Source organism: uncultured Castellaniella sp., from assembly GCF_937988725.1.
In the GTDB taxonomy this organism is placed as follows: Bacteria; Pseudomonadota; Gammaproteobacteria; order Burkholderiales; family Burkholderiaceae_B; genus Castellaniella.
On the sequence record NZ_CALKHS010000008.1, the window covers coordinates 111450 to 223905 of the forward strand.

Below are 112456 nucleotides of genomic sequence, written 5' to 3' on the forward strand. Positions count from 1 at the left end.
TGACGCCGGACCCGGCCGCCATCCTGGCCGGCTGGTCCGACGAATTCCGGACGTCCTTCGCCCCGGACTACCGGGCCGCCCTGAAACGGTTTCCCAGCCTGGCGAACGTACCGATCGTCGGGCGCCACACGGCGGAATCGTTCTCGGTCGAACGCACGCTGGGCCTGCGCCCGGACCTGGTCGTGATGACCGCATCCTTCGCCGGCCTGATGCAGGGCCAGGCGGCGGACGAATCGCCGATCATCAGCCGCCTGGAAGCGGCCGGCGTGCCCGTCATCGTCATCGATTTCTTCATGCGTCCCATGGAAAACACAGTGCCCAGCCTGCGGGCCCTGGGCGCGGCCATCGGCCACGACGCGCAGGCCGAGGCTTTCATCCGGTTCTACGAACAGCATATGCGGACCGTCGCGCAGCGCCTGACGGGCCTGCCCGACGACCAGCGCCCGCCGGTCTTCGTCCATGCCCACGCGGGCGTCACGGATTGCTGCAACTCGCCGGGCACGGGAACCTTCAACGAGATGATCCGCTACGCGGGCGGACACAACATCGGCGCCGACGTGCTGAAGACCGCCACCGGCAAGCTGAATTTCGAATTCATCAACGCGAAAGCACCGCAGGTCTACGTGGCGACCGGCACGGGATCCAACGCAGGCGCGGGGCTGGCCATCGGCGCCGGAGTCTCCCCCACCGACGCGCGCGCCAGCCTGCAGCGCCTGATCCGGGCCAATCATCTGGACGCCCTGCCGGCCGTGCGTTCCGGCAACAGCCACGGCATCTGGCACGCCTTCAACGACTCACCGCTGCACGTGGTCTTCATCGAGGCCCTGGCCCGCTGGATCCACCCGGACCGCTTCGCCGACGTCGACCCCGCCGAGACCCTGAGCGAGATCAACCGCCAGTTCCTGGCCGTTCCCCTGGAAGGCACCTACCTGGTGAACCTGAAGCCCTGACGACACGCCATGACCACTCCCCGGATCATCGCCCTGCGCGGCCTGCCCGACGAGGAGCAGGCGCGGCGTCTGCGGCGCGATCTGCCGGAAGCGGAATGGCAATGGATCGCCCGCCTGCGCCAGCCGCAGGACCGCCTGCGCAGCCTGCTGGGCCGGGCGCTGGCGCGCCGCCTGCTGGCCCCGCGCCTGGACCTGGCGCCCGCGCGGATTCCCCTGACGACGGGCCCGCACGGCAAACCCCTGCTGGCGGCCCTCTCCGGCTGGCATTTCAGCATCGCCCACAGCGGCGACCAGGTGCTGGCGGCCGTCGGCCCGCAGGCGCTGGGGGTGGATGTGGAGCGCTGTCCGGAACGAGTGGACGAGGCGCTGTTCCGCTTCGCGACCGGCCGGGAGCCAGGCCGAACCGATCCTTCCCGGGATGGCCCTCGAGACGAAACCGCAGGGACTACCGTCTCTGACGCACAGGCCTTCTGCGCCGAATGGGTTCGCCGCGAGGCCGTGCTGAAAGCCTGCGGCCTGGGGCTGACAATCGAGCCCGGAACACTGCGCCTGCGCGCCTGCGGCCAGGGATGGCACAGAGTGGACGGGCCGCCCGAGGTGCGCGGCCTGCACGTCCGGCTGCTCGGGTCCTCGCCCGGATATCGCGCCGCGCTCTGCCTCCCTGCCCCACGGGACGACTGGCAATTGACGCGGCTGGGCCTGGACGCCTGGCTGAGCGATCCGGAAGCCGTGGCTTGAAGACACGGCCGTCTCTGAACGGTCCTCCAGGCGCCGGATCGATGTCCCGCTTTTGAAGCGCAGGCCGATCCGGGCCCGGGCTTCGAACAGGCGCTGGACCTGGATCCCCGATTTTCTCTATACTCACAAAATATAATCATTCTCATTATCATGAGCATCACGAATCCATCTTCCACGGTTCCAACCCAGATCTGGCCCGCCGCATTCGCCGAGCGCTACCGGGCTGCGGGCCATTGGCGCGGCGAGACCTTCGGCGCCTGGCTGCGGGAACGCGCCGACGCGCACCCGGATGCCATCGCGGTGATCGGCGGCGAACAGCGCTGGACCTACGCCGAACTGGACCGCCGGGCATCCGCCCTGGCGGCCGGCTTCCTGCAATCCGGCCTGCAACGCGGCGACCGGGTGCTGGTGCACCTGCCCAACATCCCCGATTTCATCGGCGTGGTCATGGGCCTGTTTCGCGCCGGCCTGATCCCCGTGTACGCGCTGCCCGCCCACCGCATCACGGAAATCGAACACTTCGCCCGGGGTTCCGCCGCGCGCGCCTATGTGGCCGCGGCCGCCCACGCCGGTTTCGACTACCGCGCCCTGGCAGCCGAGCTGCGCGGCCGCTGCCCGACCGTCGAGCAGGTCTGGATCAGCGGCGACGCGGGGGAATTCGCCGCGCTGGAAGCCCTGTACGCGACAGATGGCGGCGCCGTCCCCGCCACCGCATCGCAGGGGTCCGACGTGGCCTTCCTGCAGATCTCGGGCGGCAGCACGGGCCTGTCGAAACTGATCCCCCGCACACACGACGACTACATCTACACGCTGCGCGAATCCGCCCGCATCTGCGGCCTGGGGCCGGCATCCGTATTCCTGGGCGCACTGCCCATCGCGCACAATTTCCCCATGAGCTCGCCCGGCTTTCTGGGCACGCTGTATGCGGGCGGACGGGTGGTGCTCAGCCCCTCGCCCGATCCCGAGTCCGCCTTCGCGCTGATCGAACGCGAAGGCGTCACCGTCACCAGCCTGGTGCCGCCGCTGCTGCTGCAGTGGCTGGACCTGGCCCCGGCGACCTCGCGCGACCTCGGCAGCCTGCGGACCATCCAGGTCGGCGGCGCGAAGCTGTCGACGGAAATCGCCCGCCGCGTCCGCCCGGTCCTGGGCGCGACGCTGCAGCAGGTCTTCGGCATGGCCGAAGGCCTGGTGAACTACACACGCCTGGACGATCCGGACGAACTGATCATCCGCACCCAGGGCCGCCCGATCAGTCCCGACGACGAAATCCTGATCCTGGACGACGACGGCAAGCCGGTGGCGCCCGGCCAGGCCGGCCACCTGCTGACGCGCGGGCCCTACACCATCCGCGCCTATCACGACAATCCTTCCGCCAATGCGCGATCCTTCACCGAGGACGGCTATTACCGCACCGGCGACGTGGTGCGCATGACGCCGGAAGGCTATCTGGAGGTCCAGGGCCGGGCGGGCGACCACATCAATCGCGCGGGGGAAAAGATCTCCGCCGAGGAAATCGAGGACCACCTGCTGTCGCACCCGCAGGTCTTCGACGCCGCCGTCGTGTCCGTGCCGGACGAATATCTGGGCGAACGCAGCTGCGCCTTCATCATCCCCAAAGGCGACAGGCCGCGCCCGGCCGACCTGAAGAAATGGATACGCGGGCGCGGCATCGCCGACTTCAAGGTGCCCGACCAGATCGTGTTCGTCACCCGGTTCGCGTCCACCGCCGCCCTGAAGATCAGCCGCAAGGCCTTGCGCGCCGACCTGCGCGCCCAGCTGCTGGCGCGGCAGGCCGCCGAACAGCCGCCCGCGCCGCAAGTTTCCCGGTAATCACTTTTCCCCGCCCTTATGAACAGCCTGACCCTGGAACGCATGCGCGCCGACATTGCCCGCATGCTGCATGAATCCCCCGAAGACATCCTGGACGACGACAACCTGATGGACCTGGGCCTGGATTCGATGCGACTGATGAAACTGGCGTCCCAATGGCGCGAGGCCGGCGCCCGCGTGGAATTCGCCGACCTGGCCGTCGAGGCCACGCTGGGCCACTGGTGGGCGCTGGTGTCCGACACCGCCCGGAACGGCGCCGGCCGCGCATGACGGCGGACACCGTACCGGCGCCGATGCCGCCGGCGCCATCCGCCGCCGACCCGGCCGGCCTGGACTGGGCGCCGCTGACCGAGGCTCAGGAGGGTCTGTGGTACGCCCAGCGCCTGGACCCGGCCAACCCCATCTTCAACCCGGCGCATTGCACGACGCTGCGCAGTCCGCTGGACGTCCCGCGCTTCGTCCGGGCCGTGGACCAGGCGCTGGCCGAGGCCCAATCCCTGTCGCTGCGCTTCGCGGAAGGGCCGGAAGGCCCGCTGCAGGCCCTGGACCCGGCGCGAACACCGCGCCTGGAAATCCGCGATCTGCGCGATCGGCCGCAGGACCGCGCGCGGCAGGAAGCCTGGGCCTGGATCCGGGCGGATCAGGCGCGGCCGGTCGATCCCCTGCGCGACCCCCTGTCGCGCCAGACGCTGTTCCTGTGCGGCCCCGCCCAGGCCCTGTGGTACCAGCGCGTCCACCACCTGGCCGCCGACGGCTACGGCATGGCGCTGGTCGAAGGCCGCGCCATCCGCCTGTATGCCGCGCCGGATCAGGACGCCCCCCTGGCGCCGCTGGCGCCGGTCTGGGCCGAGGACCAGGCCTGGCGAGGCAGCGAAGCCCGCGTCCGTGCCCGAGAGTTCTGGCGGGCGCACTGCGAAGGCCACATGCCGGCGGCCAGCCTGACGGCCCGCGCCGCGCTCAGCGCCGCGACCTGCCTGCGCCGGGAACAGGACGCGCCCCCGGCCCTGGTCCGGACCCTGCAGGCCCTGGAAGCCGCCACCGAAGTCAGCTGGCCCGACATCCTGACCATCCTGGGGGCGGCCTATGTGGCGCGCCATCTGGGACCCGCCGACTGCGTGGTGGGTGTGCCCGCCATGGGCCGCCTGGGCAGCCGCAGCGCCCGCGCCGTGGCGACCGCCATGAACGTGGTGCCCTGGGTCTGCGCGCTGGATGAAACCGCCCCGCTGGCCGATCTGTTGACCCGGGCCGCCCGTGCGCTGCGCGGCCTGCGCCGCCATAGCCGCTATCGCGCGGAACATCTGCGCCGCGACCTGGCCCTGCCCGGCGGGCAGCCGCGCCTGCACGGCCCCATCCTGAACGTCCTGCCTTTCGATGCCCCCTACGCGGCGGCCGGCCTGGACGCCTCTCAGGCCGTGCTGTGCACCGGGCCGGTCGAAGACCTGACGATCAGCTTCCGCGCCGCCCCCGACGGCGGCGGCCTGCGCATCGAAATCGAGGCCAATCCCGATCTCTATACCGAGGGTCAGGCGCAGGCCCATCTGGACAGGCTGACCGCCTTCCTGGCCATGGCCCTGAGCGCCCCCCGCCTGGCGGACGCGCCCACCCTGACGCCCGCCGAACACGAACGCTGGGCGCTGGCCCCCAACCGCACGGACCACCCGGCGCCCGAGGGCACGCTCTGGTCGCGCATCCACGCCCAATTGCGCGCGCACCCGGAACGCATCGGCCTGCAGGACGCGGCGGAAGACGCGCGGGCCTGGCGCTACGCCGACATCGACGCCTGGACCAGTGCCGCCGCGCGGCGCCTGCGTGCAGCCGGCGCCCGGCCGGGCGCCCGCGTGGCCGTGGCGCTGCCGCGATCCGCTGAACGGGTGCTGTGCCTGCTGGCCATCCTGCGCAGCGGCGCCGCCTACCTGCCGCTCGATCCGCAACAGCCGGCGGCGCGCCTGCGCCAGATTCTGGGCGACGCGCAGGCCTGCGCCCTGATCGGGCCGGCGGCGCTATGCCAGGGACTGGCGACCCGGCCGCTGTCCGTGGCGGACCTGGCCGCCGCCGATGCGTCGGATTCGCGTCCGGCATCGGCCGCGCCGCAGATCGAGGCCGCGCCCGAGGATCCCGCCTACGTCATCTACACCTCCGGATCGACCGGCATGCCCAAGGGCGTGATCGTGTCGCATGCCGCCATCGTCAACCGCCTGGAATGGATGCGGGAACACTACGCCGTGGGGCCTGACGACCGCATCTTGCAAAAGACGCCGGCCACCTTCGACGTGTCGGTCTGGGAACTGTTCCTGCCCTTTCTCAGCGGCGCCCGCCTGATGGTGGCCCCGCCCGGGTCGCACCGCGACCCCGCCTGGCTGTGCCGCCTGATCCGTACGCACGCCATCACCGTGCTGCACTTCGTGCCGTCCATGCTGGCGGCGATCCTGGAAGAGCCCGCCGCCCAAGGCCTGCGGGCGCGGCTGGTCTTCTGCAGCGGCGAAGCCCTGCCGGCGGCGCTGCGCGACCGCTTCCACCGCATCCTGCACGCCGAACTGCACAATCTGTACGGCCCCACGGAAGCCGCCGTGGACGTTTCGTACTGGGATGCCTGCGCCGACGACGGCAGCCAGCCCATCCCCATCGGCTGGCCGGTCTGGAACACCCGGCTGCACGTGCTGGACCCCCTGCTGCGGCCGGTGCCGCCCGGCACGCCGGGCCAGCTCTACCTGGGCGGGCGCCAGCTCGCCATCGGCTACCTGGGCCGGCCCGACCTGACGGCCGAACGCTTCATCCCGGCGCCGGCGGGCCTGCCGGATGACCGGCTGTACGCCACCGGCGATCTGGCCGCGCGCCGTGAAGACGGCGCCGTCATCTACCTGGGCCGCCTGGACCACCAGGTCAAGCTGCGCGGCCAGCGCATCGAACTGGGCGAAATCGAGGCTGTCCTGGCCGCCCGACCGGACATCGCGCAGGCCGCCGTGCTCGCCCGCGAGGACCAGCCCGGCCACGCGCTGCTGGCGGCCTATCTGGTGGCCGAGACCGGCCATGCGCCGGACGCGGACGATCTGGCGGCCCACGCCGCTGCGCTGCTGCCGGACTACATGGTGCCATCGGCCTGGATCTTCCTGCCCGCGCTGCCCGTGACGGCCAACGGCAAGCTCGACCGCAAGGCGCTGCCCATCCCGGAACAGGCGCGCCGGAAGGCCGGGCAGCCGCTGCGCACCGCGACGGAACGGTTCGTCGCCCGCGAGATCCAGATGGTCCTGGAGTTGCCGGACTCGCCCTGCGCGGATGATGATTTCTTTGCGCTGGGCGGGCATTCCCTGCTGGCGGCCCGGCTGGCCCTGCGGCTGCGCGACGCGCACGAAGACGTGTCCCTGGGCACGGTATTCCAGTATCCGACCATCGCGCGCCTGGCGGCCCATCTGGACGCACTGGCGGACAACCCCGCCCCGGCGGTGCAGGCCGGGTTCGGCCCCGTGGTCACGCTGCGCGAGGCCCCGGGCCGTCCGGCGCTGTTCTGCATCCATCCCGCGGGCGGCCTGTCCTGGTGCTACGGCGCCCTGGCCCGCGCCCTGGCGACGCCGCGCACGGTCCATGGCATCCAGGCGCCGGCGCTGGCGCTGGACGGCAGCGCCCCTTTCGCCAGCCTGGCGGACATGGCCGGCCGCTACGCCGACCTGCTGCAGTCCTTGCAGGCCGAAGGCCCCTACCATCTGGCGGGATGGTCCGTGGGCGGCATCCTGGCGCATGCCGTGGCGGCCGAGCTGCAGCGCCGGGGCCAGGCCGTGGGCGCGGTCGCGCTGCTGGACGCCTACCCCTGCGAATCCTGGCGCGGCCGCCCCGATCCCGTCCCCGAGGACCTGTACAAGGCGCTGCTGCACATCGCGGGCGCCGACCCCCGGGCGCTGTCCCCTGAACAGATGAACCGCGCGGGCGTCATCGCCTTCCTGCGGGCCGGAAACCACCCGCTGGGCGAACTGTCCGACGCCCGGATGGACGCCGTCTTCGACACCGTCGGCCAGACCAACCGCCTGGTGCGCGGCCACCGGCACGCGCCCTATGCCGGCGAAGTGCTGCACTTCCAGGCCGTCCTGGAACAGGACAGCGCGGGCCTGGACCCGCAGGCCTGGCTGCCCCATGTCGGCGCGCTGAGGCCATACGCCATCCCCGCCACCCACGCAGCCCTGCCCGGCGCCGACGCGGCGGCTCGCATCGCCCCCATCCTGGAAGACAGCCTCGCCGCGGCCGACGCCTCGACAGCCAGGCCATCGCCCGATCTTTCCCACTCTGCCCAGACCTTGAACAAGGAAACCGCATGACCCCGAATCCGACCCTGAGCCGCCTCGCAAAACTGATCTTCGCCAGCGCCGCGCTGAGCCTGGCGGCAGGCTGCGCCGCCACCAAGTCCGACGCGCCCGCGGCCACGATCGCCCCCGCGCCCGTCTGGACGTTCCAGGCCCAGGAAATCGATCTGGTGCCGGGCCTCTATCAAAGCGCCTACAGCGCCCGGTCACAGCGCCTGTACATCGCCAGCGCCGTGGGCCGCCCGCCTGTGCGCGAATCGCGCCTGGTGAAGTTCGACCCGTCGAACCTGCGCATCGACGCGGCGATCACGCCCGCCCCGCAAAGCAGCCGTTCCGACGGGCAAGTCCAGGCGATCTACGGCATCGCGGTGGACGACCCGCACGGACAGCTCTGGGCGACCAATACCCGCAGCGGCTCGATCGCCGTCTACCGGCAGGCGGACCTGGCCCTGGTCAAGCAGTTCCCCGACAACGCCGCGCCCCATGCCCGCGACGCCCTGATCGACACCGCGCGCAGCCGCGCCTACGTGTCCTCGCCCGCCGGCGATATGGTCCGGGTCTTCGACACGGCCACGCTGCAGGCGCTGCCGGGCATCGCCCTGAGCGGCGCGGGCGAGGCGCCGAAGATCATGAGCCTGGCCCTGGACGCCGAACACCAGCGCCTGTACGCCGTCAGCCTGAACACCGCCGAGGCCTTCGCCATCGACACCGCCACCGGCCGCCAGGCCGCCCGCTACGCCGTCCCCGGCGCGCAAGGCGCTTCGGGCATCGCCGTGGACAGCCGGACCCAGCGCCTGTATGTCGCCGCGCAGAAATCGGGGGACGTCACCGTGCTGGATGCGCGCGACGGCCGCGTGCTGCGGCGCGTGCCGACCGGCGCGGGCGCCCTGAACGTGGCATTCGACCCGCTGCACCGCCTGGCCTACGTCGCAAACCGGGGCGCCGGCACGGTCACGGTGCTGGACGACGCGGGGACCATCCAGGCCCGGATCGCCACCGGTTCCGCCCCCAACCACATCGCCATCGATCCCCAGGGCATCGCCTGGGCGCTGGTCAAGAAAAGCAAGAACGACCCGCGCGGCGACCGACTGGTCCGCATCGAGGCCCGCCGCTGATCATGGACATGCCGACCCGAGCCATCCCCGGACGGAACGGGGCATCGACCGCGGCGCCCGGCTTCCTGCCCGGCGACAGCCTGTTCGCCTCGCAAGGCGGGATCTTCCACGGACGCGGCTGCCTGCTGCATGCTCAACCCCGGGGGGATGTCGGCCGCCACGCGGCCGGACTGCTGGCCGAGGCCGCCGCCACGCAGGCCGCCCCGGTGCTGCTGGGGCTGCTGCCCTACGATCCCGCCCAGCCGGCGCAATTGCGCGTACCGGAGAAATGGATCCGGACGCAGGCGCCCCAGGATCTGCCGATCGCCAGCATGCCGGCCATCCTGCGCACCCGCGAACATCCCACGGGCGCCCGCTACGAAGAGGGCGTGCGCGAAGCCCTGGCGCGTCTGGACGCAGAACCGGCGCTGCGCAAACTGGTCCTGGCCCGCACGCTGCAGCTGGACCTGAGCCGGGCCGTCGACCTGCCCCGCCTGATCGACCGCCTGTGGCAGCGCAACCCGCACGGCTACACCTATGCCATGCCCCTGGATGCGGACGGCGCCTATTTCGTGGGCGCCAGCCCCGAGCTGCTGGTGCGGCGCCGGGGCCGCCAGGTCTACGTGCATCCCCTGGCCGGCACCGCCGCCCGCCACCCGGACGCCGAGGCGGATGCGCGCAACGGCCAGGCCCTGCTGGAGTCGCCCAAGGATCTGCGCGAGCATGCCGTGGTGGTCGAGGCCATCGACGCCGCGCTGCGCCCCCTGTGCCGCGCCCTGGACGTTCCCGCACGCCCCGGCCTGACCTCGACGGCCCGGCTCTGGCACCTGGGCACCCCGATCACCGGCGAACTGGCCGATCCGGACATCTCCGCCCTGGATCTGGCCATCGCCCTGCATCCCACGCCCGCGGTCTGCGGCCTGCCCGCCGCCGACGCCCGCCGGGCCATCGCCGACATCGAACCCTTCGAGCGCGGCTACTTCGCCGGCGCCGTGGGCTGGTGCGACGCGCGCGGCGACGGCGTCTGGTCCGTCGCCATCCGCTGCGCCCGGATGGCCGGCAGCGCCATGACCCTGTACGCGGGCGCCGGCATCGTCCCCGGCTCGGTGCCCGAGCAGGAACGGGTCGAGACCGGCAACAAACTGCGCACTATCCTGGACGCGCTGGGCCTGGAGACCGCCCCATGAGCATTCCCCCCCTGACTCCCTACGACATGCCGGACCACCCGGTGTCCAACCGCGTGGACTGGCGGCCCGAAGCCGGCCGCGCCGCGCTGCTGATCCACGACATGCAGGATTATTTCCTGGGCAAATACGACGTCGCCCGGGCGCCGATCCCCGCGCTGATCGCCGCCATCGCCCGCCTGCGCGCCCGTTGCGACGCCCTGGACATCCCGGTGTTCTATACCGCGCAGCCCCCCGTGCAGCCGGCCGCCGACCGGGCGCTGCTGAACGACTTCTGGGGGCCGGGGCTGACCGCGCCCGACCAGCAGGTCGGCGCCGGCATCGTCGCCGCCCTGCGTCCCCGTCCGCAGGACACCGTCCTGACGAAATGGCGCTACAGCGCCTTCCAGCGATCGGATTTTCGCCGTCGCCTGGCGGACCTGGGCCGCGACCAGCTGATCATCACGGGCGTCTACGCGCACATCGGCTGCCTGAGCACCGCCCTGGAAGCCTTCATGCAGGACGTGCAGCCCTTCCTGGCGCTGGACGCCTGCGCCGACTTCAGTCTGGAAGATCACCGGATGGCCATCCGCCACGTCTCGCGCAATTGCGGCGCAAGCCTGACCACCGGCCAGATCCTCGACGCCCTGGACACCGCCACGACGCCCGCAGCCCGGGAGGAAACCGCATGATTCAGATCCCGAGCGCCGACCGGCCTGTCTCCGTCCCGGCTCCCGGCACCGGCCACGCGCCCCGGAGCGGTTTCGAGGACCGCCACATCCTGGTCACCGGCGCCGCCGGCGGCATCGGGGCGGCAGTCGCCCTGCAGCTGCTGGCCCGGGGCGCCCGGGTGTCGGCCGTCGACCTGCGGGCGGACGGCCTGGAAACCCTGCAGGCAGCCGCCGCCGCGCAGGCCCCGGCCGACGAGCAGCCCCGGCTGTGGACGGCGCGCCTGGACGTGCGCAATGCCGCGCAGGTCGAAGACATCGTCGCGCAGGCCCAGGCGGCCCTGGGACCGCACGACGGCCTGGCCAGCGTCGCGGGCGTGCTGGAGATGGGCGACGTCGTCGACCTGGATGACGCCCAATGGCAGCGCTGCTTCGACATCAACGCCACCGGCGTCTTTCACGTCTGCCGCGCCGTCGCCCGCCGCCTGCGCGAACGCCGCGCCGGCGCCATCGTCACCGTCAGCTCGAACGCCGCCGCCACCCCGCGGGCCGGCATGGCCGCATACGCCGCTTCCAAGGCGGCCGTCACGCAGTTCAGCCGCTGCCTGGGCCTGGAACTGGCGCCGTACGGCATCCGCGTGAACATCGTCTCGCCCGGATCGACAGACACCGCCATGCAGCAGGCCATGTGGGCGCTCGGCAGCTCCCGCGAAACCGTCATCCGGGGGGACGCCGCCCGCTGGCGCCTGGGCATCCCGCTGGACAAGATCGCCACCCCCGACGAAATCGCCGCCTGCGTGCTGTTCCTGCTGTCGGACCAGGCCAGCCACATTACCCTGCACGACCTGCGCGTGGACGGCGGCGCCACCCTGGACCAAGGCTGATTCCGCCTGCCATTTCCGCCGTCCGGAGCGACGGCGGAACGATGCTCCCCGACATCGTCCGGCTCAAGAATATTTTACGGGCTCGATCAGGGTTTTCCCTGCCACAGAACCTTGATTCATGGAGTTAACTCATTTATTTTCATCAATATTGATATGACCCCATTTATTAGAAAGAATACACAGCGGTTTCATAAATGGGGACACATCAAATAAAAACCTGTTGTCGACAGGGGCTTGACGGCGTAATTTCCTGATTCCACCGGTAGACGGTGGCATCTGCGATTCAGTCTTGCGAGCCCTGCCATGACCCACCCCGTTTCCTGTCCCCCCGGCCTGCCGGCCGCCCAGGGTCTATACCACCCCGAATACGAACACGACGCCTGCGGCGTGGGTTTCGTGGCCCACATCGAAGGCCACAAGAGCCATTCCGTCATCCAGCAGGCCTTGAAGATCCTGGAGAACCTGGATCACCGGGGCGCGGTGGGCGCCGACGAACTGATGGGCGACGGCGCGGGCATCCTGATCCAGATCCCCGATCAACTGTATCGCGAAGACATGGCCAGCCAGGGCGTCACCCTGCCCCCGCCCGACGACTATGGCGTGGCCATGGTCTTCCTGCCCAAGGAAACCGCATCCCGCCTGGCCTGCGAACGCGAACTGGAACGCGCCGTGCGCGACGAAGGCCAGGTCGTGCTGGGCTGGCGCGACGTGCCCATCGATCACGAGATGGACATGTCGCCCACGGTGCGCGCCTGCGAACCCGTGATCCGCCAGCTGTTCATCGGCCGGGGCCCGGACATCATGGTGCCCGACGCGCTGGAACGCAAACTCTACGTCATCCGCAAGACGGCCAGCCACGCCATCCAGCGCATGCAGCTGGCGCACGGCCAGGAATACTTCGTGCCGTCGATCTCGGTGCGCACCGTGGTCTACAAGGGCCTGCTGCTGGCCAACCAGGTCGGCGTGTACTACCGCGACCTGACCGACACCCGCGTGGTGTCGGCCCTGGCGATGGTCCACCAGCGCTTTTCCACCAACACATTCCCGGCCTGGCCCCTGGCCCACCCCTACCGCATGATCGCCCACAACGGCGAAATCAACACGGTCAAGGGCAACTTCAACTGGCTGCGGGCGCGCGAAGGCGTGATGTCGTCCGCCGTGCTGGGCGAAGACCTGGGCAAGCTCTACCCCATCGTCTACGAAGGCCAGTCGGACACCGCAACGTTCGACAACTGCCTGGAACTGCTGGTCATGTCGGGCTATTCCCTGGCCCACGCCATGATGATCATGATTCCGGAAGCCTGGGAACAGCATGCGGACATGGACGAGTCCCGGCGCGCGTTCTACGAATACCACGCGGCCATGATGGAACCCTGGGATGGCCCGGCCGCCGTGACCTTCACGGACGGCCGCCAGATCGGCGCCACGCTGGACCGCAACGGCCTGCGTCCTGCCCGCTACCTGATCACCGACGACAAGATGGTGATTCTGGCCTCCGAGGCCGGCACCCTGCCGATTCCCGAGCACCGCATCGTCAAGAAATGGCGCCTGCAGCCGGGCAAGATGCTGCTGATCGACCTGCAGCAGGGCCGCATCATCGAAGACGAAGAGATCAAGGCGCAGCTGGCCAACGCCCATCCCTATCCGCAATGGATCCAGCGTCTGCGCATGCGGCTCGACGACCTGCCGGCGCTGAAGGCCGACGATCTGCCCGAGCCCGCAGCCAGCCTGCTGGACCGCCAGCAGGCCTTCGGCTGGACGCAGGAGGACATCAAGTTCATCCTGGAGCCCATGGCCAGCACCGGCCAGGAGGCCATCGGCTCCATGGGCAACGACGCGCCCCTGACCGTGCTGTCGGACCGTCCCAAGCCGTTCTACCATTACTTCCGCCAGATGTTCGCCCAGGTGACGAACCCGCCGATCGACTCGATCCGCGAACAGCTGGTGATGTCGCTGGTGTCCTTCATCGGCCCCAAGCCCAACCTGCTGGACATCAACAACGTCAACCCGCCGCTGCGGCTGGAAATCAGCCAGCCCGTGCTGGACCAGGCCGCCATGGCGCAGCTGCGCCACATCAGCCGCCAGACCAACGACAAATTCCGCTGCTGCGAGCTGGACATCACCTACCCGGTCGCCTGGGGCCGCGAGGGCATCGAAGCCTGCCTGGCCTCCCTGTGCGCCACGGCCGCCGACGCCGTGCGCAGCGGCAACAACATCCTGCTGCTGAGCGACCGCAAGGTCGACGCCGAGCGCGTGGCGATCCCCGCCCTGCTGGCCACGTCCGCCATCCACCAGCACCTGATCCGCGCCGGACTGCGCACCAATACCGGCCTGGTGGTGGAAACCGGGTCCGCCCGCGAAACGCACCACTTCGCGTTGCTGGCGGGCTACGGGGCCGAGGCCATCCACCCCTGGCTGGCCCTGGAAACCCTGGCCGGGATGGAAAAGAACATTCCCGACGCCACGGAACACTACATCAAGGCCGTCGGCAAGGGCCTGAAGAAGGTCATGTCCAAGATGGGCATCTCGACCTACATGTCCTACACCGGAGCGCAGATCTTCGAAGCCGTCGGCCTGCACAGCAGCCTGGTGAAGAAGTACTTCACCGGCACGCCCAGCAACATCGAAGGCATCGACATCTTCCAGGTGGCGGAGGAAGCTCTGCGTACGCACCAGGCGGCCTTTGGCAACAGCCCCGTCCTGGCCGATCGCCTGGACGAGGGCGGCGACTACGCCTTCCGCATCCGGGGCGAAGAACACCTGTGGACGCCCGATTCCATCGCCAAGCTGCAGCACGCCACGCGCGCCAACAACTATTCCACCTTCAAGGAATACGCCCAGCTGATCAACGACCAGTCGCGCCGTCACATGACGCTGCGCGGCCTGTTCGAGTTCCGCGTCGATCCGGCCCAGGCCATCCCCCTGTCCGAGGTGGAGCCCGCCAAGGAGATCGTCAAGCGCTTCGCCACCGGCGCGATGTCGCTGGGGTCCATTTCCACCGAGGCGCACACCACGCTGGCCGTGGCCATGAACCGCATCGGCGGCAAGTCCAACACCGGCGAGGGCGGCGAAGACGCCCTGCGCTACCGCGCCGAAATGCGGGCCGGCAAACCCACGGTGCGCAAGGGCGACACGATCGCCTCGGTCCTGGGCAAGGACCGCATCGTGGCCGACATCCCGCTGGCGGCGGGCGATTCGCTGCGTTCGCGCATCAAGCAGGTGGCTTCCGGGCGCTTCGGCGTCACGGCCGAATACCTGTGCAGCGCCGACCAGATCCAGATCAAGATGGCCCAGGGCGCCAAGCCCGGCGAAGGCGGTCAGCTGCCGGGCCACAAGGTCACGGACTACATCGCCCAGCTGCGCTATTCGGTGCCGGGCGTGGGGCTGATCTCGCCCCCGCCGCACCACGACATCTACTCTATCGAAGACCTGGCCCAGCTGATCCACGACCTGAAGAACGTCAATGAGCGCGCTTCGATTTCCGTGAAACTGGTCGCCGAAGTCGGCGTGGGCACGGTCGCCACCGGCGTGGCCAAGGCCAAGGCCGACCACGTGGTGATCGCCGGCCACGACGGCGGCACGGGCGCGTCCCCGGTCTCGTCCATCAAGCACGCCGGCATCCCCTGGGAACTGGGCCTGGCGGAAACCCAGCAGACGCTGGTGCTGAACCGCCTGCGCAGCCGCATCCGCGTGCAGGCCGACGGCCAGATGAAGACCGGGCGCGACGTGGCGATCGCCGCCATGCTGGGCGCCGACGAATTCGGCTTCGCCACGGCGCCGCTGATCGTCGAAGGCTGCGTGATGATGCGCAAGTGCCACCTGAACACCTGCCCGACCGGCGTGGCGACCCAGGATCCGGTGCTGCGCAAGAAATTCAACGGCAAGCCCGAATACGTCGTGAACTACTTCTTCTTCGTCGCCGAGGAAGTCCGCGAGATCATGGCGCAGCTGGGCATCCGCACGTTCGACGAACTGATCGGCCGCGTGGACCTGCTGGACACGCGCAAGGGCATCAGCCACTGGAAGGCCCATGGCCTGGACTTCAGCCGCATCTTCCATCAGGTGCAGACGGACGATTCCGTGCACCACACCGACCTCCAGGATCATGGCCTGGTCCACGCCCTGGACCACCAGCTGATCGACCGCAGCAAGGCGGCGCTGGAGCGCGGCGAAAAAGTGTCCTTCATCACGCCGGTGCGCAACCGCAACCGCACCATCGGCGCCATGCTGTCGGGCGAAGTGGCCCGGCGCTACGGCCACGAAGGCCTGCCCGACGACACCATCCACATCCAGTGCAACGGGGCGGCGGGCCAGAGCTTCGGCGCCTTCCTGGCGCACGGCGTCACCCTGGACCTGGTCGGCGAAGCCAATGACTACGTCGGCAAGGGCCTGTCGGGCGGCCGCCTGATCGTGCGCTCGCCCAACGACTTCCGGGGCTTCGGTCCGGACCACATCATCGCCGGCAACACCGTGCTGTACGGCGCCACCGGCGGGGAAGCCTACTTCAACGGCGTGGCGGGCGAACGCTTCGCCGTGCGCAATTCCGGCGCCGTCGCGGTCGTCGAAGGCACCGGCGACCACGGCTGCGAATACATGACGGGCGGCACCGTCGTCGTCCTGGGGGAAACCGGACGCAATTTCGCCGCCGGCATGTCGGGCGGCATCGCCTACGTCTGGGACCCGGAACAGGTCTTCGCGCGGCGCTGCAACCCGGACATGGTGCAGCTCGACCCCATGAGCACCCACGAAGCCCAGCGGCAGGCCGGCGACGTCCAGTTCTGGCACCACCAGAGCCGCGACAGCGAACGCGAAACCGACGAGACCATCGTGCGCCGCCTGGTGGAAAACCACTTCCGCCACACCGGCAGCTTCCGCGCCCGGGAAATCCTGGACGACTGGAATCAGGCCCGCCGCGCCTTTGTCAAAGTCACTCCGACCGAATACCGCCGCGCACTGGGCGAACTGTGGCAAGCCGCCCAGGCCCGCGACCTGGCCGCCTGAAGGAATACCGCATCATGGGAAAAATCACTGGTTTCATGGAATTCGACCGGGTCAAGCCGGCCTACGAGGCGCCTGAAAGCCGCCTGCGCCACTGGAAGGAATTCGTCTCGCCGCTGACGAACGAGGAAGCCCGCGTCCAGGGCGCCCGTTGCATGGACTGCGGCGTGCCCTTCTGCACCCACGCCTGTCCGGTCAACAACATCATCCCCGACTGGAACGACCTGGTCTACAAGCAGGACTGGAAGCGCGCGCTGGACACGCTGCTGTCCACCAACAACTTCCCGGAATTCACGGGCCGCATCTGCCCAGCCCCCTGCGAGGCCGCCTGCACCCTGAACCTGAACGACACGGCGGTGGGCATCAAGTCCATCGAGCACACCATCATCGAGCGCGGCTGGCAGGAAGGCTGGGTCGTCCCCCAGCCGCCGGCCCGCAAGACCGGCAAGAAAGTCGCCGTCGTGGGATCGGGGCCCTCGGGCCTGGCCTGCGCCCAGCAACTGGCCCGCGTCGGCCACAGCGTGTCGGTCTATGAGAAGAGCAACCGCATCGGCGGGCTGCTGCGCTACGGCATCCCCGACTTCAAGCTGGAAAAGACCCACATCGACCGGCGTCTGGCGCAGATGGAGTCCGAAGGCGTGGAGTTCCTCCCGTCCACCTACGTCGGCCGGGCCGAGGACGCCGATGACGGCCTGACCGTCGTCACGCCCGAGGAACTGCTGGCCCAATACGACGCCGTGGTGCTGGCGGGCGGCAGCGAACAGCCGCGCGACCTGCCCGTGCCCGGGCGCGAGCTGCGCGGCGTGCATTTCGCCATGGACTTCCTGCGCCAGCAGAACAAGATCAACCACGGCGACCGCATCGCCAAGCCCATCAACGCCAAAGGCAAGCATGTGGTGGTCATCGGCGGCGGCGACACCGGGTCGGACTGCGTGGGCACCAGCAACCGCCAGGGCGCGGCATCGGTCACGCAGTTCGAACTGATGTTCCGCCCGCCGGAAGAAGAAAACAAGCTGCTCACCTGGCCGTACTGGCCCATCAAGCTGCGCACGTCCTCGTCCCACGACGAAGGCTGCCAGCGCGACTGGGCGGTCGGCACCCAGTCCTTCGAGGGCAAGGGCGGCAAGGTCGAAAAGCTGGTGGCCACCCGCCTGGAATGGCTGAAGGACAAGGCCACCGGCCAGATGAAGATGCGCGAGGTCAAGGACTCGCGCTTCGAGATCCAGGCCGACCTGGTCCTGCTGGCCATGGGCTTCGTCTCGCCGGTGCGCTCGGTGCTCGACGCCTTCGGCGTCGAGGTCAACGGCCGCGGCAACGTGCAGGCCAACACCGACGACTACTGCAGCTCGCGGGCCAAGGTCTTCGCCGCCGGCGACATGCGGCGCGGCCAGTCCCTGGTGGTCTGGGCCATCCGCGAAGGCCGCCAATGCGCCCGGTCCGTGGACGAATACCTGATGGGCTCGTCCCAGCTGCCGCGCTGAGGGCTTCAGGCGGCGCCGAAGACTTCCGCCAGGAAATCGAGGAACACGCGGATCTTGGGCGTCAGGTGGCGGCGGGACGGATAGACGGCATACAGCGTGGTGGTCACCGTCTGCCAGTCCCGCAGCACGGCCTGCAGCCGGCCCTCCCGCAGGTCCCGCTCGACGTAGGGGCGAGGCACCAGGCTCAGCCCGAACCCCGCCCGCAAGGCATCGCAGACCGCCAGGCTGGACGAGACCGAATACCGGGACTCGACCGACACCTGCTCGATGCGCGCGCCTTTGCGGAACGTCCAGACGTCGGCGTGGCCAGACAGGCTGAAACGCACGCATTCATGCCCCTTCAGCGCGGCCGGCGAGGCCGGAGCGCCCCGCGCCCGGAGATAGGCGGGCGCGGCGCACAGCACATGCGCCATGTCGGTCAGGCGGCGGGCGACCAGGCTGGAATCTTCCAGCCGGTCGCTGCCCCGGATGGCCAGGTCGAACCCCTCTCCGACGATATCGACCCGCCGGTCGTCCAGTCTCAGGTCCAGGCGCAGATCCGGGTAGCGCTGCAGGAATTCGGGAATGCGGGCGGACAGCCAGGTCATGGCCACGGTCATCGGCGCGCTCACCCTCAGGACGCCCGACGGAACCGCCTGAGCCAGGCCCAGGGCCTCGTCCGCGGCCGCCAGGGCGTCCAGCCCCCGCGCGACGTGCTCCAGGTAGATCCTGCCTTCTTCCGTCAGCGCCTTGCTGCGCGTCGTACGGTGAAAGAGCCGCGTGCCGAGGTGCGCTTCCAGTTCCGCGATGTTCTTGCTGACGGCCGCGGGCGACAGACCCAGCCGACGACCCGCCTCGGCGAAGCTGTCCCGCTCGGCCGCTTCCCGGAACACGAGCCAGGCCATGTGACGATCCATCAACCTATTCGCTATCAGTGAATTATTAATCTTGAATCAAGGGCATTATCCTCCGGCGGCAAACTGAATACACTATCGGCAGGCGATGGGCCGCCCATCGCCTGCAGCAGGGCCCACTTTTTCCCCTTTCCACGAAAGGCGAACACCATGACCAACATCCCGCCCGCCTTTGCCGCCTGGGCTGCCGCTCACTTCCCGGGCGGCGCGCCATGATCACCTTCAAGGCCACGCTGCTTCAGCCAGCCGACCACGATGGCGACTCCTGGACCTTTCTCGTGCTGCCCAAGTCCGCCAGCGACGCACTGCCCAGGCGCGGCAGGACCTCGATCGAAGGAACACTCAACGGGCACCCATTTCAGGCCCGTCTCGAACCGGACGGCCAGCTCAGCCACTGGCTGCGCGTGGATCGGCGCCTGCGCGAGGCGGCCCGCGCGCGCGTCGGCGATCTGACGACCGTCCAGTTCTCGCCGGTCGAGACGGAACCGGAACCGCAGCTGCCCGACGACCTGCAAGAGGCGCTCGCAGCGTCCCCCGCAGCCAGGGCCGTCTGGGACGCCACGACGACCATCGCGCGCGTCGACTGGATACACTGGATCGAATCCGCCAGGCAGACAAAGACCCGCGCACGGCGGGTCCATGACGCCTGTGACATGCTTGCCGCGGGCAAGAAACGGGTCTGCTGCTTTGATCCATCGGGCTACTACAGCAAGAGCCTCCAGGCGCCCCGGGCACGGTCCGTTCAATGCGGCAACTGAACATCCTGCCAACCAGGATGGTTGAAATATTCGCCATAGCGATTCAGCGCCTGGGCCAAGCGCACGACGCCGCCTGAACGAGGTTGGTCCGCCTGCTTGCCGCCGATCGCTTCGGCGCCGTTGACCATATCCCCCAGGATGACGTGCAGGACGGCATCGGCCTGCGGCGTCAGCTTGCAGTTTTCGACGATGTAGGCGAATTCCCGATTGGCTTGCGCGCCCAGCGCGTCATATTGCGCGTCGGTCAGAGTGCCGGCGTGTGCCGCGGGCAGATTCTGGTTGACCGCCCGCGCCAGGTTGCCCATGGCCTGGCGCAAGGGGGCGTCGGTGTCCCATTTCCGGCCATGGTCCAGGGTCAGCGCCGCCGATGCGGCATGACCGTGATCGTGCGTTTGCGCCAGCGATGGAACGGAGGACAGCGCGAGGGGCAAGGCGATGCCCAGGGAGAGCAGGATGCGAGGGGCTTGGATAGACATGATGGATTCAACTCCGGAAAATGGATGAATGTCGCTCTGACCCCCGTTCAAACGAACAGCCCGGGAAAAAGTTTCATCCCCGCAGAAAAAACCCGGCCTTCCGGCGGCAGCGCCCTCTCCCGCCCGCTGTGTGATTAATGGGAAGCCTGATGCAGATATTCCTCCCGAGTGGCCTGCTCGGCATACTCCCGCGCCAGCAGGCCCCTGAGGACGCCTTGCTGATGGGCGTCAAGCACCTTCCGCTCGGCCAGCAACTGGCGAATCACGCGTTTCTGCTGGGCATCCTGCAGGGCGGCAATCCGCTCCTGGATGCTCGCCAGCCGCGAGCCATCGGGGCGCGCCGCGAAGATCTCATCCAGCAAAGCCTGGCGCTGCGCGCGAATGGCCGCCCAGTTCCCGGCCAGATCGTTCAGGAACGGCCTTTCAAGCGCGACCCACGCCTCCCGCTGCGCGACCGACAGGGTCAAGCGCTGCGCCAGTGGCGTCGCCGCTTCACGCAGCGCCGAGGCGGCTCCAGTCCAGTGGCGCTGGACGGCCGTGGCGATAAAACCGACGTTCAGAGCCAGGGATACGGCCAGCAAGGTATTCCGGAATCGGGGAGTCATGTGCGCTCCTGGGGGGTTCCACACAAACCGCCGGCGGCACACAATCCGCCTGGCGGCACCGCATCAAAAACATCCAGCCGCGCAGCGGCGGCCACGGACCGCGCGGATCCCGCTGCGGGTAAAGACCAGTTCGCCAGGCCGACCCCGGCCGCCAGCGACGCGGCAACCGCCAAACCGGCCGGCAAGCGCATCCACCAGAACGCCCCTTGCCGCCAGGATCGGCGCCGCGAGGGGTCACGCCGCCCGGCGTCCGGGCGCATCCGCCAGGCGCGGAACGCCTCCGGCGCCCCTTCCGGATCCGGCAAGGCCCGCAGATCGTCCGACAGGCATCGCAACGCATCCAGTTCGGCGGCGCAGATCGGGCAGCTGCGGACATGCGCCAGAATCAAGGAACGCCGCGGGCCGGCGCATTCCGGATCCAGGCAGGCGGAAAGCAACAGCGTGCGGGGACAAGGCATGGACATTTTCCTCGGTCAAGTTCTCAGGACAGCGAGCAATGCCGCCCTGGCGCGGGCAATGCGCGAGCGCACGGTGCCCAGGTTCAGATCCAGGGCGCGGGCGATGTCCTCGTAGGACATCTCTTCGATCTCGCGCAGCAGCAGGACCTCGCGATGCGCCGGCGCCAGAGCGGCCAGCGCCTGTTCCAGCCGGCGCATCCGCTGCGCGGTTTCGAGCCGCCTTTCGGGCCCGGGCGCCGGATCCGGCACGTCGGCGCCCGCTTCCAGCGGCTCCAGGCGCACATGTTTCGCGCGCCGCAGATGATCCAGTGCCAGATTGTGCGCAATGCGAAACAGCCAGGTCCGGAACCGCGCCTCCGGCCGCCAGGTCGGGATCGCCTGAAAAGCCCGCAGGAAAGTGTCCTGCGTCAGTTCGCGCGCAGTTTCCGGGACCCGGACCAAGCGCACGAGATAGCGGTAAACAGGCCCCTGGTGACACATCACCAGCCAGGAATAGGCGCGCGCATCCCCGGCGCTGGCGCGCACCGCATGGCGCACATCCTCGAGGTCGGCATCCGCATTCACCCCTGCTCCAACGGATAGCAGCGCAAAAAGTTCCATGTCCGGTCGGGCGCCGTGGCAAGAGAGTTCCGGCCGCGGCATGCCGCACAGGTACAATGTTAGTCCGATGCGGCCAATTGACCCCCGATGAGCTCAGCCAATCCTCCCGATCCTCTCGTGACCTTCGCCGGCGTTTCGCTGGGCTACGGCGACTTCACGGTGCTGCGCGACATCGACCTGCAGGTCATGCCGGGGCAGGTCGTGGCCATGATGGGCGGCTCGGGGTCGGGCAAGACCACGCTGCTGCGGGCCGTCACCGGCCAGCTGCCGGCCCAGGCGGGCGACATCACCGTATTCGGGCGCCGCATGGCCGACCTGCGCGGCGAATCCCTGCGTGAAACCCGCCAGCGCATGGGGGTGCTGTTCCAGGGCGGCGCCCTGTTCACGGATCTGGACGTCTTCGAGAACGTGGCTTTCCCCCTGCGGGAACACACCTGCATTTCCGAACAGCAGATTCTTGAAAAGGTGCTCGACAAGCTACAGGCCGTCGGCCTGCGCCATGCGGCGCACCTGCGCATTTCCGAAATCTCCGGCGGCATGGCGCGGCGCGTGGCGCTGGCCCGCGCCGTGGTCCTGGAACCCGAACTGATCCTGTACGACGAGCCCTTCGCCGGCCTGGATCCGATCTCCCTGGGCATCACCGCGCAACTGATCCGCGACATGACCGACAAGCTGGGCTGCGCCTCCATCCTGATCACCCACGACGTGGCGGAATCCTTCGCCATCGTGGACCAGGTCTACTTGATCGGCCAGGGCCGGCTGATGGCCCGGGGCACGCCGGCCGAACTGTCCGCCTCCCAGGACGACTACCTGCAGCAGTTCCTGCAGGGCCGGCCGGACGGCCCGATCGGCTTCCACTATCCGCTGACGCCCGCCTTCGAGCGCTGGCTGGCCGCGCGCAGGGGGACGGCATGAACGCACTGTCGCGCCGCATCGCCGCCCTGGGTCACGGCTTCGTCGCCATGCTGACCGGCCTGGGGGCCTTCGCCCGCCTGTTCACGGCCATCCTGGCCCGCAGCGGCATCCTGTGGCGCCGCCCCAGGCTGACGGCCCAGCAGGTGCATTTCATCGGCAACCATTCCCTGCTGATCATCGGGGTGTCGGGCCTGTTCGTGGGCTTCGTCCTGGGGCTGCAGGGCTACTACACCCTGAACCGCTACGGCTCGGAAGAAGCCCTGGGCCTGCTGGTGGCGCTGTCGCTCACCCGCGAACTGGGGCCGGTCGTGACCGCCCTGCTGTTCGCCGGCCGCGCGGGCACCTCGCTGACCGCCGAGATCGGCCTGATGAAGGCCGGCGAACAGCTGTCCGCCATGGAAGTGATGGCCGTCGACCCCATCCGCCGGGTGCTCACGCCCCGCTTCTGGGGCGGCGTCATCGCCATGCCGGTGCTGGCGGCCGTCTTTTCCATGGTCGGCATCCTGGGCGGCTGGTTCGTCGGGGTGGTGCTGATCGGCATCGACCCGGGCGCTTTCTGGTCGCAGATGCAAGGCGGGGTGGACGTCGTCAGCGACGTGCTCAACGGGGTCATCAAGAGCCTGGTGTTCGGCGTCGTGGTCACGCTCATCGCCTTGTACCAGGGCTGGACCGCCCTGCCCACCCCCGAAGGGGTGTCCCGCGCCACGACGCGCACGGTCGTCAGCGGCGCGCTGGCCGTGCTGGGGCTGGACTTCCTGCTGACGGCGCTGATGTTTGCGCACTGAGGATCATTTCATGACACGCGAAAAAACCGATTTCTGGGTAGGACTGTTCATCCTGCTGGGCCTGATCGCCCTGGTGTTCCTGGCCCTGAGGGCCGGCAACATGAGCTCCTTCTCCTTCGCCCCCACCTATCGGGTGCAGGCCCATTTCGACAACGTCGGCGGCCTGAAGGTCCGCGCCCCCGTGAAAAGCAGCGGGGTCGTCGTCGGCCGGGTGGCCTCCATCGGCTTCGACAACCAGCGCTTCCAGGCCACCGTGGCCGTGGACCTGGAAAAACAGTATCAATTTCCGACCGACACCTCCGCGTCCATCCTGACGTCCGGCCTGCTGGGCGAACAATACGTCGGCCTGACCCCGGGCGGCGAAGACAAGAACCTGGCCGATGGCGGCACCATCGAATTCACGCAATCGGCTGTCGTGCTGGAAGACCTGATCAGCAAGTTCCTGTACAACTCCGCCGAGAAAGAAGGCTCCGCCACCGCGCAACCCGCCGCGCCCGCGGCCGGCGCCGCCCATTGATCCACCAGACCCTGCCGGGCCGCCCGAAGACGGCGCCCTTGCCAGCCGTTGCGGCCGGTAAGGTTACAATACGCAGCAAAACGGCCCGGCCGTCCGCCCCCACCGCACTGATCCCCATGACCACGACCGCCCATCCGCATCCTTCCCATTCCCGTCGCAGCCGCATGACGCGCACCGTCCTGGCTCTGGCGGCCGTGGCGCTGATGGCGGGCTGCGCCCAGGTGCCGCACCCTTCGCCCAACGACCCCTGGGAATCGTATAACCGGGGCATGTACGCCTTCAACGACACGGTGGACCGCGCGGTGCTCAAGCCCATCGCCACCGGCTACGAAACCGTCACGCCCCGCCCCGTGCGCACCTGCATCCACAACATCTTCAGCAATCTGGGCGATGTGTGGTCCGGCATCAACAGCCTGCTGCAAGGGCGCGGCCGTGACTTCGTCGATACGTTCGGGCGCGTGCTGTTCAACACCACGGCCGGCCTGGGCGGCTGCATCGACGTCGCCTCGATGCACGGCGCCCGCAAGATCCCCAACGATTTCGGCATGACGCTGGGCGTCTGGGGCTTCGGCCAGGGCCCGTACTTCGTCCTGCCCTTCCTGGGCCCCAGCACGGTGCGCGACGGGGTCGGCACGGCCGTCACCCTGACGGTGCCTTCGAGCCCGGCCGCCGCCGTCCTCGCCATCGACGACGTGCCGGTCCGCAATTCCCTCCTGGGCCTGTACATCGTCGACACACGCGCCAACCTGCTGGAAGCCGACCGCCTGGTGGACCAGATCGCCCTGGACAAATACAGTTTCATCCGCGACGCCTACCTGCAGCGCCGCAAGGCTATGCTGGATAGCCGGGCGCAAGGCGAACGCGCCAGCACGGAAGACGCGCTGGACCAGGCTTCGCCCGAGAAGGCGACCGACACGCTGCCCGTGTACGAAGACCCGGACGCGCAAGCCACCCACTGACCCACGCCGGACCGTCCGGGGCGGGCCGTGTGGCGGCCCGCCCCATGACGAACCGGCGCCGGGGATTTTCCCCGGCGCTCTCTGGAGCTCCCGAATGATGAAGTCCTTCCTTCCGTCGAACCTGCATCGCCTGACACGGACGTTCCTGCTGGGCGCCGTCCTGGCGATGGCCCTGCTGCCGGCCGCCCGGGCCGAACACCCCGTCGACCCCAAGGCGACGCCCGACGTGTTCCTGGGCGCGGTGGCCAACAACATGCTGGAGGCGGTCAAGGCGGACCCGATGGCTCTGAAGGGCGACGTCGGCCACATCACGGCTCTGGTGCGCCAGTACGCGCTTCCCTATGTGGACATGAACAAGACCACGCGCCTGGCCGCCGGGCGCTATTGGCGCCAGGCTTCGGCCCAGCAGCAGGCCGATCTGGTCAAGGCGTTCACAGGCACGCTGATCCGCACGTACAGCGGCGCGTTCACGCGCGTGACGCCGGACACGACGATCACGCTGCTGCCGTTCCGGGGCGACACGCAGGCCGGCGACGCGGTGGTGCGCACGTCGGTGTCTCAGCCCAACAGTGCGCCGATCGGGGTGGATTACCGGCTGGAACAGACGGACGCGGGCTGGAAGGTCTACGATCTGAACGTGGAAGGCATCTGGCTGATCCAGAACTACCGCAATCAGTTCGCCCAGGAAATCGGCCGCAACGGCATCGACGGGCTGATCAAGGCGCTGAACGCGAAAAGCGGGCAATAGCCGCGTACTCGACACGCTCGCTGGCGGGTCCGGGCACGAGAATATTCCCTGATCACCGCTTATAATGCCCAGTGGCGCTCATTTCGGGGCGCCATTGTCTGCTCATGCCCGCCCTCGACCTGCAACACGTCTCCAAAATCTATGCCCCCGCCCGTCCGTCCCTGCGCGACCGGCTGACGGGCCGCCCCGCGCCCGCCGGATTCCAGGCGCTGCACGACGTCAACCTGACCATCGAGCACGGCGAGTTCTTCGGCCTGCTGGGGCCCAACGGGGCGGGCAAGACCACGATGATCTCGATCCTGGCCGGCCTGGCGCACGCCACGTCCGGCAGCGCCCGGGTCTGCGGCTACGACGTCGTCGACGATTTCCGCCGCGCCCGCCAGTCGCTGGGCGTCGTGCCGCAGGAAATCGTCTACGACCCGTTCTTCACTGTGCGCGAGACCCTGCGCCTGCAGTCGGGCTACTTCGGCCTGCGGAACAACGACGACTGGATCGATGAGATCCTGGACAATCTGGGCCTGCTGGACAAGGCCGACACCAACATGCGATCCCTGTCGGGCGGCATGAAGCGCCGCGTGCTGGTGGCCCAGGCGCTGGTTCACCGCCCGCCCGTCATCATCCTGGACGAGCCCACGGCGGGCGTCGACGTGGACCTGCGCCGCACGCTGTGGGATTTCATCACGCGGCTGAACCAGGCGGGCCACACCATCCTGCTGACCACGCACTACCTGGAAGAAGCCGAATCCCTGTGCGGACGCGTGGCCATGCTGAAATCCGGCCACGTCGTGGCGCTGGACACCACGCAGGCCCTGATGGCCCGGTTCGGCGGCGCCGACCTGGAGGACGCCTTCGTCCACATCATGCACGACGATTCCCTGCTGGAGGCCGAACTGTGATCCGCCCGGTTTCCCAGACGCGGCCGGCCATGGGCTCGGGCTTTCCGACACTGCTGCACAAAGAACTGATGCGCTTCTGGAAGGTCGGCCTGCAGACCATCGCGGCGCCGGTGGTGACGGCGCTGCTGTACCTGCTGATCTTTTCCCACGTGCTGGAAGACCGCGTGCAGGTCTACGGCAGCCTGCCCTACACGGCCTTCCTGATCCCCGGCCTGATGATGATGAGCATGCTGCAGAACAGCTTCGCCAATCCCTCGTCGTCGCTGATCCAGAGCCGCATCACCGGCAACCTGATCTTCGTGCTGCTGCCGCCCTTCTCGCACCGACAGATCTTCACGGCCTACCTGCTGGCCGCCGTCATGCGCGGCCTGGCTGTCGGGATCTGCATCTGGGCCGTGGCGCTGTTCTTCGTCCGCCTGCCGGTCACGGAACCCGTCTGGCTGCTGGTCTTCGCCGTCCTGTCCTGCTGGATCCTGGGCACGCTGGGGCTGATCGCCGGGCTGTGGTCGGAAAAATTCGACCAGCTGGCCGCCTTCCAGAACTTCCTGATCGTGCCCGCCACCTTCCTGTCGGGCGTGTTCTACTCCATCCACAGCCTGCCGCCCTTCTGGCAGACCGTGTCGGGCTGGAATCCGGTGTTCTACATGATCGACGGGTTCCGCTACGGCTTTTTCGCCGTCTCCGACGTTTCCCCCTGGCACGGACTGGCCGTGGTGCTGGCCGTCGCCGTCGTCCTCAGCCTTTTCGCCCTGCGCCTGCTGGCGCGGGGCTACAAATTACGGAGCTAAGCCCATGCAGCCGACCCCCGATCTCGTCCGCCAGTACATCGCGGACCACCTGGATTGCGAACACATCGAAGTCTACGGCGACGGCGCCCACTTCGAGGCCCTGATCGTCAGCAAGGCCTTCGAAGGCCAGAACACACTGGCGCGCCACCGCACGGTCTACCAGGCGCTGGGCGACCGCATGCGCGCGGAAATCCACGCGCTGTCGATGCGCAATCTGACCCCGGCCGAATACGCCGCCACCCAGGACGACAATGGATAAGCTCCTGATCCAGGGCGGACGCCCGCTGCACGGCGAAGTCACCATTTCGGGGGCGAAGAACGCCGCGCTGCCCATCCTGTGCGCCGCCCTGCTGACCGATGAACCGCTGGCGCTCGGCAACGTCCCCGCGCTGCGCGACATCGGCACCACCCTGACCCTGCTGGAACGCATGGGGGTGCGCACCCACCGCCCGGGCGACGAGCAGGTCACGCTGCAGGCCGGCCAGGTCCACAGCCAGGAAGCTCCTTACGAACTGGTCAAGACCATGCGGGCCTCCATCCTGGTGCTGGGGCCGCTGCTGGCGCGCTTCGGCCGCGCCCGCGTCAGCCTGCCGGGCGGCTGCGCCATCGGCCAGCGCCCCGTGGACCAGCACATCAAGGGCCTGGCCGCCATGGGCGCCAGCATCCGCATCGACCACGGCTTCGTCGTCGCCGAGGCCGGCCGCCTGAAAGGCGCCAGCATCCTGACCGACATGGTCACGGTCACAGGCACGGAAAACCTGCTGATGGCCGCCGCCCTGGCCGAAGGCCGCACCGTGCTGGAGAACGCCGCCTGCGAACCCGAAGTCGTGGACCTGGCCCGCGTGCTGATCGCCATGGGCGCCCACATCGAAGGCCACGGCACCGACCGCATCGTCATCGAAGGCGTCGAACGCCTGCACGGCGCCAGCCACCAGGTGGTGCCCGACCGCATCGAGGCCGGCACCTTCCTGTGCGCCGTGGCGGCCACGGGCGGCGACATCACCCTGCGCCGCGCCGCGCCCGACACCCTGGGCGCCGTGCTGGACAAACTGCGCGACGCCGGCCTGGAAATCACCACCGGCCCGGACTGGATCCGCGCCCGCATGGCTGGCCGGCCTCGCGCCACCGGCTTTCGCACCAGCGAATACCCCGGCTTCCCGACCGACATGCAGGCGCAGCTGATGGCCTTGAACACGCTGGCCGACGGCACCGCCGTCATCACGGAAAACATATTCGAGAACCGCTACATGCACGTGCAGGAACTCTGCCGCATGGGAGCGGACATCGAGATCGACGGCCACACCGCCGTCGTCCAGGGACACCCGGAACTGCTGGGCGCCACGGTCATGGCCACCGACCTGCGGGCGTCCGCCAGCCTGGTCATCGCCGGCCTGGCGGCCCAGGGCCAGACCACGGTCGAACGCATCTATCACCTGGACCGGGGCTACGAACGCATGGAACACAAGCTCCAGGCGCTGGGCGCAGACATCCAACGCATTCAATAGGCACACCGCAATGGCACAAGCCCCGCTGACCCTGGCCCTGTCCAAAGGCCGCATCTTCGAAGAAACCCTGCCGCTGCTGGCGGCGGCCGGCGTGGGCGTGCCGGAAAACCCGGAAACCTCGCGCAAGCTCATCCTGCCGACCGACTCCGACGAGCTGCGCATCATCATCGTGCGGGCATCCGACGTGCCCACCTACGTGCAATACGGGGCGGCGGATTTCGGCATCGCCGGCAAGGACGTGCTGCACGAACACATGGCCCAGCACCCCGGCGGCCTGTACCAGCCCATCGACCTGAACATCGCCCGCTGCCGCCTGTGCGTCGCCGCCCCCGAGGGCTTCGACTACCAGACGGCCGTGCGCCAGGGCTCGCGGCTGCGCATCGCCACCAAATACGTGCGCGCCGCCCGCGAGCACTTCGCCGCCAAGGGCGTGCACGTGGACATCATCAAGCTGTACGGCTCCATGGAACTGGCGCCGCTGGTCGGGCTGGCCGACGCCATCGTCGACCTGGTGTCCTCAGGCGGCACGCTGCGCGCCAACCGGCTGGTCGAAGTCGAGGAAATCCGCCAGATCTCCTCGCGCCTGATCGTCAACCAGGCGGCCCTGAAAATGCACGGTCCGCGCCTGCAGCCCTTCCTGGACGCCTTTGCCCAGGCTTCGGCGCAGATGGCCTGATAAGATAGCCTTTTACCCCTTTGTCGCCGTCATGTCCCTGATCAACCGCCTGGATGCCCGCGCCGCCGATTTCGACGCGGCCCTGACCCGCCTGCTGGCCTACGATGCCTCGCAGGACGAAACCATCGAATCCACGGTGCGCGACATCCTGCACGACGTGCAGACACGCGGCGACGCGGCGGTGCTCGATTACACGGCCCGCTTCGACCGGGTCCAGGCCGACAGCCTTTCGGCGCTCGAAATCCCCCGCGCGGACTGGCAGGCGGCGCTCGACGCCCTGCCGACCGACCAGTGCGCCGCCCTGGAAGCCGCCGCCGAACGGGTGCGCCGCTACCACGAGCACCAGCGCGCGGAAACCTGGACCTACACCGAGGCCGACGGCACGATGCTGGGCCAGCAGATCACGCCGCTCGACCGCGTGGGCCTGTACGTCCCGGGCGGCAAGGCCGCCTACCCCTCGTCGGTGCTGATGAACGCCATCCCGGCCAAGGTCGCCGGCGTGCCGGAACTGATCATGGTCACGCCCACGCCGGGCGGCGCGCGCAACCCGATGGTGCTGGCCGCGGCCGCCCTGGGCGGCGTCGACCGGGTCTTCGCCATCGGCGGGGCCCAGGCGGTCGGGGCGCTGGCCTACGGCACGCGGACCCTTCCCGCCGTGGACAAGATCGTCGGCCCGGGCAACGCCTACGTGGCCGCCGCCAAGCGGCGCGTCTTCGGCACCGTCGGCATCGACATGATCGCCGGCCCGTCCGAGATCCTGATCGTGGCCGACGGCAGCACCCCGGCCGACTGGCTGGCCATCGACCTGTTTTCCCAGGCCGAGCACGACGAACTGGCCCAGGCCATCCTGCTGTGCCCGGACGCCGCCTATCTGGACGCGGTCCAGGCCGCCATCGAACGCCTGCTGCCCAGCCAGCCCCGCGCCGATATCCTGCGCGTCAGCCTGGCCAATCGCGGCGCCCTGATCCGGACGGCGGACCTGGCCCAGGCCTGCGCGGTCGTCAACCGCATCGCGCCGGAACACCTGGAACTCTCCACCCGCGACCCGCAGGCCCTGCTGCCGCAGATCCGCCACGCCGGCGCGATCTTCCTGGGCGCCTACAGCTCCGAATCGCTGGGCGATTATTGCGCCGGCCCCAACCACGTCCTGCCCACGGCCCGCACGGCCCGATTCTCCTCGCCCCTGGGCGTGTATGATTTCCAGAAGCGCAGCAGCCTGATCCAGGTTTCGGCCGCCGGCGCCCAGACCCTGGGCCGCATCGCCGCCACGCTGGCCACCGGCGAAGGCCTGCACGCCCATGCGGCCAGCGCCACGCTGCGCCTGAACACGCCGGCCTGAGGCCGCCCGACCCAACAGAACCCCGCCCCCGCCATGCGCACCGCAACCATCGAACGCAATACCCAGGAAACCCGCATCCGAGTCGCCCTGAATCTGGACGGCACCGGCGCCCGCACCCTGAACACCGGCGTGCCGTTCCTGGACCACATGCTGGACCAGATCGCCCGCCACGGCCTGTTCGATCTGGACGTCCACTGCGACGGCGACACCCACATCGACGACCACCACAGCGTGGAAGACGTGGGCATCGCCCTGGGCCAGGCCTTCGCCGCCGCCGCGGGCAACAAGGCCGGCCTGCGCCGCTACGGCCACGCCTACGTGCCGCTGGACGAATCGCTGTCGCGCGTGGTGGTGGACCTGTCCGGGCGCCCCGGCCTGTTCTACCACGTCGACTACGCCCGCGCCCGCATCGGCAGCTTCGACGTCGACCTGGCCCGGGAATTCTTCCAGGGCTTCGTCAACCACGCCCAGGCCACCGTGCACATCGACAATCTGCGCGGCGAAAACGCCCACCACCAGTGCGAGACCATCTTCAAGGCCTTCGGCCGGGCGCTGCGCGCAGCCACGGAAATCGATCCCCGCGCCGGCGGCGCGATCCCCTCGACCAAAGGCGCGCTCTGATCCCGCCGGCCTCCTCCCGCCGGCCGGATCGCAACCCTCTCAGGATTCCCTCATCGTGACACGCATCGCCATCGTCGATTACGGCATGGGCAATTTCCACTCGGTGGCCCGCGCCCTGCAGGCGGCCGCCCCCGACCAGGACATCCGCATCGCCCGCCGGGCCGACGACATCCTGGCGGCCGACCGCATCGTCTTCCCCGGCCAGGGCGCCATGCCGGACTGCATGCGCACGCTGGACACCTCGGGCCTGCGCGACGCGGTCCTGCGGGCCGCCCGCGAAAAGCCGCTGCTGGGAGTCTGCGTGGGCGAACAGATGCTGTTCGACGGCAGCGACGAGGGCGACACCCCCGGCCTGGGCCTGTTCGCCGGCCGCGTGCGGCGCTTCCAGGGACAGGCCTTCGACCCGCCGTCCCAAGCCGATGCCGGCCGACTGAAGGTCCCGCACATGGGCTGGAACGCCGTGACGCAGACCCGGCCCCATCCGCTCTGGGAAGGCGTCGCCCAGGACACCCCGTTCTACTTCGTGCACAGCTACTACGCCCAGCCGGACGATCCTGGCCTGACCGCCGCCACCAGCCTCTACGGGCAGCCGTTCTGCTGCGCCGTTGCGGCCGACAATATTTTTGCCGTACAGTTTCACCCAGAAAAGAGCGCAACGCCCGGCCTGCGGATCTACCGCAACTTCAGCCGCTGGCAGCCCTGATCCTCACCCTCGGTGTTCCCTATCCTTTTCGCACTGACACGACGACCATGCTCCTGATCCCCGCCATCGACCTCAAAGACGGGCGCTGCGTGCGCCTGCGCCAAGGCGACCTGGCCGACGCCACCGTCTTTTCCGAAGATCCCGCCGCCATGGCGACCCAATGGGCCGACCAGGGCGCCCGTCGCCTGCATCTGGTGGACCTGAACGGCGCCGTCGCCGGCAAGCCGCGCAACCGCGCCGCCATCCAGGCCATCGTGGACGCCACCGACGAAGACCTTCCCATCCAGATCGGCGGCGGCATCCGCGACCTGGACACGGTCGAATACTACCTGGACAACGGCATCTCCTACGTCATCATCGGCACTGCGGCGGTGAAGGACCCCGGCTTCCTCAGCGACGCCTGCTCGGCCTTCCCCGGCCACATCATCGTCGGCCTGGACGCCCGCGACGGCAAGGTCGCAACCGACGGCTGGTCCAAGCTGACCCGCCACGACGTCGTGGACCTGGCCCGGAAGTTCGAGGACTACGGCTGCGAATCCATCATCTACACCGACATCGGCCGCGACGGCATGCTCAGCGGCGTCAACGTCGAAGCCACCGTGCGCCTGGCGCAGCAGGTCCGCATCCCGGTCATCGCCTCGGGCGGCGTGGCGTCCCTGGACGACATCCGCGCCCTGTGCGCCGTGGCCGACCAGGGCGTCGATGGCGCCATCCTGGGCCGCAGCATCTACGAAGGCGCCCTGGACTTCGCCGAAGCGCAAACCCTGGCCGACACACTCTGCGGCGCCGAAGACGATCCGGCACAGGAACCCGGGCAATCCGCATGACGAGCAGCCTCGACCCGCGCGGCACTGGCACGTCCGGCATGCCCCGCCCCGCCGCGCAGCCCTCGGACGGATCCGGTCTGTGCTGCCGCATCATCCCCTGCCTGGACGTCAACGCCGGCCGGGTGGTCAAGGGCGTCAACTTCGTCAACCTGACCGACGCAGGCGACCCGGTGGAGATCGCCCGCCGCTATGACGAGCAGGGCGCCGACGAACTCACGTTCCTGGACATCACCGCGACGTCCGATGACCGCGACCTGATCCTGCCCATCATCGAATCGGTGGCCCGGCAGGTCTTCATCCCTCTGACCGTCGGCGGCGGCGTGCGCCAGGTATCCGACATCCAGCGCCTGCTGGACGCCGGCGCCGACAAGGTCTCGATCAACAGCGCGGCCGTCGCGCGACCGGAACTGGTGGCCGAGGCCGCCGCCCATCACGGGTCCCAGTGCATCGTGGTGGCCCTGGACGCCCGCCGCGTCTCCGCCCCCGACGAATCCCCGCGCTGGGAGATCTTCACCCATGGCGGCCGCAAGGGCACGGGCCTGGACGCCGTGCAATGGGCCCGCCGCATGGCCGACCTGGGGGCGGGCGAACTGCTGCTGACCAGCATGGACCGCGACGGCACCAAATCCGGCTTCGACCTGGAACTGACCCGCGCCGTCTCGGACGCGGTGCCCGTTCCCGTCATCGCATCCGGCGGCGTGGGCAATCTGCAGCACCTGGCCGACGGCGTCACGCAAGGCCACGCCAGCGCCGTGCTGGCCGCCAGCATCTTCCACTTCGGTCAGCACACCCTGGCCGAGGCCAAGGACTTCCTGGCCGCCCAGGGCATCCGGGTGCGGCGATGACACGAACCTCCACGCCCGACTGGCTGTCGGAACTGCGCTTCGATGCGCAGGGGCTGATTCCGGCCATCGCCCAGGACGCCGACACGGGCACCGTCCTGATGATGGCCTGGATGAACGCCGAATCCGTCCAGGAAACCGTCCGCACCGGCCGCGCCGTGTATTTTTCGCGTTCCCGCCAGCGTCTGTGGCGCAAGGGCGAGGAATCCGGCCACATCCAGCAGGTCCACGACATCCGCCTGGACTGCGACGGCGACGTGCTGCTGCTGAAGGTCACCCAGGTCGGCGGCATCGCCTGCCACACGGGGCGCGAACGCTGCTTCTTCCGCGGCCTGGACACCCAGGGCGCCGAGCCCGTCTGGGTGACGCAGGACCCGGTCCTGAAAGACCCAGACACCATTTACCACACCCCGCACGCCTAGCGTCCCGACCGGCCCGCTTCCCCTTCCTTGCCGCCATGAGCTCCTCCGACACGACTTCCGCCTCCAACACCGACACCCTGGCCCGGCTGGCCGACACGCTGGCCACCCGCCGGCCGGACCGGGGCGGCAACCCGGACACGTCCTACACCGCCAAGCTGCTGTCCCGCGGCCCGGACGCCTTCCTGAAGAAGATCGGCGAAGAAGCCACCGAACTGGTGATGGCGGCCAAGGACGGCCGCCCCGATCGCATCGTCGCCGAAACCGCCGACCTCTGGTTCCATTGCCTGGTGGCCCTGACGCACTTCAACCTGCGCCCCGAAGACGTGCTGGCCGAACTCGCCCGCCGCGAAGGGCTCTCCGGCCTGGAAGAAAAGGCCTCGCGGCCCAAGGACTAGGCGGCGGACGGCCGCGGCCGCCCCCTCCGCCTAAGGGCATACCCTCAAGCGCCGGCATTCCCCTGCCCGATCAGCACAATGCCAGGGAAATTGTGGCAACATACGAGGTTGAGTGGACCGATGTCCGGCCCTATCCTGTAGAACCCCATGAGCCACGATTGCCTGTTTTGTAAAATCGCCCGGCACGAGATCCCCGCCCGCATCGTGCACGAAGACGACGAATTCCTCGCCTTCCATGACATCAATCCGGCCGCCCCGGTGCACTTGCTGTTGATTCCCAAACATCACGTCGCCTCGCTGGCCGACACCGGTCCTCAGGACGGCGCCTGGCTGGCCCGCATGCTGCAGCTGGCGCCCCGGCTGGCCGCCGAAAACGGCTGCAACCCGATGCCCGAAGGCGGCTTCCGGCTGGTCGCGAACACCGGCGCCGAAGGCGGCCAGGAAATCGATCATCTGCATTTTCACATTCTGGGTGGCGCACGCCCCTGGTCAAAACGCGCGGCGCCCGCCGCCTAAGGAGCTCTCATGGGTAGTTTCAGCATCTGGCACTGGCTGATCGTTCTGGTCATCGTCGCCCTGATTTTCGGTACCAAGAAATTGCGCAATATCGGCGAAGACCTCGGCGGCGCCGTCAAGGGCTTCAAGAAGGGCATGAAAGACGCCCAGGCCGAAGGCGAACCCGAGGCCAAGCCCTCCGTCACCCAGCAGGTTCAGGATTCCAACACCGTGGACGTCCAGGCCCGCGAGAAAAACGACGCCTGAGCCCGCGCACTGAACCGGAACCACCATGTTTGATGTCAGCTTCAGCGAACTGATGCTGATCGGCGTGATTGCGCTGATCGTCATCGGTCCCGAACGCCTGCCCAAGGTCGCCCGCACGGTCGGGCACCTGCTGGGGCGCGCCCAGCGCTACGTGAACGAAGTCAAATCCGATATCCAGAAGGAAATGGACCTCAAGGAAATCGGCGACATCAAGAACCAGATGGAAGACGCCGCCCGCTCGGTCCAGACCTCGATGAGCTCGTCCGTGGATGAACTGAAATCCGCCGTCACCCAGCCGACCCAGGCCGTCCAGGATTCCCTGGACGAAGCGCGGAAGGCCCTCGAAGTAAAGAAAGATGACTGACGCCTCCGACGCCTCGTCCCAGGACACCTTCATTTCCCACCTGATGGAGCTGCGCAGCCGTCTGCTGCGCGCGGTCGTCGCCGTGCTGGCCATTTTCGTGGTGCTGTTCCTGTACCCCGGACCCTCGGCCATCTACGACATCCTGGCCCAGCCCATGCTGGCGTCCCTGCCCGAAGGCACGCGGATGATCGCCACCGGCGTCATCACGCCCTTCATGGTGCCCATCAAGGTCACCCTGCTGGCGGCTTTCGTGCTGGCCCTGCCCTTCGTGCTGTATCAGGCCTGGGCCTTCGTCGCGCCCGGGCTGTACCGCCACGAACAGCGCCTGGCGCTGCCGCTGATCATCTCCAGCACCTTCCTGTTCCTGCTGGGCATGGCCTTCTGCTATTTCGTGGTGTTCCACACCGTCTTTCGCTTCATCGCCCACTTCGCGCCGCACTCGATCACGCCCGCGCCGGACATCGAGGCCTACGTCAATTTCGTGCTGACCATGTTCATCGCCTTCGGCGTGACCTTCGAGGTCCCCGTGGCGGTCGTCCTGCTGGTGAAGACCGGCCTCGTCACGGTCAAGAAACTGCGCGAAATCCGCGGCTACGTCGTCGTCTGCGCCTTCGTGCTGGCCGCCGTCGTCACCCCGCCGGACGTCCTCAGCCAGATCCTGCTGGCCACGCCGCTGTGCCTGTTGTACGAAATTGGCATCCTGGCCGGCGCCGCCCTGGAAAAACGCAAGCCCCCGGAAGAAGATCCGGCGGACCAGGCGAACGCGGTAATGCCGCAGGACGACGCTGCCTCGGGCGGGGACTGATCCCGCTACGGCCCGGTCCATGGCGTCGGGGCGTCCGCTGCCATGGACCCGCCGGCGCTGACGGTCACTGCGTCGCCAGCACCCGGTCCTGCACCTGGCGGAACGCCTCCGCCTTCTTGAATCCCACGACCCGGGCCTGGGGGATGAGCTTCCCCTTGGCATCGAAAAACAGGATGCCCGGCGGGCCGAACAGATCGAAGCGCGCCAGCAGGGCGCGGTCTTCGTCCGTCATCCGGGTCACGTCCGCCTGCAGCAGCAGCATCCGGCCCATACGTTCGGAAACCGCAGGATCGCTGAACGTGAATTTCTCCATCTCCAGGCAGGAAACGCACCAGTCCGCGTAGAAATCCAGCATCACAGGCCGGTCGGCGGCCGCCAGGCGCGCGTCCAGGTCCGCCAGGGACTGCACACGCGTGAACCGGGCCCGGATGGCGGCGGGGTCCGCAGGCGCGCCCGACGCGCCGCCCTGAACGGCGGCCGCGCCGGCGGCGAACGGCGCTAGCGGGCGCAGCATGTCCCGCCCCCCCGCCAGCAGCCCTGCGCCCTGCGCCAGCCCCCACAGGGCCAGCAACATGGCGAGCGCGCGCGCCAGCAGCCGCAGCGGTCCGGCCTCGCCATCCCCCCGGGCTGCGGTCGATCCCAGCAGCAGGGCGGCCCACAGCGCCAGCAGCGCCCAGCCGGCGACGTACAGGCCGCCGGCCAGCAAGGGACGCGCCATCCACCAGGCCGTCGCCAGCAGCAACAGGCCGAAGCCGGCCTTCAGAGGCATCATCCAGGCGCCGGCGCGCGGCATCAGGGCCCCCGCCCCGGCGCCCACGGCCAGCAGCAGCAGGCCTTCGCCCCAGGCCATGGCGAACAGGGCCGCGCCGCCGATCACCACGTCGCCCGTCTGGGAAATGAACAGCAGCACCCCGGCCAGCGGAGCGGCCACGCAGGGCCCCACGATCAGGGCCGACAGCATGCCCATCAGGAACACGCCGCCCGCCCGGCCGCCGGGCAGGCGTTGCATCCAGCCTTGCAGGCGCGACTGGAAACCCACCGGAGCCTGCAGGGTGAAGACGTCCAGCATGGCCAGTGCGAAGAGCGCCAGCAGCACGGCGAAAGAGCCCAGGACCCAGGGCGATTGCAGCCAGGCGGCCAGTCCGGCGCCCGCCAGGCCGGCCGCCACGCCCAGGGCCGTGTAGACGATGGACATGCCCAGCACATAGATGGCGGCCATGCCCAGGCCCCGCCGTCGGCTGACGGCCTGCCCGTCCTTGCCGGCGATGATGGCCAGCAGGATCGGCACCATGGGCAGCACGCAGGGGGTCAGCGACAGCAGAATCCCGAACAGCAGGCTCAGGCCCAGGATCTGCCACAAGGGCGCCTGGTGCAGCCACGCCGCCATGCCCACGTCGCCCATGTCCAGCCAGGAGGAGGCGTCCGATTCCGCCGAGGGCTCGGGCCGATCCGCCCCGGCTGCGGGGGCGCCCAGCAGCGACAGCGCGGAGCCCGCGCCGGCTTTGCGAGCGCCAGGCGTCGGACCGGATGCGGCGGTCTCATCCTGCGGCGCGGGGACCTGGGCGCGCGCCAGCGGCCCCTGCGCCTGATAACCCTCGCCCTGGGCCGCCAACGTGAACTGCCGGGTCATGGGCGGATAGCACAGGCCTTCGTCCGCGCAGCCCTGCCCCGTCACCGTCACCTGCAGGGGGGCCGCCGCGCCGCCCTCCAGCGGCGCGCGCAACGTCACTCCCCGGTGGAAGACTTCCATGTCCTGGTCGAAGGTCGGGTCGTATTTCACCTGGCCCTTGGGCAGGCGCAGGGGCTGCGTCCAGGCCGGCTGGCGGGTTTCCGTCCCCGGCGGCGTCAGCGTCGACTGCCGGTACAGCAGCAAGCGGCCCTGGGCATCTTCGATCCGCACCTCGAAGCGTTCCTGGTACATGTAATAGCCCGGCGCGATCGCGTAATGCACGTCCAGCGCCAGGGGATCGGGCATGGCGACCGTGGTGACGAACGCCTTGTCGGGATCCAGGAAATCATCCGCCGCCCAGGCCTTGCCGATCACACCGACCGCCATCAGGCCCATCAGCAACAGGGACAGGAACTTCTTCATAAAACGATCTCTTTCAGGGCAGACGCCACGGATCGGGGCCGGCGGAACATCAGGAGCGCGACGAGCCGGCAGGCGCGGCGACATTCCCGGCGACCCAGTCCAGATACGCCGCGCTGCCGGCGGGAACGCCCAGGACCAGGAATTCGGGGATCTCGTAGGGATGCAGTTCGCACAGGCGCCGATGAAGAGCGGGCAAGGCGGCCGCCGTGGTCTTGAAACTGAGCGGAATTTCTTCCGAGCCTTCCAGATGCCCCTGCCACAGATACATCGAAGTCATCACGCCGCCGACCTGGGCGCAGGCCGCCAGGGATTCCTCGACCAGCACATGGGCGATCCGCTTGGCCAGCAGCACGTCAGGAGCCGTCGACAGCACGACGACGGCATCCGCGGGCGCCCCGTCCTGGCGCCGCAGCCCCCCGGAGGATCCGGCCTCGGCGGACGCGCCTGCCGCCGCCGGCGAGTGTTCGGGCACTGACATGGTAAATCCCAACAGACAAAACTCTTTGATTTTACATGCAGAAAGGCCCGAAGCAGCAGCTTCGGGCCTTGGGAGTGCGGGCGATGCGGGCGGATCGGGGATCCGCCCCGACGCGCGGCTTATTCGGCGGCGGCTTCGGCCTCGGGACGATCCACCAGTTCCATGTAGGCCATGGGGGCGTTGTCACCCTGGCGGAAGCCCATCTTCAGCACACGGGTGTAGCCGCCGTTGCGGGCGGCGAAGCGCGGGCCGATCTCGTTGAAGAGCTTGGTGACGGCATCGCGGTCACGCAGACGGGCGAAGGCCAGGCGGCGGTTGGCCAGCGTGGGGTTCTTGCCCAGGGTAATCAGGGGTTCCACCACACGGCGCAATTCCTTGGCCTTGGGCAGCGTGGTCTTGATCGCTTCGTGGGTCAGCAGGGACACAGCCATGTTGCGGAACATGGCCAGGCGATGGCTGCTGGTACGGTTCAGTTTGCGGAGGCCGCTACGATGACGCATGATGATTTCCTTGTTTGAATCTAAGACCCGGATCTTCTATCGCACTGGGCGCGGCCCGGGTGGGTTGAAAGCGTTCGCCCGGAACCCGGGCAAGCGCGGGATTTTAGCATGGGGCGAAGGCATTTCTTCGCCCCATGCCGGTCTGCTTAGGGGCGCTCCAGCCCGACGGGGGGCCAGTTTTCCAGCTTCATGCCCAGGGTCAGGCCGCGTGCGGCCAGGACTTCCTTGATCTCGTTGAGCGACTTGCGGCCCAGATTCGGAGTCTTCAGCAGCTCATTTTCGGTGCGCTGGATCAGATCGCCGATGTAGTAGATGTTTTCGGCCTTCAGGCAATTGGCCGAACGCACCGTCAATTCCAGATCGTCCACCGGACGCAGCAGCACCGGATCGATCGGGGCCGACTGGCCGCCCACCGGCAGGCTGGTGGTCAGCTGGCCGGCGTCCTTGTCCGCCAGGGACACGAACACGGACACCTGATCCATCAGGATGCGGGCCGACTGGCGCACGGCTTCTTCGGGGCTGATGACGCCGTTGGTCAGCACGTCCAGCACCAGCTTGTCCAGGTCGGTACGCTGTTCCACACGAGCGCTTTCGACCGCGTAGCTGACGCGGCGCACCGGGCTGAAGGAGGCGTCCAGCACGATCTGGCCGATGGTGGCCGAACGGTCATCGACCAGCGCCCGCACATTGCCCGGCACGTAGCCGCGGCCCTGTTCGACCTTGAGCTGCATTTCGATGCGGCCGTTGTCGGTCAGGGTGGCGATCAGGTGATCGGGGTTGAGGATCTCCACGTCGTGCGGCAGTTCGATGTCGCGCGCGCGGACCTCGCCCGGGCCCTGCTTGTTCAGCTGCAGCGTGACTTCTTCGCGATTGTGCAGCTTGAACACCACGCCCTTCAGATTCAGCAGGATGTCCACGACGTCTTCGCGCACGCCGGCGATCGTGGAATATTCATGCACGACGCCGCTGATCTGCACTTCCGTCGGCGCGTAGCCGGTCATGGAAGACAGCAGGATGCGGCGCAGGGCGTTGCCCAGCGTGTGGCCATAACCACGCTCGAAGGGCTCCATGACGACCTTGGCGTGATTGGCGCCCAGCGATTCCACGGTAATGGTGCGGGGCTTGAGAAAACCTTGTGCGGACATATGTGTTCCTTTTCAATACCCTCGGCTCGTTACACCGATAAGGCTGACGGACATGAAGGACCGGCCGCGAGACCGGAACAAGACCACAGCCCACCTCGGGCGGATGCCTGAGCGTGGGCTGGATGACAGCTTCCGGGCAAGGCCCGGAGGCTGCGCGGTGGCGCGAAGCCACCCGGATGGATCAGCGGGAATACAATTCCACGACCATGGATTCGTTGACGTCGTGAGCGACGTCAGCGCGATCCGGGGCCTGCTTGAACACGCCCGAGAGCTTGCCGGCATCGACTTCGACCCACTGGGGCAGGCCGTTGCCGGTCGCCAGGTCCAGGGATTCCTTGATGCGGATCTGGGCCTTGGCCTTTTCACGGATCGAGACCACGTCGCCGGCCTTCACCAGCATCGAGGCGATGTCGGCGGTGTGGCCGTTCAGTTCGATGGCGCGGTGATTCACCAGCTGGCGCGCTTCGGCGCGCGTCGAGCCAAAGCCCATGCGGTAGACGACGTTGTCCAGGCGCGATTCCAGCAGCTGGATCAAAGTTTCGCCGGTGTTGCCGCGACGGCGCTCGGCTTCTTCGAAGTAGCGGCGGAACTGCTTTTCCAGCACGCCGTACATGCGCTTGAGCTTCTGCTTTTCACGCAGCTGCAGACCGAAGTCGGAGGTGCGGGAACCCGAAGTGCGGCCATGCTGGCCGGGCTTGGATTCGAGCTTGCACTTGGAGTCCAGCGAGCGGCGGGCGCTCTTCAGGAACAGGTCGGTGCCTTCGCGACGCGAAAGCTTGCATTTGGGTCCGGTATAACGAGCCAAGATGTTCCCCTTAGATACGACGACGCTTGGGCGGGCGGCAGCCGTTGTGCGGCACCGGCGTGATGTCGGAAATGCTGGAGATCTTGATCCCCAGGGCATTCAACGCACGCACCGAAGATTCGCGGCCGGGGCCGGGGCCCTTGATGCGAACTTCCAGGGTCTTGATGCCGTATTCCTGGGCCACGCGGCCGGCGGACTCGGCAGCGACCTGGGCGGCAAACGGGGTCGATTTACGCGAACCCTTGAACCCTGCGCCACCGGACGTCGCCCACGACAGGGCATTGCCCTGGCGGTCGGTGATGGTGATGATGGTGTTGTTGAAAGACGCGTGGACGTGAGCAATCCCGTCCGACACGTTCTTCTTGACTTTCTTGCGGACGCGCGACGCGCCGGCTTGTGCTTTGGCCATGTTGATTCCTATTTATTTCTTCAGGGACGCTGCTGCGCGACGCGGGCCCTTGCGGGTACGCGCGTTCGTGCGGGTACGCTGACCGCGCACCGGCAGGCCACGCTTGTGGCGCATGCCACGATACGTGCCCAGGTCGATCAGACGCTTGATCGACAGTTGCACTTCACGACGCAGGTCGCCTTCAACCGTGAAGGAATGCACCTGTTCGCGGATCTTTTCCAGCTCAGCGTCGCTCAGATCCTTGATCTTCTTGGAATATTCGATGCCGGTCGCTTCGCAGATCTTGCGGGCGCGCGAACGGCCGATGCCGAAAATCGCGGTCAAGCCGATCTCGGCGTGTTGATGCGGCGGAATATTGATGCCAGCAATACGGGCCATGACTGTTCCTCGTGAAATCCGTGATGCCCGGCCTTAGCCTTGGCGTTGCTTGTGACGCGGGTCGGTGCAGATGACACGCACCACGCCGTGACGTTTGATGATTTTGCAGTTGCGGCAGATCCGCTTTACCGATGCCATTACCTTCATGGGATTCTCCTGGTTTTTGACCGGCCGCCTATTTGGAGCGGAAAACTATCCTGGCGCGCGACAGGTCATAGGGCGTGAGCTCCACTGTGACCTTGTCACCCGGAAGGATCCGGATATAGTGCATACGCATCTTGCCCGAAATGTGGCCCAACACCATGTGGCCATTTTCCAGCTTGACACGAAACGTTGCGTTGGGAAGGTTTTCCACGACCTCCCCTTGCATCTGAATGACGTCGTCCTTGGACATGATTTTTAGCGCATGGGAAGACCCGCGCCCTTGAAGTTCGCCTTCCGGAGCAACGAATCATACTGTTGGGACATCATGTAGGCTTGCGCCTGGGCCATGAAATCCATGGCGACGACGACAATGATCAGCAGCGAAGTACCGCCAAAATAGAACGGCACGTTCCAGCGCATCTGCATCAGTTCGGGCAGCAGACAGACCAGCGTGACATAGATGGCCCCCGACAGCGTCAGACGCATCAGGATCTTGTCGATGTAGCGCGCCGTCTGGTCGCCCGGGCGGATCCCGGGAACGAAGGCGCCGCTCTTTTTCAGGTTGTCCGCCGTTTCACGGCTGTTGAACACCAGCGCCGTGTAAAAGAAGCAGAAGAAAATGATCAGGCCGGAATACAGCGTCACGTACAGCGGCTGGCGCGGCGACAGGGCAGCCGCCAGATCGCCCAGCCAGCGCATGTTCGGATTGCTGGAGAACCAGCTGGTCACGGTGGCCGGCAGCAGGATGATGGACGACGCGAAGATCGGCGGAATCACCCCGGACATGTTCAGCTTCAGCGGCAGATGCGAGGACTGTCCGCCATAGAGCTTGTTGCCGACCTGACGCTTGGCGTAGTTCACGGTGATGCGGCGCTGGCCGCGTTCCACGTAGACCACGAAATACGTCACGGCGACCACCAGGGCGAGGATGAACAGCACCGACAGCACCGACATCGAATCCGTGCGGACCAGGTCCAGCATGCCGCCCAGCGCGCCGGGCAGGCCGGCCACGATCCCGGCGAAAATCAGCAGCGAAATGCCGTTGCCCAGACCCCGTTCAGTGATCTGTTCGCCCAGCCACATCAGGAACATGGAACCCGTCACCAGCGTCACGATGGTCGTGAAGCGGAACAGCAGGCCCGGATCGATGACCAGGCCCGGCTGCGATTCCAGCGCGACGGAAATCCCCACCGCCTGGAAAAGGGCCAGGAACACAGTGCCGTAGCGCGTGTACTGGGTGATCTTGCGCTGCCCGGACTGGCCTTCTTTCTTGATGGCTTCCAGGGTGGGCACGACCACGGCCAGCAGCTGCATGATGATGGCTGCCGAAATGTACGGCATGATCCCCAGGGCCAGCACGGAGAACCGTTCCAGGGCCCCGCCGGAGAACATGTTGAACAGGCCCAGGATACCGCCCTGGTTCTGCTGGAACAGGTCCGCCAGCGCATCGGGATTGATGCCCGGCACGGGAACGTGCGTCCCCATGCGATAGACGATCAGGGCCAGCACGAGGAACAGGATGCGGCGCTTGAGGTCGCCGTATCCTGCGCTGGGCTTATGTGCCTGAGCTTTCGCCACTGCTGCCCCTTAAGCCAGCGAACCGCCGGCGGCCTCGATCGCGGCGCGGGCGCCGGCCGTTGCATTGATGCCCTTCAGGGCAACCTTGCGGGAGATCTCGCCGGTCTTGATGACCTTGACGTAGCGCACCAGGTCGCCGACCAGGCCGGCGGCCTTGAGCACCTGCACGTCGATTTCGTCGACGGGCAGCGCCTGCAGGTCGGACAGACGGATCTCGGCCGCCAGGTGGCGACCCAGCGGGGTGAAGCCGCGCTTGGGCAGGCGACGCTGCAGCGGCATCTGACCGCCTTCGAAGCCGACCTTGTGGAAACCACCGGCACGGGACTTCTGGCCCTTGTGGCCGCGGCCGGCCGTCTTGCCCAGGCCGGAACCGATGCCACGGCCCACGCGGCGGCGCGGACGCTTGGCGCCTTCGGCGGGCGCGATCGTATTCAGTTGAGTAACGGACATCTGAATTCCTTTGTTCAGGCTTCCGAGACCGTGACCAGATAATCCACCTTGCGGATCATCCCACGCACCTCGGGAGTATCGATCAGGACGCGGCTGCTGTTGACCTTGCCCAGCCCCAGACCGCGCACCGTGGCGCGGTGGGACTTGTGAGTGCCGATCACGGAGCGCACGAGCGTGACTTTGATTTGCTTCTGTGCCATGTCTTACCCCAGGATTTCTTCGACGGTCTTGCCGCGCTTGGCAGCAATTTCCGACGGGGTGGAGCAGGCGCGCAGACCATTCAGCGTGGCGCGCACCATGTTGTAGGGGTTGCTGGAGCCGAGGCTCTTGGCCACGACGTTACGCACACCCATGACTTCGAAGATCGCGCGCATCGGGCCGCCGGCGATCACGCCGGTACCTTCAGCGGCCGGCGAGATAAGGACGGTGGAAGCGCCGTGCTTGCCGACCACGGTGTGGTGCAGCGTGCCGTTCTTCAGAGCGACCTTGAGCAGACCGCGACGGGCCTGTTCCATCGCCTTCTGAACCGCCACCGGCACTTCGCGGGCCTTGCCCTTGCCCATGCCGATGCGGCCATCGCCGTCACCGACCACGGTCAGTGCTGCGAAGCTCATGGTGCGACCACCTTTGACGACCTTGCTGACGCGGTTGACCGCGATCATCTTTTCGCGCATGCCGTCGTCGCGTTCCTGCTCGGCGGCGTGCTTGCCTTGTGCTTTAGCCATGTGATTCCCTTAGAACTTCAAGCCGGCTTCACGCGCGGCTTCGGCCAGCGCCTTGACGCGGCCATGGTAACGGAAGCCCGAACGGTCGAAAGCGACGAGTTCGATGCCGGCAGCCTTGGCCTTCTCGGCCACGCGCTTGCCGACCAGGCTGGCGGCGGCGGCATTGCCGCCGTTGGCCTTCTGGCTGGCGAGTTCCTTGCGGACTTCGGGCTCGAGCGTGGAAGCGCTGACGAGCACACGATCGCCTTCCGGCGAAATGATGTTGGCGTAGATGTGCAGATTCGTGCGATGCACCGACAGACGGTGCACGCGCAGTTCGTGAATCTTGCGGCGGGTGGCCGCGGCACGACGCAAACGGGAGAGTTTCTTGTCCATGATTCGTCCTTGCCTGCGTGCTTATTTCTTCTTGGTTTCTTTCAGGATCACGCGTTCGTCCGCATACCGCACGCCCTTGCCCTTGTAGGGTTCGGGTTCGCGATAAGCGCGGATGTCGGCGGCCACCTGACCGACGGACTGCTTGTCGGCGCCCTTGACCACGATTTCAGTCTGGGACGGGCACTCGATCTTGATCCCGTTGGGGATGTCGTGCAGCACGTCGTGCGAGAAACCCAGCTGCAGCTTCAGCGTGGCGCCCTGGATCTGAGCGCGGAAACCCACGCCCACCAGAGTCAGACGACGCTCGAAGCCCTTGCTGACCCCGGTGACCATGTTGTTGACCAGCGCACGCACGGTGCCGGACATCGCATTGGCCTGACGGGAATCGTTGGCAACGGCAAACGTCAGATGGCCGTCTTCCTGGGCGATGCGGACGTTGCCGTCCAGCGCCTGGGTCAGGGTGCCCAGCGGGCCCTTGACGACGATCTGACCGGCGCTGATCGTGGCTTCGACGCCCTTCGGCAGCGCAACGGGATATTTAGCGATACGTGACATAGTGTGATACCCCCTTATGCCACGTAGCAGAGCACTTCGCCGCCCACGCCGGTCGCGCGGGCCTTGCGGTCCGTCATGACGCCACGCGGGGTGGAGACGATCGCCACGCCCAGGCCGTTCATGACCTGAGGGATGGTGGCGCTGCTCTTGTAGATACGCAGGCCGGGACGCGAGACGCGGTCGATGCGCTCGATCACCGGGCGGCCGGCATAATATTTCAGCGTGATTTCCAGCTGCGGCTTGGCCTGTTCGCCCGCCACGCGGAAATCTTCGATGTAGCCTTCGTCCTTCAGCACGGCTGCGATGGCAGCCTTCAGCTTCGAGGAGGGCATGGAAACCGACGTCTTGTTGACCATTTGCGCATTACGCACGCGGGTCAGCATATCGGCGATGGGATCGCTCATGCTCATGTGTGGTTCTCCTACCAGCTGGCCTTGGTCATGCCCGGCACTTCGCCGCGCATGGCCATTTCACGCAGTTTGTGACGCGTCAGCCCGAACTTGCTGAACACGCCGCGGGGACGACCCGTCACCACGCAGCGATTGCGCTGGCGGGTGGGGTTGGCGTTGCGGGGCAGCTGTTGCAGGGCCAGGCGAGCCTGATAGCGTTCTTCGTCGGATTTGGACTGATCGGCGATGATCGCCTTCAGTGCGGTGCGCTTCGCCGCGAACTTTTCAGCCAGCTTGGCGCGCTTGATGTCGCGATTGATGAGGGAAAGTTTTGCCACGTCAGCCCCTTAGTTGCGGAAGGGGAAGCTGAATGCGCTCAAGAGCGCCTTGGCTTCCTCGTCGGTCTTTGCGGTGGTGGTGATGCTGATGTTCATCCCGCGCACGGCATCGATCTTGTCGTATTCGATTTCCGGGAAGATGATCTGTTCCTTCACCCCGATGTTGTAGTTGCCGCGGCCATCGAAGGCACGGCCCGACACGCCGCGGAAGTCGCGCACGCGCGGCAGGGCGACGGAGATCAGACGATCCAGGAATTCGTACATGCGCTGGCCACGCAGGGTGACCATGCAGCCGATCGGGTAGTCTTCACGAATCTTGAAGCCGGCGATGGCCTTGCGGGTCTTCGTGACGACGGGCTTCTGACCGGAGATCTTGGTCATGTCGCCCACGGCGTTTTCGATGATCTTCTTGTCGGAGACCGCTTCGGACACACCCATGTTCAAGGTGATCTTGGTGATGCGCGGCACCTGCATGATCGACTGATAGCCGAACTTCTCCTTCAGATCGCCAGCGACCTTGGAGCGGTAGAAATCTTGTAAACGAGCCATTTGATGCGCCCCTTATGCCTTCGCGCCAACGACAGCGCCGTTGGAACGGAAAATGCGGACCTTGGCCCCGTCCACGACCTTGACGCCGACGCGGTCGCCCTTGCCGGTTTCGGGGTTGTAGATCGCCACATTGGAGATATGGATGGGCAGGGTCTTGTCGACGATGCCGCCGGGGGTGCCCGCCATGGGGTTGCCCTTGGCGTGCTTCTTGACGACGTTGATGCCTTCGACCAGCACGTGGTCGTCGTCGACGCGAGCCACCACGGTGCCGCGGCGGCTGCGATCGCGGCCGGTCAGCACAATGACTTCGTCGCCTTTACGAATGTTTTGCATGATCTGCTCCTTACAGCACTTCGGGCGCCAGGGACACGATCTTCATGAACTTCTCGGTGCGCAGTTCACGTGTGACCGGTCCGAAGATGCGCGTGCCGATGGGTTCGAGTTTCGCATTGAGCAACACGGCCGCATTGCCGCCGAAGCGGATCAGGGAACCGTCTTTGCGGCGCACGCCCTTGGCGGTACGCACCACCACGGCGTTGTAGATTTCGCCTTTTTTCACGCGCCCGCGAGGCGCCGCTTCTTTGACGGACACCTTGATGACGTCGCCGATGGCGGCATAGCGGCGCTTCGAGCCGCCCAACACCTTGATGCACATGACGGAACGCGCACCTGTGTTGTCGGCCACGTCCAGCGTGGTCTGCATTTGGATCATGATTTTTCCTGTTCCAACTTAACAACGATGCCCAGAGCATTCACCCCAAGACAACGCAGCCAGTTTTGGTCCCGTCAAGCCGACGCACCTTGCTGCGCGCGGGCTCTGGGTTGAAATTCCTGTTTGCGCAAAATGATTTTGCACATAAACGAGATTACCAACTCGGCCTGGCCTGGCGGCACACTGAAAACCCCGAACGATTGCCCGATGATTCCCATATGACGCGCCTGGCAGATAGGCCAAGACCGCAATTATAGCCACAAGCACTCTGAAAAGACAAGCGCTTTTTGGCGACTGATGGCTGGACGCATCACCGCGCCCGGGGCAAGGCCCCGTATTCGACCAGCATGCGGCGGATCGCCTCGTCATCGGCGTCGTCCACATAGACCCGCATGCCCATGCCGATGGCCGTTTCCGTGACCGCCACCATCATCTGGACGCCGCCGGGGCTGGAGAGCAGCTCGCGGACGAAGGACCCGCCCAGCTTGACGTAGCCGAAATCGACTTCGTGGATCTTGCGCAAGGCGTCGGGCTGCTGATCCAGCCCCCGCAGGCCGACCGAAATACCCGTCTCGATCAGCCCCCCGGCAAAGGCCTTGAAGGCCTCCAGGTGGCGGCTCAGGCCATAGGCGTCGAGTTCCACCACCACCCGCCGCAGCAGTTCGGGGTCCGCATAGGCGCAGATGCGGCGGACCTCGTCCAGATACTGGGCGTCCAGGATGGAGGACATGGACATGCGCACGACCAGGATGCCGGGGTGTTCGCCCAGCCAGCTCAGTGCGAGGGCCAGGGCCCGCATGTCGCAATCGGAAGACAGGCCCAGCCGCGCGGCGGCCGGCATGAACAGATAGCCCGACATCGGCGGCTGGTCGCCGTCATCTTCCCGCAGGCTGAGGGACGCCTCGTAGCGGTCCGTGATGTCGTCGCCCTCGTACTGCACCAGGCGCACGTCCAGGGAAAGGCGGTCGTGGTCCAGGGCCTGGGAAATCAGCGTGCGCCAGGACGCCTCGCCCATGCGCAGCTCGCCGGTTTCGCGATCGGCGTGCGACAGGAATTCGACTTCCGCGTGGCCGGCGCTTTCCGCGCACATCAGCGCCAGGTCCAGGCGCGTCAGGACGTCCTTGGGCGTGCACTGGACGGTGTAGTCCGTCAGGGCGAAGGCCCACCGCGACAGGTTCTGGCTGTCGAGCTTCACCCGCAGCGTCTCGAACAGTTCACGCAGCCGCTGGATGGGGCGCATGACTTCGGGGCCGCCCCCCACCGGGAACAGGATCACGAAATCCGCGCCGTTCAGGCGGGCCGGCAGGGCATGCGCCTGCGGATAATCCGCCAGAACCTCGATCAACCGTCCGCCCAGAAGACGCAGCCAATCGTCGATCTCCTGGCGGTCGCACTGATTCTGCAGCCGGGCCATGTCGCGCTGGCGCGCCAGCAGGACATAGCCGCTGACCGCGCCCTGGCGCGAATCGTCGCGCAGCATGCGCTTGAGTTCATTCAGGAAGTAGGCGCGATTGGCCAGCCCCGTGACCGGATCCCGGTTCAGTTCGATTTCAAGCTGCTCGATGCGAGCCATCTGCTCGTCCATGCTGGGCGACACCCGTTCGCGGACTTCGTCCAGCAACTCGGCGTTTTCGACGGGCCCCGTCTGCTTGACCTTGATCTCGGGCGCTTCCGGCGCGGGAGTTTCCTGCAGGGCGCGGCGTAGCCGCGACAGCAGGGCCGCCAGGAACAGCGCCCAGAACGCGGCGATCCCCAGGGCCAGCCACAGCCACTGGATGACGTGCGCCCACAGGGCGTCGCGGGCCGGCGCGGGATCCAGGACCAGGCTCAGGCGCCCGGCCCCGCCGATCTGCCGCTGCGCCTGGTGGGGCGCGATATCGCCCCAGGCGCCAAACCAGCCGGGCGCGTTCGCGGCGGCGGACGTCATCCGGCGAGCCTGGAACGCCATGGTCCCGTCGGCGGCCTGCAGGGACAGTTCCGCAAACCGCCCCTGCTGGAAGGCGGCTTCGAGAACGCGCACCCGCGCCGCCTGATCGGGCTGGGCGCTGACCAGCAACGCCAGGGTGGCGGCGGCATTCTCGCTATCGCTTTGCAGCTGGCCGTCCAGCTGTCGGTCCATCAGCCGGGTGCCCACCGCCAGCATGCCGATCAAGATGCAGGCGATCACCAGCGTGGAAATCACCAGCAGCTGTCGCACGGATGCCATCACGCGTCCTCTTTATCACTATGTCACGAATCCTGAAAGTGTATCCTTTGCGCTGCGAAACCCCAAGAAGCGCACAGCTCGCCCCGATGCATCGACGGTCATCTAAGGGGTAACACGGATACCGTTCTCGGGCGGCTTGTGTATAGTTTTAAAACAAACGTTTGAACTACACATGACCATCTCCCGTTCGACCCTCACCCGCGATGCCATTCTCGATGCCGCCGAACATCTGTTCGCCGAGCAGGGGCACGACAAGACTTCCATGCGCCAGATCACCAAGGCGGCGGACGTCAACCTGTCGGCCGTCAACTATCACTTCGGCTCGAAGGATGCTCTGATCGAAGCCGTCTTCCAGCGCCGGCTGGATGCCCTGAACGACGAGCGCCTGCGCATCCTGGATACCCTGGAAGCCCAGGCCAACGGCCAGCCGCTGAAGCCCTCGGCCATCGTCGAGGCCTATTTCGGCCCCCTGGTGCGCCACGCCTGCAGCGCCGGAGCGGAACGCCGCGCCTTCATGCCGCTGCAAAGCAGCAACCTGTCGGACCCCAACGGCGCGATCAACGCTCTGTTCGAGGCCGAGCGCTCGGTCGTGGCCCATCGCTTCACGCGGGCCCTGCTGACCTCGCTGCCGGGCGTGCCCGAGGCCGAGATCGTCTGGCGCTTCCACTTCATGCTGGGCGCCACGGCCTACGCCATCATGGGGGCGGACAGTTCCAGCCGGGTCATGAACCTGCAGGGCGATACGAGCCTGAATGCCGACGTGCTGCTCGACCGCCTGATGGCCTTTTTGCTGGGCGGCCTGCGGGCCCCGCTGCCCGCCCAGCCTTCGCCCCAGTCCGTCCTGCAGGTCGGACTGGATCGTCCGCAGACCGGCCACGCCACGGGAATGATGGCCGGACGCGATTCCTCGTCACCGATTTAGGGGGCTTCCATGAAACCAGATGATGGCTGATCCCTATTTGATGCCGGACTGACACCGGCTGTTCCCTGAAGCACCCATCACGCTGCGCGATGCGCGGCGCGGGTGTCTGCACGTCAAAAAAACGTCCTGCATGCAGTGCCTACCGGCACGGCACGGGGTTCTGCACGCCCGCATTTCGCAGGGCACGCTCAACCATCCATCTGTGGAGTAGACATCATGAAGTTGCATCATTCGATCAAGACCCTGTCGGCCCTGATCATCGGCCTGGGCGGTATCGGCGCCGCTCACGCGGCCGGTTTTCAGCTGCTGGAGCAAAACGGCAGCGGCCTGGGCAACGCCTACGCGGGCTCGGCCGCCATCGGCGAAAACGCCAGCGCCAACTATTTCAACCCCGCCAGCATCACCCTGTTGCCAGGCATGAACGTCAGCGCGGGCGTGGTCGGGATCAAGCCGAGCTTCAAATTCTCGAACGGCGGCAGCACCAGCCCGCTGGGCACTCCGGCCACCGGCGGCAATGGCGGGGACGCCGGCTCCTGGGCGGCCGTGCCCAACGCGCACTTCACCTGGGAAGTGAATCCGCGCTGGTGGCTGGGCCTGAGCGTGGGCGCGCCCTTCGGCCTGATGACCGACTACGAGAAAGGCTGGGCCGGCCGCTATCACTCCGAGAAATTCTCCATCGAGAGCATCAACATCAATCCGTCCATCGCCTTCAAGGCCACCGACACGCTCTCCATCGGCGTGGGCGTGAACTGGATGCAGCTGGACGCGGACTACCGCAAGGCGCAGTTCGTGCCCGGTATCCCGACTGGCGCGATGGGCAACCCCATCCCTCTGCCCGGCGGCGACCTGAGCGCCAAGGTGAAGGCCAAGGGCGACGCCTGGGGCTGGAACGCCGGCATCCTGTGGCAGGCCACGCCGGACACCCGTTTCGGCCTGTCCTACCGTTCCAAGGTCAAGATCAACGCGGACGGCACGACCACAGTCGACAATCGCAGCGTCCCCTCCTCGATCCCCGTCGCGCCCGGCATGTCCATTCCCAACCCGGTGATGGCGCGGCTGCCACTGGGCGGGCATGATGCCGAAACCACTGTCGAGCTGCCCGACTCCGCCATCTTCAGCGTGGTCCACCAGCTGAACGATCGCTGGACCCTGCTGGGCGACGTGGCCTGGACGGGCTGGAGCAGCATTCCGGAACTGAAGATCCAGAACGCCGGCATTCCGGACTCCAGGCTGGATCTGCGCTTCAAGGATGCCTGGCGCGTGTCCCTGGGCGCGAGCTACCGTCACAGCGACAGCTGGACCTTCAAGGGCGGCGTGGCCTGGGACCAGTCTCCGGTGCGCGACGACGCCTACCGCCCCTCGTCCCTGCCGGACAATGACCGCTACTGGGTGTCCCTGGGCGCGCAGTACAGCTTCAGCAAGAACACCGCCATCGACGTCGGCTATGCGCACCTGTTCGTGAAGAGCACTTCGGTCAACAACGCCTCCTCCAAGGAAGCCGGCGTGCTCAAGGGCGACTACAAGAGCAGCGCGGACGTCGTCGGCGTGCAGTTCTCGCATCGCTTCTGATCGAGGGCGCCGTGAATCCAGTGCCCCGCCTGTCTCATCCCCGTCTGTCCGAGAACCCGGCGGGGCGCTGACATGAAGCTGTCCCACTTGTCCCACCTGCCGCCCCGGTGGCGGGCGCGCGCGATGCGCACGGGCTTCAACCTGCATCCCGCCTTCCGGGCCACCGGCGGGCGGGTGATCCACGTATCCCCGGATCTGCTGCACATCCGCGTGCGCCTGGCGCTGACCCGGCGCACCCGCAATCTGGTCGGCTCGATCTACGGCGGTTCGCTGTTCGCCGTCACGGACGGCGTCCACGCCGGCATGCTGATGGCCCGGCTGGGCCCGGACGTGATCGTCTGGGACAAGGCGGCCACCATCCGCTACCGCAAGCCCGCCTTCTGCGCGCTGACGGCGGACTTCCGGCTGTCGGAAGCGGAACTGCAAGACATCCGCGATGCGCTGGGCCGCGATCACGAAATCGAACGCACGTACCCGGTCGAGCTGAAAGGCCCGGACGGCGCCGTGCACACCGAGGTGCGACGCACCCTCTATCTGGCCGACAAGGCCTGGTACAAACATCACAAGCTGCGCGACAGCGCGGCAGGAGACACAGCATGACGATGCATTCCGTTTCACGGCGCGGCCCGCGCTTGCGCCGGCCTCTCGGGGAAACCGGCTGCGGCGGCGCGGCGCGGGGCCTGGTCAGAAGCGCTCTGGCCGCCATGGCGGCCGCCGCCGCGCTGTGGCTGGCTTCGCCTGCTCAGGCCCTCACCGTCGCCACCGTGGATGTCCCGGAACAGCAGACCGTGGCCGGCCAGACCCTGGCGCTCAACGGTGCGGGACTGCGCCAGCGCTTCGTCTTCCACGTCTACGTGGCGGCGCTCTACCGCCCCACGGCCACCCATGACGCGCAAACCATCCTGAACAGTCCCGAACCGCAGATGCTGCGGCTGACGCTCTTGCGCGACATCAACGGCAAGGCCCTGACCGACGCGCTGAACGAAGGCTTGAAGGCCAATAATACCGAGACGGAACTGGCCGCCATGAAGGACGCGACCGACCGCTTCGAGGCCTTCATGAGGACCGGCGGCGAAGGCGCTTCCGGCGACGTCGTCGAGATCCGTTTCCAGCAGGGGAAGGTCTCGGTATCATTCAAAGGCAAGGCCTTGGGCGAGGTCTCCGACCCGCGTTTCGCCGCCGCGCTCCTGAAAGTCTGGCTGGGGCCGGCCCCGGCGCAGGAATCCCTGAAACAGGCCCTGCTGGGCCGGAAGACCGCCGCCAACTGATTTTTCGCACTTGCAAGAAGGAAACACGACATGGAACGCATCTGGCTGGAACACTACCCCAAAGGGGTGCCGGCGGACATCACCGACCAGGCGGCCGCCTATGCTTCGCTGGCCGATCTGTTCGAAGAGAGCTGCCGGCGGTACGCCCACAACACGGCGTACATCAGCATGGGTGCGACCATGTCCTACGCCCGGATCCACGAAAAGGCGCAGGCCTTCGCCGCCTGGCTGCAATCCCAGGGCGTGGACAAGGGCGAACGGGTGGCCCTGATGATGCCCAACCTGCTGCAGTACCCCATCTGCCTGTTCGGCACGCTGATGGCGGGCGCCGTGGTGGTCAACACCAACCCTCTGTACACCCCGCATGAACTGCACCACCAGCTCAGCGACTCCGGGGCGACCACCGTGGTGGTGGCCGAGAACTTCGCCGGCACCCTGCAGCAGGCCATGCCGGGCACGGACGTCAAGCGGGTCGTGGTCACGTCGCTGGGTGAAATGCTGGGCTTTCCCAAGAGCCTGATCACGGACCTGGTCGTGCGCCACGTGAAGAACATGGTGCCGGCCTGGCATATCCCGGGCGCCTTGCGCCTGCGCCAGGCGCTGGAGCAAGGCGCCCGCGCCCCCTACCGGCGCCCCGCCCTGTCGCACGAGGACCTGGCGGCGCTGCAATACACCGGCGGCACCACGGGGGTGGCCAAGGGCGCCATGCTCAGCCACGGCAACCTGCTGGCCAATGTCTGCCAGGCCTACGCCTGGGTGCGGCCCTACTGCACGGGCGACCGCGAATGCATCGTGACGGCGCTCCCGCTCTATCACATCTTCGCCCTGACGGCGAACTGCCTGACCTTCATGCGGATGGGCGCGAGCAACCTGCTGATCGTCAACCCACGCGACATCCCCGGCTTCGTCAAGGAACTCGGCAAGGTCAAGTTCACGGCCCTGACCGGAGTCAACACCCTGTTCAACGCGCTGCTGAACAACCCCGATTTCAGCAAGCTGGACTTCAGCGGGCTGAACCTGACCCTGGGCGGCGGCATGGCCGTCCAGGAAGCCATCGCGCAGCGCTGGCTGAAGATCACCGGCAAGCCCATCGCCCAGGCCTACGGCCTGACGGAAACCTCGCCCGCCGTGACCATCAACCCGTTCGACAAGGTCGACTTCAACGGCTCGATCGGCCTGCCCGTGCCCTCGACAGACGTCGCCGTGCGCACCGACAACCGCGCCATGGCCATCGGCGAGTCCGGCGAAATCTGCGTCAAGGGTCCGCAAGTCATGACAGGCTACTGGAACCGCCCGGAGGAAACCGCCAAGGCCTTCGACGCCGACGGCTGGCTGATGACCGGCGACATCGGCTACATGAACGACAAGGGCTACGTCTTCCTGCTGGACCGCAAGAAGGACATGATCCTGGTGTCGGGCTTCAACGTCTACCCGAACGAAGTCGAGGCCGCCGCCATCGAGCACCCCGGCATCCTGGAAGCCGCCGCCGTCGGCGTGCCCAACGGCGCGTCCGGCGAAGCCGTCAAGCTCTACGTGATCCGCAAGGACCCGACCCTGACCGAAGCCGAGGTCATCGCCCACTGCCGCACGCTGCTGACCGGCTACAAGGTGCCGAAATTCGTGGAATTCCGCGACGAGCTGCCGCGCAGCAACGTGGGCAAGATCCTGCGCAAGGAACTGCGCAACCAGGATGCGGCCGCCGGCGGCCAGGACGTCAGCCGTCCCGCCTGATCTTCGCGTCGCGCCGGGCGGAATTCCCGGCGCGCGCTTGCCGCGCCCCGGCCGGCGTCACGCCGCCCCGAACACCAGCGGATCGCCGCCGCGGTCGAACGCCATCAGCGAGCCGACTGCGCCGTACTTGATCATCTGCGTCATGCGCTGAAACGCCAGGTCCACGTCCTTGTTGTCCGGCAGATAGGCGGACTGGTCCGCCATGGCGGCGACGAACACCACCTGCCAATCATCCTGCCCCGTCTGGCGGGATTCCCGCGCCAGCGCCGCAAAGTCCGTCAATTCCGCGGGAGTCTTGTCCACGCACAACAGCGGGGTCAACTCACCGCCCTCGCCCCGGGCATGGCTGGCCTTCTGCGCCGGCGTGGCGTCGTCGGGCACGCCGCTGGCGGCGAACACGAACAGCAGGCGCTGCGGTTCAGGCTGCTGGCGGGCCGCCTGCAGCAAGTCGTCGAAACAGGTGATGTCCATGGGAAGCGGTCTCGCGGGAAAGCACAGGCTTCATGCTACCCGATCCCCGCCCGCGCGGCGCCCCGGCGAACCGGGACGCCGCCTCGCTTCTTGATGCAGATCAGCGGCTCACCAGCCGACGGCGGCGCCATCGGGGTTGCGCGGATCCGCCGCGCCGTACATCTCCCCGCCGCGGATCTGGATGGTCTGCGTCCTGCCCATCGTGGGCATGACGGCGACGTGCTGTCCATAGCTGCGCAACAGCGCCAGGGTGTCGGGGCTGAGGCCCTTTTCCACCCGCAGCTGATCGGGCCACCACTGGTGGTGGAAGCGCGGCGTGGCGGCGGCCTCGGCCGGGTTCATCCGGAAGTCGATGGCGTCGACCACGGTTTCCAGGACCGTGGTGATGATGCGCGCGCCGCCCGGGCTGCCGGTCACCAGCCACGGCCGGCCGTCCTTCATGACCAGCGTCGGCGTCATCGACGACAGCGGCCGCTTGCCCGGCGCGATGGCGTTGGCTTCGCCGCCGATCAGGCCGTACACGTTGGCCACGCCGGGCTTGGCCGAAAAGTCGTCCATTTCGTTATTGAGCAGGATGCCGGTGCCGTCGGCCACGATGCCGCTGCCGAAATTGGTGTTCAGCGTGTACGTCACCGCCACGGCATTGCCGGCCGAGTCGGCGACCGAAAAGTGCGTGGTCTGGTCGCTTTCATAGGGTTGCGGCTTGCCCGGCTTGATGTCCGACGAAGGCCGCGCGCGCTTGGCATCGATGGTGGCGGCCAGCGAGCGGGCATAAGCCTTGGAAATCAGCCCCGACACGGGCACCTTGATGAAATCGGTGTCCCCCAGGTATTCCGACCGGTCGGCATAGGCCAGCTTCATGGCCTCGGCCATGTGCTGGATGGTCTGGGCGCTGCCGGCCCCCCACTCGCCGATCGGCCAGCCTTCCATCATGTTCAGGATCTGCACCAGGTGGATGCCGCCGGAGCTGGGCGGGGGCATCGTCACCACCCGATAGCCCCGGTAATCGCCCACGATGGGCGCGCGCTCGACCACATGGTACCGGGCCAGATCCTGCATCGTGATCAGGCCGCCGTGCCGCGCCATTTCGGCCGCGATCTTCTGGCCGATCACCCCGCGGTAGAAGACGTCGGCCCCCTGGTCGGCGATCAGGCGCAGGGACTGCGCCAAGTCTTTCTGCACCAGCCAGTCGCCGGCCTTCAGGGGCTGGCCGTCGCGCCAGAAGATGGCCTGGGTGGCAGGCCATTGGCCCATGGTCTTGGCGGTCTTTTCCAGGGTCTCCGCCAAGGTCTGGCTGACCGGATAACCGCGTTCAGCGAGGCGGATGGCGGGCGCCATCACCTGCGCCAGGGTCAGTTTGCCCCAGCGCTGCTGGGCATGGGTCAGGCCCGCCACGCTGCCCGGCACACCCACGGCCAGGTGCGTGAACAGGGAACGGCCATCGACCACCTTGCCCTGAGCATCCAGGTACATGTCGCGCGATGCGCGGCCAGGGGCCATCTCGCGGAAATCCAGGGCGATGTCCTTGCCGTCCTGCGCGGTGTGCACCATCATGAAGCCCCCGCCGCCGAGATTGCCGGCATTGGGCAGGACCACGGCCAGGGCGAAGCCCACCGCCACGGCGGCATCGACGGCGTTCCCGCCGGCCTTCAGCATGGCCAGACCGGCCTGGCTGGCCAGTTCCTGTTCGGACACCACCATGCCGCGACGGGCGACGACAGGATGGAAGACGTCCATGTCGAAGTCATAGGCGGCGGCAGCGGCCGTCGCGGCGGCCGTGGTGGCCGGCGCGGCAGGCTGCGCCGCCGCGGCGGCATCGGGCTTGGGCGGCGCCGCGCATGCGGCCAGCAGCGCCGCCAGCAGCACGGACGGAATCAATCGACGATAGGACAGCGTCATGGTGGTCTCCTCCGGTTATGTTCTGGCATCACGCTACCACGGCGGACACCGGCCCAGGACCACTCTATGACGTTTGATAACGGTCGGTAGCAGATGGCAAAGAGAGGGATCGCCGGATCACTCCTCGACGAAAGCCTCGTCGCGCTTGCGGCGGATCACCGGCACGGCGATCAGCGCCAGCAGCCCGGCCGCCACCAGCAGCAGGGACAGGGACACGGGCCGGGTCAGGAAGGTAGTGAAGTCGCCCCGGGACAGCAGCAGCGCGCGGCGGAAGTTTTCTTCCATCATCTGGCCCAGCACCAGGCCCAGCAGCAAGGGCGCGGACTCGCAGCCCAGGCGCGTCCACAGATAGCCGGCCGCGCCGAAGAACGCCAGGGTCCAGACGTCGAACAGGCTGTTGTCCAGCGAATAGACGCCGATCGAGCAGAACACCAGGATCGCCGGAAAGAGCACGCGATACGGCAGTTTCAGCAGCTTGACCCAGACGCCGATCAGGGGCAGGTTCAGGACGACCAGCATCAGGTTGCCCACCCACATCGACACCACCAGGCCCCAGAATACGTCGGGGTGCGCAGTCATCACGCGCGGGCCGGGCTGCACGTCGTGGATGATCATGGCGCCCAGCATCAGCGCGGTGACGGCATTGCCCGGAATGCCCAGGGTCAACAGGGGGATGAAGGAGGTCTGCGCCGCCGCATTGTTGGCGGACTCGGGGCCCGCCAGCCCGGCCGGATGGCCACGGCCGAAGCGCTCCGGCTCCCGGGCCATCTTCTTTTCCAGGGTATAGGACGCGAAGGACGACAGCACCGCGCCGCCGCCCGGCAGAATCCCCAGGATCGAGCCCAGAAAGGTGCCGCGCACGCTGGCCGGCCAGGACTCGCGGAATTCCTTGCGATTGGGATAGAGCGGCCCGACCTTGTCCGTGATCCGGACGCGGCGTTCGCGCTGTTCCAGATTGGCCATGATCTCCGCCAGGCCGAAGATGCCCATGGCGACCACGGCGAAATCCAGGCCGTCCTGCAGCTTCAGAAAGCCCAGGTCGAAGCGCGGCATGCCGGAATTGACGTCGGTGCCGATCATGCCCAGCGCCAGCCCCAGGATCGTCATGGCGACCGCCTTGAGCAGGGACCCTGACGCCATCACCACGGCCGCCAGCAGGCCCAGCACCATCAGGGAAAAGTATTCGGCCGGCCCGAACTTGAACGCCACCTGGGCCAGCAGCGGCGCGAACGCGGCCAGCAGCACCGTCGCCACGCAGCCGGCGAAGAAAGAGCCCAGGGCCGCGATGGCCAGGGCGGCGCCGGCGCGCCCCGCCCGGGCCATCTGATAGCCGTCCAGCACCGAGACCACCGAAGAGGTCTCGCCGGGCAGCGCCACCAGGATGGCGGTGGTCGAGCCCCCGTACTGCGCCCCGTAGTAGATGCCGGCCAGCATGATCAGTCCCGATTCGGGCGGCAGCACGTAGGTGATGGGCAGCAGCATGGCGATGGTGGGCACCGGGCCGATGCCCGGCAGCACGCCGATCAGGGTGCCCAGCAGGCAGCCCAGCAGGCAATAACTGAGGTTCTGCAGGCTGAGCGCGACGGACAGGCCCAGCGCCAGGTGATCCAGCCATTCCATCCCGATCCTCCTCAGCCCAGCACGCCGGCCGGAAACACCAGGCCCAGGCCCTGGATGAAGACCAGCCAGACGAACGCCATCATGCCCAGCCCCACCAGGGCCGCCACCCGCCAGTCGAAATCATGGCCCGCCATGCTGCCGACGAAGACCAGGATGAACACCGACGGCAGCACGCCCAGGACCGGCAGCAGCGCGGCGAACAGGCACACCGCGCCCAGCACGATGCCGGCGACCCGCCAGTCCGGGCGCCTGACGGACGCGCGCGGCGCCGCCGGCCGGCATGCCTGCACGGCCAGGGCCAGGCCCAGCAGCGCCAGGCACAGCCCCAGCAGCGCCGGGAAGTACCCGGCTCCCATGCGGCTGGCCTGCCCCATGGGGTAGTGCCGCGCGCCCAGCCCGAAGGCCAGGCCGACGCCGATGAACAGGGCCCCCGCCCAGAAGTCCGGCTGGTTGCGTACGGTCAGGCGCATCGCGTTTCCTTACTTGCGATCAGCGAGCGGCAGCGCGCCGCGCATCAATTGTCGAAGCGGATGTTGTTGGCCTTGATGACCGGCGTCCAGCGATCCAGGTCGCCCTGCACCACGGCCTGCATTTCGGCGGACGTGCTGGCCACGGGCTCTTCATGCAGCTTGGCCAGCTGCTTGACGACGGCGGGATCCTTCAGCATCTGGATGACTTCCTGGGTGAAGCGGTCTTCGGCGGCCTTGGGCGTGCCGTGCGGCGCGACGAAGCCCATCCAGGCATCCGCCTCGATCCCGGCCACGCCGGATTCCGTCAGCGTGGGCAGCTTGGGCAGGATGGCGGACCGCTTGGCGGTGGCGACCGCCAGGGCGCGCAGCTTGCCGGCGGCGATCTGTTCCATCACCGCGGCGGCCGGCAGGATCCCCATCTGGGTCTCGCCGGACAGGATCGAGGTCACGACCTTGGCGGACGTGGAGTACGGCACGTGGACGATGTCCGTCCCGCTGGCGGCCGCCAGGGCCGCCATGGCCAGGTGGGAAATGCTGCCGACGCCCATCGAGCCGTAGTTGTAGTCGCCGGGCCGTTCACGCAAGGCCTTCAGCAGTCCGTCGACGTCCTGCGCGTCCATGGACGGCGCCACCACCAGCACGCTGGGCTGCGTGGCGGCGATCGTCAGGAAATCCAGGTCCTTGGCGGGCTGGTAGGGCAGATTGGGAAACAGCACGGTGTTGGCCGCCAGCGGCCCGGAAATGGTGATGCCGAAGGTGTAGCCATCCGGCGCCGCCTTGGCCATGGCGGCGGTGCCGATGTTGCCCCCCGCCCCGGCCTTGTTTTCCACCACCACCGGCACGCCCAGCTTGGGGCCGATGTAGTCGGCGGTCATGCGCGCCATCGTGTCGGGCGTCGAACCGGGGCCGAACGGCACCAGGATCCGGACCGTCTTGGACGGCCAGGCTTCTTCGGCCTGGGCGGACAGGGCGCCCAGGCCCAGCAGGCAGATGGCGGCCGCGCTCAGCAACTTCAACAGTTTCATGCGTGTCTCCTCGGGATGCGGTATATGAAAAAACCCCGCGCGAGGCGGGGTCTGGTCCACAGCGTGGGAACTGTGGTGTCGGCAATGGCGCCCGTCGCCGGGCGCCACCCGCATCATCAGATGATGCGCACGGCCTCGATCAGGCGCACCACCGTCCAGGACTTGGACTTGGAGATGGGACGACCTTCGGCGATTTCCACGGTATCGCCCTCGTTGTACTGGTTGGATTCGTCATGCGCCTTGTATTTGGCGGTGCGGTTGACGAACTTGCCCAGCACGGGGTGCTTCACGCGGGTCTGGACGCTGACGACGACCGTCTTGTCCATCTTGTTGCTGACGACCTTGCCGACCAGCGTGCGTTGACGCTTGGCGGTGTCTTTTTGGATTTCGGCTGTCATGTTACTTTCCTGCGTTCTCAGTCATGATGGTGCGGATGCGCGCGATGTCGCGACGCACCTTGCCCAACTGGCTGGTGTTGGAAAGCTGCTGGGTGGCACGCTGCATGCGCAGGTTGAATTGTGCCTTCAGCAGGCTCTCGAGCTCGGTCTGGAGCCCGGCGGCGTCTTTTTCGCGCAGTTCACTGGCTTTCATCTATGTACCCCTTAGGCGCCCACGCGACGCGACACGAAGGTCGTGCGCAGGGGCAGCTTGGCGGCGGCCAGGCGGAATGCTTCGCGTGCGACTTCTTCGGACACGCCTTCCATTTCGTACAGCACCTTGCCGGGTTGAATTTCGGCGACCCAGAATTCCGGGTTGCCCTTCCCGTTACCCATCCGGACTTCGGCGGGCTTCTGGGAAATGGGCTTGTCCGGGAAAATCCGGATCCAGATGCGGCCGCCGCGCTTGATGTGACGGTTGATGGCGCGACGAGCGGCCTCGATCTGGCGAGCCGTCAGACGGCCGCGATCGGTGGCCTTCAGGCCGAACTCACCAAAAGAAACGTTGGTGCCGCGCGTCGCCAGGCCGGTGTTGCGGCCTTTCTGCTCTTTGCGGTATTTCCTGCGAGAGGGTGACAACATTGTTATTCTCCTTCAGGCGCGGGCGCTGCCGAGGCAGCGTCGCGGCGCGGGCCACGGCCACGACCACGGTTGTCACCGGGACGGCCGGGACGATCGCCACGCGGGGCGCGACGCGGACGGCGTTCCTCGTCGCGCGGGGCGGCGGTTTCCACGGGCAGTTCGCCGTTCGGCTGCATATCGCCCTTGTAGACCCAGACCTTGACACCGATGATGCCGTAGGTGGTCTGGGCTTCGGACGTGCCGTAGTCGATGTGCGCGCGCAGGGTGTGCAGGGGCACACGGCCTTCGCGGTACCATTCGGTGCGGGCGATTTCGATGCCGTTCAGACGGCCCGAGGACATGATCTTGATGCCCTGGGCGCCCAGGCGCATGGCGTTCTGCATGGCGCGCTTCATGGCGCGGCGGAACATGATGCGCTTTTCGAGCTGCTGCGTGATGGAATCCGCGATCAGCTGGGCATCGGTTTCCGGCTTGCGGATTTCCTCGATGTTGACGTGCACGGGCACGCCCATCAGGCGCTGCAGGTCGGCCTTCAGCGTTTCGATGTCCTCGCCGCGACGGCCGATCACCACGCCCGGACGGGCCGAGTACACGGTGATGCGGGCGTTCTTGGCCGGACGCTCGATGATGACTCGGCCCACGGAAGCGGATTTCAGTTTCTTCTTCAGGTATTCACGCACACGAATGTCTTCGGCCAGCATGCTGCCGTAGACCTTGTCGTTGGCGTACCAGCGAGAAGTCCAGTTGTGGTTGACCGCGAGGCGGAACCCGATCGGGTGAATTTTCTGTCCCATTGCGACTCCTTAGGCCCCGACCTTGACCACGATGTGGCAGGTCTGCTTTTCGATGCGGTTGCCACGGCCCTTCGCACGGGCCGAGAAACGCTTCATCGACTGAGCTTTGTCGACATAGATCGTGGTGACTTTCAGTTCGTCGATGTCGGCACCGTCGTTGTGCTCGGCATTGGCGATGGCCGATTCCAGCGCCTTTTTCAGGATGCCGGCGGCCTTCTTCGGGCTGAAGGTCAGGATGTTGAGGGCGTTCGCCACGGATTTGCCGCGGATCAGATCCGCCACCAGGCGGGTCTTCTGAGCGGAAATATGAACGCCGCGAATGACTGCGGTAGTTTCCATGGCTTACCTCTTGGCCTTTTTGTCCGCCGCGTGACCCTTGAAGGTGCGCGTCAGGGCAAATTCACCGAGCTTGTGACCGACCATGTTCTCGTTGATGTACACGGGAACGTGCTGGCGGCCGTTGTGCACGGCAATGGTCAGCCCGATGAATTCGGGCAGGATGGTGGACCGGCGCGACCAGGTCTTGATCGGCTTCTTTTCTTTGCCCCCGACGGCGGCATCGACCTTTTTGATCAGATGCGCATCGACGAACGGGCCTTTCTTGACAGAACGTGACATAGTCTTCGCCCCTTATTTGCGCTTGCGGCGCGAGACAATCATATTGTCCGTGCGCTTGTTTCGACGAGTCCGATAGCCCTTGGTGGGAGTGCCCCACGGACTGACGGGTACGCGACCTTCGCCGGTGCGGCCTTCACCGCCACCGTGCGGGTGATCCACCGGGTTCATGGCCACGCCACGAACGGTCGGGCGGATGCCACGCCAGCGCACGGCGCCGGCCTTGCCGATCTGGCGCAGGCTGTGGTCGCCGTTGCCGACTTCACCGATGGTGGCGCGGCAATCGATGTGCACGCGGCGGACTTCGCCGGAGCGCAGGCGGACCTGGGCGTAGATGCCTTCGCGGGCCAGCAGCACGGCGGAAGCGCCGGCCGAACGGGCCAGCTGAGCGCCCTTGCCCGGCTGCATTTCGATGCAGTGGATCGTGGCGCCCACGGGGATGGCGCGGATCGGCAGGGTGTTGCCGGAGCGGATGGGGGCTTCCAGGCCGGAGACGACCGTGGCGCCGACTTCCAGACCGCGCGGAGCGATGATGTAGCGGCGTTCGCCATCGGCGTAGCACAGCAGGGCCAGGTGGGCCGTGCGGTTCGGGTCGTATTCCAGGCGCTCGACGCGGGCGACGATGCCGTCCTTGTTGCGGCGGAAATCGACGACGCGATAGTGCTGCTTGTGACCACCGCCGCGATGACGCACGGTGATGTGGCCGTTGTTGTTGCGACCGGAATTGCGCGATTGGCTTTCCAGCAGGGGCGCGTAGCCCGGACCCTTGTGCAGTTCAGGGTGCACGACCTTGATCATGCCCCGACGGCCGGCGGACGTGGGTTTGACTTTTACCAGCGGCATTTAGTTCACCTCCGAAAAGTCGATTTCCTGGCCGGCCTTGAGAGACACATAGGCCTTGCGTTCGTTGCGGCGACGGCCCATGAAGCGGCCGAAGCGCTTTTCCTTGCCCTTGCGGTTGGCGACCTGCACGGATTCGACTTCGACCTTGAACAGCAGTTCAACGGCGGCCTTGATCTCGGGCTTGGTGGCGTCGGCCACGACGCGGAAAGCGACCTGGTTGTTCTTTTCGGCGATCATCGTGGCCTTTTCAGTGACCACGGGCGCCAGAATGACTTGCATCAGACGTTCGGCATTCATCCCAGCAACTCCTCGAGTTGGGCGATCGCCGGCTTGGTGATCAGCACTTTCTTGTAGTGGACCAGGGACAGCGGATCGGCGTAGCGCGTTTCAATCACTGCCACGTGGGGCAGGTTGCGCGTCGCGAGATAGACGTTTTCGTCCAGCGCATCGGTGATGATCAGGACGGATTCGGAAATGCCCAGATCCTTGAGCTTGGCGGCGGCCAGCTTGGTCTTGGGGGCTTCGAGGGAGAAGCTTTCCACCACGGCCAGGCGGTCTTCGCGCACCAGCTGCGAGAAAATGGCGCGCAGACCGGCGCGGTACATTTTCTTGTTGACCTTGTGGCTGAAGTTTTCGTCGGGCGAATTCGGGAACGCACGGCCACCCCCACGCCAGATCGGCGAGGAAGTCATCCCGGAACGGGCGCGGCCGGTGCCTTTCTGGCGCCACGGCTTCTTGGTGGAGTGCTTGACCGTTTCGCGATTCTTCTGGGCGCGGTTGCCCATGCGCGCGTTGGCCTGATAGGCCACGACGATCTGGTGCACCAGCGCTTCGTTGAATTCGCGGCCGAAGATGTCATCGGCGCCGGCCACGGTGGCCGAAGATTGACCCTGATCGTTCAGGAGCTTGAGTTCCATGATTAGGCTCCTTTCTTGGGCGTGGCCTTGACGGCCGGACGCACGACGATGTCGGCGTTCTTGTGGCCCGGGACGGCGCCCTTGACCAGCAGCAGACCGCGCTCGACATCCACGCGCACCACGTCCAGGTTCTGGACGGTGCGGGTGTCGTCACCCAGGTGACCGGACATTTTCTTGCCCGGGAAGATGCGGCCGGGGTCTTGAGCCTGGCCGATGGAGCCCGGCACGCGGTGCGACCGCGAGTTGCCGTGCGAGGCGCGCTGGGAACCGAAATGGTGGCGCTTGATCGTGCCGGCGAAGCCTTTACCGATCGTGGTGCCGGTCACGTCGACCTGTTCGCCGACCTGGAAGACGGATTCCACGGACACGACGGAGCCGGCCGTGAATTCGGCGGCGCGGGCGGGATCCAGACGGAATTCCTTCAGGATGGAGCCGGCTTCGATGCTGGCTTTGGCGTAGTGGCCGGCTTCGGCCTTGGTCACGCGAGAGGCGCGGCGGCTGCCGTAGGCCAGCTGAACGGCGGCGTAGCCGTCGACTTCAGGCGTCTTGACCTGGGCGACGCGGTTGTTGGACACGTCCAGCACCGTGACCGGGATGGAATCACCTTCCTCGGTAAAGATGCGGGTCATGCCGACCTTGCGCCCCACAAGCCCGAGGCGCCAGGCCGCGGGCGTAGGTGTCGAATTCGACATTGTTTTCTCCGGGGTATTGTTACCCTTAAGCTTAAATCCCGACTGCGATTGGCCGGGGCTCGGATACCGTCTTGCGACGGTATGGCCGTATCAAAAATCGATACGACAACTCGCCATCTGAATAAACAGATGGCGAAGCTAAGCATTCTAACATGAAAAAACCGCCCTGCCTAGATGGACAGGGCGGTTCGCAGATCGACGCCCGTGAAAGGCGTCAAGCTGGATTACTGCAGCGCGATTTCGACATCGACGCCGGCCGGCAGATCCAGACGCATCAGGGCGTCCACGGTCTTGTCGGTCGGATCCACGATGTCCATCAGGCGCTGGTGCGTGCGCATTTCGAACTGATCGCGCGAGGTCTTGTTGACGTGCGGCGAACGCAGCACGTCGTAGCGACGGATGCGCGTGGGCAGCGGCACGGGACCACGAACCACAGCACCGGTGCGCTTGGCCGTTTCGACGATCTCGGCGGCCGACTGATCGATCAGCTTGTAGTCAAACGCCTTCAGGCGGATGCGGATTTTCTGGCTTTTCATGGGTATCCCTAAAGAACGAGTCTGGGCGGGGGCTCAGCCCCCGCCAGCGCATCAATTACTTGATGATTTTGGCGACGACGCCGGCGCCCACGGTACGGCCGCCTTCGCGGATGGCGAAGCGCAGGCCTTCTTCCATGGCGATCGGCGCAATCAGGTTCACCGTCATCGAGACGTTGTCACCCGGCAGCACCATTTCCTTGTCGGCCGGCAGCTCGATGGTCCCCGTCACGTCGGTCGTGCGGAAGTAGAACTGCGGACGATAGCCCTTGAAGAACGGCGTGTGGCGACCACCCTCGTCCTTGGACAGAATGTACACCTCGGCCGTGAAGTTCGTGTGCGGGTGGATCGAACCGGGCTTGGCCAGCACCTGGCCGCGCTCGACTTCCTCGCGCTTGGTGCCGCGCAGCAAAATGCCCACGTTGTCGCCCGCCTGACCCTGGTCCAGCAGCTTGCGGAACATTTCCACGCCCGTGCAGGTCGTCTTGATCGTGTCGTGGATACCCACGATTTCGATTTCCTCGCCCACCTTGATGATGCCGCGTTCCACGCGACCCGTCACCACCGTGCCGCGACCCGAGATCGAGAACACGTCTTCCACCGGCATCAGGAACGTGCCGTCCACGGCGCGCTCCGGCGTCGGGATGTAGCTGTCCAGCGCTTCGGCCAGTTGCATGATCGCTTGCGCGCCCAGGGGGCCTTCATCGCCGTCCAGCGCCATCTTGGCCGAACCCTTGATGATCGGCGTGTCGTCGCCCGGGAAGTCGTACTTCGACAGAAGTTCGCGCACTTCCATCTCGACCAGCTCCAGCAGCTCCTCGTCGTCGACCATGTCGCACTTGTTCAGGAACACGATGATGTAGGGCACGCCCACCTGGCGGGCCAGCAGGATGTGTTCGCGCGTCTGCGGCATCGGGCCGTCAGCGGCCGACACCACCAGAATCGCGCCGTCCATCTGCGCGGCGCCCGTGATCATGTTCTTGACGTAGTCGGCGTGGCCCGGGCAGTCAACGTGCGCGTAGTGACGGTTGGCCGTCTCGTATTCCACGTGCGAGGTGTTGATCGTGATGCCGCGCGCCTTTTCCTCGGGCGCGTTGTCAATCTGGTCGTAGCCCTTGGCTTCGCCGCCCAGCGCCTTGGCCAGCACCGTCGTGATCGCCGCCGTCAGGGTCGTCTTGCCGTGGTCAACGTGCCCGATCGTACCCACGTTCACGTGCGGTTTGGTCCGTTCAAACTTGCCTTTTGCCATGATGATTCCTGTAATTTCCTAGGAAATGAAAGAGGGAAATGCCCGGCCTTGCGGCCGGACCGTATGTTATTTGCCGCGAGCGGCGATGACTTCGTCGGCCACGTTGCGCGGAGCTTCAGAGTAGTGCTTGAATTCCATCGTGTAGGTGGCGCGACCCTGAGTCTGCGAACGCAGGCTGGTCGAATACCCGAACATCTCGGCCAGGGGAACCTCGGCCTTGATGATCTTGCCGCCGCCGGGGATGTCATCCATGCCCTGCACCATGCCGCGACGGGACGACAGGTCGCCCATCACTGTACCGGCGTAGTCTTCGGGCGTCTCGACTTCCACGTGCATCATGGGTTCGAGCAGCACCGGGCTGGCCTTGCGCATACCGTCCTTGAAGGCCATGGAGCCGGCCATCTTGAACGCGTTTTCGTTCGAGTCCACGTCGTGGTACGAACCGAAGAACAGCGTGACCTTGACGTCCACGACCGGATAGCCGGCCACCACGCCCGCCGGCAGCGTTTCCTGGATGCCCTTGTCCACCGCGGGGATGAACTCGCGCGGCACCACGCCGCCCTTGATGGCGTCCACGAACTCGTAGCCCTTGCCGGGTTCCAGAGGTTCGAGCTTCAGGACGACGTGGCCGTACTGGCCGCGACCGCCGGACTGCTTGACGAACTTGCCCTCGATTTCCTCGCAGGTCTTGCGGATCGTTTCGCGATAGGCGACCTGGGGCTTGCCGACATTGGCTTCGACGCCGAATTCACGGCGCATGCGGTCCACCAGCACTTCCAGGTGCAGTTCGCCCATGCCGGAAATGATGGTCTGGCCGGATTCCTCGTCGCTGCGCACGCGGAAGGACGGGTCTTCGGCGGCCAGGCGCTGCAGGGCGATGCCCATCTTTTCCTGGTCGGCCTTGGACTTGGGTTCCACGGCCTGCGAAATCACGGGTTCCGGGAATTCCATGCGCTCCAGCAGGACGTGATCGCCCACGTCGCACAGGGTTTCGCCCGTGGTGACTTCCTTCAGGCCCACGACGGCGGCGATGTCGCCGGCAACCACTTCCTTGATTTCGGCGCGGTTGTTGGCGTGCATCTGCAGGATGCGGCCGATGCGTTCCTTCTTGCCCTTGATCGGGTTGTACACGGTGTCGCCGGACTTCAGCACGCCCGAATAGACGCGGATGAAGGTCAGCTGGCCCACGAACGGGTCGGTCATCAGCTTGAACGCCAGAGCGGACAGCTTTTCGCCGTCATCGGCCTTGCGGCTGATTTCATTGCCTTCGTCGTCCGTGCCCTGCACCGGGGGGATGTCCACCGGAGACGGCAGGTAGTCGATGACCGCGTCCAGCATGCGCTGCACGCCCTTGTTCTTGAAGGCGGTGCCGCACAGCATCGGCTGGATTTCGCCGGCGATGGTGCGGATGCGGATGCCCTTGTCGATTTCCTGTTCGGTCAGCGAGCCGGTCTCGAGGTACTTGTTCATCAGTTCCTCGTTGGCCTCGGCGGCGGCTTCCATCAGGTTTTCATGCCACTTGTCGGCCTCGTCGGCCATCTCGGCAGGAATGTCGATGTAGTCGAACTTCGTGCCCTGGGAGGCTTCGTCCCAGATGATGCCGCGCATCTTGGTCAGGTCGATGACGCCCTTGAAGTTCTCTTCGGCACCGATGGGGATGACGATGGGCACGGGGTTGGCCTTCAGGCGCAGACGCATCTGCTCGTAGACCTTGAAGAAGTTGGCGCCGGTGCGGTCCATCTTGTTCACGAAGGCCAGACGAGGCACGCCGTACTTGTTGGCTTGGCGCCAGACGGTTTCCGACTGGGGCTGGACGCCGCCCACGGCGCAATACACCATGCAGGCGCCGTCGAGCACGCGCATGGAACGTTCGACTTCGATGGTGAAGTCCACGTGTCCCGGGGTGTCGATGATGTTGATGCGGTGTTCGTCGTACTGGTGTTCCATCCCGCGCCAGAATGCCGTGGTGGCAGCCGACGTGATGGTGATGCCGCGTTCCTGTTCCTGTTCCATCCAGTCCATGGTGGCCGAGCCTTCATGGGTTTCGCCAATCTTGTGGTTGACGCCGGTGTAGAACAGGATGCGCTCGGTCGTGGTGGTCTTGCCGGCGTCGATGTGCGCGGAAATACCGATATTGCGATAGCGCTGGATGGGGGTTTTGCGGGCCATGTTGAAAGTCCTAATGAGTGACCGGCTGGATTACCAGCGGAAGTGGCTGAAGGCCTTGTTGGCTTCGGCCATCTTGTGGGTGTCCTCGCGCTTCTTCATGGCGCCGCCGCGGCCTTCGGCGGCATCCATGAGTTCGCCTGCCAAACGCAGGTCCATCGACTTTTCACCGCGCTTCTTCGCGGCTTCGCGCAGCCAGCGCATGGCCAGGGCCAGGCGGCGCACGGGGCGGACTTCGACCGGCACCTGGTAGTTGGCGCCGCCGACACGGCGGGATTTGACTTCGACCACCGGCTTGATGTTGTTGATGGCGGTGTTGAAGACTTCGATGGGTTCCTTGCCCGTTTTGGCCTGGATCTGGTCAAACGCGCCGTACACGATGCGTTCCGCCACGGCTTTCTTGCCGGACAGCATGACGACGTTCATGAATTTGGCCAGCTCGACACTGCCGAACTTGGGATCAGGGAGGATTTCACGTTTGGGTACTTCGCGACGACGAGGCATTTCTATTTCCTTGTGACGATTCAGTTGAGCCGCTTTTCGACGGCCACGGCTTCCATCGGGAGAGCCACTTACCTGCCGCAGCCGGATGGCTGGGGCTGCACGTTTTTGATCGACGAGCGATCAATGGGGGACGGCGGGACGGCGGAGAATTACTTCTTCGGCCGCTTGGCGCCGTACTTGGAACGGGCTTGCTTGCGATCCTTGACGCCTTGCAGGTCGAGGGAACCGCGCACGATGTGGTAGCGCACACCCGGCAAGTCCTTGACACGGCCGCCGCGCACCAGAACCACCGAGTGTTCCTGGAGATTGTGGCCTTCGCCGCCGATGTACGAGATGACCTCGAAACCATTGGTCAGGCGCACCTTGGCGACCTTACGCAAGGCGGAGTTCGGCTTTTTCGGGGTGGTGGTGTAGACACGGGTGCAGACGCCGCGACGCTGGGGGCAATTTTCCAGCGCCGGGCTCTTGCTGCTCTCGCGACTGACTTGGCGCGGTTTGCGCAGCAGTTGAGCAATAGTAGGCATGACCTTTACGCATCCTTTGTACTTGCGTACGTTTACGTCGATATTCAGGTGATTTGCACAAAATCCGCCTGAAACGAATGACGTAAAAGAGCGGGTCTTGCACGAACCCATCAGACGGTGTGCCTGATGAACTTACCTATGGCGACAGACTGACAGCGCATACTGCGACCTGCCGCCTTTATCCGGTAAGCTCGCCAGTGTAGCACGCTAATCCGTTCAGGAACAAGCTGTTTCGGGCGCCAAGTCCTGTACGCCCGCGGCTGTTGCAATATTGTCAGTTCCAGGCCGGCTAGTGTACTGTCTGGTTAATCCCCGTTTCCGGATTCCGATCCGAATGCGGAAGCCCGCCACCGCCGGCGGGCCCAACCACGGAGCACCAGTGATGGACCACGACGCTGTGACCGAACAAGACCCGCTAGGCATGCGCGGGATCGAGTTCATCGAATATCTTTCGCCGCACCCCGGGGAACTGGGCGCGGCGCTGGAGCGGCTGGGCTTCCGGCGCATCGCGCGGCACCGTTCGCGCGCGGTCGCGCTGTACCGCCAGGGCGACATGAACGTCATCGTCAACGCGGACGACATCGCCCTGTCCAGCCGGACGGTGCAGGACGAAGGCGACCGGATCAGCGCCATCGCCTTCCGGGTCGCCAACGCCAACCAGGCCTACCACCACTGCATCCAGCAGGGCGCCTGGGCGGTCCCCACCCGGGCCGACGTGATGGAACTGAAGATCCCCGGCATCCGGGGCCCCGGGGATTCCACCCTGTACCTGGTCGACCACCGGTACAAGGTCTCCATCTACGACGTCGATTTCGAATACCTGTCGGACGACAACAGTCCGCCCCCGCTGGTCGAAGGCATGCGCTTCTTCGGCGTCGTCCAGTACGTCAATCCGGACAGCACCGCCGAATGGACCCGCTTCTACGCCCGGATGATGGGCTTTGGCGCGCTGCCGCCCCGGACCCGCTTCGGCATCCTGCCCCAGGGCGCGATTCTCCAGAGCCCGCACGCGCACTTCCATCTGCAGCTGATCGAACCCGTCGGCGACGCCCTGTTCGACGCCGAATGGTACGAACAGCTGGCGCGCCTGGCGTTCAGCATGCCCGACGTGCCGGCCGCCGTCCGCCTTCTGAAAGAACGCGGAGTCGCCTTCGAAGACAATGAATTCGCGCACCCCGACACGCAGGGCGCCGTGACGGCGGGGCTGTCCTTCGGCGTCAATTTCGAGATCGTCCGCAGCCCCGCCCCCTCGGACGACCGCTGACGGCCGACCGCCCTCCGCCCCTCCAGCCCGGCCCCGCGCCGGGCTTTTTGACGCGCCCCTCTCGGGAAAATCCCTAGAAAAATCCGTTTGACGGTGATTCAGGCCTCAACTACATTCGTTGCATGTACCAGTTAGTACATTTATGGACACCATGCGACTCACCACTGAAAAACCCGCCCTGCTGCTTGGCCTGATCGGAGAAGGGATCCGCGAATCCCTCAGTCCGACCCTGTACGAAGACGAGGCCGCCCATCACGGCATCCTGTGCCTCTACCAGCGCATCGACCTGGACGCCCTGCGCCTGACCCCCGCCGCCCTGCCGGAACTCCTCACCTCGGCGGAACGGCTGGGATTCACCGGGCTCAACATCACGCACCCCTGCAAGCAGGCGGTCATCGGGCACCTGGACGAACTCTCGGACGAGGCGCGCGCCATCGGCGCCGTCAACACCGTCGTGCTGCGCGACGGCCGGCGCATCGGCCACAACACCGACCACTACGGCTTCACGCGGAACATGCAGCGGCACATGGCCGGCCGCGCGCTCGGGCATGTCGTCCAGCTGGGCGCGGGCGGCGCCGGGGCGGCGGTGGCCGACGCGGTCCTGCGCCTGGGAGCCAGCCGCCTGACGCTCTTCGACCTGTCGACGGAACGGGCGCGGGATCTGGTCCGGACGCTGCGGGCGCGCTTTCCGGACGCCGCCGTCGAAACCGGCGGCGACCCGGCCGAGGCCATGCGGCAAGCGGACGGCCTGGTCAACGCCACGCCGATCGGCATGGCCAGCCACCCGGGCACGCCGCTGCCGCCGGAACTGCTGGAGCCCCGGCACTGGTTCGCGGAGATCATCTATTTCCCGCTGGAAACCGAACTGCTGCGGATCGCCCGCGCCAAAGGCTGCCACACCATCGACGGCATCGGCATGGTCGTGCACCAGGCCGCGCGCGCCTTCGAGCTCTACACCGGCGGCATTCCCGCCGACAGCGCGCGCATGACCGACCATGTCACCCAGGTCCTGAAACGCCGGGCGGCCGCCCGCCAGGGCTGCTGAGCCGCCCTCACCCCTTCCGGGAGACCATCTTGAACGGGATTATCGAACGCTTCACCAGGTTTCTGCAGTGCCTGATCGCCATCATGCTGATGATCATGGTGGTCCTCGTGTTCGGGAACGTCGTGCTGCGATACGGCTTCAACTCGGGGATCATCGTCTCCGAGGAAGTCTCCCGCATGCTGTTCATCTGGGTGACCTTCCTGGGCAGCGTGGTCGCCATGCGCGAAAACGCCCACCTGGGGTCGAACTTCATCGTCAACGCGATGGGGCCCGCCGGGCGGCGCATCAGCTTGCTCGTCGGCCGGCTGATCATGCTCTATCTGTGCTGGATGATCTTCCGCGGCGCCCTGACCCAGACCGAAATCAACCTGTCCGTGCCCGCCCCCATCACCGGCATGTCGATGGGCGTGTTCTATTCCAGCGGCATCGTGTTCAGCGCGCTGGGCGCGCTGATCCTGCTGTGCGACCTGGTCAGGCTCGCCACGGCGCCCGCCGGGGACGTGGACCGGTTCCTGGACAACTCCGGAGAACAGGCATGATCCTCACGACCTTCCTCGTCGCGCTGCTGGGTTCGATGGCCATCGGCATCCCCATCGCCTTCGCGCTGATGGTCTCGGCCGCCGCCCTGATGTGGCAGCTGGACATGTTCGACGCCCAGATCCTGGCGCAAAACCTGATCAACGGGGCCAACAGCTTTCCGCTGCTGGCGGTGCCCTTCTTCATGCTGGCGGGCGAGATCATGACCGTGGGCGGGCTGTCGCGGCGCATCGTGAACTTCGCCCTGGTCCTGGTCGGCCACGTCAGGGGCGGGCTGGGCTACGTCACCATCATCACCGCGTGCCTGATGGCCGCCCTGTCCGGCTCGGCCGTGGCCGACGCCGCCGCCATGACGGCGCTGCTGCTGCCCATGATGGTCGCGGCCGGCCACGACAAGAAGCAGGCCGCGGGGCTCATCGCCTCGGCCGGCATCATCGCGCCGGTGATCCCGCCCAGCATCGGGCTGATCATCTTCGGCGTGTCGGCCAACGTCTCGATCTCCAAGCTCTTCCTGGCCGGGATCTTCCCCGGGCTGCTGATGGGCGCCGCGCTGTGGTTCACGTGGGCCTGGCTGATGCGCCGGGAAAAGAACCTGACGCCCGCTCCCCGCAAGACCCTGCGCGAGGTCCTGCGGGCCGCGCGCGAAGGCATCTGGGCGCTGGGCATGCCGGTCATCATCGTCGTCGGTCTGCGCTTCGGCATCTTCACCCCCACCGAGGCGGCCGTGGTGGCGGCCGTGTACGCCCTGTTCGTCTCCACGGTGATCTACCGGGAAATGTCCTGGAAGGACCTCTATCGGGTCTTCTACAACTCGGCCAAGGTCAGCGCCATCATCATGCTGCTGGTGGCCGCCGCCATGGTCAGCGCGTGGCTCATCACGGTGGCCGGGCTGCCCGACCGCATGGTGGACCTGCTCGAACCGCTGATCGACAACCCGATGCTGCTCATGATCGTCGCCATGGTCCTGGTCGTGCTGATCGGCACGGCCATGGACATGACGCCCACCATCCTGATCCTGACGCCTGTCCTGATGCCCGCCGTGAAGGCCGCCGGCATCGATCCGGTGTACTTCGGCGTGCTCTTCATCATCAACAACGCCATCGGCCTCATCACGCCGCCCGTCGGCACGGTGCTCAACACCGTGGCCGGCGTCGGCCGCCTCAGCATGGACGACACGGTCAGGGGCGCCCTGCCGTTCCTGATCGCGCAACTCGTCATCCTGGCGCTGCTGGTGCTGTTCCCCGAGCTGGTTCTCGTTCCCGCCCACTGGCTTTACTAGTCTGATAATCAAAGGAGACAAGCATGAAACGACGTTTATTCCTCGGCACCGCCGTCGCCATGGCGCTGGGCCTCTCGTCCCTGGCGCCGGCCCACGCCGCCGACATCCGCGAACACTCGATCAAGTTCGCCTCGCAGAACAACAAGGGCCATCCCCAGGTCATGGGCATGCAGAAGTTCGCCGACCTGGTCGCGCAGAAATCCGGCAACAAGATCCGGGTGCGCCTGTTCCCCGGGGGCGTGCTGGGGGGCGACCTGGAAACCGTGTCGGCGCTGCAGGGGGGCACCATCGAGATGACGGTCCTCAACTCGGGCATCCTGCAGGCCCAGGTCAAGGACTTCGCCGCCTACGACTTCCCCTTCCTGTTCAACAACGACAAGGAAGTGGACGCCCTGGTGGACGGGCCTTTCGGCCAGGCGCTGCACCAGAAGCTGCAGGCCAAGGGCCTGGTGGGCCTGGCGTATTTCGACCTGGGCTTTCGCAACATCACCAACGGCAAGCATCCCATCAACAAGCCCGCGGACATCGCGGGCCTGAAGCTGCGCGTGATCCAGTCGCCCATCTACGTGGACGTCTTCAAGGCCCTGGGCGCCAATCCGACCCCGCTGGCCTGGCCCGAGGTCTACAACGCCCTGGAACAAGGCGCCGTGGACGGCCAGGAAAACCCCTTCACGGTGATCCTGAACGCCAAGCTCGACGAAGTGCAGAAGTACCTGGCCATCACGCGCCACATCTACAACCCCCAGTCCGTTATCATCAGCAAGAAGTTCTGGGACACGCTCAATCCTGACGAGCAGAAGCTGATCCAGGATGCCGCCGCCGAAGCGGCCGTCTATCAGCGCAAGGTCTCCCGCGACGCCGCCGCCACCGCGCTGGAAACCCTGAAGAAGCACGGCATGCAGGTCACGGAGATGTCACCGGATGATTTGAACAAGATGCGCGAAATGGTCAAACCTGTCGTAGACAAATACTCGAAAGAGGTCGGCGAAGAAACCACGAAGGCCTTGTATTCCCAGCTGGACAAGATTCGCCAGCCATAGCGGCGCCCATCGGGTGCGGGCCGGCCTGCCGCCCGCCCGCATCCGGATTTCCCCACTCACTGGACATGCATTCATGAAATTCCTCGTTCTGCACGGCATCAACCTCAACATGTTCGGCAAGCGCGATCCCGGGCAATACGGCACGATCACGCTGGAACAGATCGACGCCCGCCTGGCCCGGCGCGCCGAGGAACTCGGCGTCGAGGTCGAAACCTACCAGAGCAACTGCGAAGGCGCCTTCTGCGAACGCATCCACCGGGCGCGCGACGAAGGCATCGCCGGCGTCGTGATCAACGCGGGCGCCTGGACCCATTACAGCTACGGCATCCGGGACGCGCTGGCCATCCTGTCCGTACCCGTCGTCGAAACCCACATGTCCAACATCCACGCCCGCGAAGCGTTCCGCCACCAGTCCGTCCTGGCCGAAGTCTGTCTGGGCCAGATCGCCGGCTTCGGCGTGGACAGCTATCTGCTGGCGCTGCAGGCCGCCGTGTCGGCCGCAAAGGCTCAAGATGCATGACACCGCCATCACGTCCGGGGCGGGGAGCGGCCGCGCCAATGACCCGGTCGCGACCCGCCGCAACATCCTGGAAGTCGCCATCCGGGAATTCGCCAAGAAAGGGCTGGCGGGGGCCCGGATCGACGAAATCGCCGAACAGACGTCCGCCAGCAAGCGGATGATCTACTACTACTTCAAGAGCAAGCAGGGCCTGTACCTGGCGGCTCTGGAAGAGTCCTACCGCAACATCCGGGACATCGAAAGCACGCTGCACCTGGAAAGCCTGCCCCCCGACCAGGCCATGCGCACGCTGGTGGGATTCACCTTCGACTACCAGTCCCAGAACACCGATTTCGTGCGACTGGTCATGAACGAAAACATGCACAACGGCCACTACCTGGCGCAATCGGCCACGATCAAGGACCTGAACATCCCCGCCATCGCCGGGATCCGGGGCATCTACGCGCGCGGCTGCGAACAGGGCCTGTTCCGCAAGAACCTGGACCCCATCGACATCCACGCCTCCATCAGCGCGCTGTGCTTCTTCAACGTGGCCAACCAGCACACCTTTTCCCTGATCTTCCGGCGCAACGTGATGGACCCGGAGATCTACGCGCAGCGACGCGCCAACGTCATCGACATGGTGTTGCGCTACATGCTGGCATAACCCTGCCCACACCGCCTTTCCGCTATCGGATGGATCGACATGTCTCGCCGCTTTTCTCTTGCCCACCTGACCGCACTGAACCTGACACCGCCCGCCCTGGTGGACACCGCCGCCCAGGCCGGCTACCAGGCCTGCGGGCTGCGGCTGCTGCCCTTCACCTTCGGGGGCGTCGCCTATCGCCTGATGGACGATCCGCTGCTGCTGGAGGAAACCCTTGCGCGCATGCGGGATACCGGCATCCAGATCCAGGACATCGAAATCCTGCGCCTGAACGAAACCTTCAAGGCCAGCCCCTACCAGTCCTTCTTCGAAGTCGGGCAGCGGCTGGGCGCGAAACACATTCTGGTGGCCGGTGAGGACACGGACAGAAACCGCCTGGTCGACTCATTCGCCCGCCTCTGCGAAGCATGCAAGCCGTATGGACTCACGGCCAACGTCGAATTCATGCCCTGGCTGGCCATCAACGACCTGAGCACCGCCCGCGCGCTCGTCGAAGCCGCCGGACAGGACAACGGCGGCGTGCTGGTCGACCCCCTGCATTTCGCCCGATCCGGCAGCACGCTGGACCAACTGGCGGACCTTCCCGCCACAATGGCGCACTACGCGCAGATCTGCGACGCGCCCGCGGAGCTGCCGACCGACACGGCGGAACTGATCCACCTGTCCAGATCCGCGCGCCTGGCGCCCGGCGAAGGCGGCATCCCGCTCAAGGCGATCTTCCAGCGGCTGCCTCAGGGCGTCCCCATCGGCGTGGAAATCCCCAACGAGCACCAGTCCCGGCTGCTGGGCCACACCGCCTGGGCCCGGTACTGCCTGGAGGCATCGCAGCGGTTTTTCGAGCAATAGGGCGCTAAAAAGGCAAGCCGCCCGGCTCTGCGCGCTGCACTATCTGAAAACAAGCATATTCCTGCAGCGATCCCGGATCAGGAAAGCGCGTCCAGGAATCGATACCACATGACACCGGCCACCATATAGAGCTGCTGCAACTGATGCAAAGGAATCGTCCGCACAGGAGTGACGGGGAAGAGGACGCGGAAACCTTCTCCGGAGGCCAGGCTGGCCGCCATCAGCTTGCCCATGGTGGTGGCCATCGCAATACCCCGGCCGTTGTAGCCCAAGGCAATGGTCAACCCCTTCTCTGGCTCATGTACATGCGGCATGAAGTCCGCAGTAATGGCAATCCGACCATGCCAGCGATAGTCATAACCGATGCCTTTGAGTACCGGGAACATGAGTTCCAGGGCGCGTTCCACATGAGACCATTCCGCGGTACTGACTGGATGGCGTACGGGCCCCCGCCCACCCAGCACCAATCGCCCCTCGTGATCCCGCCGAAAGTAAACGAGCAGCCGACGAGAGTCGGAAGTGACCTCCCCGCCAGCAAGGATCCTGTCAGCCTCTCCCTGCAGAGGCGACGTGGCGACCACAAAACTTTGTGCGCTTAATATTGTCTTGCGCAAACCAGGCCACAGATCGTCTGTATACCCATTCGTCGCAATCAATACCTTCGACCCCTTGACGGTACATCCGCCGTCGGTGTGCGCGCACCATTGCTCGCCGACCTTCTCAAGGCGAGTCACGCGAGTTCGGCTGAAAATCCGCGCGCCATTGGAATGAGCGGCACGCGCCAGCCCCAAAGCATAGGCCAGGGGCTGGACGCTTCCCGCCCGGTAGTCCACCCATCCTCCGACGAATTTTCCATAGCCGATGCGTTGCTCAACTTCCGTAGCATCCAGCAGCGCCACTTTCGCTCCTCTTCGGGCCCACTCTTCGCAGCGTCGCTGGACAATCCGAAAGACCTGCTCCGAATGCGCGGTCTGTATCCACCCCTTGCGCACCGGATCACACAGGATCCGATACTTCCGTATAAGGTCAAACACGACGTCTGCTGCGCCACCAGCCAGTTCGACGACTGATTCGCCCAAATCACCCAAGCGCCGAGACAACTCGTCGGGATCGTATTTCAATCCTGGTATGACTTGGCCGCCATTCCTGCCCGATGCCCCCCAACCAGGCTGCTCCGCCTCCAAGACGACGACGTCGACCCCCATCTCGGCCAAGTGCAAGGCAGTGGACAGTCCGGTATACCCCGCACCAACGACGATCACACGCGTTTCGCACGATTCTGAAAGAGCGGGGCAGACAAAAGCCTCTTTGGATGTAGCCTTCCATAAGGACGGAGGCCAGGGCTTGTCAGAATAAGCGCGAGTCAGTTCAACGCCCATGCATAGGCCTCACTGAAAGGGTCCGCCGCAGCGTACGCTCGCCCGTCTCTGAACAAGGACAGGTTGGGCCGGGCGAGTTCATACCCGTACCCCTGATGCTGCTCCCCCACGATGCCGACAGGCCCAAACAGCGTCTCCAGTTCCGGGGCCATGCTTTGCAGTCTCTCGGACATCAGCAAACCATTGCCACTGGTGTCGATCCGAGGGGCCAACAGCGCCTCGGCGGGAGACATGCCATGCTCGACAAGGTTCAGGATGACCTGAACTACGGCATCAATGATGCGCCTGCCGCCCGGCGCCCCCAAGGCTGCATACGGCTTGCCCGCTCGGCTCAGCAGCACAGGCCCCATGTTGGCGAGCGGTCGTTTACCGCCCGCAATGCTATTGGCCGCCCCTGGCAAGGCGTTGAACCAGCCCATAGTGGCATCCAGCAGAAACCCCGTCCTGGGGCACACCACTTTCGCCCCGCAATGATTAGCCGCCGTGTGCGTGAGCGAAACGCTCATTCCGTTCCGGTCGGTGACCGAGATATGGGTAGTACCGCTGGGCGGCTCCGTGGCCCCCGCTGGCCGCCACGGGGCGCCCCTGGCTGCCCCACTCGCCTCGTACGTCCAGGGATCGTGAGCCGCCTCGCGGGAAAAGTAATTCCAGGGGGCCTGACCGGTTCCCAAGCTGCGAGGCGGTGCTTCGCCCGAGCGAATCAGACCGGCAACCTTCCGCGCATATCCATCCGAGAGCAGCCCGGAAGTCGGCACACTGACGAAATCAGGATCACCCAGCCAGTGATAGCGGTCAGCGAACGCGTGCCAACTGGCCTGAGCCAGCATGGACACATGCTCCATCTCGTTTCGATCAGGCGCCTTGTCAGGGAAGAGGGCCAACCAGAGCTGCAGTATCTGCAGCTCCGTAACCCCCCCGCACGGCGCCCGGGGTGCATGAACCTGATAGTCTCGAAAATCCAGGCTATGAGGCGGCACAACCACGGCCTTGGCCCCTACAAGATCCTCATGACTCAAGAGGCCGCCCAGATCCCGGTGGGTTTCCAGCAACAGGCGGCCTACCCCACCACCATAGAAAGCCCCGACACCCTCAGCCGCAATCCGCTCCAGCGAACGTGCCAGTGCCCCCTGTCTCACAAGGCAGGAGGTGCCCAAGCTGGCCTGGCCCAGATGCGCGATCGACGGGGGCGAGCCACCGGGCAGGAACAGCCGCCTGGCGCCTTCGTCCAGACGGATGGCTTCAATGTTGGCCAACACTTCCAATGCCAGGTATGGACTGGCCGAGAAGCCGTCCGCCGCTGCCTGAATGGCCGGCCGGCACAGCGCCGACCAGGGCAGCATGCCGAATCGCTCATGCGCCGCAGCCAGTCCCGCCAAAGTCATGGGCACCCCCGCCGCGCGGATGCCCTGCACGTTTTCATCACCGACCACGACGGAAATTCCCAGGCCACGATCAATGTCACGCGTGCGATCGATCGTGAACATGTCTGGAGCGGCAGCCCGGGGCGCACGAGGACCGAACTCGACACTGCTGACTTCCCCCGTCGGCAGTCCCACTAGAAGGAAGCCGGAGCCGGCCAGCGTGGTTTCCATGGGCTCGATGACGCCGGCGACCAATGCCGCCGACACCGCCGCATCGACTGCGTTACCACCCTGCTCCAGGGCATGCACAGCGGCCCGTACCGTCGCCTCCCGGGCGGCGGCGACCACGCCGCCGGCACCAACGACCTCCGTCCTGGTAATGATCTGTGCTGACTTGCTGCAAGCGACGGATGCCATGTTTGCCTCAATAGAGCGCTGGAGTGGTTGCCCAGATGACCTCACAATCCGTATCCCCGATTGCCCAGAACCGGTACTGCGAACTGGCCCTGAAGGCGAACGAGTCGTCCTTTTTCACGATATGCTCCTGGCCGTCGATTTCAAGGCCAAGGCATCCGGACAGAACCGTCCCGCATTTGGCACCCGTGGGGTGCTGGGCGGGGCTATTGCCAGACTTGCCTCCAGGGTGGAGAACGAACCGCATCAGCTGAATTTCATTGATCTCATCTGGCGAAAGAATGTCCTTGGTCATGCCACCTGCGCCCAGGTCCATTCTTCGACGCTGCGAACGCCGCACGATATAAGGCTCGTGAGGCTCATCGCCATTTCCCTGGCCATGGCTGAACAGCCAGGATATGGGCATCTCCAGGGCCTCGCTGACCTGTAGCAGAGACTTGAGGGACGGCGAGGATATGCCACGCTCAATCTGGCTAAGCAGCCCAATGGAAACACCAGCCTTGGCCGATACTTCCCTGAGCGACAGACGCTTGACCTTGCGTCTCTGCCTAAGCCGCTTGCCAATCCCGGTCGCCAGCGCCTGCTCGCCCAAAGGCGCAAGCGGATCCGCTACGCTCACTGCACCATTCGACAATTCTGCCAGCTGTTTCATATGTCACCACAAGATATGCCAACCATCATTTCATCATCATTGGTATAACCAGGGAAATCGACGGGAAAGCAACCAGCAGGGCCAGGGTCAGCAAGTCCGTTACCACGAACCATCCGACGCCGCGAAAGATCGTCGTCAAACTCACCAGATTTCCAAGCGCACTCTTGGTGACATAGACGTTCAGGCCCACTGGCGGCGTGACCAGGCCAAGCTCCAGCAGCTTGATCAGTATGATCCCGAACCAGATCAGATCCATGCCGGCGTCATTCGCCAGAGGCAGGATGATTGGCATCGTCAACAGCAGCAAGCCGATGGAATCCAGGAAACACCCGAGTATCAGATACAGGATCACAATGGCGAAGATCACGGACAACTGACCTCCGCCAAAGCCCATGAACCATTGCGTGATGAACGTGGGGACCCCGCTGAGCGCCATGAATTTGCCAAGCAGAACCGTACCAATCACCACCATGAAAATGCTCGCAGTGCCAGACAGCGTGAGCACAACTGAATCCAGCAATATTTTCCACGACATGGATCTACGGATGATGGCCAGAATGAACGTCAACGCTGCGCCAACCGCTCCCGCTTGCGTTGGCGTGAATACACCAACGAAAATTCCCAACAAAACCGCAATAATGAGCACTGGCAAAGGCCAGACCTGCTTCAGGGAGTCAAGCTTTTCCTTTCTAGAGAAGGATTCGTTCAAGCTCGGCGCCAGGCTGGGTTTGAGCTTCACCCTGACAATGATCATGGCGGCGAACATGAGTGCGGACAGAATCCCCGGCAGAAACCCCGCCATGAAGACCTTTGCGACAGATATTTCGGCCACATACCCGTAAAGAATCATCAGGATGCTGGGCGGGATCAGCGACCCCAGGGTTCCAGCGGACGCCACCACCCCACTTGCCAGGCCGGGGTCGTACTTGTAGCGCAACATCTCGGGGGTGGCGATCCGCGCAAAGGCAGCCGATACCGCGACGCTGGACCCAGAAGCTGCCGATAACAGCCCGCACGCACCAACGCTGGCTACAGCAAGCCCTCCTGGCAACCAGGAGAGGAAAATGCGAGCCGCGCTAAACAATCCCATGGACAGTTTTGAGGAACCAGCAACATATCCCATTAATAAAAACATGGGGATGGCCGTAAGATTCCAATCACCCACGAAATTGAACGGCACAGCGGTAACCATCCCCCAAGCCGCATTTACATTCAATATGTGCGCGATGCCAATAAAAGACACCGTGCCAAGCGCGACGCCAATAGGGACGCGCAGGCCAACTAGCGCCAAGCCTGCAACGAGCCCGATGAAACCTATCGTGACGTTGTCCATGAGAATCTATCCGCCTGCTGTCAGTGCTTTTCTAAACAATGTCTACGTCAGGAGATTCGGGAGCAGGATCGAAGTCGGCCTCCGTCACTGCCCTCCACATGTTGTGCAAAACGGCCAACAAGATCGCCGTGAAGCCAATCGGCAATGACATTTTTGCGGGCCATATCGTCACATAAACAGAACCCATGATCACTTCATCGATCTGGTACGAGTCAATGGCATCGAGCGCGGTTTGCCAAGCCAGGACCCCAAAGAAAAAGCAGGAGACCAGCCCCCCAAACACGTAGATGCCGCGTTGCAAAGTTCTCGGCAGGATGCGCACCAGCAGGTCCGCGCTGATATGCTCATGGCGGAGCTCGACATAGGCTAGCGGCAGGAATACCACTAATACCATGTGGTAGGCGGAGATGATTTCCAGGTTTCCTTCTATGGGCGCCCCAAACAGGTTGTCCAGCACCACATCGACCGTCGTTTGGATCATCATCAGCGTCAGACTGACCGCAGCCAACAGCATCAGAATAAAAGCAAGCTTATGGATCGCTTTGGCAATCATATGTGGCAACTCCTTCGATCTACCGTGCACTCAGTGATAAAGGGTTCTCGCCGCCTCTGCACTGATATAGCCATCGCGCACGTCCTTCTCTATCGCAGCCTTATCTCTTTCCGCAACGGGCCCGTATCCGCCCCCGCCGGCGGTGTAGATCGTGACGATATCCCCCTTTTGCAGGGTGCGGCCATCCTTGCTCTTGAGCGGAATCTTCTTGCCCGCACGGAGAATTTCGCCCGACCCCGAACGGCCATCAGCCCCACCGAACAGGCCATAAGGCGGGATGCGAAACCGGTCCGCGTACATGGCGAAATTGACGTTGTCTTTCAGGATCTCGAAGCTGCGGTAGAAACCGAGGCCGCCGCGATGCCGGCCTTCGCCCGCCGAATCCTGGATGAGGCCATACCCGACGATGCGGAAATGATCGAAGTCCATGTCCGTTGCCTCTACAGGCGTATTGGTACAGTTCGAGAGGGGCGAGTCCACGGCATCGCACCCGTCTTTGCGCGGTGAAGCACCAAAACCTCCACCATAAACCTCCAGGTAGACCTTGTACTTGCCATCCGCCTGATGGGAAAGAGACGTCACGAGAGTGGAATCATTTCCACCAGCGATCACCTTCGACGGCGCAGCCTGCGCCAGCGCCTTCATGACAGCGTTGAAGCAGCGGTAGCTAGCTTCCATGCGCGCTCGCACAGGGGCCGGATACCGCGGATTAACGAGCGAGCCCTCGGGAGCGCTGATCTTGATGGGGCGCTTCAACCCCTCGTTGAAAGGGATGTCCGGACTGGTCAGCGCAGACTTGATGGCCGTCAGCGCTGCGGAAATCGTGGCCGAGAAAGGAGAGTTCAGGTTTCTGGACACCTGGGGACAGGTTCCAGCGAAATCCACATCGATACCATCCTCATGTATCCGGACTGCTGCCTTGATGACTAGCGGCTCGTCCGTGACACCATCGTCGTCAACCGCATCTTCGCCATGGTATGTACCGTGTTTCAGCTCTGAAAGTGCTGTTCTGAACCGCGATTCGGAATAGGCGATCAACTCGGCCATGGCGCGATCGACCTTTTGCACTCCATACTTGCGACACAACTGCTTGACGCGCTCGGCACCGACGGCATTGGCAGCGAACTGCGCATCAAAGTCGCCAATGGTCTGGCCCGGAACTCTGATGTTGGCCGCCACCAGGCGCTTCAGCGCGCCTCGGCCCTCCCAGTCCCGGGCGTGGTTATATTTTCCAGGAGGGAAGATAAACCCTTCCGCGTGAACATCGACAGCCTCGGTCGTCAGCCCCGGATTTCCACCACCAAGGTCCAGATGGTGCGCAACGGTTCCTGCAAATGCGACGAGTTCGCCCTCGAAAAAAACAGGTGAATAGATGAAAACATCCTGCAGATGCTGGCCGCCGGAGTAGGGATCGTTGGTTATGTAGAAATCGCCTTCCTCCAGACTGTCGACCGGGTCGACTGCGGCGCAGGCTCTGAATATTTCAGACATCGGGCCCAGCTGGATCGGAATCAGCTCCGCTTGCGCAACAACATCGCCATTCCGGTCGAACAGGGCCGCAGACGCATCGGATGCTTCGCGGATGATCGTGGAATACGCTGAACGAATGAGCTTGACACCCATCTCCCGCGCGCCAGCAACCAAGCCTTGCGTGATGACCGCATAATCGACCGGGTTGAGCTTCTCGAAATCTGGCTCCAAGACTACTGTCTGGTTGGACGTTTTCATCTTTCACCTCCGCGGGTAGTCAGGATCATATTGTCGTTTTCATCACGACGCGCTTCCCAGCCGGCGGGCACAAATAGTGTGGATGTCGCATCTTCCATGAGCAACGGCCCATCAAGCACCTCTTCACGCTTGATGCTTCCTCGATCCAGCAGGATGGCTTCGCGCCACCCGGAGTCGTCATAAATAGACGTTTTCTTCCTAGGCTGCACGGGCCCATCCGGCTCGCGCAAAAGGGGGACGGACGCCAGCGGCGCCGTCAGGCCGAACCGAAAGGAGACGAACTCCACCGGTTTGTCGTCATCAGCCCCGAAAAAGAAGAGCTTCTGGTGCATGACCCCGAACAAGCGCCGCAACTGTGCATAATTCAGATTGTCCAATTCGCCGACCGGCACCTCGACCGGCACCTCAAACGCTTGGCCGACGAAACGCATGTCAATCACCAAGCTCGGCAGCAGTTCGCCCTCCAGCCCCATCTCCTTGGCCTTCGCGTGGGCTCGCTCTTCCATTTCCGTAAAAGTCCGGCGCACCACGTCGGCCGCATCGTCATCCAGCACCCCCCTACGAGTAAGGCTCTCGAATTGGATGAAGTCGCTGGCCAGCAACCCGTAGGCGGACACGACGCCCGAATTCGGCGGGACCAGAATCTTGGTAACCCCAAGATCCTCCGCCACCTGGGCGGCATGCAGAGGCCCCGCCCCGCCGAACGGAACGAGAATGTTGTCTCTGGGGTCAAGGCCTCTCTCGGTTGAGATCACCTGGATGGCGCGGACGATGTTCGCGTTGGAGATCTGGATCGCGCTGTCGGCAGCCTGCTCCAAGGACATCCCGAAGTGCTCCGCGATGGGCCGTAAGGCCTCGCGCGAACGTTCGGCGTGGATCTCCATGCGTCCGCCCAGGAAGGATTCCGGCAGGATCGTACCCCTGACGATATGAGCATCCGTGATGGTGGGCAGCGTGCCGCCCAGACCATAGCAGGCAGGTCCGGGATCGGCGCCGGCGGACTTGGGGCCCACCCGAAGCATCCCGCCATCATCGATCCAGATGATGCTCCCGCCCCCCGCGCCTACGGTATTGATGTCAAGGATGGGAATGCGCACGGGCAAGCCGTCGATCGTGAACTCATTCGTCAGTTGCGGCCTGCCCTCGGTAATCATGCAGACATCCGTAGATGTTCCACCCATATCCAAAGTGATCAGATTCATGAATCCCGAACGGGCTGCCTGCCTGGCAGCTCCCATCACACCGGCAGCCGGGCCCGACAGCAGTGCGGTGACTGCGTTTGCCCGCATCGCACTCGCAGGCAGCTTGCCTCCGTTCGACTGCATGACACTAAATCGCCCCCGAAACCCGGAAGCATCGAGTTTGTCCAAGAACCGGGAAATGTAGTCATCCATCACCGGCTGGACATAGGCTGACAAAGATGTGGTCGATGCTCGTTCGTATTCTCGGAATTCCCGCGTGATCTCGGAAGACAACGTCACGTGCATGCCTGGCAAAGCTTCCACAATGACGCTGCGCAGCAATTGCTCATGCTGAGGGTTGATATAGGCATTGAGGAGACATATGGCGACCGCCTGATACTCCCGTTGCCTCAGGTGAGGAATGAGCGTCCGACGAACAGCCTCCGGATCCAGCGCCTTCAATACGGAACCGTCAGAAAGCAACCGTTCATCGACTTCAAAGGTGTCGGAGCGCAAGACGACCGGTTCCGGCTTTGCGTATTCGAGATCGTAGATGCGCGTCCTGCCATGGCGCTGCAGCAAGAGAATATCTTTGAATCCTGCGGTTGTGATGAACGCGGTCAAAAACCCTTTGCGCTCCAGCACCGCATTGGTGGCCACGGTAGAGCCATGGGCCAGATCCGTGACCTCCGCGAGATTGATCCCGCTCGAAGCCAGGCCATTGAGGGCGCCTTCGTCCGGCCTGGCCGGGGTACTGAGCACTTTATGTACCTTGACGTTGCCGGCATCATCTATCGCCACAAGATCGGTAAAAGTACCGCCAACTTCGACACCTATGCGCATTGCATTCACCTTATGTTCCAGTCCCTACTGGCCGTAACTGTTCTCATCGACCTTGCTGTACAAGTTCTCTTTCAGCAGGGTCTTCAGGGCTTCCGGATTGTTGCGATCCACACCCTTCAACAGGCCTCCCCACTTCTCCAGTGTCTGCTCAAATCTGGTGACCAAGCCCTCAGGGTCCTTGAGGTGGAAGCGTTCCTTCCCTTCAGCGATCGCCATTGCCCGCGCATGCTCAACGAACCCTTGGGTGGATTTCTCCATCGCAGCGGTCGGTTGATAGACGGTGACTCCATGCTCAGCAGACTCGTCGATCGCCTGCTTGCCGGAAGCGATGTAGGCAAGCTCGGTCTCGACCGTCGACTCTGCGATCGTATCCAGCAGGATCCGCCGCTGCCCGGGCGTAAGGCTTCTCCACTTCTTGCCGTTCATCGCCCACTCCCAGCCAGAGAAATAGGGCCCGAGATTGACCATGTTCACGTACTTGGCCACGTCCCAGAGGGAGCGTGTCTTCAGTTCGTTCGAGCCCATGGCCGCACAATCGATCTGACCTTTATCCAGCCCAGTGAACATCTCGCTGGACGGCACATTGACCGACGATGCTCCGACGGATTTGGCCCAAGCGGCGTATACAGGGCCGGGAGTGCGCAACTTCAAGCCCTTCAGATCTCCAACATCCGCAACTTTTTTTCTACAGATCAGGTTGTAAGGAACGCTGGCATAAGCCCCCAGGAAGACGATCTTCTGTTTCTTCCACCTGGCCAGCATCTCTGGATCGTTCATGTAGAAGTCGGCGACGGCGAACGTGGTCAGCAGAGGGTCGCCAAGCCCGATGGCGAGAATGGCCAGAACGTTGTCCTCGGGAAGATCCGCCGGAGTATACGTACCTGCGTGGTAAGTGATATCCGCTATGCCATCGCGCAAGCCGCTTAAGTGGGCAACGACTGGCAGCAGCGTCGTGTCGGTGAAGACATTGATCTTCAGATCCCCCCCAGAGGCGGCATCAACTTTCTTGGCCCAAGCGATATAGCCATACTTGGTCAGTGGTTGGCTCTCGGGAAACCAGATGCTGGCATTCAATTCCGTGGTCGCCATTGCCGACTGACTCAGCCCGAGCGCCGCAGTCAGGGCCAGGGCGCCCCAAAGTTTGTAGGTGGCCATTCTCCGCTCCTCCACAGATGGATAAGATCGATGCACGTACCTTGTTAAACTGAACAAAAACCAAAAAATTTCAATTCCATTCTAATTAGCTTGGTTTTTTTCAAAATTAGTGAAATCCCTGGTATGCAGTCCGCCCGAGTTCACGCAAAGTACCGTCTGGAGGCTTGGCGCGGGGCCTCCCTCTCAGGGCGCCCCTCCTCGCCACGAGCAGCTTGGTCAAAAAGTCCGTACCCATCATGCCCAACAAATTCTTGCGCAACGGAACCGGTCCGGCGGCGCTGCTGACCGTCTATTTCCTGATCGTCGTCGTATCCTGGGGGATCAACTATCCACTGACAAAGCTGGCCCTTCGAGACATCGCGCCGCTTAGCTTCTCGGCACTACGCCTGCTCGGAGGAGCGTTGTTCGTGGCGATCATCCTCTGGGCGTCACGTGCCGGCAAAATGCTCCCCCCACGGCACGAAAGAGCCCGGCTGGCGGCTATCAGCGTCATGCAATTCGTCAGCGTCGTCGGTTTTTCGGGAATCGCCCTGTTGTTTCTACCTGCGGGTCGGACCGTCGCTGCCATCTACAGCATGCCCCTATGGGCCGCCGTGCTGGACGCCCTGATCATGAAAGTGCGACTCAGCCGCATCCAGTACGCCGGCATTTCGGTCAGCCTCTGCGGCATCGTCCTGTTTCTGCAGCCATCGGTCATCGATTGGAACGCGCCCGGCACCACCACAGGGACACTGCTTGTCCTGACAGCAGCAATGCTGTGGGGCCTGGGTGCCGTGCTCTACAGGGGGCGCCCGCTGTCAGCCTCGCTGCTCAGCCAGACGCTCTGGCAATTACTTGCTTCGGGAATCGTTCTGGCCCTGGGGGCAGTGATCTTCGAGCGCCCTCTGGCTATCGACCTCACCCTTCAGCTCGCGCTGATACTGCTGTGGAACTGGATAGTTCCCACAGCAGCGGCCGTCTGGGCATGGAGCCAAATCCTGTACAAGATCCCCGCATCCATCGCCGGCCAGTTCCTGATGGCGACTCCGTTCGTTGGGATAGCCGCCAGCGCGATCATTTTCGACGAGCAACTGTCATCGGCCTTCACCAGCAGCGCGATCCTGATTGTCGCAGGCGGAACGCTGACGCTCATGACCGCACGAAGCACCAAGCCGTAGCCAGCGGCGATCCGTCATCTGCCAGCACTGCTGGCCGCGAAGCTTAACCGGGAAATGCCGATTTCAGCTGAGCCATCGTCCGAGCGACATCCGGCATGACGCCGCGCCAGATCCGGAAGGATTCCGCCGCCTGCCCCACCAGCATGCCCAGGCCGTCGGCCACCGCCGCCCCCTGCGCTCGGGCGTCCGCCATGAACGGCGTCTCGCGCCCATACACCATCTCGTAGGCCAGCGCCCCCGGCGCGTACAGGCCCTGGCCCAGATCCAGGGCGCAGTCGGACAGGCCCGTCGACGTCGCATTGATGACGACGTCGAACCGCCCGCCGCGCGCCGCCGGCAGGCCGCCCGCCGCGACCGGATGGGCATCCTGCCAGGGTTCGGCCAGGGCGCGGGCTTTTTCTTCGCTGCGATTGACGATCAGCAGGCTGGCCGGGCCGGCCTGCAGCACCGGCAGCAGGACGCCGCGCGCCGCGCCGCCCGCCCCGACGATCAGGACGCGCCGGCCCGCCAGCGGCATGCCCAGACGGTTCTGGATATCGAAGACCAGCCCGAAGCCGTCCGTGTTGTCGCCCACGATGCCGTCCGGCATGAAGCTCAGGGTGTTCACCGCCTGGGCGGCCCGCGCCCGGTCGCTGAGGCGATCGGACAGGGCCAGGGCGTCCAGCTTGAATGGCGCGGTGACGTTCATGCCCCGGCCGCCGGCGGTCGCGAAATCCCGCACCGTCCGTTCGAAGTCGCCGGGTTCGGCCAGCAGGGCCTCGTAGCGGATGTCATGGCCGAACTGCCGGGCGAAGGCCGCATGGATGATGGGCGATTTGGACTGGGCAATCGGATTGCCGATGACGGCGTAACGGTCGGTCATGGAGTGTCGGCGCGGCGGCGGAAAAGGTCTTAGCGTAACAAATAAAGCACGGGACGCGAGCGGACGGCCCCGCTCAGTCCGCGCGATCGGCCTGGCGGGACAGCGCGAGCCCCGATTCCCAGAGCGCTTCGGCCGCCCTCCCCGCCAGATCCCGTTCCCGGTACAGCCGGATCGCGACGGGAATGCTCCAGTCCCGGGCCGCCGCGGCCACCAGCAGGCCGCCGGCAAGGTCCTCTTCCACCAGGGTTCGCGGCAGCCAGGCGACGCCCCGCCCATCGAGCGCCATGGTGCGCAGCACCGAGGCGAGATGCGCGGTGAAGACCACACGCGCGGCGCCCCTGCGCAGGCGCGCGCCCAGCCGCGCCTGAAGAATCCGCCCCAGGCCCGATTCCTCGCTGTACCGAAGGATGGGCACGGCCGCCCCCGCGTCCAGCGAATGCAGCGGGCCGCCGCGCGGATCGGGCGCGGACACCGGGATCAGCACGTCGTCGCCCACGTGCGCCGACAGGTATGCATCCGAATCGAGCGCGCCCCGGACCTTGGGATGCGCATGGCTCAGGACGAACTGCGCCTTCCCCTGCTGCATCAGGACCTCGCAGCGCTGCAGAACGTCGGACATCAGCTGGATCGGCCCGATGGGAGCGCCCGATTCGAGGCCGCGCAGCCAGCGGGGCAGGAAGGTCAGCGACAGCGCATGGGTGGACGCCAGGCGCAGGGTCGCGGCGCTGGTCTCGGCCACCCGTCTCGCATCGCCGGGCACCCGGGCCACGCGCGCCAGCAGCTCCTGCGCCTCGCCCCGGAACCACTCGCCGGCTTCGGTCAGGCGGGCCGGCTGCGTGCCGCGATCGACCAGGTCGGCTCCCACCCAGGCTTCCAGCGCCCGGATACGGCGGCTGAACGCCGGCTGGGAACTGTGCCTGGTCTCCGCCGCCCGCGAAAAACTGCCCGTCGCGGCCAGCGCCAGGAAATCCTCGAGCCAGATGAAGTTCATGGGCGGTTCGTCCCGTGCATAGCGTCAGTCGAATTGAACATTGGCCGGCCAGGCCGGAACATCCGATTATGTCATTGTTCAACACCCATCCCCGGACCCCCACCGCCATGAAGATCATCGACATCCGCGAAAAGACCGTTCCCATCAGCTCCTCCATCCGCAACGCCTACATCGACTTCAGCAAGATGACGCTGAGCGTGGTGGCCGTCGTCACCGACGTCATCCGCGACGGCAAGCCGGTCGTGGGCTACGGCTTCAATTCCAACGGCCGCTACGGCCAGGGCGCCGTGATGCGCGAGCGCTTCATCCCGCGCGTGCTCGCCGCCGCGCCCGAATCCCTGATCGACGACGCCGGCACGAACCTCGATCCGCACAAGATCTGGAAAACGATGTTCACGAACGAAAAGCCTGGCGGCCACGGCGAGCGCTCGGTGGCGATCGGCACCATCGACATGGCGGTCTGGGACGCGGTGGCGAAAATCGAAGGCAAGCCGCTGTACCAACTGCTGGCGGACCGCTACGGCGACGGCGCGCCCAACCGCAAGATCTTCGTCTACGCGGCCGGCGGCTACTACTACCCCGGCCAGGACTACGGGAAGCTGCAGGACGAGATGCGCAGCTACATCGACCGCGGCTACACCGTGGTCAAGAAGAAGATCGGCGGCGCTTCGCTGGACGAGGACCTGCGCCGCATCGACGCCATCATGGAAGTCCTGCAGGACGGCCAGAAGCTGTGCGTGGACGCCAACGGCCGCTTCGATCTGGAAACCGCCATCGCCTACGCCAAGGCCCTGTCGCAGTACGACCTGTTCTGGTACGAAGAGCCGGGGGATCCGCTGGACTTCGAGCTCCAGGCGGCGCTGCGCAGTTTCTACAAGAATCCCATGGCCACCGGCGAGGACCTGTTCTCGATGCAGGACGCGCGCAACCTGATCCGCTACGGCGGCATGCGCCCCGACCGCGACTGGCTGCAGTTCGACTGCGCGCTCAGCTACGGCCTGGTCGAATACCTGCGCACGCTGGACATGCTGAAGGAACATGGCTGGTCGGCCAGCCGCTGCATCCCGCACGGCGGCCACCAGATGTCGCTGAACATCGCCGCCGGCCTGGGCCTGGGCGGCAACGAGTCCTACCCCGACCTGTTCCAGCCCTATGGCGGCTTCCCCGACGGAGTGAAGGTCGAGAACGGCTTCGTGACGCTGCCCGAACTGCCCGGCATCGGCTTCGAGGGCAAGGCCGATCTGTACCGCGAACTGCGGACCCTGCTGGACTGATCTCTGGCCGGGCGCTCCGCGCCCGACGGCAATGAAAAAAGCCGCCCCGGACGAATCCGGGGCGGCTTTTCAGCACACTGCGAACAACGGCTTATTCTTCGGACGGCGAATCCGAATCCGCAGCCGGGTCGGCATCGCTGCCGGCCTCGTCGGTACCCACATGGGCCATTTCCGAAGGATCGGCGAACGGATTGGCCAGCTCGCGCGCGGCGGCCCGTTCGGCGGCCTCGAAGATCTCCTTTTCGTGGCGGGCGATATGGTAGGACATACCGGTACCCGCCGGGATCAGGCGACCCACGATGACGTTTTCCTTCAGGCCGCGCAGTTCGTCGCGCTTGCCCATGATGGCGGCTTCGGTCAGCACCCGGGTCGTTTCCTGGAAGGAAGCGGCGGAGATGAACGAATCCGTGGACAGCGAGGCCTTGGTGATCCCCAGCAGCACGTTGTCGTACGTGGCCGGGATCTTGCCCTCGGCTTCCATGCGGTCGTTGGCATTCAGCAGCTCGGCGCGTTCAACCTGTTCGCCGGTGATGAATTCCGTATCGCCCGCATTGGTGATGTTCACGCGACGCAGCATCTGACGCACGATGACTTCGATGTGCTTGTCGTTGATCTTCACGCCCTGCAGACGATAGACGTCCTGGACTTCGTTGACCACGTAGGAGGCCAGCGGCTCGATGCCCTGCAGACGCAGGATGTCGTGCGGGTCGGCCGGACCGTCGACGATCAGTTCGCCCTTGTTGACCACCTGGCCGTCGTGCACCAGCACCTGCTTTTCCTTGGAAATCAGGAACTCGTGGCTGACGCCGTCCATGTCGGTGATGACCAGGCGCTGCTTGCCCTTGGTGTCCTTGCCGAACGACACCGTGCCGGTGATTTCGGCCAGCACGCCGGCGTCCTTCGGGGAACGGGCTTCGAACAGTTCGGCCACGCGCGGCAGACCGCCCGTGATGTCGCGGGTCTTCTGCGATTCCTGTGGAATCCGCGCCAGGAAGTCGCCCACGCCGACGGCCTGGCCGTCGCGCACGGTGATCAGGGCGCCCACGGGCAACGAGATCGCCACGGCGTGGTCGGTGCCGGCGACCTTGATTTCCTGGCCCTGCTCGTCCAGCAGCAGGATCTGCGGACGCGCCGCGCCCTTGGTGCTGCGCGTCTTGGGCGTGATCACCACCAGCGTGGACAGGCCCGTGATTTCGTCGACCTGACGGGCGACGGTCACGCCTTCCTCGATGTTGGCGAAGCGGATCGTGCCGGTGTATTCGGACACGATCGGGCGGGTCAGCGGATCCCAGGAAGCCAGCTTGGCGCCGGCCTTGATGGTGTCGCCGTCGCCCACCAGGATGGTGGCGCCGTAGGGAACCTTGTGGCGTTCGCGTTCGCGACGGTTGTCGTCATAGACGACGATTTCGCCGGACCGCGACACCGCGATGCGGTCGCCCTTGGCATTGGTCAGGTAGCGCAGGCCGATGGCGAAGCCCACCGAACCGGCGGACTTGGTCTCGATCGAGCTGGCCAGCGCCGAACGCGAGGCCGCGCCGCCGATGTGGAAGGTCCGCATCGTCAGCTGCGTGCCCGGCTCGCCGATGGACTGGGCGGCGATCACGCCGACCGCTTCGCCCTTGTTGACCAGGGAACCGCGACCCAGATCACGCCCATAACAATGGGCGCACAGGCCATGGCGGGTTTCGCAGGTCAGCGGCGTGCGGATCTTGACTTCGTCGATGCCCAGCTCGTCGATCAGTTCGACCTTGTTCTCGTCCAGCAGCGTGCCGGCCGGAATGACGGTTTCCTGAGTGTCCGGATTGACGATGTCGATGGCCGCCACCCGGCCCAGCACGCGGTCGCGCAGGGCTTCGACGACTTCGCCGCCTTCCAGCAGGGCCTTCATCACGTAGCCGTGCGTGGTGCCGCAATCGTCCTCGGTGATGACCAGGTCCTGGGTCACGTCCACCAGACGGCGGGTCAGGTAACCGGAGTTGGCGGTCTTCAGCGCCGTGTCGGCCAGGCCTTTACGCGCGCCGTGCGTCGAGATGAAGTACTGCAGCACGTTCAGGCCTTCCCGGAAGTTGGCCGTGATCGGGGTTTCGATGATGGAGCCGTCCGGCTTGGCCATCAGGCCGCGCATCCCCGCCAGCTGGCGGATCTGGGCGGCGGAACCCCGGGCGCCGGAGTCGGCCATCATGTAGATGGAATTGAAGGATTCCTGGCGCACTTCCTTGCCGTGGCGGTCGATGACCGGCTCGGTGGAGAGCTGTTCCATCATGGCCTTGCCCACGCGGTCGCCGGCCTTGCCCCAGATGTCCACCACGTTGTTGTAGCGTTCCTGGGCGGTGACCAGACCGGAGGAGTACTGGCGGTCGATTTCCTTCACTTCGCTGGAGGCCTGCGCCAGGATGTCGCGCTTGGCGTCGGGCACCACCATGTCGCCCATGGCGATGGACACGCCCGCGCGGGTGGCCAGGCGGTAGCCGGACTGCATCAGCTTGTCGGCGAAGATCACCGTGGCCCGCAGGCCGCAACGGCGATAGCACATGTTGATGAGCTTGGAGATTTCCTTCTTCTTCAGCGCCTTGTTCAGCACGGTGAACGGCAGGCCCTGCGGCAGGATCTCGGACAGCAGCGCGCGGCCCACCGTGGTCTGATAGCGGTGGACTTCCTGCTTCCACTCGCCGTCCTCGCCCTTGGTGTATTCCGGCACGCGCGTCGTGATGCGGGTCTGCAGCTCGACTTCGTGGTTGTCGTAGGCGCGCTGGACCTCGGCCAGGTCGGCCAGGAACATGCCCTCGCCCTTGCCGTTGATGCGTTCACGCGAGGCATAGTACAGGCCCAGCACGATGTCCTGGGACGGCACGATGGCCGGTTCGCCGTTGGCCGGGAACAGCACGTTGTTGGACGCCAGCATCAGGGTGCGGGCTTCCAGCTGGGCTTCCAGGGACAGCGGCACGTGCACGGCCATCTGGTCGCCGTCGAAGTCGGCGTTGAAGGCCGCGCAGACCAGCGGGTGCAGCTGGATGGCCTTGCCTTCGATCAGCTGCGGCTCGAACGCCTGGATGCCCAGGCGGTGCAGGGTCGGCGCCCGGTTCAGCATGACCGGGTGTTCGCGAATGACTTCTTCCAGGATGTCCCAGACGACGGGTTCCTGGCTCTCGACCAGTTTCTTCGCCGCCTTGATGGTGGTCGCCAGACCCATCATTTCCAGACGATTGAAAATGAAGGGCTTGAACAGTTCCAGCGCCATCAGCTTGGGCAGGCCGCACTGGTGCAGGCGCAGCTGCGGGCCCACCACGATCACGGAACGGCCGGAGTAGTCGACGCGCTTGCCCAGCAGGTTCTGACGGAAGCGCCCGCTCTTGCCCTTGATCATGTCGGCCAGGGACTTCAGCTGGCGCTTGTTGGCGCCGGTCATGGCCTTGCCGCGGCGGCCGTTGTCCAGCAGCGAATCCACGGATTCCTGCAGCATGCGCTTTTCGTTGCGCAGGATGATGTCCGGAGCCTTGAGTTCCAGCAGGCGCTTCAGGCGGTTGTTGCGGTTGATGACGCGGCGGTACAGGTCGTTCAGATCGGACGTGGCGAAGCGCCCGCCGTCCAGCGGCACCAGGGGCCGCAGGTCCGGCGGCAGCACCGGCAGGACTTCCATGATCATCCAGTCGGGCTTGATGCCGGACTTCTGGAAGCCTTCCAGGACCTTCAGGCGCTTGGAGATCTTCTTGATCTTGGCGTCGGAACCCGTGGCCTTGAGCTCGCCGCGCAGTTTCTCGACTTCGGAATCGATGTCGATGGTGCGCAGCAGTTCGCGCACGGCTTCCGCGCCCATCAGGGCGTGGAAGTCGTCGCCGTATTCTTCCGTCTTGGACAGGTAGTCGTCGTCGGACATGATCTGGCCGCGCTTGAGCGGCGTCATGCCGGGTTCGATCACGCACCAGGCTTCAAAGTACAGCACGCGCTCGATGTCGCGCAGCGTCATGTCCAGCACCATGCCCAGCCGCGACGGCAGGGACTTCAGGAACCAGATGTGCGCGACCGGGCTGGCCAGTTCGATGTGGCCCATGCGTTCGCGGCGGACCTTCGCCACCGTGACTTCGACGCCGCACTTTTCGCAGATGACGCCGCGATGCTTCAGGCGCTTGTACTTGCCGCACAGGCACTCGTAGTCCTTGATCGGGCCGAAGATCTTGGCGCAGAACAGGCCGTCGCGTTCGGGCTTGAACGTGCGGTAGTTGATGGTCTCGGGCTTGCGGACCTCGCCGAAAGACCACGAACGGATCTTCTCGGGCGAAGCAATCCCGATGCGGATGGCGTCGAATTGCTCGTCTTGGGAGACTTGCTTGAAGAGATCGAGTAGCGCTTTCATTATTTACGCTCCAGATCCATGTCCAGGGACAGGGATCGAATTTCCTTGACCAGCACGTTGAAGGATTCGGGCATGCCCGCATCGATCACGTGATCGCCCTTGACGATGTTCTCGTAGACCTTGGTACGGCCGGAGATATCGTCGGACTTCACCGTCAGCATTTCCTGCAGGGTATAGGAGGCGCCATAGGCTTCCAGCGCCCAGACTTCCATTTCCCCGAAACGCTGGCCCCCGAACTGCGCCTTGCCGCCCAGCGGCTGCTGCGTGACCAGGGAGTACGGGCCGGTGGAACGGGCGTGCATCTTGTCGTCCACCAGGTGGTGCAGCTTCAGGAAGTGCATGTAGCCCACGGTCACGGGACGCTCGAATTCCTCGCCCGTGCGGCCGTCGGTCAGCCAGGCCTGGGTGCGGCCGCTGGTCAGCTTGAGCTTTTCCGCGACTTCATCCGGATAGGCGACTTCCAGCATGTGGGTGATGTCTTCCTCGGTCGCGCCGTCGAACACCGGCGTGGCCAGCGGCACACCGCGGCGCAGATTGTTGGCCAGCGACATGATTTCGTCGTCGGACAGCTGATCCAGCTTCGCGGAACCGCTGTAGACGGTATCCAGCACCTTGCGAACGGCCTTGATCTGCACGCCGCGCTCTTCGTCGAGCAGGTCGGCGACACGCTGACCCAGACCCTTGGCGGCCCAGCCCAGGTGAACTTCCAGCACCTGGCCGATGTTCATCCGCGACGGCACCCCCAGAGGGTTCAGCACGATGTCCACCGGCGTGCCGTCGGCCATGTGCGGCATGTCTTCGATCGGGGTGATGCGAGAGACGACGCCCTTGTTGCCGTGGCGGCCGGCCATCTTGTCGCCCGGCTGCAGGCGGCGCTTGACGGCTAGGTAGACCTTGATCATCTTCAGCACGCCCGGCGGCAGTTCGTCGCCCTGCGTGAGCTTCTTGCGCTTTTCCTCGAAGGCCAGGTCGAACTGGTGGCGCTTCTGTTCCAGCGCGTCCTTGACCTGTTCCAGCGCGACGGCGGCGTCTTCATCCGCCAGGCGGATGTCGAACCACTGCCAGCGGTCCAGGTCGTCCAGGTACTCGGCGGCCAGCGCCGTGCCCTTGGACAGCTTGCGGGGGCCGCCGTTGGCGGTCTTGCCCAGCAGTTGCTTGCGCAGGCGGTCGAAGGCGTCGTTCTCGACGATGCGCAGCTGGTCGTTCAGGTCCTGGCGATAGCGGCGCAGTTCGTCGTCGATGATGGACTGGGCGCGCTTGTCGCGCTCGATGCCTTCACGGGTGAAGACCTGCACGTCGATGACGGTGCCCACCATGCCGGAGGGCACGCGCAGCGACGTGTCCTTCACGTCGGACGCTTTTTCGCCGAAGATGGCGCGCAGCAGCTTTTCTTCCGGCGTCAGCTGGGTCTCGCCCTTGGGCGTGACCTTGCCGACCAGCACGTCGTCGGCGCGGACTTCGGCGCCGATGTGCACGATGCCGGAATCATCCAGGCGGTTCAGCTGGGTTTCGGCCAGGTTCGAGATGTCGCGCGTGATTTCCTCGGGTCCGAGCTTCGTGTCGCGGGCGACGACGGTCAGTTCCTCGATGTGGATCGAGGTGTAGCGGTCGTCCGCCACCACGCGCTCGGAGATCAGCACCGAGTCTTCGAAGTTGTAGCCGTTCCAGGGCATGAACGCGATCAGCATGTTCTGGCCCAGGGCGAGTTCGCCCAGGTCGCTGGACGCGCCGTCGGCCAGCACGTCGCCGCGCGCGACCAGGTCGCCGCGCGACACGATGGGACGCTGGTTGATGTTCGTGTTCTGGTTGGAGCGGGTGTACTTCTTCAGGTTGTAGATGTCCACGCCGACTTCGCCGGCGATGTTTTCATCGTCGTTCACCCGGATCACGACGCGTTCCGCATCGACGAAGTCGACGATGCCGCCGCGCGTGGCCTGCACGGTGGTGCCCGAGTCGACGGCCACGGTGCGTTCGATGCCGGTGCCGACCAGCGGCTTTTCCGGGCGCAGGCAAGGCACGGCCTGGCGCTGCATGTTGGCGCCCATCAGCGCGCGGTTCGCGTCGTCGTGTTCCAGGAACGGAATCAGGGACGCCGCCACCGACACGATCTGCGACGGGGCCACGTCCATGTAGTGGACGTTGGCCGGGGCCGTCAGCATGGTTTCACCGGCTTCGCGGCAGGCGACCAGGTCGTCCTCGAAACGGCCCTCATCGTCCAGATGCGCGTTGGCCTGGGCGATGACGTACTTGCTTTCCTCGATGGCCGACAGGTATTCGATCTGGTCGGACACCCGGCCGTCGATGATCTTGCGGTACGGGGTTTCCAGGAAGCCGTATTCGTTCAGGCGGGCGTACAGGGCCAGGGAGTTGATCAGGCCGATGTTCGGGCCTTCCGGCGTTTCGATCGGGCAGACGCGGCCGTAGTGGGTCGGGTGCACGTCGCGGACTTCGAAGCCCGCGCGCTCGCGCGTCAGGCCGCCCGGTCCCAGGGCGGACACGCGGCGCTTGTGCGTGATTTCCGACAGCGGGTTGGTCTGGTCCATGAACTGCGACAGCTGGCTGGAACCGAAGAATTCCTTGATGGCCGCGGAGATCGGCTTGGAATTGATCAGGTCGTGCGGCATCAGGTTTTCGGTTTCCGCCTGCCCCAGACGTTCCTTCACGGCGCGCTCGACGCGCACCAGGCCGGCGCGGAACTGGTTTTCCGCCAGTTCGCCCACGCAGCGCACGCGGCGATTGCCCAGGTGATCGATGTCGTCGATCTGGCCGCGGCCGTTGCGCAGATCCACCAGAACCTTGATGGTGCTGAGGATGTCGTCGTCGGTCAGCGTCAGCGGGCCTTCGTTGCCCTGGTTCAGGCCCAGGCGGCTGTTGACCTTCATGCGGCCCACGCGCGACAGGTCGTAGGTTTCCTCGGAATAGAACAGGCGCTGGAACAGGGCCTCGACGGCCTCTTCGGTCGGCGGCTCGCCGGGACGCATCATGCGGTAGATGGCCACGCGCGCGGCCATCTGGTCGGCGGTCTCATCCGTGCGCAGCGTCTGGGAGATGTAGGCGCCTTCGTTCAGTTCGTTGATGTACAGCGTTTCGATGTCGCGGATGCCGGCGGCGCGAAGTTCGGCCAGCAGGGATTCCGTGATTTCGTCGTTGGCCTGCGCCAGCACTTCGCCGGTGTCGGGGCTGACGACGTTCTTCGCCAGCACGCGGCCCAGCAGGAAGTCTTCCGGCACCGAGATGTGGTCGACCTTGGCGTTGGTCAGGTCGCGCAGGTGCTTGGCGTTGATGCGCTTGTCTTTTTCGACGATGACATTGCCTTTCTTGTCGGCGATGTCGAAGCGGGCGACCTCGCCCTTCCAGCGTTCCGGCACGAATTCCAGCATGCCGCCTTCATTGTGCAGCGCGATGTGGTCGAAGCTGGAGAAATAGGCCAGGATGGCCTCCGGCGTCATGCCGAGGGCCTTCAGCAGGATGGTGACGGCCATCTTGCGGCGACGGTCGATCCGGAAGAACAGGATGTCCTTGGGGTCGAATTCGAAATCCAGCCACGAGCCGCGGTAAGGAATCACGCGGGCGGAAAACAGCAGCTTGCCGGAACTGTGGGTCTTGCCGCGGTCGTGCTCGAAGAACACGCCGGGCGAACGGTGCAGCTGCGACACGATGACACGTTCCGTGCCATTGATCACGAACGACCCGGTGTCCGTCATGAGCGGGATTTCGCCCATGTAGACTTCCTGTTCCTTCACTTCCTTGACGGTGGGCTTGCTGACCTCGCGGTCCATCAGCACCAGGCGGACTTTCGCCCGCAGCGGCGAAGCGTAGGTCAGACCACGCAGCTGGCATTCCTTGACGTCAAAGACCGGGGTGCCCAGCACATAGCTGACAAATTCCAAACGGGCCATCTGGTTGTGGCTGACGATTGGAAATATCGAATTGAAGGCCGCCTGCAGACCTTCATCCTTGCGTTTGGATGCGGTAGTATCCGCCTGCAGGAAGGTCTTGAACGAATGCAATTGCGTGGCCAGCAGATAGGGGACGTCCTGGACGTCCGCGCGCTTGGCGAAGCTTTTGCGTATGCGCTTCTTTTCGGTGTACGAATAAGGCATGAGCACTCCGACTCGAGGGTTGCTTAGGCCGTTAACCACGGCCATGGTTTACGACTCCGGAAAACCCGGCTCTGGGCGACGCCGCGGGGGCATCGAACGCGGGTTTTCTGGAAACGCAAAAGCCCGGGAAGGCGTAATCGCTTCCCGGGCGCAGCGGACAGGGTCTTACTTCAGTTCGACCTTGGCGCCGGCTTCTTCCAGCTTCTTCTTGGCGTCTTCGGCAGCCGCCTTGTCCAAGCCTTCCTTGACGGGCTTCGGAGCGCCGTCAACCAGGTCCTTGGCTTCTTTCAGGCCCAGACCGGTGATTTCGCGAACAGCCTTGATGACGCTGACCTTGTTGGCGCCGACTTCGGCCAGGACGACCGTGAATTCGGTCTGCTCTTCAGCAGCGGCGGCAGCGCCGCCGGCGGCCGGGGCAGCAGCCACGGCGACAGCGGCCGCAGCGGCGGACACGCCGAATTTGTCTTCCATTTCTTTGATCAGCTCGGACAGTTCGAGCACGCTCATGGCGGCGATCGCGTCCAGGATTTCAGCTTTAGTTGCCATTTTTAGAACTCCAGATAATTAAATAAGCCAGGTTTGGTTGTCGCTGGTAACAGCGAAGCCCCACGCAGTCTGCTTACGCAGCCTGCTTTTGGTCGCGGATGGCCGCCAGGCCGCGCACGAACTTCGTGGGCACTTCGTTGAGCGTACGCACAAACTGAGCGATGGGCGCCTGCATGGTGCCCAGCAGCTTCGACAGCAATTCCTCGCGCGACGGCATCGTGGCCAAGGCCTTGACGCCATCCTGGTTCAACAGGCTGTTGGGCAAGGCCCCGCCGGTGATGACCAGTTTGTCGTTGGTTTTCGCGAAATCGGACAGGACCTTGGCGGCCGCGACCGGGTCAGTGCTGATCCCGTAGATCAGCGGACCGGTCAGCTGTGCCGACAACCCGTCGAACGGGGTGCCGGACAGCGCGCGACGCACCAGCGTGTTTTTCAACACGCGCAGGTACACGCCCGATTCACGCGCAGTTTTGCGCAATACGGTTACGGAGGCGACGTCCAGACCACGGTACTCGGCGACGATGATCGACTGGGCGCGGCTGACTTCAGCAGCGACTTCCTCGATGACCACAGCCTTTTCTTGGCGATTGAGACTCATGGTTGAACACTCCTTCTAACGATGCCGGAGAAACCCCCGACATCAACCGAATGCGGCGCACCTGGTCGAGTTCATGAATGAATTCTTCCTGGGCGCCGTCTACGCTGGATCCGGTCGACTACCCGGGATTAAGCCCTTGATCCGATGATGTCTGGATCGAAGGCTCCAGCGGTCTTTGACAGCAGCGCCCGATCAAGCGACCGGGCGCAGCCCAAAGTTCTGTGTGTCTTAGGCGGCCAGCGAGGCCACTTCGACACGCGCCCCGCCACCCATGGTGGAGGACACGGCAACCTTGCGCAGATAGATGCCCTTGGCCGCCGTGGGGCGGGCCTTGTTCAGGGCATCGATCAGAGCGCCGAGATTGCTTTGCAGCTTTTCAACGTCAAAGGACGCGCGGCCGATCGTGGCATGAATGATGCCGGCCTTGTCGGTGCGGTACTGCACCTGACCAGCCTTGGCATTCTTCACGGCGGTGGCGACGTCGGGCGTGACGGTGCCGACCTTGGGGTTCGGCATCAGGCCGCGGGGACCCAGCACCTGACCCAGGGCGCCGACGACGCGCATGGTGTCGGGCGAGGCGATGACGACGTCAAAGTCGATGTTGCCGGCCTTGATGCTGGCAGCCAGGTCGTCCAGGCCGACGATGTCGGCGCCGGCGGCCTTGGCGGCTTCGGCCTTCTCGCCCTGGGCGAACACGGCGACGCGAACGGACTTGCCCGTGCCGGCGGGCAGCACGACGGAACCGCGGACCAGTTGGTCGGATTTCTTCGGGTCGATGCCCAGCTGGACAGCCACGTCGATGGATTCATCGAACTTGGCGGTGGCGGTTTCCTTGACCAGGGTCAGGGCTTCGGCCACGGGGTACAGCTTGGTGCGGTCGATCTTGGCAGCGATGGCTGCGGCGCGTTTGCTGAGCTTTGCCATGATTACACCACCCCTTCCACGTCGATGCCCATGCTGCGGGCGCTACCGGCAATGGTCCGCACGGCGGCGTCCAGGTCGGCTGCCGTCAGATCCGGTTCCTTGGTCTTGGCGATCTCTTCCGCCTGGGCGCGGGTCAGCTTGCCGACCTTTTCGGAGTTCGGGCGAGCCGAAGCCTTCTGAATGCCGGCGGCCTTCTTGATCAGAATCGTGGCCGGCGGAGTCTTCATGATGAACGTGAAGCTCTTGTCGGCGAACGCGGTGATCACCACGGGGATCGGCAGACCGGGTTCCATGCCCTGGGTCTTGGCGTTGAACGCCTTGCAGAATTCCATGATGTTCAGGCCGCGCTGACCCAGCGCCGGACCGATCGGGGGAGAGGGATTGGCTTTACCAGCTGGCACTTGCAGCTTGATGAAGCCGACGATTTTCTTCGCCATGCGATGCTCCTGTCGGGTACTTGCGCCTGCCTTCGAAAAGACGGGCTCCCCGAGTTAATGAAAGCCCCCACGCTGCGCCTGGGGGTAAGAAATCAGACCTTTTCGACCTGACTGAAATCCAGCTCGACCGGCGTGGCGCGACCGAAGATCGTGACCGACACGCGGACCTTGCTTTTTTCGTAGTTGACTTCTTCGACACTGCCGTTGAAGTCGGCAAACGGGCCTTCCTTGACGCGGACGGTTTCGCCCACCTCGAAGAGAACCTTGGGACGCGGCTTTTCCACGCCCTCTTCCATTTGCGACAAAATCTTCTCGACCTCGCGTTCGGAGATCGGCGCCGGGCGATTGCCCGAGCCGCCCAGGAACCCGGTGACACGATTGGTGCTCTTGACCAGGTGCCAGGTTTCGTCGGTCAGATCCATTTCGACCAGCACGTAGCCCGGGAAGATCCGACGTTCGGTGATGGACTTGCGGCCATCCTTGATTTCGACGACTTCTTCCGAAGGAACCAGGATACGGCCAAAGGCATCCTGCAGCCCGGCGCGATCAATGCGTTCAACCAGGGCCTTATGGACGCTTTTTTCCATGCCAGAATAGACATGGACGACATACCAGCGTTTGCTCATGCGGAAATTTTTCCTTAGTTCCAGCCCAGCAGCAGACCATAGATGATCCAGCCCAGGAGCTTGTCAGCCACCCACAGCAGGACCCCCATGGCAACCACAAAGGCGAACACAATCGCTGTCATGCGCGTGGTTTCCTGGCGCGAAGGCCAGACGACACGGCGGGTTTCGTTGTAGGACTCGCGGCCGAAGGCCAGGGTGCGACGTCCGGTATCGCTGAACACGACGATCACGGCGGCCACGACCAGGCCCGCGATGAAAGCGCCGATGCGCACGTAAGTCGGCTGATCGACCAGAACCGAATACGCCACGATTCCCGCCGCAATGACAAGCACAGCCAGACCGAGCTTGATCCGATCGGCGGTTCGATTGACTGTTTCTACGTTCTGTTGCGACATAATCGGGCGGTTGACACCGCAATGGCGGCGAAGTGATCGGTGGCAGGGGCAGAAGGAATCGAACCCTCAACCTTCGGTTTTGGAGACCGACGCTCTGCCAATTGAGCTATACCCCTAGACCTAAAAACGATGGTGCGTTGCCGCACCGTCGTTTTTTAAAACGTGGCGGGCGGCCAGCCCACCATTGTACATCAGTTTTACTTGATGATTTTGGCGACGACGCCGGCGCCCACGGTACGGCCACCTTCGCGGATGGCGAAGCGCAGGCCTTCTTCCATGGCGATCGGCGCAATCAGGTTCACCGTCATCGAGACGTTGTCACCCGGCAGCACCATTTCCTTGTCGGCCGGCAGCTCGATGGTCCCCGTCACGTCGGTCGTGCGGAAGTAGAACTGCGGACGATAGCCCTTGAAGAACGGCGTGTGGCGACCACCCTCGTCCTTGGACAGAATGTACACCTCGGCCGTGAAGTTCGTGTGCGGGTGGATCGAACCGGGCTTGGCCAGCACCTGGCCGCGCTCGACTTCCTCGCGCTTGGTGCCGCGCAGCAAAATGCCCACGTTGTCGCCCGCCTGACCCTGGTCCAGCAGCTTGCGGAACATTTCCACGCCCGTGCAGGTCGTCTTGATCGTGTCGTGGATACCCACGATTTCGATTTCCTCGCCCACCTTGATGATGCCGCGTTCCACGCGACCCGTCACCACCGTGCCGCGACCCGAGATCGAGAACACGTCTTCCACCGGCATCAGGAACGTGCCGTCCACGGCGCGCTCCGGCGTCGGGATGTAGCTGTCCAGCGCTTCGGCCAGTTGCATGATCGCTTGCGCGCCCAGGGGGCCTTCATCGCCGTCCAGCGCCATCTTGGCCGAACCCTTGATGATCGGCGTGTCGTCGCCCGGGAAGTCGTACTTCGACAGAAGTTCGCGCACTTCCATCTCGACCAGCTCCAGCAGCTCCTCGTCGTCGACCATGTCGCACTTGTTCAGGAACACGATGATGTAGGGCACGCCCACCTGGCGGGCCAGCAGGATGTGTTCGCGCGTCTGCGGCATCGGGCCGTCAGCGGCCGACACCACCAGAATCGCGCCGTCCATCTGCGCGGCGCCCGTGATCATGTTCTTGACGTAGTCGGCGTGGCCCGGGCAGTCAACGTGCGCGTAGTGACGGTTGGCCGTCTCGTATTCCACGTGCGAGGTGTTGATCGTGATGCCGCGCGCCTTTTCCTCGGGCGCGTTGTCAATCTGGTCGTAGCCCTTGGCTTCGCCGCCCAGCGCCTTGGCCAGCACCGTCGTGATCGCCGCCGTCAGGGTCGTCTTGCCGTGGTCAACGTGCCCGATCGTACCCACGTTCACGTGCGGTTTGGTCCGTTCAAACTTGCCTTTTGCCATGGCTGACTCCTGATATGGAATGAGAGCTGGTCTAAAAATCTGTGGTGCCCATGATGCGGATCGAACGCATGACCTCTCCCTTACCAAGGGAGTGCTCTACCACTGAGCCACATGGGCGGTATTCGAATTGATACCGTCAGCAAATACCCGCTGGAGCGGGTGAAGGGAATCGAACCCTCGTCGTAAGCTTGGAAGGCTTCTGCTCTACCATTGAGCTACACCCGCGATTCGGTTTCCCTGCTGACTTTGTCTTCTGTTTTGGCAGAAAACAGGCCGCTTGGTGGTGGGGGTTGGATTCGAACCAACGTAGGCGCAAGGCCAACAGATTTACAGTCTGCCCCCTTTAACCACTCGGGCACCCCACCGAAGCGAATCACGGATTATGAAGATATTCCGAAAGCTTGTCAAGCGCCCTGGTCTTGCGCGGCCAGGACCCGGCCCAGCCCCTGGCGCTCCAGCAGAGCATCCAGATGCGTCCAGTCCGAAAAGTCGATCACCAGCTGGCCGCCCTTCCGGGCGCCGGTCTTGATCCGCACGCGCGTCGCAAGGTGATCCGACAGGGCTTTTTCCAGCCGGCCCAGATCGCCCGCGCCGGTTTTGGGATCGGCCCGAGCCACCCGCCCCGACGGCGTCATGACCGCCTGGTCTTCCTCGCGCAGGGCGCGGGCGACGCGTTTTTCGGTTTCACGCACCGACAGGCGGCGGGCGACGACCTCGTGGGCCAGCAGGATCTGGCGGGCGGCGTCGGTCGCGAGCAAGGCGCGGGCGTGCCCCATGTCGATGTCCCCTGCCAGCAGCATGGTCTGCACCGGTTCCGCCAGATTCAACAGTCGCAGCAGGTTGCTGGTCGCCGACCGGGAACGGCCGATCGCAGTGGCGGCCTGTTCGTGCGTCAGGCCGAATTCGTCCAGCAGGCGACGCACGCCATGGGCCTCTTCCAGGGGATTGAGGTCTTCGCGCTGAATGTTCTCGATCAGGGCCATCGCGGCGGCGTTCTCGTCGGCCACCTGGCGCACCAGCACGGGCACTTCGGTCAGGCCGGCGATCTGGGCCGCGCGGAACCGGCGTTCGCCGGCGATGATCTCGTACTGGCCGGCGCCCGAATCCAGCGGCCGCACCAGGATCGGCTGCATGATGCCTTGGGCGCGGATCGAATCGGCCAGGTCGTTGAGCGCGCCTTCGTCCATCCGGGTGCGCGGCTGATAGCGGCCGGCCTGCAGGACGGCCACCGGCAATTGATGAGGCGCATCGGATGCGGGGGCGCTGCCCACCGCGTCCAGCGCGCCGCGATCCGCCCCCAGCAGGGCGTCCAGGCCGCGGCCCAGTCCTTTTTTTCGAGTTGCCATCGGATAAGTCCTTGTCAGTGTGGGGGCCGGTTCAGGCGGCGCGGCGGCGGATCCGTCCGCCCACGCGGCGGATCAGTTCTTCGCCGAAGGCGAGATAAGCCTTGGCCCCGCGTGAGGATTTGTCGTAGATCACCCCCGGCATGCCGTGACTGGGGGCTTCGGCCAGGCGGACATTGCGCGGAACGACGGATCTGAAGACCTTGTCCCCGAAGTGCGATTCCAGCTGTTCCGAAACCTGCTGCTGCAGGGTGACCCGGGTGTCGAACATGACGCGCAGCAGCCCGATCAGTTCCAGCCCGGGGTTCAGGTTGCGATAGACGCGTTTGATGGTGTTGACCAGGTCGGACAGCCCTTCCAGGGCGAAATATTCGCACTGCATGGGAATGATCACGCCATGGGCGCCCGACAGGCCGTTGAGCGTCAGCAGGGACAGCGTCGGCGGGCAGTCGATCAGGATGAAATCGTAGTCGGGGGCGATCTGGTCCAGCGCTTTCTTCAACTGGGTTTCACGGTTTTCCATGCCGACCAGATCGATTTCCGCCCCGGACAGTTCCCGGTTGGACGGCAGCACGTCGTAGTTGCCGGATTCCGAACGGATCCGCGCATCCGCCACCCGGGCTTCGCCGATCAGCACCTGGTACAGATTGACGGCGGCGCCGTTCTTGTCGATGCCGCTGCCCATGGTGGCGTTGCCCTGCGGATCCAGGTCCACCAGCAGGACACGCTGCCCATGCAGCGCCAGGGCGGCGGCCAGATTGATGGCCGTGGTGGTCTTGCCCACCCCGCCCTTCTGGTTGGCGATGCAGAACACACGGGCTTCGGGTTTCGGGCTATCGGCTGTCATGGGGTTCCTTCAATCCGAGTTCCAACAGGCAACGCTGCGCATCCATGTCCGGAACACGCAGCACCGTCCGAGACTTCACTGTCCAGTCGGTCGCTGATTCCAGCGCCTGACATTCGTCATGCGGATACTGGCCCTTCATGGCCAGCATCACGCCATCGGACGATCGATGATGTCCGGCGACCCGGACGAAATCGCTGAGCGAGGCGAATGCGCGGGAAATCACCACGTCCGCACGCAGGCTGTCCAGGGCCTCGATCCGGCCATGGACAGCCTGAACGTTCTTCAGTCCCAGCACCCCGGCCGCCTGGCGGACGAAGGCCGTCTTCTTGCCCACGGCGTCCACGCAGAAGATGGTCCAGTCCGGCTGGCAAATCCCCAGAATGATACCCGGTAAACCCGCGCCGGACCCCATGTCCGCGATCCGGGTGTCCCGCCCGGCCCGGATGCCACGCACCGCCGGCACGACGGCCAAGCTATCGAAGACGTGCTGCACCAGCATGTCGGCGGGATCGCGCACGGCCGTCAGGTTGTAGGCCCTGTTCCAGTGATGCAATTGCTGCAGATAGGCCAGCAGCTGATCCGCCCGGCCCAGGTCCTGCGCCATTCCCAGCGACTGCAGGGCGGCGTCCAGCGGCTCGCGGAACGGCGAAAGATCCTGGCTCATGCGGCTTTTCGCCCCCGCTGGATCCGTTTCAGATGCACCAGCAACAGGGAAACGGCCGCCGGCGTGACGCCGGAGATCCGGCCTGCCTGGCCGATCGTCGCCGGCCGGGCGGATTCCAGGCGCTGACGGACCTCGGTGGACAGCCCCGAAACGTGCCCGTAATCGAAATCGCCGGGAATCGCGTGACCTTCCTGCGCGCGCTGGCGTTCGATCTCCAGGCGCTGGCGTTCCACGTAGCCGGCATATTTCACTTGGATGCCCAGCTGCTCGACCTGATCGGCCTGGGCCAGCCCCGGGCCGGCCAGCGGAGCGTCGTCCAGATCGCGCAGCGACATCAGTTGCCCGTAATCCACGTCGGGGCGCTTGAGCAGATCCAGCAGGCTGGGATGGCGGTCCTGATGCTGCAGGGAAAACCGCTCGCGATCCTGCACGCTCAAGACGGCCGGGTTGATCCGGGTCTCCCGCAGGCGCTGGATTTCCGCCGCGACCGCATCGCGCTTGCGGCTGAAGGCATCCCAACGCGCATCATCCACCAACCCCAGGCGGCGCCCGATTTCCGTCAGCCGCTGGTCCGCATTGTCCTCGCGCAGGCTCAAACGGTATTCCGCCCGGGACGTAAACATTCTGTAAGGTTCAGTAACACCTTTAGTTACAAGATCGTCGACCAGTACACCCAGATAGGCTTCCTGCCGCGGGATGACCCAGGGTTCCTGCCCCCTGCATCGCAAGGCTGCGTTGGCCCCCGCCATCAGGCCCTGCGCGGCGGCCTCCTCATATCCGGTCGTACCATTGATCTGCCCGGCAAAAAACAGGTTTTGAATGGCCTTGGTTTCCAGCCAGGCATGCAGATGCCGCGGATCGAAGTAATCATATTCAATCGCATACCCTGGGCGCATGATCCGCGCATTTTCCAGACCTGGCAAGCTTCGGACCAGGGCATACTGGATGTCGAACGGCAAGCTGGTGGAAATACCGTTGGGATAGATCTCACACGAAGATGCGCCCTCGGGTTCCAGAAAAACCTGATGACTGGTCTTGTCGGCAAACCGGTGGATCTTATCTTCGATGGACGGACAGTAGCGCGGCCCTACCCCCTCTATGGTCCCCTGGTCGCTGTACAGCGGCGACCGATCCAGGCCGGAGCGCACGATCTCGTGAGACCGTTCCGTCGTATGAGTGATCCAGCATGGCACCTGCTCCGGGTGCATATCTGCCCTGCCCAGAAACGAAAACACAGGCACAGGGTCCAGATCTCCAGGCTGAACTTCCGTCTTCGAGAAATCGATGGTTTTGGCGTCGATTCGCGGAGGCGTTCCGGTTTTGAGTCTGCCTTGGGGCAACTTCAGCTCTTTCAAGCGCTGCCCCAAACTGGTAGCGGGAGGATCTCCCGCGCGACCAGCCGCGTAATGAGACAAGCCCACATGCATCAGGCCATTCAGGAAAGTACCTGCCGTCAGCACAACTGTCTTGGCGCGAAAGACCAGACCGATCTGCGTTTTCGCGCCGACCACGCGATCACCTTCCAGAATCAGGTCATCGACAGATTGCTGGAAAATCATCAAATTCTGCTGCGATTGCAGCATCATCCGGATGGCCCGCCGATAAAGAGAACGGTCCGCTTGCGCACGAGTTGCGCGGACGGCAGGGCCTTTGGAGCGATTCAGAATCCGGAACTGAATGCCAGCCAGATCCGTCGCCCAAGCCATGCCTCCCCCTAAGGCATCCACCTCTTTGACCAGATGTCCTTTCCCGATTCCGCCGATCGACGGATTGCAGGACATCTGACCCAAGGTATCCATGTTATGGGTCAACAACAAGGTAGCAGCCCCCATTCGGGCGGCTGCTAATGCGGCTTCCGTTCCCGCATGGCCACCGCCAATGACGAGAACATCAAATTCTTCGGAGTAATTCATGGGAAAACAAAGGAGGAGTTCGCGACATTATACGTCTCTGAACTCAGCAAGCCAGCGTTGTTTCACGTGAAACAACATCAGACCGTGAACATGATGTTCCACGTGAAACACCCATACCCCGATAAACGCCAGGGAGAGCATAGCGGCATGTTCCACGTGAAACTTCTGCGGTCCGCACGGAGGCAATTTACGCGAGCCATCATGTTTCACGTGAAACATCAACAAAACAGGGCAGGGGATAAAGCTGTGGACAAGTAAGGGAAAACCGCGTACAACTTATCGAGCCATACAAAAGAAAAAGGCACTCAACGAGTGCCTTTCGAAATCAACCGCGCTGGAATTTACAGCGGGCGGATCTCAGCAGCCTGGGGACCCTTGGGGCCGTCCTTGACTTCGAACTGAACCACTTGCCCTTCGTTCAGGCTGCGGTAGCCGCGGCCTTCGATAGCGGAGAAGTGAGCAAACACGTCAGAACCGCCGGCGTCCGGAGTGATGAAGCCGAAACCCTTTTCAGCATTAAACCATTTGACTTTGCCCGTTTGAGCCATGATCAGGTACGTCCTAATAAAAGAAAGAAAACAACAATGAATCAAGAACGCGGAAACGGAACAGATCGTGCCTGAGTAGCGGTGAGCGACAGGGCAAGCCTACTGCGAGACGTGCGTGCTGCTTGAATTGCATTGCAACAGGGAGAATAACCACGCTTGCAAAAAAGTCAAATCATAGTTTTCCCTAAGTCAGATTGTATCCGCGCCGGCTACGTCCTGCATGAATAATTGGCGAATTTCCTTAAAAAGTATTCCAAATCCAACATATATGATCAAACTAAAATCGAAACTGCCTTTGGT

At 65.3% G+C, this 112456-nt stretch carries 118 protein-coding genes, 4 tRNA genes and 1 pseudogene (2 of these 123 only partly in view); 49 read left to right on the forward strand and 74 right to left on the reverse strand.

The annotated features are described in order from the left end of the window. The 11 genes from Q0263_RS06705 to Q0263_RS06755 all read left to right on the forward strand — a co-directional run. Positions 1-950: the 3' portion of an ABC transporter substrate-binding protein gene (locus Q0263_RS06705; protein WP_298014588.1), read on the forward strand. Its footprint begins 256 nt before the window's first position; only the last 950 of its 1206 coding nucleotides appear in the window; its start codon lies beyond the left edge, outside the window; the stop codon is at positions 948-950. A gap of 9 nt (positions 951-959) precedes the next feature. Continuing rightward, the gene (locus Q0263_RS06710; RefSeq protein WP_298014590.1) at positions 960-1688 is read left to right on the forward strand and encodes a 4'-phosphopantetheinyl transferase superfamily protein; all 729 of its coding nucleotides are present in this window, start codon (positions 960-962) and stop codon (positions 1686-1688) included. A 150-nt stretch (positions 1689-1838) separates the two neighbouring features. Next, complete coding sequence (locus Q0263_RS06715) at positions 1839-3518, forward strand: AMP-binding protein (protein ID WP_298014592.1); 1680 nt, start codon at positions 1839-1841, stop codon at positions 3516-3518. 18 nt (positions 3519-3536) lie between these two features. Next, entirely contained in the window at positions 3537-3788 is a 252-nt protein-coding gene (locus Q0263_RS06720) for a phosphopantetheine-binding protein (RefSeq protein ID WP_298014594.1), read from the forward strand. After that, positions 3785-7822 carry an amino acid adenylation domain-containing protein gene (locus Q0263_RS06725; protein WP_298014595.1) on the forward strand — a complete coding sequence of 1346 codons (4038 nt, stop codon included), beginning with the start codon at positions 3785-3787 and terminating at the stop codon, positions 7820-7822. Before Q0263_RS06720 ends, Q0263_RS06725 begins: the two co-directional genes overlap by 4 nt. After that, entirely contained in the window at positions 7819-8922 is a 1104-nt protein-coding gene (locus tag Q0263_RS06730) for a YncE family protein (protein ID WP_298014598.1), read from the forward strand. The genes Q0263_RS06725 and Q0263_RS06730 overlap by 4 nt, the downstream gene beginning before the upstream one ends. An 8-nt stretch (positions 8923-8930) precedes the next feature. Continuing rightward, complete coding sequence (locus Q0263_RS06735; RefSeq protein ID WP_298014600.1) at positions 8931-10088, forward strand: isochorismate synthase; 1158 nt, start codon at positions 8931-8933, stop codon at positions 10086-10088. Next, the gene (locus Q0263_RS06740) at positions 10085-10756 is read left to right on the forward strand and encodes an isochorismatase family protein (protein ID WP_298014601.1); all 672 of its coding nucleotides are present in this window, start codon (positions 10085-10087) and stop codon (positions 10754-10756) included. The genes Q0263_RS06735 and Q0263_RS06740 overlap by 4 nt, the downstream gene beginning before the upstream one ends. Continuing rightward, positions 10753-11616 (forward strand): 2,3-dihydro-2,3-dihydroxybenzoate dehydrogenase, encoded by an 864-nt coding sequence (gene dhbA, locus Q0263_RS06745; RefSeq protein ID WP_298014603.1) that lies wholly within the window; start codon positions 10753-10755, stop codon positions 11614-11616. Before Q0263_RS06740 ends, dhbA begins: the two co-directional genes overlap by 4 nt. Before the next feature lie 303 nt (positions 11617-11919). After that, a complete protein-coding gene (locus tag Q0263_RS06750) occupies positions 11920-16617 on the forward strand; it encodes a glutamate synthase-related protein (RefSeq protein WP_298014605.1) in 4698 nt (1565 codons plus the stop codon). Between the two features lie 14 nt (positions 16618-16631). Then, entirely contained in the window at positions 16632-18095 is a 1464-nt protein-coding gene (locus tag Q0263_RS06755) for a glutamate synthase subunit beta (RefSeq protein WP_298014607.1), read from the forward strand. A gap of 5 nt (positions 18096-18100) precedes the next feature. Here the strand turns inward: Q0263_RS06755 and Q0263_RS06760 are convergent, their stop codons facing one another. Then, the gene (locus Q0263_RS06760; RefSeq protein WP_298014609.1) at positions 18101-18991 is read right to left on the reverse strand and encodes a LysR family transcriptional regulator; all 891 of its coding nucleotides are present in this window, start codon (positions 18989-18991) and stop codon (positions 18101-18103) included. Between the two features lie 209 nt (positions 18992-19200). Here Q0263_RS06760 and Q0263_RS06765 point away from each other — a divergent pair, with 209 nt between their 5' ends. Further along, positions 19201-19746, forward strand: a complete 546-nt coding sequence (locus Q0263_RS06765; protein WP_298014612.1) for a YdeI/OmpD-associated family protein — start codon at positions 19201-19203, stop codon at positions 19744-19746. Here Q0263_RS06765 and Q0263_RS06770 read toward each other — a convergent pair. The 4 genes from Q0263_RS06770 to Q0263_RS06785 form a co-directional block, all read right to left on the reverse strand. Next, a complete protein-coding gene (locus Q0263_RS06770) occupies positions 19731-20222 on the reverse strand; it encodes a hypothetical protein (RefSeq protein WP_298014613.1) in 492 nt (163 codons plus the stop codon). The two genes, Q0263_RS06765 and Q0263_RS06770, sit on opposite strands and share 16 nt — an antisense overlap. Positions 20223-20356: 134 nt before the next feature. Then, the gene (locus tag Q0263_RS06775) at positions 20357-20827 is read right to left on the reverse strand and encodes a periplasmic heavy metal sensor (RefSeq protein WP_298014615.1); all 471 of its coding nucleotides are present in this window, start codon (positions 20825-20827) and stop codon (positions 20357-20359) included. Further along, a complete protein-coding gene (locus Q0263_RS06780) occupies positions 20824-21285 on the reverse strand; it encodes a hypothetical protein (RefSeq protein WP_298014616.1) in 462 nt (153 codons plus the stop codon). Before Q0263_RS06780 ends, Q0263_RS06775 begins: the two co-directional genes overlap by 4 nt. Before the next feature lie 15 nt (positions 21286-21300). Further along, complete coding sequence (locus tag Q0263_RS06785) at positions 21301-21942, reverse strand: sigma-70 family RNA polymerase sigma factor (RefSeq protein ID WP_298014618.1); 642 nt, start codon at positions 21940-21942, stop codon at positions 21301-21303. A 30-nt stretch (positions 21943-21972) separates the two neighbouring features. Here Q0263_RS06785 and Q0263_RS06790 point away from each other — a divergent pair, with 30 nt between their 5' ends. The 21 genes and pseudogenes from Q0263_RS06790 to tatC all read left to right on the forward strand — a co-directional run bounded on the left by Q0263_RS06790 (position 21973) and on the right by tatC (position 36754). Further along, positions 21973-22800 (forward strand): ABC transporter ATP-binding protein, encoded by an 828-nt coding sequence (locus Q0263_RS06790; RefSeq protein WP_298014621.1) that lies wholly within the window; start codon positions 21973-21975, stop codon positions 22798-22800. Next, a complete protein-coding gene (gene mlaE / locus Q0263_RS06795; RefSeq protein WP_298014623.1) occupies positions 22797-23585 on the forward strand; it encodes a lipid asymmetry maintenance ABC transporter permease subunit MlaE in 789 nt (262 codons plus the stop codon). Before Q0263_RS06790 ends, mlaE begins: the two co-directional genes overlap by 4 nt. A gap of 10 nt (positions 23586-23595) precedes the next feature. Beyond that, the gene (gene mlaD / locus Q0263_RS06800; RefSeq protein ID WP_298014625.1) at positions 23596-24102 is read left to right on the forward strand and encodes an outer membrane lipid asymmetry maintenance protein MlaD; all 507 of its coding nucleotides are present in this window, start codon (positions 23596-23598) and stop codon (positions 24100-24102) included. Between the two features lie 164 nt (positions 24103-24266). Continuing rightward, positions 24267-25061, forward strand: a complete 795-nt coding sequence (locus Q0263_RS06805; protein ID WP_298014952.1) for a VacJ family lipoprotein — start codon at positions 24267-24269, stop codon at positions 25059-25061. Positions 25062-25158: 97 nt separating this feature from the next. Beyond that, positions 25159-25809, forward strand: a complete 651-nt coding sequence (locus tag Q0263_RS06810; protein WP_298014953.1) for a phospholipid-binding protein MlaC — start codon at positions 25159-25161, stop codon at positions 25807-25809. A 104-nt stretch (positions 25810-25913) separates the two neighbouring features. Then, positions 25914-26705 carry an ABC transporter ATP-binding protein gene (locus Q0263_RS06815; protein WP_298014627.1) on the forward strand — a complete coding sequence of 264 codons (792 nt, stop codon included), beginning with the start codon at positions 25914-25916 and terminating at the stop codon, positions 26703-26705. A 29-nt stretch (positions 26706-26734) separates the two neighbouring features. Further along, positions 26735-27493, forward strand: coding sequence for an ABC transporter permease (locus tag Q0263_RS06820; protein WP_298014955.1), 759 nt, complete (start codon positions 26735-26737; stop codon positions 27491-27493). A gap of 4 nt (positions 27494-27497) precedes the next feature. Then, positions 27498-27752 (forward strand): BolA/IbaG family iron-sulfur metabolism protein, encoded by a 255-nt coding sequence (locus Q0263_RS06825; RefSeq protein ID WP_298014629.1) that lies wholly within the window; start codon positions 27498-27500, stop codon positions 27750-27752. Beyond that, positions 27745-28998 (forward strand): UDP-N-acetylglucosamine 1-carboxyvinyltransferase, encoded by a 1254-nt coding sequence (gene murA / locus Q0263_RS06830; protein WP_298014631.1) that lies wholly within the window; start codon positions 27745-27747, stop codon positions 28996-28998. Before Q0263_RS06825 ends, murA begins: the two co-directional genes overlap by 8 nt. Positions 28999-29008: 10 nt before the next feature. Continuing rightward, positions 29009-29674, forward strand: coding sequence for an ATP phosphoribosyltransferase (hisG, locus tag Q0263_RS06835; protein ID WP_298014633.1), 666 nt, complete (start codon positions 29009-29011; stop codon positions 29672-29674). 31 nt (positions 29675-29705) lie between these two features. Continuing rightward, positions 29706-31013 (forward strand): histidinol dehydrogenase, encoded by a 1308-nt coding sequence (hisD, locus tag Q0263_RS06840; protein ID WP_298014635.1) that lies wholly within the window; start codon positions 29706-29708, stop codon positions 31011-31013. 33 nt (positions 31014-31046) lie between these two features. Continuing rightward, a complete protein-coding gene (gene hisB, locus Q0263_RS06845; RefSeq protein ID WP_298014637.1) occupies positions 31047-31634 on the forward strand; it encodes an imidazoleglycerol-phosphate dehydratase HisB in 588 nt (195 codons plus the stop codon). Between the two features lie 55 nt (positions 31635-31689). Next, complete coding sequence (gene hisH, locus Q0263_RS06850; protein ID WP_298014639.1) at positions 31690-32337, forward strand: imidazole glycerol phosphate synthase subunit HisH; 648 nt, start codon at positions 31690-31692, stop codon at positions 32335-32337. 47 nt (positions 32338-32384) lie between these two features. Continuing rightward, a complete protein-coding gene (gene hisA, locus Q0263_RS06855; protein ID WP_298014641.1) occupies positions 32385-33164 on the forward strand; it encodes a 1-(5-phosphoribosyl)-5-[(5-phosphoribosylamino)methylideneamino]imidazole-4-carboxamide isomerase in 780 nt (259 codons plus the stop codon). A 38-nt stretch (positions 33165-33202) separates the two neighbouring features. Then, positions 33203-34009: an imidazole glycerol phosphate synthase subunit HisF gene (gene hisF, locus Q0263_RS06860; RefSeq protein WP_298014956.1), complete on the forward strand. Its 807-nt coding sequence runs from the start codon at positions 33203-33205 to the stop codon at positions 34007-34009. Then, the gene (gene hisI, locus Q0263_RS06865; RefSeq protein WP_298014643.1) at positions 34006-34428 is read left to right on the forward strand and encodes a phosphoribosyl-AMP cyclohydrolase; all 423 of its coding nucleotides are present in this window, start codon (positions 34006-34008) and stop codon (positions 34426-34428) included. The genes hisF and hisI overlap by 4 nt, the downstream gene beginning before the upstream one ends. A 35-nt stretch (positions 34429-34463) precedes the next feature. Then, positions 34464-34823 carry a phosphoribosyl-ATP diphosphatase gene (locus Q0263_RS06870; protein ID WP_298014645.1) on the forward strand — a complete coding sequence of 120 codons (360 nt, stop codon included), beginning with the start codon at positions 34464-34466 and terminating at the stop codon, positions 34821-34823. A 147-nt stretch (positions 34824-34970) separates the two neighbouring features. Beyond that, positions 34971-35339, forward strand: coding sequence for a histidine triad nucleotide-binding protein (locus Q0263_RS06875; RefSeq protein WP_298014647.1), 369 nt, complete (start codon positions 34971-34973; stop codon positions 35337-35339). 9 nt (positions 35340-35348) lie between these two features. Further along, entirely contained in the window at positions 35349-35585 is a 237-nt protein-coding gene (gene tatA / locus Q0263_RS06880; RefSeq protein WP_298014648.1) for a Sec-independent protein translocase subunit TatA, read from the forward strand. Between the two features lie 25 nt (positions 35586-35610). After that, positions 35611-35841, forward strand: a pseudogene (tatB, locus tag Q0263_RS06885) (Sec-independent protein translocase protein TatB); the annotation flags it as partial. A 100-nt stretch (positions 35842-35941) separates the two neighbouring features. Further along, positions 35942-36754, forward strand: a complete 813-nt coding sequence (gene tatC / locus Q0263_RS06890; protein WP_298014649.1) for a twin-arginine translocase subunit TatC — start codon at positions 35942-35944, stop codon at positions 36752-36754. Between the two features lie 64 nt (positions 36755-36818). Here tatC and dsbD read toward each other — a convergent pair whose 3' ends face one another. The 21 genes from dsbD to Q0263_RS06995 all read right to left on the reverse strand — a co-directional run bounded on the left by dsbD (position 36819) and on the right by Q0263_RS06995 (position 50582). After that, positions 36819-38846, reverse strand: a complete 2028-nt coding sequence (gene dsbD / locus Q0263_RS06895; protein WP_298014650.1) for a protein-disulfide reductase DsbD — start codon at positions 38844-38846, stop codon at positions 36819-36821. 49 nt (positions 38847-38895) lie between these two features. Continuing rightward, a complete protein-coding gene (gene cutA, locus Q0263_RS06900; protein WP_366140691.1) occupies positions 38896-39324 on the reverse strand; it encodes a divalent-cation tolerance protein CutA in 429 nt (142 codons plus the stop codon). Positions 39325-39443: 119 nt separating this feature from the next. Then, a complete protein-coding gene (gene rplQ, locus Q0263_RS06905) occupies positions 39444-39824 on the reverse strand; it encodes a 50S ribosomal protein L17 (protein WP_298014653.1) in 381 nt (126 codons plus the stop codon). A gap of 146 nt (positions 39825-39970) precedes the next feature. Continuing rightward, the gene (gene rpoA / locus Q0263_RS06910; RefSeq protein ID WP_298014655.1) at positions 39971-40969 is read right to left on the reverse strand and encodes a DNA-directed RNA polymerase subunit alpha; all 999 of its coding nucleotides are present in this window, start codon (positions 40967-40969) and stop codon (positions 39971-39973) included. 181 nt (positions 40970-41150) lie between these two features. Next, entirely contained in the window at positions 41151-41774 is a 624-nt protein-coding gene (gene rpsD, locus Q0263_RS06915; RefSeq protein ID WP_298014657.1) for a 30S ribosomal protein S4, read from the reverse strand. 10 nt (positions 41775-41784) lie between these two features. Then, entirely contained in the window at positions 41785-42183 is a 399-nt protein-coding gene (rpsK, locus tag Q0263_RS06920; RefSeq protein WP_298014659.1) for a 30S ribosomal protein S11, read from the reverse strand. A 12-nt stretch (positions 42184-42195) separates the two neighbouring features. Beyond that, positions 42196-42561 carry a 30S ribosomal protein S13 gene (gene rpsM / locus Q0263_RS06925; RefSeq protein ID WP_298014661.1) on the reverse strand — a complete coding sequence of 122 codons (366 nt, stop codon included), beginning with the start codon at positions 42559-42561 and terminating at the stop codon, positions 42196-42198. A gap of 33 nt (positions 42562-42594) precedes the next feature. Next, the gene (gene rpmJ / locus Q0263_RS06930; protein ID WP_003805360.1) at positions 42595-42708 is read right to left on the reverse strand and encodes a 50S ribosomal protein L36; all 114 of its coding nucleotides are present in this window, start codon (positions 42706-42708) and stop codon (positions 42595-42597) included. Positions 42709-42736: 28 nt separating this feature from the next. After that, positions 42737-42955 carry a translation initiation factor IF-1 gene (gene infA, locus Q0263_RS06935; protein WP_298014710.1) on the reverse strand — a complete coding sequence of 73 codons (219 nt, stop codon included), beginning with the start codon at positions 42953-42955 and terminating at the stop codon, positions 42737-42739. 5 nt (positions 42956-42960) lie between these two features. After that, complete coding sequence (gene secY, locus Q0263_RS06940; RefSeq protein ID WP_298014712.1) at positions 42961-44283, reverse strand: preprotein translocase subunit SecY; 1323 nt, start codon at positions 44281-44283, stop codon at positions 42961-42963. A 9-nt stretch (positions 44284-44292) separates the two neighbouring features. Then, positions 44293-44733, reverse strand: coding sequence for a 50S ribosomal protein L15 (gene rplO, locus Q0263_RS06945; protein WP_298014713.1), 441 nt, complete (start codon positions 44731-44733; stop codon positions 44293-44295). A 14-nt stretch (positions 44734-44747) separates the two neighbouring features. Continuing rightward, positions 44748-44933: a 50S ribosomal protein L30 gene (rpmD, locus tag Q0263_RS06950; RefSeq protein WP_066454712.1), complete on the reverse strand. Its 186-nt coding sequence runs from the start codon at positions 44931-44933 to the stop codon at positions 44748-44750. A 3-nt stretch (positions 44934-44936) separates the two neighbouring features. Next, a complete protein-coding gene (gene rpsE, locus Q0263_RS06955; protein ID WP_298014715.1) occupies positions 44937-45458 on the reverse strand; it encodes a 30S ribosomal protein S5 in 522 nt (173 codons plus the stop codon). A gap of 9 nt (positions 45459-45467) precedes the next feature. Next, on the reverse strand, positions 45468-45833 hold the full coding sequence (gene rplR / locus Q0263_RS06960; RefSeq protein WP_298014716.1) for a 50S ribosomal protein L18: 366 nt from the start codon (positions 45831-45833) through the stop codon (positions 45468-45470). Positions 45834-45854: 21 nt separating this feature from the next. Continuing rightward, positions 45855-46388 carry a 50S ribosomal protein L6 gene (gene rplF / locus Q0263_RS06965; RefSeq protein WP_298014718.1) on the reverse strand — a complete coding sequence of 178 codons (534 nt, stop codon included), beginning with the start codon at positions 46386-46388 and terminating at the stop codon, positions 45855-45857. A gap of 14 nt (positions 46389-46402) precedes the next feature. Next, positions 46403-46798 (reverse strand): 30S ribosomal protein S8, encoded by a 396-nt coding sequence (gene rpsH, locus Q0263_RS06970; RefSeq protein ID WP_298014719.1) that lies wholly within the window; start codon positions 46796-46798, stop codon positions 46403-46405. A gap of 11 nt (positions 46799-46809) precedes the next feature. After that, positions 46810-47115: a 30S ribosomal protein S14 gene (rpsN, locus tag Q0263_RS06975; protein ID WP_298014721.1), complete on the reverse strand. Its 306-nt coding sequence runs from the start codon at positions 47113-47115 to the stop codon at positions 46810-46812. Between the two features lie 9 nt (positions 47116-47124). After that, positions 47125-47664 (reverse strand): 50S ribosomal protein L5, encoded by a 540-nt coding sequence (rplE, locus tag Q0263_RS06980; RefSeq protein WP_298014723.1) that lies wholly within the window; start codon positions 47662-47664, stop codon positions 47125-47127. 12 nt (positions 47665-47676) lie between these two features. Continuing rightward, positions 47677-47997 (reverse strand): 50S ribosomal protein L24, encoded by a 321-nt coding sequence (rplX, locus tag Q0263_RS06985; RefSeq protein ID WP_298014725.1) that lies wholly within the window; start codon positions 47995-47997, stop codon positions 47677-47679. Between the two features lie 10 nt (positions 47998-48007). Further along, entirely contained in the window at positions 48008-48376 is a 369-nt protein-coding gene (gene rplN, locus Q0263_RS06990) for a 50S ribosomal protein L14 (protein WP_043678954.1), read from the reverse strand. A 310-nt stretch (positions 48377-48686) separates the two neighbouring features. Further along, positions 48687-50582: an EAL domain-containing protein gene (locus Q0263_RS06995; RefSeq protein ID WP_298014728.1), complete on the reverse strand. Its 1896-nt coding sequence runs from the start codon at positions 50580-50582 to the stop codon at positions 48687-48689. 172 nt (positions 50583-50754) lie between these two features. Here Q0263_RS06995 and Q0263_RS07000 point away from each other — a divergent pair, with 172 nt between their 5' ends. The 5 genes from Q0263_RS07000 (at position 50755) to Q0263_RS07020 (ending at position 56072) form a co-directional block, all read left to right on the forward strand. Continuing rightward, complete coding sequence (locus Q0263_RS07000; RefSeq protein WP_298014730.1) at positions 50755-51504, forward strand: TetR/AcrR family transcriptional regulator; 750 nt, start codon at positions 50755-50757, stop codon at positions 51502-51504. A 216-nt stretch (positions 51505-51720) separates the two neighbouring features. Beyond that, on the forward strand, positions 51721-53073 hold the full coding sequence (locus tag Q0263_RS07005) for a porin (protein ID WP_298014732.1): 1353 nt from the start codon (positions 51721-51723) through the stop codon (positions 53071-53073). 72 nt (positions 53074-53145) lie between these two features. Further along, complete coding sequence (locus Q0263_RS07010; RefSeq protein WP_298014735.1) at positions 53146-53673, forward strand: DUF4442 domain-containing protein; 528 nt, start codon at positions 53146-53148, stop codon at positions 53671-53673. Next, entirely contained in the window at positions 53670-54341 is a 672-nt protein-coding gene (locus tag Q0263_RS07015) for a chalcone isomerase family protein (protein WP_298014737.1), read from the forward strand. The genes Q0263_RS07010 and Q0263_RS07015 overlap by 4 nt, the downstream gene beginning before the upstream one ends. 30 nt (positions 54342-54371) lie before the next feature. After that, positions 54372-56072 carry an AMP-binding protein gene (locus Q0263_RS07020; protein WP_298014740.1) on the forward strand — a complete coding sequence of 567 codons (1701 nt, stop codon included), beginning with the start codon at positions 54372-54374 and terminating at the stop codon, positions 56070-56072. Positions 56073-56129: 57 nt separating this feature from the next. On the opposite strand, the gene Q0263_RS07025 is transcribed toward Q0263_RS07020, so the two are convergent. The 20 genes from Q0263_RS07025 to rpsL all read right to left on the reverse strand — a co-directional run bounded on the left by Q0263_RS07025 (position 56130) and on the right by rpsL (position 71413). Then, on the reverse strand, positions 56130-56543 hold the full coding sequence (locus Q0263_RS07025) for a ribonucleotide reductase subunit alpha (protein WP_298014743.1): 414 nt from the start codon (positions 56541-56543) through the stop codon (positions 56130-56132). A gap of 108 nt (positions 56544-56651) precedes the next feature. Beyond that, positions 56652-58442 carry a gamma-glutamyltransferase gene (ggt, locus tag Q0263_RS07030; RefSeq protein ID WP_298014746.1) on the reverse strand — a complete coding sequence of 597 codons (1791 nt, stop codon included), beginning with the start codon at positions 58440-58442 and terminating at the stop codon, positions 56652-56654. A gap of 117 nt (positions 58443-58559) precedes the next feature. Beyond that, complete coding sequence (locus Q0263_RS07035) at positions 58560-60062, reverse strand: tripartite tricarboxylate transporter permease (RefSeq protein ID WP_298014748.1); 1503 nt, start codon at positions 60060-60062, stop codon at positions 58560-58562. A gap of 11 nt (positions 60063-60073) precedes the next feature. Next, positions 60074-60532, reverse strand: a complete 459-nt coding sequence (locus tag Q0263_RS07040; protein ID WP_298014751.1) for a tripartite tricarboxylate transporter TctB family protein — start codon at positions 60530-60532, stop codon at positions 60074-60076. A 44-nt stretch (positions 60533-60576) separates the two neighbouring features. Beyond that, entirely contained in the window at positions 60577-61557 is a 981-nt protein-coding gene (locus tag Q0263_RS07045) for a tripartite tricarboxylate transporter substrate-binding protein (protein ID WP_298014754.1), read from the reverse strand. Positions 61558-61673: 116 nt separating this feature from the next. Beyond that, positions 61674-61955 (reverse strand): 30S ribosomal protein S17, encoded by a 282-nt coding sequence (gene rpsQ / locus Q0263_RS07050; RefSeq protein ID WP_298014757.1) that lies wholly within the window; start codon positions 61953-61955, stop codon positions 61674-61676. Position 61956: 1 nt separating this feature from the next. After that, on the reverse strand, positions 61957-62148 hold the full coding sequence (gene rpmC / locus Q0263_RS07055) for a 50S ribosomal protein L29 (RefSeq protein WP_298014760.1): 192 nt from the start codon (positions 62146-62148) through the stop codon (positions 61957-61959). Positions 62149-62159: 11 nt separating this feature from the next. After that, positions 62160-62576, reverse strand: coding sequence for a 50S ribosomal protein L16 (gene rplP, locus Q0263_RS07060; RefSeq protein ID WP_298014763.1), 417 nt, complete (start codon positions 62574-62576; stop codon positions 62160-62162). Between the two features lie 2 nt (positions 62577-62578). Further along, the gene (gene rpsC / locus Q0263_RS07065; protein WP_298014767.1) at positions 62579-63370 is read right to left on the reverse strand and encodes a 30S ribosomal protein S3; all 792 of its coding nucleotides are present in this window, start codon (positions 63368-63370) and stop codon (positions 62579-62581) included. Between the two features lie 9 nt (positions 63371-63379). Next, positions 63380-63709: a 50S ribosomal protein L22 gene (rplV, locus tag Q0263_RS07070; protein ID WP_298014770.1), complete on the reverse strand. Its 330-nt coding sequence runs from the start codon at positions 63707-63709 to the stop codon at positions 63380-63382. A gap of 3 nt (positions 63710-63712) precedes the next feature. Beyond that, positions 63713-63988: a 30S ribosomal protein S19 gene (gene rpsS, locus Q0263_RS07075; protein ID WP_298014773.1), complete on the reverse strand. Its 276-nt coding sequence runs from the start codon at positions 63986-63988 to the stop codon at positions 63713-63715. Positions 63989-64000: 12 nt separating this feature from the next. Further along, positions 64001-64828 (reverse strand): 50S ribosomal protein L2, encoded by an 828-nt coding sequence (gene rplB / locus Q0263_RS07080; protein ID WP_298014776.1) that lies wholly within the window; start codon positions 64826-64828, stop codon positions 64001-64003. Beyond that, positions 64829-65125: a 50S ribosomal protein L23 gene (rplW, locus tag Q0263_RS07085; protein ID WP_298014779.1), complete on the reverse strand. Its 297-nt coding sequence runs from the start codon at positions 65123-65125 to the stop codon at positions 64829-64831. Next, positions 65122-65745 (reverse strand): 50S ribosomal protein L4, encoded by a 624-nt coding sequence (gene rplD, locus Q0263_RS07090; protein WP_298014781.1) that lies wholly within the window; start codon positions 65743-65745, stop codon positions 65122-65124. The genes rplW and rplD overlap by 4 nt, the downstream gene beginning before the upstream one ends. A gap of 2 nt (positions 65746-65747) precedes the next feature. Next, on the reverse strand, positions 65748-66437 hold the full coding sequence (gene rplC / locus Q0263_RS07095; protein WP_298014784.1) for a 50S ribosomal protein L3: 690 nt from the start codon (positions 66435-66437) through the stop codon (positions 65748-65750). Positions 66438-66661: 224 nt separating this feature from the next. Continuing rightward, entirely contained in the window at positions 66662-66973 is a 312-nt protein-coding gene (rpsJ, locus tag Q0263_RS07100) for a 30S ribosomal protein S10 (protein ID WP_291771496.1), read from the reverse strand. 55 nt (positions 66974-67028) lie between these two features. Next, positions 67029-68219: an elongation factor Tu gene (gene tuf, locus Q0263_RS07105; protein ID WP_298014790.1), complete on the reverse strand. Its 1191-nt coding sequence runs from the start codon at positions 68217-68219 to the stop codon at positions 67029-67031. Positions 68220-68285: 66 nt separating this feature from the next. Further along, positions 68286-70388 (reverse strand): elongation factor G, encoded by a 2103-nt coding sequence (gene fusA / locus Q0263_RS07110; RefSeq protein ID WP_298014793.1) that lies wholly within the window; start codon positions 70386-70388, stop codon positions 68286-68288. 30 nt (positions 70389-70418) lie between these two features. Continuing rightward, positions 70419-70889 (reverse strand): 30S ribosomal protein S7, encoded by a 471-nt coding sequence (rpsG, locus tag Q0263_RS07115; RefSeq protein WP_298014796.1) that lies wholly within the window; start codon positions 70887-70889, stop codon positions 70419-70421. A gap of 149 nt (positions 70890-71038) precedes the next feature. Next, positions 71039-71413: a 30S ribosomal protein S12 gene (rpsL, locus tag Q0263_RS07120; RefSeq protein WP_291768350.1), complete on the reverse strand. Its 375-nt coding sequence runs from the start codon at positions 71411-71413 to the stop codon at positions 71039-71041. Between the two features lie 382 nt (positions 71414-71795). Here rpsL and Q0263_RS07125 point away from each other — a divergent pair, with 382 nt between their 5' ends. The 8 genes from Q0263_RS07125 (at position 71796) to Q0263_RS07160 (ending at position 78590) form a co-directional block, all read left to right on the forward strand. Then, a complete protein-coding gene (locus Q0263_RS07125) occupies positions 71796-72677 on the forward strand; it encodes a 4-hydroxyphenylpyruvate dioxygenase (RefSeq protein ID WP_298014801.1) in 882 nt (293 codons plus the stop codon). A 151-nt stretch (positions 72678-72828) separates the two neighbouring features. Further along, the gene (locus Q0263_RS07130; protein WP_298014803.1) at positions 72829-73722 is read left to right on the forward strand and encodes a shikimate dehydrogenase; all 894 of its coding nucleotides are present in this window, start codon (positions 72829-72831) and stop codon (positions 73720-73722) included. A 29-nt stretch (positions 73723-73751) separates the two neighbouring features. Beyond that, positions 73752-74261, forward strand: coding sequence for a TRAP transporter small permease (locus Q0263_RS07135; RefSeq protein WP_298014805.1), 510 nt, complete (start codon positions 73752-73754; stop codon positions 74259-74261). Next, a complete protein-coding gene (locus Q0263_RS07140; protein WP_298014807.1) occupies positions 74258-75538 on the forward strand; it encodes a TRAP transporter large permease subunit in 1281 nt (426 codons plus the stop codon). Before Q0263_RS07135 ends, Q0263_RS07140 begins: the two co-directional genes overlap by 4 nt. 23 nt (positions 75539-75561) lie before the next feature. Continuing rightward, on the forward strand, positions 75562-76578 hold the full coding sequence (locus Q0263_RS07145) for a TRAP transporter substrate-binding protein (RefSeq protein WP_298014808.1): 1017 nt from the start codon (positions 75562-75564) through the stop codon (positions 76576-76578). Positions 76579-76651: 73 nt separating this feature from the next. After that, entirely contained in the window at positions 76652-77098 is a 447-nt protein-coding gene (gene aroQ / locus Q0263_RS07150) for a type II 3-dehydroquinate dehydratase (protein ID WP_298014810.1), read from the forward strand. Beyond that, entirely contained in the window at positions 77091-77744 is a 654-nt protein-coding gene (locus Q0263_RS07155) for a TetR family transcriptional regulator (protein WP_298014812.1), read from the forward strand. Before aroQ ends, Q0263_RS07155 begins: the two co-directional genes overlap by 8 nt. A 39-nt stretch (positions 77745-77783) precedes the next feature. After that, on the forward strand, positions 77784-78590 hold the full coding sequence (locus Q0263_RS07160; RefSeq protein ID WP_298014814.1) for a sugar phosphate isomerase/epimerase: 807 nt from the start codon (positions 77784-77786) through the stop codon (positions 78588-78590). A 77-nt stretch (positions 78591-78667) separates the two neighbouring features. On the opposite strand, the gene Q0263_RS07165 is transcribed toward Q0263_RS07160, so the two are convergent. Genes Q0263_RS07165 through Q0263_RS07200 form a run of 8 tightly spaced genes read right to left on the reverse strand, consistent with a single transcriptional unit; the run spans position 78668 to position 89189 of the window. Then, positions 78668-79969: an FAD-dependent oxidoreductase gene (locus Q0263_RS07165; protein WP_298014815.1), complete on the reverse strand. Its 1302-nt coding sequence runs from the start codon at positions 79967-79969 to the stop codon at positions 78668-78670. After that, the gene (locus Q0263_RS07170) at positions 79954-81747 is read right to left on the reverse strand and encodes a gamma-glutamyltransferase (protein ID WP_298014817.1); all 1794 of its coding nucleotides are present in this window, start codon (positions 81745-81747) and stop codon (positions 79954-79956) included. The genes Q0263_RS07165 and Q0263_RS07170 overlap by 16 nt, the downstream gene beginning before the upstream one ends. A gap of 7 nt (positions 81748-81754) precedes the next feature. After that, the gene (locus Q0263_RS07175; protein ID WP_298014818.1) at positions 81755-82396 is read right to left on the reverse strand and encodes an XRE family transcriptional regulator; all 642 of its coding nucleotides are present in this window, start codon (positions 82394-82396) and stop codon (positions 81755-81757) included. A 25-nt stretch (positions 82397-82421) separates the two neighbouring features. Continuing rightward, positions 82422-83729, reverse strand: coding sequence for a TRAP transporter large permease subunit (locus Q0263_RS07180; RefSeq protein ID WP_298014819.1), 1308 nt, complete (start codon positions 83727-83729; stop codon positions 82422-82424). 31 nt (positions 83730-83760) lie between these two features. Continuing rightward, positions 83761-84282 carry a TRAP transporter small permease gene (locus Q0263_RS07185; RefSeq protein ID WP_298014821.1) on the reverse strand — a complete coding sequence of 174 codons (522 nt, stop codon included), beginning with the start codon at positions 84280-84282 and terminating at the stop codon, positions 83761-83763. Between the two features lie 30 nt (positions 84283-84312). Beyond that, positions 84313-86010, reverse strand: a complete 1698-nt coding sequence (locus tag Q0263_RS07190; RefSeq protein WP_298014823.1) for a hydantoinase B/oxoprolinase family protein — start codon at positions 86008-86010, stop codon at positions 84313-84315. Further along, positions 86007-88034 (reverse strand): hydantoinase/oxoprolinase family protein, encoded by a 2028-nt coding sequence (locus Q0263_RS07195; protein ID WP_298014824.1) that lies wholly within the window; start codon positions 88032-88034, stop codon positions 86007-86009. The genes Q0263_RS07190 and Q0263_RS07195 overlap by 4 nt, the downstream gene beginning before the upstream one ends. 24 nt (positions 88035-88058) lie before the next feature. Beyond that, the gene (locus Q0263_RS07200) at positions 88059-89189 is read right to left on the reverse strand and encodes a C4-dicarboxylate TRAP transporter substrate-binding protein (protein WP_298014826.1); all 1131 of its coding nucleotides are present in this window, start codon (positions 89187-89189) and stop codon (positions 88059-88061) included. 236 nt (positions 89190-89425) lie between these two features. Here Q0263_RS07200 and Q0263_RS07205 point away from each other — a divergent pair, with 236 nt between their 5' ends. After that, complete coding sequence (locus Q0263_RS07205; protein WP_298014828.1) at positions 89426-90346, forward strand: DMT family transporter; 921 nt, start codon at positions 89426-89428, stop codon at positions 90344-90346. A gap of 43 nt (positions 90347-90389) precedes the next feature. Here Q0263_RS07205 and aroE read toward each other — a convergent pair whose 3' ends face one another. Continuing rightward, entirely contained in the window at positions 90390-91208 is an 819-nt protein-coding gene (gene aroE / locus Q0263_RS07210; protein ID WP_298014830.1) for a shikimate dehydrogenase, read from the reverse strand. A 73-nt stretch (positions 91209-91281) separates the two neighbouring features. After that, positions 91282-92199, reverse strand: a complete 918-nt coding sequence (locus Q0263_RS07215) for a LysR substrate-binding domain-containing protein (protein WP_298014832.1) — start codon at positions 92197-92199, stop codon at positions 91282-91284. Positions 92200-92306: 107 nt separating this feature from the next. Here Q0263_RS07215 and Q0263_RS07220 point away from each other — a divergent pair, with 107 nt between their 5' ends. Beyond that, the gene (locus tag Q0263_RS07220; RefSeq protein ID WP_298014958.1) at positions 92307-93473 is read left to right on the forward strand and encodes a mandelate racemase/muconate lactonizing enzyme family protein; all 1167 of its coding nucleotides are present in this window, start codon (positions 92307-92309) and stop codon (positions 93471-93473) included. Positions 93474-93564: 91 nt separating this feature from the next. On the opposite strand, the gene rpoC is transcribed toward Q0263_RS07220, so the two are convergent. From rpoC to Q0263_RS07310, 18 genes are all read right to left on the reverse strand, one after another. Further along, a complete protein-coding gene (gene rpoC, locus Q0263_RS07225; protein ID WP_298014833.1) occupies positions 93565-97824 on the reverse strand; it encodes a DNA-directed RNA polymerase subunit beta' in 4260 nt (1419 codons plus the stop codon). Beyond that, positions 97824-101927 carry a DNA-directed RNA polymerase subunit beta gene (gene rpoB / locus Q0263_RS07230; protein WP_298014835.1) on the reverse strand — a complete coding sequence of 1368 codons (4104 nt, stop codon included), beginning with the start codon at positions 101925-101927 and terminating at the stop codon, positions 97824-97826. The genes rpoC and rpoB overlap by 1 nt, the downstream gene beginning before the upstream one ends. A gap of 165 nt (positions 101928-102092) precedes the next feature. Next, positions 102093-102473, reverse strand: a complete 381-nt coding sequence (rplL, locus tag Q0263_RS07235) for a 50S ribosomal protein L7/L12 (RefSeq protein WP_298014837.1) — start codon at positions 102471-102473, stop codon at positions 102093-102095. A 73-nt stretch (positions 102474-102546) separates the two neighbouring features. After that, the gene (rplJ, locus tag Q0263_RS07240; RefSeq protein WP_298014839.1) at positions 102547-103071 is read right to left on the reverse strand and encodes a 50S ribosomal protein L10; all 525 of its coding nucleotides are present in this window, start codon (positions 103069-103071) and stop codon (positions 102547-102549) included. Between the two features lie 228 nt (positions 103072-103299). After that, a complete protein-coding gene (gene rplA / locus Q0263_RS07245; protein ID WP_298014841.1) occupies positions 103300-103995 on the reverse strand; it encodes a 50S ribosomal protein L1 in 696 nt (231 codons plus the stop codon). 2 nt (positions 103996-103997) lie between these two features. After that, a complete protein-coding gene (rplK, locus tag Q0263_RS07250; RefSeq protein WP_298014843.1) occupies positions 103998-104432 on the reverse strand; it encodes a 50S ribosomal protein L11 in 435 nt (144 codons plus the stop codon). Positions 104433-104524: 92 nt separating this feature from the next. After that, complete coding sequence (gene nusG / locus Q0263_RS07255) at positions 104525-105058, reverse strand: transcription termination/antitermination protein NusG (protein WP_298014846.1); 534 nt, start codon at positions 105056-105058, stop codon at positions 104525-104527. A gap of 14 nt (positions 105059-105072) precedes the next feature. Continuing rightward, positions 105073-105453 carry a preprotein translocase subunit SecE gene (gene secE, locus Q0263_RS07260; RefSeq protein ID WP_298014848.1) on the reverse strand — a complete coding sequence of 127 codons (381 nt, stop codon included), beginning with the start codon at positions 105451-105453 and terminating at the stop codon, positions 105073-105075. Positions 105454-105493: 40 nt separating this feature from the next. Further along, positions 105494-105569, reverse strand: a tRNA-Trp gene (locus tag Q0263_RS07265). A gap of 81 nt (positions 105570-105650) precedes the next feature. Next, on the reverse strand, positions 105651-106841 hold the full coding sequence (tuf, locus tag Q0263_RS07270; RefSeq protein ID WP_298014790.1) for an elongation factor Tu: 1191 nt from the start codon (positions 106839-106841) through the stop codon (positions 105651-105653). Positions 106842-106883: 42 nt separating this feature from the next. Beyond that, positions 106884-106958: transfer RNA gene (locus Q0263_RS07275), tRNA-Thr, on the reverse strand. Positions 106959-106992: 34 nt separating this feature from the next. Next, positions 106993-107066 (reverse strand) — tRNA-Gly (locus tag Q0263_RS07280). A 53-nt stretch (positions 107067-107119) separates the two neighbouring features. After that, positions 107120-107206: transfer RNA gene (locus Q0263_RS07285), tRNA-Tyr, on the reverse strand. Between the two features lie 39 nt (positions 107207-107245). Continuing rightward, positions 107246-108187, reverse strand: coding sequence for a ParB/RepB/Spo0J family partition protein (locus Q0263_RS07290; RefSeq protein ID WP_298014850.1), 942 nt, complete (start codon positions 108185-108187; stop codon positions 107246-107248). Between the two features lie 31 nt (positions 108188-108218). Beyond that, positions 108219-109031, reverse strand: coding sequence for an AAA family ATPase (locus Q0263_RS07295; protein WP_298014852.1), 813 nt, complete (start codon positions 109029-109031; stop codon positions 108219-108221). Then, positions 109018-109695, reverse strand: a complete 678-nt coding sequence (gene rsmG, locus Q0263_RS07300) for a 16S rRNA (guanine(527)-N(7))-methyltransferase RsmG (protein ID WP_298014854.1) — start codon at positions 109693-109695, stop codon at positions 109018-109020. Before rsmG ends, Q0263_RS07295 begins: the two co-directional genes overlap by 14 nt. Beyond that, a complete protein-coding gene (gene mnmG, locus Q0263_RS07305) occupies positions 109692-111608 on the reverse strand; it encodes a tRNA uridine-5-carboxymethylaminomethyl(34) synthesis enzyme MnmG (RefSeq protein WP_298014856.1) in 1917 nt (638 codons plus the stop codon). The genes rsmG and mnmG overlap by 4 nt, the downstream gene beginning before the upstream one ends. 341 nt (positions 111609-111949) lie before the next feature. Then, positions 111950-112156 carry a cold-shock protein gene (locus tag Q0263_RS07310; RefSeq protein WP_298014858.1) on the reverse strand — a complete coding sequence of 69 codons (207 nt, stop codon included), beginning with the start codon at positions 112154-112156 and terminating at the stop codon, positions 111950-111952. Between the two features lie 220 nt (positions 112157-112376). Here Q0263_RS07310 and Q0263_RS07315 point away from each other — a divergent pair, with 220 nt between their 5' ends. Further along, a protein-coding gene (locus Q0263_RS07315; RefSeq protein ID WP_298014860.1) for a methionine aminotransferase crosses the window boundary here: on the forward strand, positions 112377-112456 show its start. Its footprint extends 1141 nt past the window's final position; only the first 80 of its 1221 coding nucleotides appear in the window; its start codon is at positions 112377-112379; the stop codon falls past the right edge of the window.

Coding starts and splice junctions, on each gene's coding strand:
- Q0263_RS06815 (WP_298014627.1), top strand. CDS start 25,914: ATGCCCGCCCTCGACCTGCAACACGTCTCCAAAATCTATGCCCCCGCC.
- cutA (WP_366140691.1), bottom strand. CDS start 39,324: ATGTCAGTGCCCGAACACTCGCCGGCGGCGGCAGGCGCGTCCGCCGAG.
- rplD (WP_298014781.1), bottom strand. CDS start 65,745: ATGGAACTCAAGCTCCTGAACGATCAGGGTCAATCTTCGGCCACCGTG.
- Q0263_RS06790 (WP_298014621.1), top strand. CDS start 21,973: ATGAGCTCAGCCAATCCTCCCGATCCTCTCGTGACCTTCGCCGGCGTT.
- rpmD (WP_066454712.1), bottom strand. CDS start 44,933: ATGGCACAGAAGCAAATCAAAGTCACGCTCGTGCGCTCCGTGATCGGC.
- hisG (WP_298014633.1), top strand. CDS start 29,009: ATGGCACAAGCCCCGCTGACCCTGGCCCTGTCCAAAGGCCGCATCTTC.
- Q0263_RS06780 (WP_298014616.1), bottom strand. CDS start 21,285: ATGCCTTGTCCCCGCACGCTGTTGCTTTCCGCCTGCCTGGATCCGGAA.
- ggt (WP_298014746.1), bottom strand. CDS start 58,442: ATGACGCTGTCCTATCGTCGATTGATTCCGTCCGTGCTGCTGGCGGCG.
- aroE (WP_298014830.1), bottom strand. CDS start 91,208: ATGACCGACCGTTACGCCGTCATCGGCAATCCGATTGCCCAGTCCAAA.
- rpsK (WP_298014659.1), bottom strand. CDS start 42,183: ATGGCCAAAGCACAAGCCGGCGCGTCGCGCGTCCGCAAGAAAGTCAAG.
- rplV (WP_298014770.1), bottom strand. CDS start 63,709: ATGGAAACTACCGCAGTCATTCGCGGCGTTCATATTTCCGCTCAGAAG.
- rpmC (WP_298014760.1), bottom strand. CDS start 62,148: ATGAAAGCCAGTGAACTGCGCGAAAAAGACGCCGCCGGGCTCCAGACC.
- rplR (WP_298014716.1), bottom strand. CDS start 45,833: ATGGACAAGAAACTCTCCCGTTTGCGTCGTGCCGCGGCCACCCGCCGC.
- Q0263_RS06735 (WP_298014600.1), top strand. CDS start 8,931: ATGCCGACCCGAGCCATCCCCGGACGGAACGGGGCATCGACCGCGGCG.
- Q0263_RS07040 (WP_298014751.1), bottom strand. CDS start 60,532: ATGCGCCTGACCGTACGCAACCAGCCGGACTTCTGGGCGGGGGCCCTG.
- tatA (WP_298014648.1), top strand. CDS start 35,349: ATGGGTAGTTTCAGCATCTGGCACTGGCTGATCGTTCTGGTCATCGTC.
- rsmG (WP_298014854.1), bottom strand. CDS start 109,695: ATGAGCCAGGATCTTTCGCCGTTCCGCGAGCCGCTGGACGCCGCCCTG.
- Q0263_RS07190 (WP_298014823.1), bottom strand. CDS start 86,010: ATGAAAACGTCCAACCAGACAGTAGTCTTGGAGCCAGATTTCGAGAAG.
- rplA (WP_298014841.1), bottom strand. CDS start 103,995: ATGGCAAAGCTCAGCAAACGCGCCGCAGCCATCGCTGCCAAGATCGAC.
- rplF (WP_298014718.1), bottom strand. CDS start 46,388: ATGTCACGTATCGCTAAATATCCCGTTGCGCTGCCGAAGGGCGTCGAA.
- rplE (WP_298014723.1), bottom strand. CDS start 47,664: ATGGCTCGTTTACAAGATTTCTACCGCTCCAAGGTCGCTGGCGATCTG.
- Q0263_RS06995 (WP_298014728.1), bottom strand. CDS start 50,582: ATGGCATCCGTGCGACAGCTGCTGGTGATTTCCACGCTGGTGATCGCC.
- rpsH (WP_298014719.1), bottom strand. CDS start 46,798: ATGAGCATGAGCGATCCCATCGCCGATATGCTGACCCGCGTGCGTAAT.
- infA (WP_298014710.1), bottom strand. CDS start 42,955: ATGTCCAAGGACGACGTCATTCAGATGCAAGGGGAGGTCGTGGAAAAC.
- mnmG (WP_298014856.1), bottom strand. CDS start 111,608: ATGAATTACTCCGAAGAATTTGATGTTCTCGTCATTGGCGGTGGCCAT.
- Q0263_RS07005 (WP_298014732.1), top strand. CDS start 51,721: ATGAAGTTGCATCATTCGATCAAGACCCTGTCGGCCCTGATCATCGGC.
- mlaE (WP_298014623.1), top strand. CDS start 22,797: ATGAACGCACTGTCGCGCCGCATCGCCGCCCTGGGTCACGGCTTCGTC.
- rplN (WP_043678954.1), bottom strand. CDS start 48,376: ATGATCCAAATGCAGACCACGCTGGACGTGGCCGACAACACAGGTGCG.
- Q0263_RS07025 (WP_298014743.1), bottom strand. CDS start 56,543: ATGGACATCACCTGTTTCGACGACTTGCTGCAGGCGGCCCGCCAGCAG.
- Q0263_RS06740 (WP_298014601.1), top strand. CDS start 10,085: ATGAGCATTCCCCCCCTGACTCCCTACGACATGCCGGACCACCCGGTG.
- rplJ (WP_298014839.1), bottom strand. CDS start 103,071: ATGAGTCTCAATCGCCAAGAAAAGGCTGTGGTCATCGAGGAAGTCGCT.
- Q0263_RS07125 (WP_298014801.1), top strand. CDS start 71,796: ATGGACCACGACGCTGTGACCGAACAAGACCCGCTAGGCATGCGCGGG.
- Q0263_RS07020 (WP_298014740.1), top strand. CDS start 54,372: ATGGAACGCATCTGGCTGGAACACTACCCCAAAGGGGTGCCGGCGGAC.
- rplL (WP_298014837.1), bottom strand. CDS start 102,473: ATGGCAACTAAAGCTGAAATCCTGGACGCGATCGCCGCCATGAGCGTG.
- hisD (WP_298014635.1), top strand. CDS start 29,706: ATGTCCCTGATCAACCGCCTGGATGCCCGCGCCGCCGATTTCGACGCG.
- rpsE (WP_298014715.1), bottom strand. CDS start 45,458: ATGGCTAAAGCACAAGGCAAGCACGCCGCCGAGCAGGAACGCGACGAC.
- rplP (WP_298014763.1), bottom strand. CDS start 62,576: ATGTTGTCACCCTCTCGCAGGAAATACCGCAAAGAGCAGAAAGGCCGC.
- Q0263_RS07045 (WP_298014754.1), bottom strand. CDS start 61,557: ATGAAACTGTTGAAGTTGCTGAGCGCGGCCGCCATCTGCCTGCTGGGC.
- rpsC (WP_298014767.1), bottom strand. CDS start 63,370: ATGGGACAGAAAATTCACCCGATCGGGTTCCGCCTCGCGGTCAACCAC.
- murA (WP_298014631.1), top strand. CDS start 27,745: ATGGATAAGCTCCTGATCCAGGGCGGACGCCCGCTGCACGGCGAAGTC.
- Q0263_RS06755 (WP_298014607.1), top strand. CDS start 16,632: ATGGGAAAAATCACTGGTTTCATGGAATTCGACCGGGTCAAGCCGGCC.
- rpoC (WP_298014833.1), bottom strand. CDS start 97,824: ATGAAAGCGCTACTCGATCTCTTCAAGCAAGTCTCCCAAGACGAGCAA.
- Q0263_RS06765 (WP_298014612.1), top strand. CDS start 19,201: ATGATCACCTTCAAGGCCACGCTGCTTCAGCCAGCCGACCACGATGGC.
- Q0263_RS06820 (WP_298014955.1), top strand. CDS start 26,735: ATGGGCTCGGGCTTTCCGACACTGCTGCACAAAGAACTGATGCGCTTC.
- Q0263_RS06730 (WP_298014598.1), top strand. CDS start 7,819: ATGACCCCGAATCCGACCCTGAGCCGCCTCGCAAAACTGATCTTCGCC.
- Q0263_RS07220 (WP_298014958.1), top strand. CDS start 92,307: ATGAAGATCATCGACATCCGCGAAAAGACCGTTCCCATCAGCTCCTCC.
- tatC (WP_298014649.1), top strand. CDS start 35,942: ATGACTGACGCCTCCGACGCCTCGTCCCAGGACACCTTCATTTCCCAC.
- Q0263_RS07185 (WP_298014821.1), bottom strand. CDS start 84,282: ATGATTGCCAAAGCGATCCATAAGCTTGCTTTTATTCTGATGCTGTTG.
- Q0263_RS07195 (WP_298014824.1), bottom strand. CDS start 88,034: ATGCGCATAGGTGTCGAAGTTGGCGGTACTTTTACCGATCTTGTGGCG.
- rpmJ (WP_003805360.1), bottom strand. CDS start 42,708: ATGAAGGTAATGGCATCGGTAAAGCGGATCTGCCGCAACTGCAAAATC.
- hisB (WP_298014637.1), top strand. CDS start 31,047: ATGCGCACCGCAACCATCGAACGCAATACCCAGGAAACCCGCATCCGA.
- rplC (WP_298014784.1), bottom strand. CDS start 66,437: ATGTCGAATTCGACACCTACGCCCGCGGCCTGGCGCCTCGGGCTTGTG.
- rpsM (WP_298014661.1), bottom strand. CDS start 42,561: ATGGCCCGTATTGCTGGCATCAATATTCCGCCGCATCAACACGCCGAG.
- Q0263_RS07140 (WP_298014807.1), top strand. CDS start 74,258: ATGATCCTCACGACCTTCCTCGTCGCGCTGCTGGGTTCGATGGCCATC.
- Q0263_RS07145 (WP_298014808.1), top strand. CDS start 75,562: ATGAAACGACGTTTATTCCTCGGCACCGCCGTCGCCATGGCGCTGGGC.
- rpoA (WP_298014655.1), bottom strand. CDS start 40,969: ATGTCCGCACAAGGTTTTCTCAAGCCCCGCACCATTACCGTGGAATCG.
- Q0263_RS07290 (WP_298014850.1), bottom strand. CDS start 108,187: ATGGCAACTCGAAAAAAAGGACTGGGCCGCGGCCTGGACGCCCTGCTG.
- Q0263_RS07130 (WP_298014803.1), top strand. CDS start 72,829: ATGCGACTCACCACTGAAAAACCCGCCCTGCTGCTTGGCCTGATCGGA.
- Q0263_RS07205 (WP_298014828.1), top strand. CDS start 89,426: ATGCCCAACAAATTCTTGCGCAACGGAACCGGTCCGGCGGCGCTGCTG.
- Q0263_RS06725 (WP_298014595.1), top strand. CDS start 3,785: ATGACGGCGGACACCGTACCGGCGCCGATGCCGCCGGCGCCATCCGCC.
- dhbA (WP_298014603.1), top strand. CDS start 10,753: ATGATTCAGATCCCGAGCGCCGACCGGCCTGTCTCCGTCCCGGCTCCC.
- Q0263_RS06825 (WP_298014629.1), top strand. CDS start 27,498: ATGCAGCCGACCCCCGATCTCGTCCGCCAGTACATCGCGGACCACCTG.
- mlaD (WP_298014625.1), top strand. CDS start 23,596: ATGACACGCGAAAAAACCGATTTCTGGGTAGGACTGTTCATCCTGCTG.
- Q0263_RS07035 (WP_298014748.1), bottom strand. CDS start 60,062: ATGGAATGGCTGGATCACCTGGCGCTGGGCCTGTCCGTCGCGCTCAGC.
- Q0263_RS06810 (WP_298014953.1), top strand. CDS start 25,159: ATGAAGTCCTTCCTTCCGTCGAACCTGCATCGCCTGACACGGACGTTC.
- secE (WP_298014848.1), bottom strand. CDS start 105,453: ATGTCGCAACAGAACGTAGAAACAGTCAATCGAACCGCCGATCGGATC.
- Q0263_RS07295 (WP_298014852.1), bottom strand. CDS start 109,031: ATGACAGCCGATAGCCCGAAACCCGAAGCCCGTGTGTTCTGCATCGCC.
- dsbD (WP_298014650.1), bottom strand. CDS start 38,846: ATGAAGAAGTTCCTGTCCCTGTTGCTGATGGGCCTGATGGCGGTCGGT.
- Q0263_RS06775 (WP_298014615.1), bottom strand. CDS start 20,827: ATGACTCCCCGATTCCGGAATACCTTGCTGGCCGTATCCCTGGCTCTG.
- rpoB (WP_298014835.1), bottom strand. CDS start 101,927: ATGCCTTATTCGTACACCGAAAAGAAGCGCATACGCAAAAGCTTCGCC.
- Q0263_RS07015 (WP_298014737.1), top strand. CDS start 53,670: ATGACGATGCATTCCGTTTCACGGCGCGGCCCGCGCTTGCGCCGGCCT.
- Q0263_RS06805 (WP_298014952.1), top strand. CDS start 24,267: ATGACGCGCACCGTCCTGGCTCTGGCGGCCGTGGCGCTGATGGCGGGC.
- nusG (WP_298014846.1), bottom strand. CDS start 105,058: ATGAGCAAACGCTGGTATGTCGTCCATGTCTATTCTGGCATGGAAAAA.
- tuf (WP_298014790.1), bottom strand. CDS start 106,841: ATGGCAAAAGGCAAGTTTGAACGGACCAAACCGCACGTGAACGTGGGT.
- rpsG (WP_298014796.1), bottom strand. CDS start 70,889: ATGCCTCGTCGTCGCGAAGTACCCAAACGTGAAATCCTCCCTGATCCC.
- rplX (WP_298014725.1), bottom strand. CDS start 47,997: ATGCAAAACATTCGTAAAGGCGACGAAGTCATTGTGCTGACCGGCCGC.
- hisF (WP_298014956.1), top strand. CDS start 33,203: ATGCCCCGCCCCGCCGCGCAGCCCTCGGACGGATCCGGTCTGTGCTGC.
- rplO (WP_298014713.1), bottom strand. CDS start 44,733: ATGTCCGTTACTCAACTGAATACGATCGCGCCCGCCGAAGGCGCCAAG.
- Q0263_RS06870 (WP_298014645.1), top strand. CDS start 34,464: ATGAGCTCCTCCGACACGACTTCCGCCTCCAACACCGACACCCTGGCC.
- Q0263_RS07215 (WP_298014832.1), bottom strand. CDS start 92,199: ATGAACTTCATCTGGCTCGAGGATTTCCTGGCGCTGGCCGCGACGGGC.
- tuf (WP_298014790.1), bottom strand. CDS start 68,219: ATGGCAAAAGGCAAGTTTGAACGGACCAAACCGCACGTGAACGTGGGT.
- Q0263_RS07175 (WP_298014818.1), bottom strand. CDS start 82,396: ATGAAACAGCTGGCAGAATTGTCGAATGGTGCAGTGAGCGTAGCGGAT.
- rpsJ (WP_291771496.1), bottom strand. CDS start 66,973: ATGAAAAGCCAGAAAATCCGCATCCGCCTGAAGGCGTTTGACTACAAG.
- Q0263_RS07010 (WP_298014735.1), top strand. CDS start 53,146: ATGAAGCTGTCCCACTTGTCCCACCTGCCGCCCCGGTGGCGGGCGCGC.
- hisI (WP_298014643.1), top strand. CDS start 34,006: ATGACACGAACCTCCACGCCCGACTGGCTGTCGGAACTGCGCTTCGAT.
- Q0263_RS06710 (WP_298014590.1), top strand. CDS start 960: ATGACCACTCCCCGGATCATCGCCCTGCGCGGCCTGCCCGACGAGGAG.
- Q0263_RS06875 (WP_298014647.1), top strand. CDS start 34,971: ATGAGCCACGATTGCCTGTTTTGTAAAATCGCCCGGCACGAGATCCCC.
- fusA (WP_298014793.1), bottom strand. CDS start 70,388: ATGGCCCGCAAAACCCCCATCCAGCGCTATCGCAATATCGGTATTTCC.
- rplW (WP_298014779.1), bottom strand. CDS start 65,125: ATGAATGCCGAACGTCTGATGCAAGTCATTCTGGCGCCCGTGGTCACT.
- Q0263_RS06715 (WP_298014592.1), top strand. CDS start 1,839: ATGAGCATCACGAATCCATCTTCCACGGTTCCAACCCAGATCTGGCCC.
- rpsL (WP_291768350.1), bottom strand. CDS start 71,413: ATGCCTACTATTGCTCAACTGCTGCGCAAACCGCGCCAAGTCAGTCGC.
- Q0263_RS06760 (WP_298014609.1), bottom strand. CDS start 18,991: ATGGATCGTCACATGGCCTGGCTCGTGTTCCGGGAAGCGGCCGAGCGG.
- Q0263_RS06750 (WP_298014605.1), top strand. CDS start 11,920: ATGACCCACCCCGTTTCCTGTCCCCCCGGCCTGCCGGCCGCCCAGGGT.
- Q0263_RS07170 (WP_298014817.1), bottom strand. CDS start 81,747: ATGGCATCCGTCGCTTGCAGCAAGTCAGCACAGATCATTACCAGGACG.
- rplB (WP_298014776.1), bottom strand. CDS start 64,828: ATGCCGCTGGTAAAAGTCAAACCCACGTCCGCCGGCCGTCGGGGCATG.
- Q0263_RS07000 (WP_298014730.1), top strand. CDS start 50,755: ATGACCATCTCCCGTTCGACCCTCACCCGCGATGCCATTCTCGATGCC.
- aroQ (WP_298014810.1), top strand. CDS start 76,652: ATGAAATTCCTCGTTCTGCACGGCATCAACCTCAACATGTTCGGCAAG.
- rpsS (WP_298014773.1), bottom strand. CDS start 63,988: ATGTCACGTTCTGTCAAGAAAGGCCCGTTCGTCGATGCGCATCTGATC.
- rpsQ (WP_298014757.1), bottom strand. CDS start 61,955: ATGACAGCCGAAATCCAAAAAGACACCGCCAAGCGTCAACGCACGCTG.
- Q0263_RS06770 (WP_298014613.1), bottom strand. CDS start 20,222: ATGTCTATCCAAGCCCCTCGCATCCTGCTCTCCCTGGGCATCGCCTTG.
- rplK (WP_298014843.1), bottom strand. CDS start 104,432: ATGGCGAAGAAAATCGTCGGCTTCATCAAGCTGCAAGTGCCAGCTGGT.
- Q0263_RS06720 (WP_298014594.1), top strand. CDS start 3,537: ATGAACAGCCTGACCCTGGAACGCATGCGCGCCGACATTGCCCGCATG.
- Q0263_RS07165 (WP_298014815.1), bottom strand. CDS start 79,969: ATGGGCGTTGAACTGACTCGCGCTTATTCTGACAAGCCCTGGCCTCCG.
- Q0263_RS07160 (WP_298014814.1), top strand. CDS start 77,784: ATGTCTCGCCGCTTTTCTCTTGCCCACCTGACCGCACTGAACCTGACA.
- rplQ (WP_298014653.1), bottom strand. CDS start 39,824: ATGCGTCATCGTAGCGGCCTCCGCAAACTGAACCGTACCAGCAGCCAT.
- Q0263_RS07200 (WP_298014826.1), bottom strand. CDS start 89,189: ATGGCCACCTACAAACTTTGGGGCGCCCTGGCCCTGACTGCGGCGCTC.
- Q0263_RS07310 (WP_298014858.1), bottom strand. CDS start 112,156: ATGGCTCAAACGGGCAAAGTCAAATGGTTTAATGCTGAAAAGGGTTTC.
- Q0263_RS07155 (WP_298014812.1), top strand. CDS start 77,091: ATGCATGACACCGCCATCACGTCCGGGGCGGGGAGCGGCCGCGCCAAT.
- Q0263_RS07180 (WP_298014819.1), bottom strand. CDS start 83,729: ATGGACAACGTCACGATAGGTTTCATCGGGCTCGTTGCAGGCTTGGCG.
- hisA (WP_298014641.1), top strand. CDS start 32,385: ATGCTCCTGATCCCCGCCATCGACCTCAAAGACGGGCGCTGCGTGCGC.